Origin of the sequence: Burkholderia seminalis DSM 23518, from assembly GCF_902832885.1 — a bacterium.
In the GTDB taxonomy this organism is placed as follows: Bacteria; Pseudomonadota; Gammaproteobacteria; order Burkholderiales; family Burkholderiaceae; genus Burkholderia; species Burkholderia seminalis.
Genome location: NZ_CADFDK010000006.1, coordinates 1 through 114312 on the forward strand (window position 1 = coordinate 1; position 114312 = coordinate 114312).

Genomic DNA, 114312 nt, shown 5'->3' on the forward strand with positions numbered 1-114312 from the left:
GGCGTCGGGATATCCCGGCCAAACCCCTATCAGCGATCACCAGCCACCCACCAGGCCCGGTGACAACACCCCCCGGATCATGACTGCGACTGGGGGCGAGAATCATGCCGGGCCTGGCTGGCCAAAGCCCCGACAATCGGGGCGTGAAGATAGTAACGGGGGCGTCGGGCCGCAACGGCGGGCAGGTGATTCCGGGCCTGAAATACGATCCCGACGAACTGATCCGCCGGTTCGGCGACGAGGCCGGCGAGCAGCTTGCCGGCGTGGTCGGCGGGGCGGCCGACACGGTGTTCGACCTGATCGCGCGGCACGCGATCGACTGCGACGCGCGTCGCCACGGCTGGATCCAGCCGGCGCCGACCGCCGCGATGCTCGAGACGGTCGCGCGGCGCGCGCAGCAATGGGCCGCGCGGGGCGCGCCGGTCGAACTGCTCGGTCGCGACGACGTCGCGCGCCGGCTCGGCACCGGCGCCTACGCGGGCGGCTGGATCGATCGCCGCGCGGGCAGCGTGCAGCCGCTCAGCTATACGCGCGGCCTCGTGCGCGCCGCACAGGCGAGCGGGGCGGTCGTGCACGGGCTGACGCGCGCCGTCGGGCTGACGCGTGCCGGTGGTCGCTGGCAGGTCGCGACCGCCGGCGGCGCGACGGTATCGGCCGACCGCGTCGTGCTCGCGACCAATGGCTATACCGACGGACTGTGGCCCGGCTTGCGCCAGTCGGTGATCGCCGCGAACAGCTTCATCGTCGCGACGCAACCGCTCGCGCCGGAACTCGGCCGCGACATTCTCGCCGGCGGCGAAGTCGCATCGGATGCGCGGCGCCTGCTGCTGTACTTCCGGCGCGATGCGGCGGGACGCCTGCTGATGGGCGGTCGCGGCCCGTTCGCGGAACCGCGTGCGGCGAGCGACTGGCGCCATCTCGAGCGTGCGGCGACGCTGCTGTATCCGCAACTCAAGGGCGTCCGGTTCGAATACCGCTGGGCCGGACGCGTCGCGATCACCGCGGATTTCATGCCGCACGTGCACGAGCCGGCGCCGGGCGTGACGATCGCGCTCGGCTACAACGGGCGCGGCATCGCGATGGCGACGACGCTCGGCAAGCATCTGGCGGCGCACCTGTCGGGCGATGCGCAACTGCCGCTGCCGTTCCGCGTCACGCCGATCCGGCCGATTCCGTTTCACGGGCTGCAGCGCTTCTATATCGCGGCCGGCGTGGCCTGGTACCGGCTGCTCGACAGCCTGTCGTAACGCAGGCGGGAAGCAGGATCGCCAACCGTCGTCCGATCGGGCAGAATCGACACTCCCAGTTTCCGCCGACGGATGCCGCATGACCGATCCGAACGAATCGTCCGGCCGCCGCGCCTATGCGAGCTTCGCGCAACGCTACGCGGACATCGCGCCGACGAAGGCGCACAACGCGCTGTACGAACGGCCGGCGACGCTGGCGCTGCTCGGCGACGTCGACGGCCTGACGGTGCTCGACGCCGGGTGCGGTCCCGGCATCTGCAGCGAACACTTGGCGCACCGCGGCGCGACCGTGCATGCGTTCGACGTCACGCCGGAGATGGTCGCGCTCGCGCGAACGCGCTGCGACGGCCTCGCGGTCGACATCGTGGAAGGCGACCTGGAGGCGCCGCTCGCGTGGCTGCCGGATCATGCGGTCGACAAGGTGCTGTGCTCGCTCGCGCTCGACTACGTGCGCGATCTCGCGCCGACGCTGCGCGAATTCAGGCGCGTCGCGCGCCCCGGTGCGACGCTCGTGTTCTCGATGGCGCATCCGATGCGCGACTGGATGGACGAACGGACGCGCGGGGAAGGCACGTACTTCGACACGTCACGCTTCGGTTTCCACTGGTCGGGGTTCGGCGAGCCGAGGCCCTACGTCGAAGCCTGGCGGCGGCCGCTGGCCGACATCCTGAATGCGCTCGCCGACGGCGGCTGGCGGCTCGAACGGTTCGTCGAACCGAAGCCGCTGCCGGAGATGAAGGCGGCGTCGGAACGGCTCCACGCGGAGCTGTCGCTGGCGCCGGCCTTCCTGTGCATCCGCGCGCGCCGCTGATGCGGCGCGACGCCCGCGCGGCGTTCAGTGCCGTGCCGGCTCGTCGTTCAGCGTGCCGAGAAACGCCTCGATGTCCTTGATGTCCTGCGCGGTCATCGCGGGCTTGTCGCCCGGCTTGCGGTCGAACGGCGCGTCGGTCACGTCGACGTTCGCGCGATATTTCGGCGGGAGGTCGTCGTACTCGTCGACCTTGCCGTCCGCGCCGCGCGAATAGAACTTCTGCGGCGAGATGCTGCGCTCGTTGTAGAACGCCATCACCTGGTCGAGCGTATGGAACACGCCGTTGTGGAAGAACACGCGGCGCGTCGCCGAGTTGCGCAGCGTCGGCGTCAGGAACATCCCGCAATACTGCGTCTGGTCCTTCAGGTCGTCGCGGAACGGTCCGCACACGCCGAGATCGTGGAACGCCGGGTTGCGGTTCTGCGCAAGCGCCTGGTTGCGCGGAGCACCGAGCGCCTCGTACTGGTAATCGGTGAACATCGGCGGCAACCCGTCCTTGCCGGGTTTCGACAGATGGCAGCCCGCGCAATTCGCCTTGTCCGGATCGTTGAACAGGCGCAGGCCGCGCAGCTCGGCCTGCGTGAGGCGCGCGCGGCCTTCGAGCCAGCGGTCGTACTTGCTGTTGTACGGATGGAACGACGGATCCTCGACCTGGTAGCGCGCGATCGCGAACATCGCCTCCGACACCGCGAGCTGCGGGCTGTCGAACACGCGCGCGCCGAACAGTTGCACCAGCTGCGCGCGGTGCGACGACTGCGCGAGCTTGCGCGCCACGTCGTCGATGCTCGCGTTCGCCATCTCGACCGGATTCAGCAGCGGGCCGAACGCCTGCTGCTGCAGCGTGTCGGCGCGGCCGTCCCAGAACATCCCGCCTTGCGGCACGAGCTGCGGCGCGGCCGACGTGCCGGCCACCTTCTGCGCCTTGACGATGCCGGCCGCCGACGCGGCCTGCTGCGCGACGCTCGGCGCGGCGTCGTTTTCGCCGGCATCCGGGCCGATGCTGAAGTTCGGCTGGCGGTACAGGTACATCAGCGACGGCGGCGGGCGATAGCCCTGCTGCGTCATCGCGAGGCCGCCCGGCTGCACGTCGAGCGCATTCGGCGGCCCGTACGCGTGGTCGGGGCTGTGGCACGACGCGCACGACTGCTTGCCCGACGCGGACAGCGACGGATCGTGGAACAGCGCGCGCCCGAGCTGCGCGACCGCCGACAGCGGTTGCGCGGCAGGCCGTTGCAGCACGACCGGATGCGGGTTCGCGCCGGTCCAGTCGGCGACGACGGTGCCGATGGCCGCCGGCACCCGCGCGGGAAACGCGATCGCGAACGCGCCGTAGCCGAGCACGGCCGCGCCGAACACGAACGCCGCGCGGCGCGGCAGGCGGGAAGGGGCGCGCGGCGCGGGGGTGCCGGAGGCGTCGGAAGAGGGGACCGCGGGTCGGGCTGTCATGCTGTCGATCGGAACTCGGGCGCCGCTCGACGCGGCGCGTTAAATGGAAACGGCCGGCGCGCGAGGCGCCGGCCATGCGGTCGGGCAGGCGACGCTCAGATCGCCGGTGCGGCGCTCAGTGCGGTGCCGAGCGTCGGGTCGAGGTACAGCGGCGTCGTGTTCGGCTTCGACGTGAAGTCGAACAGGTTGCGCAGGTCGCCCGCGGTCGCATCGAACGAACCGCCGCCGATGCGCTGGCCGCCGAGCCAGTTGTCCTCGATGAAGCGCACGACGGACGCCTGGTCGAGCATCGTGTGGTCGACGTAGTTCTGCTTCGCATACGGCGAGATCACGACCAGCGGAATGCGCACGCCCGGGCCGCAACGGCCGTTCACGGTCGCGCCGTTCACGCCGGTGGTGCCGCCCGTGCCGCACTTGCCGGCGCCGTTGACCTGGTCGACCGGGTCCGACGATGCGTGCGTCGGCGCCGTGTACACGTGGTCGTACCAGCCGTCCGAGTCGTCGTACGTGACGATCACGGCCGTGTTCTGCCAGTCCGGCTGCTGCTGCAGGAAGTTGACGACCTTGGTCACGAACGCCTGCTCGTCGAGCGGATCCGAATAGCCCGCGTGCCCGTCCTGCGCGGCCGGCGCCTTCAGGTAGCTGACCGACGGGAAGTTGCCGGCCTTCACGGCGGCGAAGAAGTCGTCCGTGTCGTACTGGTGGTTCGCCGGCTCGGCGGTCTTGCCGTCGGCCTGGAAGCTCGAACCGATCGCCGCGACCGAGCTCGGGCGCGTGTGCTGCGGGTTCGCGGTCGACGCGTAGTACTGGAACCAGTTGTGGTGCGGGATGTAGTCGGCCGTCGCGGCGTTCACGGCGGTGGCGACCGTGCTGCGCGCGCAGCCCGTCGTACCGTTGCCGTTCGTCGTCGACAGGTTGAAGCCGCCCATGAAGCCGCCCCACGTGATCTTCGCGCCGTTCAGCAGGTCGCCGATGTTCTTGCCCGTCATCATCGCCTGGTCGGTCGTGCTCGAGCACACGTCGAAGCCCGGGTCGACGTCGTTGATCATCGTGAAGCCGCCCTGGCCGTCATTGATGTAGTACGAGCTGGCCGCGAGCGTCGACGGCTGCTTCGACGTCTTGACGATCTGCATCCCGTTGGTCTGGCCGGATACCACGTTCAGCGCGCCGGGCGTCGACGGGCCGTAGACCGTCGTGAACGTGTTGTCGCTCATCGCGAAGCGCTGCGCGTAGTTCCACAGCGCGGTCACGGTGTTGCCGTCGAAGTAGCCCATCACCTGGCCCTTCGTGCCGAACGCGCCGGCGCCGCCGGACGAGCCCTTGCCGGTGTACTTCGGGAACAGGTCGGCGAGGCCGTTGTCCTCGGCCTGCTGCTCGGCCGTGTACGCGTGGTTCTGGTCGGCGGTCGCGGCCTGCGTGCGGTCGAGGCGGAACGGGTTCGCCGCGTCGGTGCCGTTGGCCGTGTTCGTGAAGTTCGGGTTCGCGGTCAGCAGCGTGCCCGTCAGCCCGTTCGACGTCGGCGTGCCCGCTTTCGCGGTGAACGCCGGTTCGCCCGACGGGTTCGTCGCGTTCGGATAGGTGCCGAAGTAGTGGTCGAACGAGATGTTCTCGCCGTAGATCACGACCACGTGCTTGATCGGCGTGGCGGTCTGCAGCGCATCTTGCGACGACACAGCGGGCGTCGACGTGGGATCGTCGCTGCCGCCGCAGGCGAACAGCGCCAGCGCCGCGGCTGCGCAGGCGGTGACGAGCAAGGCTTGACGGAACATCGGGAAACTCCAGGTAAGGTCTTCGAGGGTGGGGCGCGGCTCCGTCGCCGTGGCGTGTCGGTCGGCGCGGAGCGCGTGAGAGAGCACGCGCATTGAAACAGCCGCATATGAAGATATGGGGACGGAGTGGTTTCGTGACGGTTGCATCGCGGTATCGATTCCATTACGCCGGCACGAGGCGCGAAAGAGAACGGAAAGGGGCAGACCGCGTGCGGCCGCCGCGGCAGGTGCCGCGGCGCGGCGGGCCGCTGCCGCCGATGCCGCGCCGGGCGGGGCGGCGCACGGCCGGCGGGCGCGTTCGCGCCGCCGTACACGCCGACGTTTTTGACAATCCGGTGACGGATTCATACGATGAACGCCCTGCGGCGGCGATCGACGTCGGCGCGCGTCTGCGAGTATTCATCGTGCCGATTCCCGTCCTGTTTGCCGTGCTGTGCGCCGCGTTCCTCCATGCGGCGTGGAACGCGCTGGTCCGCGGCAGCGGCGACCGGCTGCGTTCGGCCACCGTGCTGCAGATCGCGATCGGGCTGTTCGCGCTGCTGTTCCTGCCGGTCGCCACGCCCATTTCAGCGTCGAGCTGGTTGTGCGTCGTCGCGTCGGCGGTGCTGCACGTCGTCTACACGTTGCTGCTCGTGCGCGCGTACGAGCATGGCGACCTGACCGTCGCGTATCCGGTCGCGCGCGGCACCGCGCCGCTGCTCGTCACGCTCGGCGCGGCGGCGTTCGCGGGCGAGCGGCTGAACGTCGGCGCGCAAGGCGGGCTCGTGCTGATCTGCGCGGGCATCCTGGCGATCGGGCTGGATCGCGGACGCGGCGCAACGCATCCGATCGCGAGGGTGCTGCCGACCGCGTTCGCGACCGGCGTGTCGATCGCGGCGTACAGCGTGGTCGACGGGATCGGCGTGCGCGAGAGCGGCAACACGGTCGGCTATACCGCGTGGATGTTCGTGCTGACGGGGGCGATGATGGCCGCGTACTACCGGCTGCGCGCGGGGCCGTTGCGGCTGACGCAGGAGGTTGGCGAAACGGCGAAGGCCGCATGCGGCGGGGTGTTCGCCGCGCTTGCGTACGGCATCGTCATCTGGGCGATGGACCGGGCGCCGATGGGGCCGGTGTCGGCGCTGCGCGAGACGAGCGTGGTGTTCGCGGCGCTGATCGCGCGCGTGTATCTCGGCGAGCGGCTGACGCCGCGCCGGACGGCAGGATGCATGGTGATTGCTTGCGGGGCGTTGTTGATCAGTGCGTTCGAGGCGGTGCGGTGAGCATTGACGACAGTCGCAAGTTTAGGCGGTTGCAGACGAAATCGTCACGCGCACCGATGTAACGGGCTGTCGCTTGACGGGGCGAGGCGGCGCACAAACTGCGTTGCGCCGCTCCGGTGATCCGGCCTGGCTGAAGAGACCTAGCGCAGGCGCCGCGTAGCTCGCGAGATGAAAAACGACGACGAATAGCGTAGCCATAACGAACACGTTTCCCCATCTACGCGACGACCAGCGCCGATAAGCGAACGCATTGATGACGGCAAAGAGGACCGAGGGCCACAACGTGAGTGCGAGCAGACCGACCACGAATACCGCCTGAGGAGCGCAGTGCTCCATGTCGTTGCAGCCGGTCGAATGTGACGGTGTAGTGGGCCAATGAATTCGGCTGAACGTGTAAAGGGATGCCCAGGTAACGAGCAAGCCCCATATGAATCCGCCGAGGGTGACGGCCAGCCGTTTCATTCAACTTCCCAGAAAAGGATTTCGTTCGAATTGGCGAGGTCCGAGTACCAGTTTCCGCGTCGGCCCCGAAGATAATCGAGCGGGTTAATCATGGACGGCACGCCAATGCGAAATCGCCAGAACGACGCAGCCGAGGGTGTGAGCGTGTCCTTGTTCCACAGATCGATATGTCCGCCGCTGAATGCGTCAGCCGAATCACCGTCCTGCCGCCAATAACCGAAGAAATAGACGATACCGGTTCGGCCTTTTACCTTGGCCTGCCAATCCTGTCCGGTGATATTTTCCGGCTTGCCCAAGCCAAGGAATGGGCGAAGCTTCAACCATTCTGCTAGTTCGTAGGCGCGGGTCGCAGTTGCCTTCCCATCGAGGATGAGGCGTCCGAGCGTTCGTTTTCCTGGCATGGGCTTCAATACTTTCTGAGAAAACGACTTCATGCCGCTGCCGATTGCGTGGAAAGTTACGCTCATCCGGATCGCGCATTGATTTTTATACTCGCCGGTCGGGTCATCATATGGATCCTTCTTCGGATATGCGTTCCAAAGCTCCCGAAATGTCAGTGTTTTGAGCTGTAAGAATGCGGCGTGTCATTGGTGCGGACTTTCGTGGACGGGTTCGGCATCGGCTACGCCCCATATGTGGCGGCGATGACGAATCCGACGGAAGCGGTCGGATCGCTGGCTGTTGCTACGGCGGGTTGCATAGTCGATTCCTGATGCATTAAGGAATCGAAGACGATCGCTGATAAGAAACAAGTCGCCTATTAGACTTGTACGACTTTTCGTGAAATTTGCTACCGATTGATGGGCGTCCCATTAATCGGTGCCATCGCACGATGCCGCAGTCGAACACGTTTTCCGGGCAATGTCGATCACGACAGACGCGCCGCGACAGCTACGTTGCGCAGGAAAGCGCAGCCTGTGGCCCTGCGAGCTGCTCAACGCCTGCCTGACGCAGCCGGAGCCATGATGATGCCTGCGGCACCGGCGACCTTCGCGTGAACACCTCGCCCGCGCGGGTGTTACGCTTCCACCGGCATCGCGCTCGTACACTTGATTTCGTCGAGGCACACGCTCGAATGCACGCCGCTCACGCCGGGGATGCGCATCAGCGTCTCGAGCAGGAATCGCGACAGCCCCTTCAGATCGTGCGCGACGACTTTCAGCACGTAGTCGATGTCGCCCGTCACCGAGAAACATTCCTGGATCTGCGCGAGATCCGACACGAGTTTCTGGAACTTCGACAAATCGCGGATATGCCCGCGCTCCATCGTCACGTGCACGAACGCGGTGACGCCGAAGCCGAGCGTGTCGGCGCAGAGCCGGGTTTCGTAACGGCGGATCGCGCCGATTTCCTCCAGCCGGCGATGGCGCCGCAACGTCTGCGCGGGCGACAGTCCCACGGCCTTCGCCAGATCGAGGTTCGACGCGCGGCCGTTCTCCTGCAGCACCGACAGCAAGTGGCGATCGATGCGATCGAGAACCGGGTCAGGCATTTTTGTTTCCTCATTCGTCTCCTGGATGCAATCTTATCTCATAATGTAGGGTTTGCATGAGCGGGTTACGCAACCCGATTTCGCGGTCGCGACGCTAAACTGACCCCGGATTTTCGTATGCGGCCGCGGCAGCGCGGCGTGGGCGGAGAGTCGGCGGCCAGTGTGGCCGGCACGCCGACGCAAATCGGTTGCCGCCTCACGCGAAGATTGCAGTCCCCAACCCGGCGCCCCCACGAACGGCCGCCGGCACAGTAAAACAGCGTCCGGCACACCGAGGCGCGCCGCACCGCGTCAGGCGGAGGCGGACAGAGTGGAGAAGACATGGTTTCTGGTAACGAGAGCGACGGCCTGAAGCGCGGGCTGAAGAACCGGCACATCCAGCTGATTGCGCTCGGCGGCGCGCTCGGCACGGGGCTGTTCCTCGGCATCGCGCAGACGATCAAGATGGCCGGCCCGTCCGTGCTGCTCGGCTATGCGGTGGCCGGCATCGTCGCGTTCTTCATCATGCGCCAGCTCGGCGAGATGGTCGTCGACGAGCCCGTCGCCGGCTCGTTCAGCTTTTTCGCGAACAAGTACGTCGGCCACTTCACCGGCTTCCTGTCGGGCTGGAACTACTGGGTGCTGTACATCCTCGTCAGCATGGCCGAGCTGTCGGCCGTCGGGATCTACGTGCAGTACTGGTGGCCCGGCGTGCCGACCTGGGTGTCGGCGCTGGTGTTCTTCGTCGCGATCAACCTGCTCAACCTGGCGAGCGTGAAGTCGTACGGCGAGACGGAATTCTGGTTCTCGATCATCAAGGTCGCCGCGATCGTCGGCATGATCGGCTTCGGCGGCTGGCTGCTCGCGAGCGGCCACGCGGGGCCGGAGGCGAGCGTGCGGAACCTGTGGCAGCACGGCGGCTTCTTCCCGAACGGCGTGTCGGGGCTCGTGATGTCGATGGCCGCGATCATGTTCTCGTTCGGCGGGCTGGAGCTGATCGGCATCACCGCGGCCGAGGCCGACGATCCGAAGCACAGCATTCCTCGCGCGACCAACCAGGTGATCTACCGGATCCTGATTTTCTACATCGGCGCGCTCGCGGTGCTGCTGTCGCTGTATCCGTGGGAAAAGGTCGTCACCGGCGGCAGCCCGTTCGTGCTGATCTTCCACGCGCTGAGCAGCAACGTGGTCGCCAACGTGCTGAACGTGGTCGTGCTGACGGCCGCGCTGTCGGTCTACAACAGCGGGGTGTACAGCAACAGCCGGATGCTGTTCGGCCTCGCGCAGCAGGGCAACGCGCCGAAGGTGCTGTGCTCGGTGAACAAGCGCGGCATTCCGCTCGCCGCGCTCGGCGCGTCGGCGCTCGCGACCGGCGTGTGCGTGCTGGTCAACTACTTCATGCCGGGCAAGGCGTTCGAGGTGCTGATGGGCCTCGTCGTGTCGGCGCTGATCATCAACTGGGCGATGATCAGCCTGATCCACCTGAAGTTCCGCCAGGCCAAGCGCGCGGCCGGGGAGAAGACTTCCTTCCGCAGTCTGGGCTATCCTTTCACGAATTACCTGTGCCTGGCATTCATGGCCGGCATTCTCGTCGTGATGTACCTGACGCCGGATCTCCGCCTGTCGGTGTACCTGATCCCGGTATGGCTCGCGGTGCTCGCGATCGGGTATCGCTTCCGTCAGAAGAATGCAGGCTTTGCGATGCACGACGGCGCCTCCGCACGCTGACGCAGGCCACGACCGATCATTCTTCCAAACGAGACCGACATAGCCATGTTCGAACACATCGACGCGTACCCGGGCGACCCGATCCTGACGCTCAACGAGAACTTCCAGAAAGATCCGCGCGACCAGAAGGTCAACCTGAGCATCGGGATCTATTTCGACGCCGAAGGCCGGATTCCGGTGATGGGCGCCGTGCGCGAAGCCGAAACCGCGCTGCAGCGCGACAGCGGCCCGAAGCCGTACCTGCCGATGGTCGGCCTGGCCGCGTACCGCGACGCCGTGCAATCGCTCGTGTTCGGCGCCGATCACCCGGCCCGCGCGGCCGGTCGCATCGCGACGCTGCAGACGCTCGGCGGCTCGGGCGCACTGAAGGTCGGCGCCGATTTCCTGAAGCGCTATTTCCCGGATGCTCAGGTGTGGCTCAGCGATCCGAGCTGGGAAAACCACCGCTTCATCTTCGAGCGCGCCGGCTTCACGGTGAATACCTACCCGTACTACGACGAGGCGACGGGCGGCCTGAAGTTCGACGCGATGCTCGCGGCGATCGACGCGCTGCCGGCGCGCAGCATCGTGCTGCTGCATGCGTGCTGCCATAACCCGACCGGCGTCGACCTCGACGAAGGCCAGTGGGAGAAACTGATCGACGTGATCGAGGCGCGCGGGCTGCTGCCGTTCGTCGACATGGCGTACCAGGGCTTCGGCGCGGGTCTCGACGCGGACGCGTTCGCGGTGCGCGAACTGGCCCGCCGCGGCGTGCCGACGCTCGTCGCGAACTCGTTCTCGAAGAACTTCTCGCTGTACGGCGAGCGCGTGGGCGGGCTGAGCGTCGTCTGCGAAGACGCAGCCGCGGCCGAGCGCGTGCTCGGCCAGCTGGCCGGCGCCGTGCGCTCGAACTACAGCAACCCGCAAACCTACGGTGCGAAGGTCGTCGCGGCCGTGCTGGGCACGCCGGCACTGCACAAGCAATGGGAAGAGGAGCTGTCGGCCATGTGCCGCCGCATCGCGCGGATGCGCCAGTCGATCCACGACGGCCTGCGCGACCACGTCGGCGGCGAGGCGCTCACGCGCTACGTGAAGCAGCGCGGGATGTTCACGTACACGGGCCTGACCGAATCGCAGGTCGACGCGCTGCGCGAAGTGCACGGCGTGTACATCCTGCGTTCGGGCCGGATGTGCGTGGCGGGCCTGAACGACTCGAACGTCGGCATCGTCGCGGACGCGATCGGCAAGGTGCTGAAGAGCGGCGTCTGAGCGCGGCGCGCGCTCCGGCGCGCACCGAACGACGCAGGATGAGCCGGCTGTCCCCCGTCGCGGGGGGCAGCCGGTTTTTTCTTGCGCGGCGGCAACGTGCGCCGGAAGACAGACGCGACGGCGCGTGCGGCGGTACGATGCGGCATCGGACGCAACACGAAAAGGGAAGCGACATGGGCATCCGGATCATCCGGCTCGGCACGCCGCGCGCGGCCGGCGAGGGGCTGCGGATCGGCACGGTGCGGCGGCCGCCGCGCGGCGTACCTAAGGCGGAATTCGCGTCGCGCGACTACTATGATGTATGGCTGCCGACGCTGTCGCCGAGTGCCGAACTCGTTGCCCAGGCACAGGCCGCCGAAACCGACGCCGAATGGAATGCATTCAAGCGCCACTTTCGCGCGGAGATGGCGCAGGGTGACCCGGCGAAGGTGCTGGACCTGCTGGCGGCGCTGTCGGCCACCACGGCGTTCTCGATCGGCCGCTACTGCGAAGACGAGCGCCATTGCCACCGCGCCGCGCTGCGCGAGCTGCTCGCGCAGCGCGGCGCGGCGATCGAGCCCGACGCGGGCTGAAGCCGCGTCGCGCGGCTGCACCGGGATCGTGCGGTGCAGCGGACCGCTTGACGTGGGTCAAGCGCGCGGCCGCGCGCGCCACTATGCTCTCGTCATGGAGCCATCACGACGATGACAGGCCGACCGATGCACATCACTTTTCCGCCCGAGCCGCCCGAATATTGCGCGCGCGACCTGGTCGTCGCGTTTTCGGCGCTGGTCGACGGACGTTGCGTACAGTGCGCGGTCACGGCCGAGGCGCTGGAAGACCATTTCGGCGCGCGGTCGCTGCTCGAAAGCGACCTGCTGACCGCATTCGACGGGCACCGCCCGGCGATCGAGGCGATGGCGCGACGGATGCTCGAGGAAATCGGCGGCCGGCCGGTGCTGCTGCACAGCGGCCACTTCCGGCTCGAAGGCTGATACCGCAGGAGGGCGCATGACACTGCAGGGCAACATTCACGAACGCGACTGGTCGGTCGAAGTCGAGACGCGACCGTGCGAATCGGGCGAATTCCGCTGCCGCGTGTCCGTCGAGCACGGCGCCGGTGCCGCTCGGTTTCATCATACGTTCGAGCACAGTCACGCGTATCCGACCGAGCGCGAGGCCATGATCGAAGGGCTGCGCGCCGGCATGACCTGGATCGAGATGAAGACGTCGCAGGTCTTCAACGTATGAACGGACCCGCGCCAGGACGGCGCGGGAGGATTGTCGGCCGGGCCGCGATCGCAGAATCGCGCCACGCCACGGGAAACGCGTGCCGCCGCATCGTGTGCGGGCGGGCGCATGCAAGGCGGTCGACGAGCGGGCGGCCCCGTCGGGAGAGTAGGAGATGGGCGTGGGCATGCAGATCGCCTGCCGGGGATTCACCGGGTCCGCCGCGGTGGAAGCCGAGGCCGGCGCGCAGCTGGTGCGGCTCGAGCGGTTCCGCGCGCTGATCGGCGGCTGCCACCTCGCGATCGAATCGCGCGTGGCGACCGATGGCGTGCGGCTGTACGACGTGCGGCTCGACCTGGTGATGCACGACGCGGCGCTCAGGCCGCTGCCGCCATGCGCGGGAAACGACCTCGACGACGCGCTGCGCCGCGCATTCGCCCAGGCCGAGCAGGCGCTGATCGCGTGGCAGGCGAGCGGCGCAAGGGCGGCGCTGCGCCGATGATCCGGCGTCGCGCGTCAGACCTGCGCGAGCGCGTGCGCGTCGAGGATGCGCACGCGCTTGCCGCGCGTTTCGACCAGCGCGTCGCGATGGAACCGCGAGAACATCCGGCTGACGGTTTCGAGCTTCATCCCGAGATAGCAGCCGATTTCTTCGCGCGTCATCCGCAGGTTGAATTCGGTCGCCGAATAACCGCGCGCCTCGAAACGGGACGACAGGTTCAGCAGGAAATGCGCGACGCGCTGTTCGGCCGACATCGTGCCGAGCAGCAGCATCTGGCTCGATTCGCGAACGATCTCGCTGCTCAGCATCTGGTAGAGGAAGTGCTGCATCGGCTTGATCTCGCGGCAGGCGGCTTCGAGCGCGCCGAACGGAATGATGCACACGACGCTGTCCTCCAGCGCGATCGCGTCGCAGCAATGCTGGCCGCTGCCGATGCCGTCCATCCCGAGCGTTTCGCCGGCGATCTGGAAGCCCGTCACGTGCTCGCGGCCGTCGCGATGCATCATCACCGTCTTGAACGAACCCGCGCGCACCGCATAGATGCTCTGGAACGGATCGTCGATGCGGAACAGCGCGTCACCCTGGCGAACGTGCCGGGTCGTGCAGATGATCGAGTCGAGGCGGCCGTACTCGGCGGCCGTCAGGTGCGGCAGGCACATCGAGCGCATCGCGCAGGCCGAGCAGCGTGCGGCCGGATGTTTGGCGGCGTCGGCGCGCGCGGCCGCGCGCAGCGGAATCGTTGGCCGGGGTACGACGGACACGTCGGCGGCGCAGGCGGTGGCTGTGGACATAAGTCACTCCGGCTCGTCAGGGGTGGTGCACACGAGCGTGCACCAAGGATTCGATGACACGGCATGCGGCGTCGAATTCGACGGTCTTGTCGAAGAAGTAGTCGGCTCCCGCCGTCGCGCATGCCTCTCTGAATGCCGGCGCCGAATGATTCGTCAGCACGATCGTGACGATGCGCGGTGCGACCTTCGACAGCATCCCGATGAGGGCGAGGCCGCTGCCATCCGCGAGCCGCACGTCGACGATCACGACATCCGCCCGGCAACTGCGGATGTGCGTCCACGCGTCCTGGCCGTCTTCCGCTTCGCCCACGACGGCGACGCCGCGGATCGCGCCGACGAGCAGCGCGATCCGCTGACGGACGGCGACGGCGTGATCGACGAGAAACACCCTGAGCGCGGCGGGTGACAGGCTGGCATTCATGCCGGCAGTATCGTGTTGCGCCGCCGAAATTGAAATCGGCCGAATTGGAAGTTCGTGTAGGCCGCTTCGACGCGTTGTAGGGCGTTTCCTACAACGCGTCCGGGAAACCGCCGGCGCGGCTCCGATGTTGCCGCGATATGCCGGTACGCGGTCAGCCGGCGCCGCGTGCCTCGAGCGCATCGCGCGCCGTGCGGCACGCGGCGAGATCCCATGCAGCGCAGCCGACGCTCTTGAACAGCATCGGCCCGCCGCGCGCGAACGTGCCGTTCAGCACGTCGGCGAGCGACGCGACGTGCTGCCAGTCGACCTGCGCGACGATCAGGTCGCCGGCCTCGTGGCGCGCGCCGGCCGGATCGTCGACGACGAGCCGGCTGCCGTGCACGGTGTTCGCGCCGATCTCGGCGGCATCCGCGGTGAACGCGCCGACGCCGACCACGAGCCGGCCCTCGCGCGCGGCTTCCCGGTAGACGGGCGTGCGGCTCGTCGTCAGCGTGACGACGACGTCGATCGCGTCGGGAATCGCTTCGCCGTCGAGCGGTGCGAGCCGCGGCGCCTGCGCGCGATGCGCCGCGCAGAACGCGGCCGCGCTGTCGGCGCGCGTGCCGCGCACGTGGAGGCGCGCTTCCGGGAAGATCGCCGCGAGCGCTTCCGCGTGATTGGCCGCCTGCTTGCCGGTGCCGATCAGCAGGACGTCGCGCGGCACGGCGCCATGCAGCGCCTCGATGCCGAGCGCGGTGACGGCCGCCGTGCGGCGGCCGGTGACCGTCGGGCCGTCGAGCGCGAAGCGCAGCTCGCCCGTGGTCGCGTCATACGCACTCACCTGGCCGAGGATCGTCGGCAGGCCGCGCGTGCCGTTACCGGGGCAGACGTTCACGAGCTTGTGGCTCGCGAGGTCGCGCGCGCTCGACGGCATCGACAGCATCACGCCGCCGGCCTGCAGCGGCACGACGAGGCGCTCGGGGCTGACGATCTCGCCCGCCGCATACTCGGCAACGGCTTGCCTGAGCGTGGCGAGCAGCGCCGGGTAGTCGAGCAATGCGGCCGTGTCGGCCGCATCGAAAACGGGAATCGGGGAAAGGGCGGTCATCGTGTACGTCGTATGCGTCGTGAGCGTGGACGGCGGGCGCATGCCGCGCCCGCCACGGGGCTGCCGGATACCGCGACACCAGGCAGCGTGGATCGAATCTATACCACTTTCTGGCGCACCCGCAACCCAGAAAATAAAGCGTCGAGCCGGTTTTGGTTCTAATATCTGTCCAGAAGGGTTGCCGTGGCGCGATACCGGCACCGCTCCGGTATAGTGCGAACCCATTCCAGATCCACGCCCGCGACCGGGCAGGAGCCATACGATGATGTCCGCGCGTCCCGAATCAATCGAAGGCGGTTTCCGGCCGCTGCAGATCTACGAGCAGGTAGCCGAGAAGATCCGCGACGAAATCCGCGCCGGGCGCTACGCGGCCGAGTCGCGCCTGCCGTCCGAGCGCGAGCTCGCCGCGCTGTTCCAGGTCGGCCGGCCGGCCGTGCGCGAGGCGCTCGGCGCGCTGCAGAACGAAGGGCTGGTGTTCACGAAGCGCAATTCGGGCACCTATGTCGTCGCGGCGCCGCTCGACGTGCTCGCGCGGCGCGGCGACGCGCCGATGGCGTCCGAGGCCGACTTCAGCCCGACGTCGACACTCGACGTCCGGCTGATCCTGGAGCCCGCGATCGCACGTCTCGCGGCCGCCCATGGCCGCGCCGATCCCGGTGCCGAGCGTTATCTCGCGCAGATGGAAACCATCACCGACGTCGACGATCCGCACCAGCGCGCGCTCTGGAACGAGAGCGACCGGCTGTTCCACCGGCAGCTCGCGCTGATGACGGGCGACGCGCTGATGGTGAAGATCGCGGACGAAGTCGCGAAGACGATGGACCAGCCGCTGTGGAAACGGCTGAAGGACGACGGCATCTACGACGCGGGCCGGATCCGGCTCTACGTGTCCGAGCACCGGCTGATCTACGAGGCGATCGTGTCGGGCGATGCCGATGCGGCCGCGTTCTACGTCGAGCAGCACATCCGCCGCGTGCGGCGCGACATCGCGCCGAAGTAGAACGAATCCGCGCGAATGCATTCTGGTCTTAAATATGACCAAAATTCCGAAATTATTTTGAAATTGCTTGCGATGTGACCACGTGTGTCCTACATTGGTTTCACTCAAAACCAATCAGGAGACATCATGCGACACCTCGTTACCGCGCTCTCGGTGGCCGTTGCCGCCGGCGCGCTGACTTCCGCGCACGCGCAGGAAGTCGTGATGATCGGCCATTCGGCGCCGCTCACCGGGCCGCAGGCCGCGAACGGCAAGGACAACGAAAACGGCGCGCGGCTCGCCGTGGACGAACTCAACAAGGCCGGCATCAAGGTCGCCGGCAAGGCCGTCACGTTCAAACTGGTTTCCGAAGACGACCAGGCCGACCCGAAGGTCGGCGTGCAGGTCGCGCAGAACCTCGTCGACAAGGGCGTCGTCGCGGTGCTCGGACCGTACAACTCGGGCGTCGCGATCCCCGCGTCGCGCGTGTACTCGACTGCCGGCGTGCCGATCCTGCCGGTCGCGTCGAACCCGGCGCTGACGAAGCAGGGCTTCAAGAACATCTTCCGGATCGGCGCGAGCGATGAACAGCTCGGCGGCACGATGGCGACGTTCGCCGCGAAGACGCTGAACGCGAAGACGGCCGCCGTGATCGACGATCGCACCGCTTACGGGCAGGGCGTTGCCGAGCAGTTCATGAACGTCGCGAAGGCGAACGGGATCCGGATCGTCGACCAGGAGTATACGAACTCGTCGGCCACCGACTTCCTCGGCATCCTCACCAAGATCAAGGCCGCCAACCCCGACGTGATCTTCCTCGGCGGTTATGCGGCGCAGGGCGCGCCGATGGCCAAGCAGATGAAGCAGCGCGGGCTGCGCGCGAAGCTGCTCGGCGGCGACGGCATCTGCTCGGCGGACATGGGCAAGGTCGCGGGCGACGCGGCATCGATCGTCTACTGCGCGCAGGGCGGCGTCGCGCTCGAGAAGACGGCGGCCGGACGCGCGTTCCTGAAGAAGTACCACGACACCTATCACACCGATACGCAGGTCTATGGCGTCAACTACTACGACGGGATGAAGTTGCTCGCCGACGCGATGGTCAAGGCCGGTACGACCACCGACAAGGCGAAGCTGATCGCGCAGCTCGCGAAGTCGAACTATGCGGGCGTCGCGGGCACCTATTCGTTCGACGCGAACGGCGACCTGAAGGGCGCGCCGACGACCGTCTACGTGATCCGCAACGGCCTGCCGGAGCCGTACGCGAAGTAACCGGCGCCCACGCTTGCCACCGGACGGCGGCGCGGCCGCCGTCCTTCGTTTCAACGCATCCGATTCGACATGAAAATTTCCCGATCCCTTTCCACCGTCGAAGTCCATACGGGCGGCGAGGCGTTCCGCATCGTCACGAGCGGGCTGCCGCGCCTGCCCGGCGACACGATCGTCCAGCGCCGCGCGTGGCTCAAGGCGCACGCCGACGAGATCCGCCGCGCGCTGATGTTCGAGCCGCGCGGCCACGCCGACATGTACGGCGGCTACCTGACCGAGCCGGTCACGCCGAATGCCGATTTCGGCGTGATCTTCGTGCACAACGAAGGCTACAGCGACCATTGCGGGCACGGCGTGATCGCCTTGTCGACCGCCGCCGTCGAGCTCGGCTGGGTGCAGCGCACGGTGCCGGAAACGCGGGTCGGCATCGACGCGCCGTGCGGCTTCATCGAGGCCTTCGTCCGGTGGGACGGCGAGCATGCGGGGCCCGTGCGCTTCGTCAACGTGCCGTCGTTCATCTGGCAGCGCGACGTGTCGGTCGAGACGCCGTCGTTCGGCACCGTGACCGGCGACATCGCGTACGGCGGCGCGTTCTATTTCTACGTCGACGGTGCGCCGTTCGACCTGCCGGTGCGCGAGTCGGCGGTCGAGAAACTGATCCGCTTCGGCGCGGAAGTGAAGGCCGCCGCGAACGCGAAGTACCCGGTCGTGCATCCGGAAATCCCGGAGATCAACCACATCTACGGCACGATCGTCGCGAATGCGCCGCGCCATCCGGGCTCGACGCAGGCGAACTGCTGCGTGTTCGCGGATCGCGAGGTCGACCGCTCGCCCACGGGCTCCGGCACCGGCGGCCGTGTCGCGCAGCTGTACCAGCGCGGGTTGCTCGCGGCCGGCGACACGCTCGTCAACGAATCGATCGTCGGCACGGTCTTCAAGGGGCGCGTGCTGCGCGAAACGACGGTCGGCGACATCCCGGCCGTGATTCCGGAGGTGGAGGGCAGTGCGCACATCTGCGGGTTCGCGAACTGGATCGTCGACGAGCGCGATCCGCTGACTTACGGCTTCCTCGTGCGCTGAACGGCGGCGCCGATCAGCCGCCGTCGAGCCGTTTCCCGGTTGTCGTACCAGGTTTGGCGCGTCGTTCCCGTTGCGGGGCACGCGCCTTTTTTGCGTGCGCAACACGGGCGCAGCCGCGCGGCGCGCGCCCGCGCAACGCCGCCGCGGCCGTGGGGCCGCGCGAGTTTGGTACGATGCAGCCTTTTCAGCCGAGCTCCACCCGCGTGAATCGCCGAAACGTGTCGTCAGTGCGTGCTTTCTGTGCCAGATGGGTCGCGCGCGCCCAACCCGTCGCGGCTGCCGCCGTGGCGCGGGTCAAGCCTCTCGCCGCCACCGCGTGGCGCCATCTCCGTCACCCGACGCGCCGCGGCGTGCTGCTCACGGGCGCCGCCGTGCCGGCGCTGTTCGTGGCGTACGTGGTCGTGCTGATCCCGTTCACGCCGGGCATCGGCGACATCCGCAAGGCGCGCGTCGACCAGCCGGCGCAGGTGCTGTCCGCCGACGGCAAGCTGCTGGCCGAATTCAAGCCGTCCAACCGCGAGTGGGTGCCGCTCAAGCAGATCTCGCCGCACATGGTCGACGCGCTGATCGCGACCGAGGATCACCGCTTCTACGCGCATCACGGCCTCGACTGGAAGCGCACGGCATCGGCCGCGCTCCATACGTTCTCCGGCAGCCGCCAGGGCGGCTCGACGATCACGCAGCAACTCGCGCGCAACCTGTATCCGGACGAGATCGGCCGCGCGCCGACGCTCACCCGCAAGGTGAAGGAGGCGATCACCGCGCTGAAGATCGAGGCGGTCTACAGCAAGGACCAGATCCTCGAAACCTACCTGAACACGGTGCCGTTCCTGTACAACGCGTACGGCGTCGAGATGGCCGCGCGCACCTACTTCGACAAGTCGGCCGACGAGCTCGACGTGCTCGACAGCGCGACGCTCGTCGGGATGCTGAAGGGCAACAGCTACTACAACCCGGTGCTGAACCCGGAGCGCGCGCTGCAGCGGCGCAATACGGTGCTCGGCCAGATGGTGAAGTACGGCAAGCTGTCGCCGGCGCAGTTCGCGCAGCTGCAGCGCCGGCCGCTGCGCATCGATTTCGAGCGCCAGAAGGAGCCGCCGGGGCCGGCGCCGCACTTCGCGCAGCAGTTGCGCAAGTGGTTGATCGCGTGGGCCGACCGCAACGACTACAACATCTACTCGGACGGGCTGATCGTGCGCACGACGATCGACTCGCGGCTGCAGCAGATGGCGACGCAGGCGCTCACGCTGCAGGGCAACCAGTTGCAGGGCATCGCGAACGGCGCATGGAGCGGCCGCGACGGCTGCGGCACCGACAACGAGGTGTTCCGCACCTTCATGCGCGAGTCGCCCGAGTACAAGGCCGCGCAGGACGCCGGCAAGGACGACGCGGCCGCGATGAAGCTGCTCGCGGCCGACCGTGGCTTCATGCGCGCGCTGTGCAAGGCGAAGACCGACGTTCAGGCGGGTTTCCTCGCGATCGATCCGCGTGACGGGCAGATCCGCGCCTGGGTCGGCAGCCGCGATTTCACCCGCGAGCCGTTCGACCACGTCGCGCAGGCGCGGCGCCAGCCCGGCTCGACGTTCAAGCCGTTCGTCTATGGTGTCGCGTTCGCGAAGGGAATGAAGCCGGACGACACGTTCATCGACCAGCCGGTCGAGATCCCGCTGAAGGGCGGCGAGATCTGGCGGCCGAACGACGACGTGCCGCCGACCGGCAAGCCGATGACGCTGCGCGACGCGGTCGCGCTGTCGCGCAACCGGATCACCGCGCAGGTGATGGAGCAGGTCGGGCCGGCCGCGGTCGCGCGGCTCGCGCGCGACATGGGCGTGCGCGAAAGCCCGCTCGAACGCGTGCCGTCGCTCGCGCTCGGCACGAGCCCGGTCACGCTCAAGGAGATGGTTGCGTCTTACGCGACGATCGCGAACGGCGGGCTGTACGTCGAGCCGCAGATGGTCACGCGCATCGAGAACCGCCAGGGCGAGGTGCTCGCCGAATACGCGCCGGCGCCGCCCGAACGGGCGCTCGACGCCGAAACCGACAAGACGCTGCTCGGCGTGATGCGCGACGTCGTGACGCGCGGCACGGGCGGCAGCATCCGCACGCGTTTCGGGATCCGCGGCGACGTGGCCGGCAAGACGGGCACGACGCAGGACAACGCGGACGGCTGGTTCATCCTGATGCAGCCGGGCCTCGTCGCCGGCGCGTGGGTCGGCTTCGACGACGGCCGCGTGACGCTGCGCAGCGACTACTGGGGGCAGGGCGCGCACAGCGCGCTGCCGATCGTCGGCGATTTCTTCCAGCGTGCGCAACGCGCCCGCCTCGTCGACGCGAAGGCGAAGTTCGATACCGAGCCGTCACCCGGCTGGTTCGCGTCGCTGCGCGAGCGTGTGACGGACCTGTTCGACACGTGGTTCCCGCCCGAATCGAAGAAGGCGTCCGCGCCTGTCAGGACACAGCGTATCGAGCGTCCGCCCGAGGTCGACGAAGGTGCGGCTTCGGATGCGTCGGCCGCATCGGCACCCGAGGCCGCGTCCGGCGGTCTCGTCGAGGAATGGGTGCCGGCGTCCGAAGTGGCCGCATCGGCCGCCGCGTTGTCGGCGGGCGCGTCCCAACCGCAGCCCGCGCAGCCGCCGGCGAGCGCCGGCACGACGAGCGGCGGCAGCGCGGGCCTTGCTGCGGCGCCTGCCGCCGCGCCACTGCAGCCGCCGGCGCCGTCCGCGCCCGACGCGAGCGGCGCTTCCCAGTAACGAAGCCGTTCAGATTTCGCGCGATGCTGCCGTAATCAAGTTGTCACGACAGCTCGCGCGGTCGCTCCGCGCCTCTCCGATGCGGCTTTCCCCCGACTACGTCGCACTCGCGCGCGACGATCTTTGCGCCGGCGTTCCGCTCGGCTTCGATCTCTACGATGCCGACGGCGCCGCACTGCTGCCGGCCGGCACGACACTGCGCGATGCCGCGCAGCACGCTTTCCTGTTCGACCATTTCCGGCCCATGCGCCGTCGCGGCGACGCCGACGCCGATCCGCGCGCGCAGGCCGCGATGCCGCCGGCCACGCGCATGGGACTGTCGGCGGGTGCCGCGATCGGCATCCGCCGCCGGGTCGGCACGACACGCGCGTTGCAGCGCTGCCGGCTGATCGGCGTCGCCGCATCGGGCGCGCTGTTCGTCGAGCCGCAGCCGGCGGCCGTGCTGGAATTCGTGCGCGGTGACGACATCGAGGCGGTCGCGATCGGCCGCGCCGCGGTGTCCCGTTTCGGTGCGACGATCGAGGCGGTGCAGGCGTCGGGGGCCGCGCCGTTCATGATCCTGTCGCCTCCCGGCTTCGTCGACCGGCTGCGCACGCGCGCGGAGCCGCGCGTGCCGGTACGGATCGCGGCCTGCTGCGCGGGCGGAGCGGACCCTGCGGAAGGCATCGGGATGGTGCGCGACATCAGCCTGAACGGGCTGTCGATTGCCGTCGACCGGACGATCGCCGCAACCGGCGAGCCGTTGCGCGTGCTGCTCCCGTATGCGGCCGCCGACCGGGTCGAGCTGCTGGCGCTCGACGGCACGGTGCGCGCCGTCCATGCCGATCCGGCGACGCCGGCGCTGACGCTGCATCACACGGCGTTCGGCGAACCCGCCGACGGCGACCGGGTCCGCCTGAAGGCGCTGCTGTTCGACCGGCTGATGGCGTCGGCGGATACCGATCGCCTGCGCTGACGGAGGGCCGGCGCACGGCGGATAGCGCATCGAGGTATTCGGTGCGCGAACGCCGATAATCATCTGATGAATCGGCTTATTCCCGCGAGATTGTACGGTTTCCGTCAACAGTGAATTTGCGATTTAAGTATTTACCCTGATAGCCGCGACTCCTAGACTTCTACTCATGCGCAACGACCCCGAGTCCGAAGCGCCTGACAAAACAATCCTGGAGGTAACGCATCATGAAATCGCTGATCAAGGCAGTTGCACTGGCCGCCCTCGTGGCCGCACCGGTCGTCTCGTTCGCCCAATCGAACCAGCAGCCGCTGACGCGCGCGCAAGTGCGCGCCGAGCTGGTCCAGCTCGAAAAGGCCGGCTACAACCCGAACGACTGGATGAACTACCCGGAAAACATCCAGGCCGCGCAAGCGAAGATCGCCGCCGCGCAAAACACCGGCGCGCAAGCCGACGCAACGGGCTACGGCGCGAATGCCGCCGCCACGTCGCAGTCGGGCCAGCGCGTGGTCGTGCCGGCCGCCGCCGATCGCTCGTCGGTGTACTTCGGCCACTAAGCCGGCAGGCGCCCGCGAGGGTGCCGGACTGGCCGCTTCCGCTGAACCCGCGCACGGTGTCCGCCGTGCGCGGGTTTTGCATTGGGGCGGCCGATCGGCATCACGACCCGGCGCCCGCATGGCGGGCACGGCTCGCGAGCACGGCGGCGACACCGCCGAGGATCGCGGCCGACGCGAGCGCGAGACGCCAGGTCGGCTGCTCCGACAAGAACAGCACGGCGCCGCACGCGGCGATCGGCGGCACCGACAACTGGACCGCAGCGGCGCGCATCGCGGTCAGGTGCCGCAGCGCGGCGTACCAGATCACGTAGCCGATGCCCGAAGTCAGCGCGCCGGACAGCACGGCGAGCGCGATGCCGGCCGGTGTCAGGTGAAGGCGGCCGGCGAGCGCGGCGCTCAACGCGAGTGCCAGCGGCGCGGCCCGCATGAAATTGCCGGCGGTCGCCGCGACCGGATCGGCGGTCCGACGGCCGCGTATCGAATAGATGCCCCATGCAATGCCGGCGACCGTCATCAGTGCGGCGCCGCCCGGCGTCGGCGCGGCGAGCCCCGGCGAGACCAGATACAGCAACCCGGCCAGCGCCGCGCCGAATCCGGCCCAGCCCGCGGGAGCAAACCGTTCGCCGGCGCGCCAGCCGGCCGCGAACATCGTCAGTTGCACCGCGCCGAACAGGATCAGCGCGCCGGTGGCGGCGCTGACGGTCAGGTACGCGAACGAGAAGCATGCGACATACGCGAACAGCATCGCCGCCGCAGGCCAGTCCGCCGGCTGGGCGGCCCGCCGCGCCCCCGCGCGTGCGACGAGCGCGAGCATCAGCGCGCCTGACACGAGGCGCACGGTGCCGAAGCTGGCCGCGTCGATCCGGCCGGCCTGCAGCGCAAGCCGGCACAGCAGCGAGTTCGATGCGAACGCAAGCATCGCGACCGACGTCAGCACGGCGGCGCGTGCGCCCGGCCGCACGTGCGACGCGAGTGCGGAGGCGGGCGGGCGCATCGCGGGCCTCACGCGTGACCGGCGACGATCAGCGCGGCCGCGCCGAACAGCGCGGCACCGAGCGGCGCGGTGAGTTGCCGTCCCCACACGGCGTTCTTTTCGAGGGCCATCAGCGCGGCGAGCGACAGCATCCAGCCGAGACTGCCCGCACCGACGACGAACATCAGCAGCATCAGCGCCCAGCAGCAGCCGACGCAGAACAGGCCGTGACTGGCGCCCAGCGCGAACGCGTGCCGCAACGGCGAGCGGCCGCGCCAGTGGCCGATCACGAAACCGAGCGGCGTGCGACAACGTTCGAGACAGCGCGCCTTCAATCCGCTGAACTGAAACGCGCCGGCCAGCGCAAGGACGGCCGCGCCGATCAACCAGCCGCGCCACGCCAGCGCCGGCACGTGCGCGACGCCCGCCAGCAGCAGCGCGTGCAGGCCATGCGCGACGAGACCGAAGCCGCTCCATGCCGCGACGTAGCCGAGGCCGACGAGTGCGAGCAGCCGCGCGCGGTCGGGGCGCCCCGCCACGACGCGTGAGAACGTGTCGAACAGCGTCAGCGTCGTCGGCAGCATCATCGCGAGGATCATCAGCGTCCAGGCGGCCGCGTCGAACGCGGCCGGCAGCCACAGCGCGCCGCCCGGCAGCGCGCGGCACAGCGTGCTGAACGGCAACGACGACGCGTTCTCGCCGTGCTCGAGATAGCGCCCGTACGGGCTGCGCGTCCACGCCCACAGCGTGACCCACGCGAATCCGACGAGACTCGCGAGCACGAACGGAAACAGTCGCCGGTGCAGCCGCGCGGCCATGGTCGGTTACGTGCGGCCGCGATTCATGCGTCGAACTGGAACGTGCTCTGCAGCGCGTTGTGATTCTTCAGATCGACGTCGATGCCGATCGCCGCGTTCTTCGACCGGTAGACGGGCGCCTTGCCGACGAACACGGGGGCGCCGGGCACCGTCGAGAACACGGTATCGGCCAGCGTCGTCTGCGCGCCGCTCGGGCCGAGATACGGTTCGAGTTCCGCGTGGTAGTCGGTGCCGATCGACAGCGTGCCGCGGGCGCCGACGACATCGAACGTGATCGGCGCGCGTTCGACCGACACGACCTTGCCGATCAGTTTCGCGAGCTCGGCGATCGGGCCGCCGGCCTGGCCCGTATAGACCTTGAGGAGCGCCTGCTCCTGCGCGTCGGATGCGGTGTCGCTCACGTAGATCGCGGCCGTCCAGTTGCCTTGCAGGATGTTGCCCGGCACGCGGCACACCGCGGCGATCGTGTTGCCGCCGACGTCGACGCCGTCGACGGTGCCCTTGTCGACGTGCCACGCGACGATGGTGTCGCAGACGCCGAAATCCGGATCCTCGCCGATCCAGCACGGGCAGAGTACGCGGCAGTTGCAGACCTCGAGCAGACGGCCTTCCAGGTGATAGCTCATGATTTCCTCCAGGGGAGCGACGGCGCTTGCGCGTTGTGCTGGGCGGAGGAAACCGGCTGACGAAACGTCACGACCGCTCGGCGTCGCGAACGCGAAATGCGCTGAGGAATGCGGCGGAAGCGAAGACGGGATGGATGCGATAGCGCGGCCTGAAACGGCGTATCGATTTTCCAGTGTAGGCGTGCGGGGCCGATATGCAAGGCGCCGGCTGACAAGCGTCTGCGCGTGCGCTAGCATCGCGGACGGTGTCGCCGCGCGCCGAGGCGCGGCAGGGCAACCGGCCCGGCACCGGGTTCCGCATTTCAACGAACAACAAGGAGCATCCATGCGTGTCTTGACCGGTCTGTTGTGCTCGCTGGCGCTGCTGGCGAACGTCGCCCATGCACAGGCGAATTGTGCGGACGCGGCGGATCAGGCGGCGATGACGGCATGTGCCGATCGCGCATACAGGAAATCCGACGGCGAGCTGAACCGGACCTACCAGGCCGTCACCGCGCGCCTGCGCAATGCGCGGCCGCTCGCCGACAAGCTCGTGAACGCGCAGCGCGCGTGGATTGCCTACCGCGATGCCGAATGCGGTTTCTCCAGCGCGAACGCGGAGGGCGGCAGCGCGTATCCGATGGTCGTATCGACCTGCCTCGACGATCTGACGAAAGTGCGTACCGAAACGCTGAAGGGTTATCTGTCCTGCGAGGAAGGCGATCTCGCGTGCCCGGTGCCCGGCAAGTAAAGGGCAGGCGCGGGCCCGGCCGGGCCCGCGATACGCCGGCTAGACGTCGTCCGTCTCGTCGAGCAGCTTGTGCCGCATCGCGTACCGCACCAGCGCCGCTTCGTGCGGCATCTGCATCTTTTCCAGGATTCGCGTCTTGTAGGTGCTGACGGTCTTCGCGCTCACGCACAGCGCGTTCGCGATCTCGGTCAGCGTCTGGCCGGCGGCGATCCGCCGGAACACGTCGAATTCGCGATCGGACAGCCGCTGGTGCGGCAGCGTCTCGGCCGGCTCGTTCAGGCTCTGCGCGAACTGCTCGGCCATCGCGAGGCTCACGTAGACGCCGCCCGACGCCACCTTCGTGACCGCGCCGACCAGCTCGGCGCTCGCGCTTTCCTTCGTCAGATAACCGGACGCACCCGCGCGGAACGCACGCACCGCGTATTGCTGCTCCGCATGCATCGTCAGCACGAGCACGCGCAGCGCGGGTTTCTCGTCCTTGATCTGCTTGATCAGCTCGACGCCGTTGCGGCCCGGCATCGACAGGTCGAGCACGAGCACCTGCGCGGGCGTCGCGCGCACGAGCGCGATCGTCGACGGGCCGTCGCAAGCCTCGCCGGCCACCTCGAATCCGGTGGCGTTCTGGAGGATGTGCCGCAGACCGTCGCGTACGAGCGTATGGTCGTCGGCGATGAGCACCTTGATCATGTGATGAGCGTTTCCTGTTGAACGGTACTGAGCGGAAATGCGACGGTAATCGAGAAGCCGCGCGCGAGCGCGGTGTCGATCGTCACGGTGCCGCCGAGCATGTGTGCGCGTTCGCGAATCCCGATCAGGCCGAACGACTTGTCCTCGTGGGCCGGCGCGCCGTGGGCCGCGCCGCGGCCGTTGTCCGCGACGCGCAGCACGCAGAAGCCTTCCTCGATGTCGAGCCGCAGCGCGACGCGTGTCGCGTCCGCATGACGCGCGACGTTCGTCAGCGCTTCCTGGACGATGCGGAACAGCGTGGTCGCGCCCGCGCTGGTGAACGTGAGGCCGCCCGTTTCGATGTGGCGTTCGACATCGATTCCGTAGCGGTTCGTGAAATCGTTCGCGAGCCATTCGATCGCGGGCACGAGGCCGAGATCGTCGAGCATCACCGGGCGCAGGTCGGCCGCGATGCGCCGCACCGACGCGACCGTCGCGTCGATCAGCCGCCGCATGCCCTGCAGGTGCGTCTGCACGCCCGCGTCGGGCTGCGCGCGGCCGGGCATCCGCAATTGCTGCTCGACGACCGACAAGTCCATTTTCAGCGCGGTGAGCTGCTGGCCGAGGTCGTCGTGCAGTTCGCGTGCGATCCGCGTCTTTTCTTCTTCGCGCACGTTCTGCAGGTTCGCCGACAGCTCGCGCAATTCCTCGCGCGACTGCTTCAGCGCGTTCTCGGCGCGCAGCCGCTCGGTGATGTCGCGCAGCATCACGGTATAGAGCTTGCCCGACGCGTCGCGGATCTGCGAGATCGACGCCTCGATCGGGAATTCCTCGCCGTTCGCGCGCAGCCCGAACAGCACGCGCTGGCGGCCCATCTGCCGTTCGGAGACGCCCGTCACGCCGAACTGGTCGACGTGCTTCGCGTGCGCGGCGCGGAACCGCTCGGGGATGAAGCGCGACAGCGGCGCGCCGATCGCCTCCATCGCGGACACGCCGAACACCTGCTCGGCCATCGGATTGAAGATCACGACCGTCTGCTTCTCGTCGATCGTGATGATCGCTTCCATCGACGAACGGATGATGCCCATCATCCGCGCCTCGTTGAGGATGCCGCGGCTGCTCGCGCCGGCATCGGCGGCCGCGCCGGCGCGGCCGCGCAGCAGCGCATGGACGAGCGCCGCGAACGCGAACGACGCGATCAGCCCCGCGGCGAGCACGGTGCCGGCCGCGCGCTGCGCGCCGGTCGCGCTCGGGCGGCCGTCCGCGGAATAGGCGAGCGACAGCGCGGTGCCGCCGAAATTCAGCACGTCGGTGCGCCGCATCAGGTCGGGCGATGCCGACGCTTCGTCGGTCGTCGACTCGACGCTGGCGATCGCGCGCGGATCGCCGCCGGCCGTCATCCGCAGGTCGATTCCGCGTTCCGCGTCGAGCGCGCGCTCGACCAGGCGCCGCGGGCTCAGCGCCGCGAACAGCACCCCGTCGACGCCGGCTTCGCGCGTGCCGGACGGCGTGACGGCCGCATGCGGCGAGGTGGTCACGGGCAGGAACAGCGTCAGCGTGCGGGCGTCGCGGGAGGTATCGTCGTCGACCGGGTGGACGCCGAGCGCGATGTCGCCGCTCTGCAGCGCGCGTGTGAGCGGCGCCGCGTCGGATGCGCCGAAGCGGACGACCGGCGAGTTCGAGGCGGGCGCGCTGAGCGCCGCGGCCGCGAGCGGGCCGGCCGGCAACGGCTTCGCGCCGGCGAGGGCGCCGCGGGCGGCGGGCGTCAGCGGCGCATAGCCGATCTGCCGGACCGGCGAGCGGGCGCTGTCGAGATCGAGCGTCTCCGCGTACCGGCGCCATTGCTCGGGCGTCATGCCCGGGACGAGACCGAACGCGCCGCGCGCGCCTTCGAGCACGGCGACACCGGTCTGCAGCTCGTGGCGCAGCATCGCGCTCACGTGCGTCGTGCGGCGTTCGAAGCGCGCATGCACCGCGCCTTGCCACTGCTCGCGCACCAGCAGCGCGACGCACAGCGACAGCAGGGCGCCGGCGCACAGCGCAACGACGCCAGCCGCGAGCGGCTGGCGTAACATGGTCGGGAGGCGCGTGGGCCCTCGGGCGTCACGCGTCGGGGTTCCACTGGCGGTCATTCAATGGCCATGACTGTTGTTCGGGCTGCCCGGGGCACTCGGGCAGCGCAGCAAAACCGGGGAAAACTCGCACCGGTTGCGTGTAGCGTCTGTTTTCGAGATGAAATTGTGCGCGGTTTACGCATTTTTTGTAATAGGGTCACCTGAAATTGCGGCAGGCGGCGTGAAGCAGCGAGTCCGCCGGCCGCGCTTGACGCGCGTCAAGTGGCGCGTCGGCACGTGGGGCAGACTGTTCGGCAGGCCAGCCGGCACCGGGCCGGCTGGCGATAACGGGCCGCCGCGGCGCGATGCGCGACGCGTGCCCGGTCGGAGGGACGGACCATGTACAAGCGGATTTTCGTCGGGCTCGACGGCAGCCCGAGCGCGCGTCTCGCGCTGAACGAGGCGATCCGGATCGCGGCGGCGTCCGGCGGTGAAGTCACCTGCGCGTATGTCGTCGAGCACCGGCCTCAACTCGTCGACGTCGACGCGGGCTTCGCGGCCGAGCACGACGGCGATGCGGCCGCGACCGATGCCGTGACGCCGGTGCTCGACGACGCGAAAGCGGCGCTCGCGCAGCAGCGTGTGACCGGCTCCGTGCGTGCGCTCGACGCGTACGGCGAGGATGTCGCCACCGTGCTGATGCGCACGGCGGCCGAAGCCGACGCGGACCTGATCGTGATGGGCACGAGCGGCCGGCACGGCCTGCGCCGGCTGCTGCTCGGCAGCGTCGCGGAATCGCTGCTGCGCGCGGCCGACCGGCCCGTGCTGCTGGTGCGGCACGACGAGCCCGGTACGCCGGCGGCGGCGTAGCACGCGGTCCGGCGCAACTGCATGGGCTGCCGCGAACGGAACGCGGCAGCGCGCGTGCACCGGCAGTCTGTCTGCTGAAACGCTCGACGTCCTTGGCGGCGCATCGCGCGCACCCGAAGGTCCGCGATTGCACGCACACGGTTGCATCCCGACATGCAGTTCTGGCAGCATCGACCGGAGTCCGCTCGATCGCCGCGCGCATGGCCGCGGCGATCGACGCAGGGGTATCCGGCTGGAACCGGTCGCACGGGCGATGAACCGGGCCGGCCGCCGGATGCCGGTTACCTACCTTACCGACGTCATCCGCCATGCCGATCTCCGCCCCCGACCTGATTCGCCAGTTCGATCTGCAGCCGCATCCCGAAGGCGGCTATTTCCGCGAAACCTACCGCGCGACCGATTCGGTCGTGCGGCCGGCCGACGGTGCGCCACGCGCCGCGTCGACCGCGATCTACTACCTGCTGTGCGACGGCGCGTATTCGTCGTGGCACCGGATCCGCTCCGACGAAGTCTGGCATTTCTACGCGGGCGACCCGATCGAAGTGTGGGTGCTCGACGCGCGCGACGGGCTGACGATTCATCGGCTCGGCAACCCGCTCACGCATCCGGGCACGGTGTTCCAGGCGGTCGTGCCGGCCGGGCGCTGGTTCGGCGCGCGCTGCGCGTCGCCCGAGCACGTCGCGCTCGTCGGCTGCACGGTGGCGCCCGGGTTCGAGTTTGCGGAATTCGAGCTGGCCGACACGGCCGCGCTGGCGGCCGCGTTTCCCGATTACGCGGAACACGTCGCCCGGCTCGCGCCGCGCGCCGACGTGTGACCGTCACGGTTGTGCAACCATCGGCGCGAAGCCCGTGCCGACGGTGCGTGTTCCGCGCGAGCGCGGCCAAACCCGTTTAGAATGCCGGTGATGCACGTGGTCGGCTGCGGACGTGCCGCGGTGGCCGTTGCACTGCCGTACCGACGGCCCCCGTCGCGCGGCCCGCATGCTTTCCAGGAGCGCCGCCGTGTGGCACTTTCCCATCGCTATTCCATCGTCGCTCGGCCCGTGGGCCGTGTTCGCGAGCGTGTTGATCACGCAGCTCGGCGTGCCGGTGCCGGCCGTGCCGATGCTGATTCTCGGCGGGACGATGGCGGCGATGGGGCAGGCGTCCTGGGCCAGCATGTTCGCGGCGGCGATCGGCGCGACGATGCTGGCCGATTCGATGTGGTTCTTCATGGGCCGTACGCGCGGCCGGCGCCTGCTGAACGGCCTCGTGCGCTTCTCGCTGTCGCTCGACACGACGCTGCGCTTTGCCCGTAACGTATTCGAAAGATACGGTGCGCCGCTGCTGGTGCTGTCGAAATTCCTGCCCGGCCTCGGCCTCGTATCGGCACCGCTGCTCGGCACGACCGCGATCGGCGTCGGCGTGTTCCTGTTCTGGGATCTGGCCGGTGCATCGCTGTGGGCCGCGTTCTGGCTGGTCGGCGGCGCGGCCATTCACGACCAGATCGTCCAGTTCGTGCTGTGGGTGCGCGCGAGCGGCGGCACGATCCTCGATGCGTTCCTCGCCATCTTCATCACGTTCCTGCTGTACCGCTGGGTGCGCCGCGTGCAGTTCCGCCGCTATCTCGCGCAGGTGCGCATCTCGCCGCCGCAGCTCGTCGAGATGATGACGTCGGACGAACCGCCGCTGATCTTCGACGCGCGGCCGAAGGCGATCCGCGAGCGCGAGCCGTACCGGATCGCCGGCGCGGTGCCGGTCGATCTCGATTCGCCGGACCTGCTCGACCCGGAAATGCTGAAACGGCCGATCGTCGTCTATTGCGTGTGTCCGAACGAGGCCACGGCCAAGCGTCTGATCGCGAAGATGCAGCGCAAGAAGATGATCCACAACATCCGGGCGCTGAAGGGCGGCCTCGATGCGTGGGAAAAGCATGGTTATCCGGTCGAGCCGCTGCCGGCCGATCTGGATTCGTCGCGTTATTTCGTGCGGCCGGATCACGGCGCGCTCGAAGGCGAATATACGGTGCGGGCGACGTTATCGAAATAATGCGCGTGCCGTGACGCGCGTATTCAAATCCGACCACCGATTTCACGCGCCGCGATTTTTACGAAAATCGGCTGGCGCGAAACCTCCGATCCTCCCTATAATCCCGCCTGCATATTGCGTGCGCATGATCGCGCACATTCGACGCGTGTCCGTTCACGCCGAAAGCGATTGATCCCGTCGTCGCCCGCCACGCGCACAGCCGCGTCAGACGGGCCGCACGGGCGTATTCCGTGAAAGGCCCGATCCGTTTTCCGGATTGCTCCGGAGCATACGGATAATCCGCGGCGATTCCTATCGGATTGACGCAGTATCCGCGTCGTTTCTCATTCGGAAAATGACGGCGGAGATTATTTCGTTTTCGGTTGCCGAAATAGGCATGAATGGTCGCGCATTGACATCGACACAATGACGGCGGCCCGCTCGCGGCTGCCAGGAGACGGACTTGAAACAACCAGAAGACCAGTTGCACCGCGGGCTGGAGGAACGGCACATCAACCTGATGGCGCTCGGCGCGACGATCGGCGTCGGCCTGTTCCTGGGCTCGGCCACCGCGATCCGCACGGCCGGCCCGGCCATTCTGCTGACCTATCTGCTGGGCGGCATCGCGATCTTCCTGATCATGCGCGCACTCGGCGAAATGGCGATCACCAATCCGGTCGCCGGCGCGTTCAGCCGTTACGCGCGCGACTACCTGGGACCGCTCGCCGGCTACCTGACCGGCTGGACCTACTGGTTCGTGTGGATCGTCACCTGCATGGCGGAAATCACGGCGGTCGGCGTCTACATGCACATGTGGTTCCCCGGCGTGCCGAACTGGATCTGGGCGCTCGCGGCGCTCATGGCGATGGGCTCGGTGAACTTCATCGCGGTCAAGCTGTATGGCGAATTCGAGTTCTGGTTCGCGCTGATCAAGATCGTCACGATCGTACTGATGATCATCGGCGGCGGCCTGATGATCGCGTTCGGCATCGGCAACGGCGGGGTCGCGACCGGCATCTCGAACCTGTGGTCGCACGGCGGCTTCATGCCGAACGGGATCAACGGCGTGATCGCCGCGCTGCCTATCGTGATGTTCGCGTATCTGGGCGTCGAGATGCTCGGCCTCACGGCCGGCGAAGCGCGCAACCCGGAAAAGTCGCTGACGAAGGCCGTGAACTCGGTGTTCTGGCGCGTGCTGATTTTCTACATCGGCGCGCTGTTCGTGATCATGTCGCTGTATCCGTGGGACCAGATCGGCACGCAGGGCAGCCCGTTCGTGATGACGTTCTCGCGGCTCGGCATTCCGGCGGCCGCCGGCATCATCAATTTCGTCGTGCTGACCGCGGCGCTGTCGTCGTGCAACAGCGGCCTGTTCAGCACCGCGCGGATGCTCTACAACCTCGCGCAGCAGGGTCAGGCGCCGGCCATGCTCGGCCGCGTGAACCGCAACGGCGTGCCGGTGTACGGCGTGATCGTGTCGGTCGCGCTGTTGCTGATCGGCGTGCTGCTCAACTATCTCGCGCCGCAGCACGTGTTCACGTGGCTCACGTCGGTGTCGACGTTCGGCGCGATCTGGACGTGGTGCGTGATCCTGATCGCGCAGATGCGCTTTCGCCGCATGCTGTCGGCCGACAAGATCGCGCGCCTGCCGATCCGCGTGCCGTTCTATCCGCTCGGTTCGTTCGTCGCGCTCGGTTTTCTCGTGCTGGTCGTCGTGCTGATGGCGTTGACGCCCGATACGCGCGTCGCGCTCGTGATCGGGCCCGTGTGGATCGTGCTGCTCGGCGTCGCGTATGCGCTGTTCTACGCGAACCGTCCGGCCGCCTCGATACCGACGAAGCCGTAAGCGCCGGGGCAGGGAGCCGCGCGATCGTTGATCGCGATCATGCACCGGCGGGCGGGACGACCTATGCTGAACGAATCGCTTGTCCGCGCTTCGCGTGGCTATCCGCCGATCCCCGCGACCGCGGCGTCCACCCGGCCGCCGCGCGCCGCTGCCGCGCGAGGCTCCCGTCGTCGTTCCGCGACGACGCGCACGCACCGCGCACGCACGGAGGCCTTCGCCATGCAGCCTGCCCAGTCCATCCCGACGCTCGCGCGGATCGCGCTGGCCGTCGATCCCACGCCCGAATCGCTGTCCGCCGCACGCTACGTGCACACGCTGCTGCGTCCCGGCATGCGATTGCGCATCGTCTGCGTGATCGACAACCCGCGGCTCGTCCTGCCGGACATCCCGCGCATCGACGCGTTGCTGACCTCCGCGCGCGAGGAGATGATCGGCGAAGCGAACGCCATCAACGCGCGGATCGCGGCGCTGTTTGCCGACAGCGGCATCGAGGTCGAGCAGGCCGTCATCGATACATCGGTCACGGGCGGCACGGTCGCCGATGCGCTGGTGAACGACACGTCGGCGTGGCAGGCGGACGCGCTGGTGGTCGGTGCGAATCCGCACCACGGGCTGCTGCGGCTCGTCGAGGGCGCGATGTCGGACACGCTGTCGAAGCGTGCGCGCTGTGCGCTGCTGATCGTACCGGCTGCCTACGCCCGGCCGTCGGAGGGTGAGCTGCAACGGCTGATGTTCGCGGTCGACGGCAGCGAGCCGTCGCTGCACGCGGTGCGCGTCGGGCTCGGCTTCGCGGCACCGACGACGTTGTTGTACGCCGCCTACGTGATCGATCGCGCGATTCGTCTGACCGATATCGTGCCGGTGCGTGCGCTCGAGGATGCGTACCGTGCGGAGGGCGAGGAGGCGCTCGCGAAAGTCGCGCCGCTGTTTCATGCGACCGGGAATCCGACCAAGCGCGGCATCGTCGAAACGCGTCCGACCAGCGACGACGTGGCGCATGCACTGATGCGCGATGCCGTGCACTGGCGAGCGGAGCTGCTGGTGATCGGCACGCATGGCCGGCGCGGCATTGCCGCCTGGCTGATCGGCAGCGTCGCACGCCGTGTCGCGCATCTTGCCCAGGTGCCCGTGTTGCTCGTGCGGGGCGCCGCGTGAGTGGCAAGAACGATGCGACATCTTGCACGAAGCCGATGTCGATTGACCTGCATCAGAAACGGCATGCGCTTCGCGTGAGACAGTAATGGAACAACCGGCCGCGACGATGGTCTTTCGTGCATGGGCGACGACAGCCATGCCTGCATGACAAGCATCGAAATCGCCGATCCGGCCGGCCGCGCTCGACGGCGCGTCCAAATCGTCGCAACCATTTCCGGAGCCGCGCCATCGACTGCATGGCGTGTCATCCGACCGAGAACTCTCTGGCACGAGGGTAGGCAGCCCGCGGCTGCCTTGGAGGACGGACGGGGTGCACGCACCCCGTCCGCTTTCCGCCTGGCTGGCCCCGTCGGATCACTTTCCCCGCAGGTATTGTTTTGCATGCGGCCGTTCAGAACGGCACGTATGGGCGCGCGATGTCGACGCCGATCGCGGCGAAGGTCGAGCCGGGCGCGGCGCCGCCGCATTCATGCGGCGGCAGCAGGCCCGGCGGAAGTGTCGCGGCGCGCAGCCATCGCACGGCCGCGTGCCGTGCATCGACTGCAGGCGTGTTCAGGTGGTCCGAAGAATCGAGCACAGGTCGTGCCGGCGGACGACGCCGCGTCGCACGTGCGAGCGCGGGTGCACGACGTGCATCGGCCCGCATGCGTTGCACGCGCGGCTGCGCAGCCGGTTCGCATGCGGCCAGCCGGGGCGAGCCTTGCGGCGCGGCTCCGATTCGTCCGGCGCGTCGCCCGCCTGTCGCGCGCCGAGCGCCGCGGCGAACCGCTGCAGCGCGAGGATCGACCCCGCGACGCTCTGGTACTTTTCGCGGCCGATCTGCCCGTCGAGCGTGACGAGCAGTCCGGCTTCGCGAGCGAGCGCGAGCAAGGTGTCGAGATCGTCGGACGGACGGTTGCCGGCCGATACGGTCCGGGCGGGCAGGGCGCGCGCGTTGCCCGACGCGCGCCGCTGGCCGTCCCGGCCCGGGAAGTTGCGATGTGCCATGGTTGGTCTCCTGCGCCAGGCCCCGCGTGCCTCGCTCGATGGCTGGCTGGGCGATGATCCGGCATGAACGCGTTGTTCATGGCATCAGTATCGTGTGGCGGCAGCAGGCTGCCAAGCGGCGCGCGCTGAAGTCGTTGTCAGGTATTGCGCGGCGCGTATCGGAATCCGCTGACACGCATCGCGGCCAATTGGCCGTTCGTCCGCCGGCCGTCGATCCGGCTCGTTCGTTCCGACGAATGAACCGGGGGGCGGGCGTCGCTTGACTCAGGTTTTCGGCCGGTCTATGGTCTCCCGTGCATCTGCGTCGAGCGGGGGACCATCGCCCGCCGGTCGCCGGTGCCGCGCCCCGGGGTGGCGTGGCAGCACGTCCAGTCTCGTTCGCGGGCCGTTTGCGCCGCGAATCAAGCGCGGCCGGTTCGGGAACGGATCGGCACGGCGGCACGCAACGTGCCGTTGATCGCGCGCAAACACGCGCCGGCGCATCGCACGCCGCGCGGCCGACCCGTGTCTAAGCTTCCAGTACCGTCGTTTCTTTATTCCTCGACTGTCAGGAGTCTGTCGATGTCCAGGGACAATTTGCTCGATTCACTGAAGGAAATCGCCGAGCAGCGTGCGATCGGCGCGGATCAGTTGCGTGCGATGCTCGACGATGAGGTGCGTGTGTTGTCGTCCGGCGCACGCGTGCACGACTACATCCACGTATTCGCGATCCGGAACCTGCGCGAACGGATGCGGCAGCGGGACGATTTCGACGCCGACACGCAGGCCCGCGCGGCGCCGGCGGAAGCCGATCCGCGCCCGAGCGTCCGCCTGTGACAGGCGATTGCCGCGGCTGACACGGACCGTCGCCGGCCGCGGCCGAATCGCGCTCGACCGCTTTCAAGCGGGGCCAGCCGCCTCGGTTTCGCAGCGCGCAACCTGACGATCCGCTGACAGTCGCCCACCTCTTTCGCCATCCATTTCATTGAATTGTCACAACGGCCTCAAGTAAGTGGCGCGATTGCCGTTTACCCGGTGAATTCGTCCACCGGGCGTTCGCGCTCCCTTACCGAGTCGTTGCCATGTTTTCGTCCATCCGCGCCCGCATCCTTGCCGCGTGCGTCGCCATTGTCGTATTCGCGCTCGTCGCCAGCACACTGATCAACTACTTCATCGCGCGCTCGTACAACGACGACGCGATCGACCGCAACCTGACCTCCGTCGCGAGCGGCCACGTGGTCGGGATCGCCGACTGGGTCGCGACCCGGAGCCGGATGATCGCGTCGCTGCAGGATGCGGCGCTCGCGCCCGATCCGCTGCCGGTGTTCAAGCAGATGGCCACGGCCGGCGGCTTCACGAACGTCTACGCTGGCTATGCCGACAAGGCGTTCCGCTTCTCCGACCCGACCGGCATCCCGCCCGACTACGATCCGACCGGCCGCCCGTGGTACAAGCAGGCCGCGCAAGCCGGCAAGCCGGTCGTCACGCCGCCTTACGTCGATGCCGGCACCGGCAACCTCGTCGTCACGTTCGCGGTGCCGATCCTGCGTGACGGTGCGCTGAAGGGCGTTGTTGCCGCGGACGTCGCGATGGACAGCGTGATCGCCAACGTGAAGTCGATCCGCCCGACGCCCGCGAGCTTCGGGATGCTGGTCGACAGCAGCGGCCACGTCGTCGCGCATCCGGACCCGAAGCTCACGCTGAAGCCGGTCGCCGACGTGTCGCCGGAACTCGGCGCGACGGGCGCGGCGACGATCGCGGCCGCGACGGCCCCCGTCGAGGTGAGCGTCGGCGGCGACGCGAAGCTGGTGCGTGCGCGCCCCGTGCCGGGCACCGACTGGTATGCGCTGGTGCTGCTCGACAAGGCTGAGGCGACGGCCGGCATGCGCTCGCTGCTGACCGCGTCGCTGATCACGCTGGTCGTGATCGTCGGCGTCGCGTCGCTGATCATCGGCGCGATCACCGCGACCGCGTTCCGCCGCCTGTCGCAGGTCCGCCAGGCGATGGCCGCGATCGGCTCGGGCGCCGGCGACCTGACGCAGCGCCTGCCGGCCGAAGGCCGCGACGAAGTCGCCGACATCGCGCGCTCGTTCAACAGCTTCGTCGACAAGCTGAACGACGTGATGCGCGAGATCCGCGACGCGAGCGAATCGGTGCGCACGGCCGCGAACGAGATCGCGGCGGGCAACCAGGACCTGTCGTCGCGGACCGAATCGGCCGCGGCGAGCCTCGAGGAGACGGCTGCGTCGATGGAAGAGATCACCGCGACCGTCGGCCAGTCGGCGGCCGCCGCCGGCCAGGCCGACGAGCGCGCGGCGGCGGCCTCGCGGATCGCGTCGCACGGCGGCGTGGTCGTGTCGGACGTCGTCGCGACAATGGAGAAGATCGAGGAAGCGTCCGGCCGGATCGGCGACATCATCGGCGTGATCGACGGCATCGCGTTCCAGACCAACATCCTCGCATTGAACGCGGCCGTCGAAGCGGCGCGTGCGGGCGAGCAAGGCCGCGGCTTCGCGGTCGTCGCGCAGGAAGTGCGCAGCCTTGCGCAACGCAGCGCGCAGGCCGCGCGCGAAGTGAAGGTGCTGGTCGAATCGACGGTCGCGAGCGTGTCGGCCGGCTCCGGGCAGGTGCGCCAGGCCGGCGACACGATGCGCGAGATCGTGTCCAACGTGTCGAACGTGACGACCATCATCTCCGAGATCACGCATGCCGCGAACGAGCAGACGCGCGGCATCCAGGAAGTGAACCGCGCGGTCACGCAGCTCGATGAAATGGTCCAGCAGAACGCGGCGCTCGTCGAACAGTCGACCGCCGCGGCGACCGCGCTGCAGTCGCAGGCGAATGCGCTGGCGACGACGGTCGGGCGGTTCAAGGTCGCGTAACCGCGGCCGGAAAGCGCCGCCGCCGCGCTCAGGAGCAGCCGCCGTCGCGCATCAGCGCGAGCCGGTTGTAGAGCGTTTTCAGGCTGATGCCGAGCGCCTTGGCCGCGCGCGGCTTGTTGCCGTCGAAGTGGCGCAGCGTGGCGGCGATGAAGCGTTGCTGCGCATGGTGCAGCGTCGCGCCGAGCGGCAGCGCCATCGCGCCCTCCGACGTGCGGTCGGGCGGCATCGGTTGCTTCGGCAGCGTCACGTCGATGCCGTCGTCCGACAGGATGTACGCACGCTCGATCGTGTTGTGCAGCTCGCGCACGTTGCCGGGCCACGAGTATGCGCGAAGTGCCGCGATCGCCGCGTCGGTCAGCCGCTTGTGCGAGCGGTGCCGCGCGTTCAGCGTGTCGACGAATTCCTGCGCGATCGTCTCGACGTCGCCGTCGCGCTGCCGCAGCGGCGGTACGTACAGCGCGAACGCGGCGAGCCGGTAGAACAGGTCCTCGCGCAGCCGGCCGTCGCGCACGGCGTCGGCCGGGTTGTGGCGCGTGGCCGACACGATGCGCACGTCGAGCGGAATCGGCTCGGTGCCGCCCACCCGCACGATCACGTTCGATTCGATCGCCCGCAGCAGCTTCACCTGCAGCGCCGCGGGCATCTCGGCGATCTCGTCGAGCAGCAGCGTGCCGCCGCGCGCGGCCTCGAAAAAGCCCTCCCGCTGCGCGATCGCGCCCGTGAAACTGCCTTTCTCGTGCCCGAACAATTGCGACTCGGCGATATCGGGTGGAATCGCGCCGCAATTCACGGGCACGAACGGGCCGTCGCGCCGCGCACTCAGATCGTGCAGCCGGCGCGCGACGATGTCCTTGCCGACCCCGCTTTCGCCGGCAATCATCACGCTGGCGCGGGTCGGCGCGATTTTCTCGATGCGGCCGAGCAGCGTGCGCATCGCGGAGGACCGGCCGGACAGCCGGCGGCCGTCTGCGCGCTGCTTCGACCGGTTTGCGGTTTCATTCATCGGCATAGGCGGGCCGTTTTGAAATTCGGCATCACGCGTTCCGTTCATTGCAATATTTATCATCGACAGCGAAACGGCCGCGAAGGTGCCGCGGAATAGTAATTTCCAATGTCCGCGACGGGGACGGAAGAATTCGCCCATCGGTGTCCGGGCTCACCGGGAAAGGCAGCTCGATCGAGGGTCGGACTCGCGCCTTTTTACAGAAAGCCGATGAAAAAAGGCGGTCGCGACCGCTTTCGGCCGAAGCAGCGGCCAGCCTGCATCGGCGCCGGACCGCCCGCGCTCATGCACCGTCCCGCCATCCTCGCCGGATCACCGCGTCACGCCCGTCCCGGGCACATGGCTTGCGGATGTCTCCGGGCCCGCCCGGCACGCTCGACGGTATCTCGGATGGCCGAACGGTACGACGCCGCACGACGGGAACCGGCGCGAGGCAAGGATGCAATGAAGACCCTGACCCATGAGCTGTTGCGGCAGGGTGCATGGGTCGTGCTGGCCGTCGGGCTGGCGTCCGCGCTGCAGGCGTGGGCGATTCACGCCGTCGGCGGGCACGCGCCATTTGCGCCGCTGCCTTTTTATGCGGGGGTTGCGGCTGCCGCATGGCTGACGTCGTTCGGTGGCGGCCTTGCCGCGGCCGTCGCGAGCGTGGCCGTGATGGGCACGCTGTGGTGGCGCGATGCGCCGCTGGCCACGCTGCTCGCGCAGGCCGGCGCGTTCGTCGCGATCAGCTTCGTCGAGTGCGTGCTGGTGGCGGCGGTGAAGCCGCTGATCGCGAACGATCGCCTGCACGCAGTCGACGACGATGACGACGCGAACACCGAGGCGCGCCCGCTGCATCGCGAGCCCGCGCCGCTCGCACGCGATCCCGACGACAGCCTCTTGCGCCGGGTGGTCGACGCGTCGCCCGATGCGATCGTCGGCGTCGACACCACGCGCCGGATCACGAGCTGGAACCCGGCCGCGCGCCGGCTCTTCGGGCTCGACGCGGCGCAGGCAAGCGGGCGCGACGTCGCCGAGATGATCACGCCGCGCTGGCTGCGGCGGCATCCGGTGCCCGCGACGTTCGCGAACCTGCATGCGCCGGTCGGGCCGCTCGACGTGCTGTGCGTGCGGCGCGACGGCGGCCGTTTTCGCGCGACCTTCGCCGCGTCGCCGATCGTCGATGCGCAGGGCAACTGCACGGGCCTGTCGATGACGCTGCGCGAGGCGCGCGAACGCCGCCGCAGCGAGCGGCGCGACCTGCGCTCGTTGCGCGGCGCCCGCGACGCGCGTGCGCAGGCCGACACCGCGAACCGGCTGAAGGATGAATTGCTCGCCACGGTGTCGCACGAGCTGCGCACACCGCTGAACGTGATCTACGGATGGGTCGAGGTGCTGCGCAACGTGGACGGGCATGGGCTCGCGGAGCAGGCGATCGACGCGATCGATCGCAGCGCGCGGTCGCTGTCGCACATGGTCGGCGACCTGCTCGACGCGTCGTCGCTCGCGACGGGCCGGCTGCGTCTCGAACGCGTGCCGGTCGATCTCGTGCGCGTCGTGCGCGATGCAACGCGCGAGCTCGCTGCAACCGCGCAGGCGAACGGCCTCGAACTGTCGGCGGCGTACACGATGCCCGCCTGCGTGATTCCGGCCGATGGCGAGCGCGTGCGCCAGGTGCTGTCGAACCTGTTGTCGAACGCGATCAAGTTCACGCCGGCGGGCGGTCGCGTCACCGTATCGCTGACGCGTGCGGGCGAACGCGTGCGGCTGTCGGTCGCCGATACGGGCCAAGGGATCGCACCGGAATACCTGCCGCATCTGTTCGAGACCTTCAGCCGCCCCGAAGGCGCGTTCGCGTCGCCGAAGCGCGGCCTCGGGCTCGGCCTGTCGATCGTGCGCAACATCGCGCAGCTGCACGGCGGCGACGTCGTCGCGACGAGCGCCGGCCCCGGACGCGGGATGACCGTGACGGTCACGCTGCCGTCCGGCTGGGACGCCGACGACCCGGCCGAGAATCGGGCGCGCCGCGCAGGCGGGCCCGACTCGGTCGCGCTCGACGGCCAGCGCGTGCTCGTCGTCGACGACGATGCCACCTCGCGCGCGAGCCTCGCCGCGGCGCTCGAAACGATGGGCGCGCAGGTGTCGACCGCGCAGTCGGGGCACGACGCGCTCGACGCGGTGGCGCAGCATCCGCCGAGCGTCGTACTGTCGGATCTTGCGATGCCGGACGGCGACGGTTTCTGGTTGCTCGACCGGATTCGCCATTTGCCGGGCGGCAGCGGGCACTTGCCGGTCGTCGCGGTCACCGCGCACGCCGGCAAGGCCGACCGCCACCGTGTGCTGGCCGCCGGCTTCGATGCGTATCTGTGCAAGCCGGTCGACATGCCGACGCTCGCGAGCGTGATCGTCGACGTCGCGCCGGACGATGCGCAGCGCGGGAAACGGCGCGGCTGAGCGCCGCCCGGCGACAACGGAACGAGGGAGGCATCGATGGATGCAGCGGAAACCAGGCGGTGCAACGGCGCGGGCAGCAAGCAGGCGCGGCGGCGCATGCGGCCGGTCGTGTCGATCGCGAGCCTGCTGATGCTGTCGTGTGCATGGATCGCGACACCCCGTCATGCAGCGGCCGACGAGAGCGTCGGTGCGAAGCTCGCGAGCCAGGCGTCGGCCGTCGGCGGCCAGATCCGCGATGCGACGCTCGCGTCCCGCGTCAGGGCCGCGCTCGTCGCCGAACGCGGATTGGCGTCCGGCGACATCGACGTCCAGGTTCGTCATCGTGTCGCCGAACTGTCGGGCAGCGTGCCCGACGAACGGCAGCGCGCGACCGCGATCCGCGTGGCGCGCGACGTCGACGGCGTACGCGGGGTGAGCGACAAGCTGCAGATCCGCCGGAAGTAACGTGACGCGCGGGCAGCGCCGGCCCGCTCCGTCGCGGCACACGGAGGTCAGGATGACCAGGAGCCCGAGAAAACGGCACGGTCGCCCGCGGGTGACCCTCGCGCTGGCTGCCGCCGTCGGCGTACTGGCGCTGGCGTATTCGCACGCGCAGACGCCGCCCGCGTCGTCGATACAGGTCGCGCCGGGCGTCGTCCGTCCCGGCACGACCGCCGACGAGGCCGGCATGACGCAGCGGCCCACCGGCATCGATGCCGAGTTCGTCGACAAGGCAGGCATGCTCGACAAGGTCGAACGGCAAGCCAGCCAGCTCGCGCTCGACCGTGCGTCGAATCCCGCCGTGAAGGCGTTCGCGCGCCGGATGATCGACGATCACGCCCGCATCGCCGGCGAATTGCGGCAGCTCGGCGCGCAAAAGGGCGTACCGGTGCAGGCGCGGATGCTCGTCGATCCGGCGGTGACGGCATTGCGGACAAAGGAGGGCCATGCGTTCGACACGGCATATGTCGCGCTGGCGGGCCCGCGAGCGCATGAGGAGGCGATCCGGCTGTACGAAGCCGAAGCGAGGAACGGCCGTGATCCGCAGCTTCGCGCGTTCGCGGCCGGCACGCTGGCGACGCTGAACGCGCATCTGGCCGCCGCGCGGCAACTCGCGCGGACCGTCGCGGCCGCGCACTGACCGGCATCAACGGCGCCGCTTGGCGTCCTCGGGACCGTCCGGCGACGCCTCGTGCGGCGGCGAGTCGAGCGCCGTTTCGCCTTCCTCGATCAGCCAGTACGGCGCACTGCCGTAGTACGCATGCAGCGCCCCGGCCCAGTCCGGATCGGCCATCGCGGGCCAGCAGTCCGGGTCGAAGCCGGGCGCGTCGCGCACGAGTTCGGTCGCGACCGGCAGCACGAAGCATGTGCGCTCGACGTCGAGCACCAGCATGCTCCACGGCACCGCGAGCAGCTTGCCGCCGAGCCCGCGTATGCCACCCGACGCGACGACCGCGTAGGCGACGCGGCCGGCCCGCACGTCGAGCACGATGTTCGCCACCTGGCCGATGTCGTCGCCTTCCATCGTCAGCACGCGATCGCCCGCGAGCGTCCGGGCGGCCATCACGTCAGGCCCCGGCCCGCGGCCGGTCGGGCGGCGATCGCCGCCCACGATGCGCGTGTCGCCGCGCGACGCTCTGTCCATAGTCATCGATCTTCTCCTGGTCGAAGCCGGGGGCGGTCAGCGCCGGCGCGGCAGCGACACGTCCTCGAGCGTATTGGCCAGCTCGTCGCGTTCGGGGCCGCCCGCGCGTGTCGCGATGTCGCCGAGCGACACGATGCCGACCACCCGGCGGTCGCGGTCGAGCACCGGCAAGCGATGCAGTTGCACGTCGGCCATCCGTTGCTGAACGTCGCCGACGCCGTCGTCCTCGACACACCACTGCACGGGCGCGGATGCGACGGCCAGCACCGGCGTATCGGGCGCATGGCCGTGCGACAGCCCGCGCACCGCCAGGTCGCGGTCCGTGACGATCGCGACGAGTTCGGTGCCGTCGCAAACGGGCAGCACGCCGATATCGAAGCGCTGCATCAGTTCGGCTGCATGGCGAATCGTGTCGGTCGGTGCGACGCACACCACGTCGCGCGACATGATCTCGTTGACGCGATACATGAACGCCTCCTTCGTGAGCAGGACGAAACGGGAGCAGATGCCGTGCCGCGCGCACTGCGCATGCGCCGGGCCTCGACGGCCGCGCAACGGAGAAATTTGCCAGCCCGCTTGTACATCTTCCACGGCGGCTGCCGCGACGGGCGGCGCGAAACGTCAGTGGCCGACGCCCGTCATGACGACGATGGCCAGCACCACTGCGCTCTCGATGGCGGCCAGCGCGGCGACGCCGGCGGCGCCGCTGATCTCATGCCATCTGCGTTCGAGGTGTTTCATCAGATCGCTCCGAATGGATCCGGCCCGCCGATGCGGCGGTGCGCATCGCGAGCCGGGTGCCGCCGTCAGCCGTGATCGCGGGGCGGGGAAGGGTCGTGCGGCGCGCGACGTTCGTGCTTGCCGGACGGCTTGGCGGGGTCGATACGGGTCGCGCCGCCGACGGCGGGCGGATCGCTGGCCGGAAACGTCTCCTCGAGCCCTTCGTCGATGCGTTCCTCCGTCTTGTCTTCGGACGGCGGGCGCGACGGGGCGAGACGGAACGGTCCGGCAGCCGGTGACACGGCGTCGCGGCGGCCGGTGGCGTAAGCGGTCATGGTCGAACCTCCTTGGTCATGGATGCACGCGCAAGCGCCGTGCCCGCGACGGGCCGACGGCACGACGCTTGCGCGCCGGGGAATCCGGACGCGCACGCGGGACATGAGCCGCGTGCCGTCCGCATGGACAAGAGGACATCGTGATGAATGCAACCAGGGAAAGGATACGTTACGACGCGAACGTCTGCGGCGGCGATTTCGCCAGCGTGCGCGCGCGATTCGCCGCGTGGAAGCGCGAATCGCTGGTCTATCGGCCCGAGCGGCGGATGTTCGACGGCAAGGACGAGGTACGCGAACTGAACGACACCGTCTACGACGGCCCCGAGCGTGCGCAGCGGGCGCTCGTCGCGCATTGCGCGCCGTCCGATCCGTTCGCGCTCGCGGTTCGGCTGAACGCGGAGGGGCGCATGATGTGGCTGGTGATGGCGGCCTATGACGACTGAGCGGCCGCATGCATGACGGGTAAGAGCGGGCACGCCGCTTGCGCGCGCTCGCGGCGCCATCGAGAGGCGCGCGCCGTCGCGCAGGAGAAACATGAAGACGCCATCCACGCTGCACCGCCCCGAACCGACGACCCCCGACGTCGACCCGCATCCGGTACCGCCCGGACCCGACGATCCGGTCGACCCGCCCGTGCCCGACGGGCTGCCGCAGGGCGACCCGCCGTCGAACCCGCCGCCGATGCGGATGCCGGGCGGAAGCGGGGCGCCACAACCGGCCGCGCGAACACTGAAAAGGAGGACCGTCATGGACATTCACGTGCAATCACCCGACAAGCGCGCGATCGCTCAGGTGCTGGGCCGCTATTTCGAATCGCGTTCGCTGCGCTATCACATCGAGGAACTGCCGGGCGGCGTGCTGCAGATCGGCTTTCGCGCCAGCGGCCGCCCGGCCGCCGTCACCGTGTCGTTCGACGATGCCGCGTACGACGCTTATACGCACTGGGACGCCAGCCAGAAACAGCTGGCGCTCGGCCGGCTCGCCGACGGCTTCTCGCGAATGATGTCGTCGCGCAGCCCGGCCGCGCTGGCCGGCGACTATCACGTCGAGCGTTTCTGATTCCGCCATCCAACACCGGCGCGTGCCGGAATCCGGCAAAGTGCCCGCGCACAACGGGCGCTTTGCGTCTGCGCGCGTGTCGCGTAGGATGTCCGTTAATTCAGCGCACGCTACGTTCGCGCAGCACGCTGCCGGCCGGTGCCGCCGACGACGCGCGATGCGCTTTCCCCCAGGTTCGTTTCGCGCAACCGACGGAGACCACCTTGGCCACAGTTGCTCGCCTGTTGCTGTCACCCGGCACCCGCCGGTTCGTATCCGGTCTTTCGGCATTCGCGGCGCTCGCCGCGTCCGGCGCCCGCGACGCGTCGGCCCAGACGCCTTCGCCGCTCGGCGAATGGCAATACTCGGCGGGCGTGCCGCTCCAGAAACTGTTCGACCCGAACATTCCGACCTGGCAGGTCAGCCTCGGCGCCGCGATGACGCTGCAGCCCCGCTACGCGGGCTCGGATCGTTATCGCGTGATGGGCGGCCCGAACGTCGACATCCGCTACCGCGACCTGTTTTTCCTGTCGACGGGCGAAGGCCTCGGCGCGAACGTGCTGCGCGGGCCGAACTGGCGCGTGAGCCTGTCGGTCGGCTATGACCTCGGGCGCCGCTCGGCCGACGATCTCGGCCACCTGAACGGCCTCGACAACATCAATGCGGCGCCCGTGATGAAACTGGCGGCCGATTACGTGATCTCGAAGGATTTCCCGCTCGTGCTGCGTGCGGATGTCCGGCGCAGCATCGGCGGCTCGAACGGCTGGACCGGCGATTTCTCCGCGTACATGCCGATGCCGGGCAGCAACGAGAATTTCTTCTGGTTCGCGGGGCCGACCGTGTCGTTCGCCGACTCGCGCTACATGAACAGCTGGTTCGGCGTGAACCCGGGCGCCGCCGCGCGCTCCGGGCTGCCGGCCTATTCGTCGGGCGCGGGGATCAAGTCGGCCGGCGTCGGCGTGACGATGGTGTGGTTCGTGAACAAGCACTGGTTCGTCACGATGGACGGCGCGCTCGAGCAGCTCGTCGGCCGCGCGGCGCGCAGCCCGATCACGCAGCAGTCGACCAACGGCGTGTTCGACATGTCGGTGAATTACCAGTTCTGACCGCGCCGGGCCGCGGAGGGCCGATGCCGCACGCGGCATCGGCCGTCACATTTGATATGATTCCGACCTGTACAAACGTACAGTGATCGATCTCCGTGACGCCTGCTTCGCCGACGCCCCCGGCGTTTTACTACCTGACCAATTTCGAACGCGCGCTGGCCTGGCTCGGCGAGCGTTACGACGACCTGTTCGACGCGCACGAGCACACGTTCGTCCGGCAGTTCGCGACGCTGCCGCAGCCGTCGCGCGCGCTGCTCGTGCGGATGCTGATGCGCAGCGGGTCCGACTTCCGCGCGAGCAAGCTCGTGTACGACGAAATCGGCTGCACGCTCGACGCGGCCGCGCCGCTCGTCGCGCTCGGCTGGGTCGACCCGGCGCCCGCGCTCACGCTCGACGCGCTGTTCGCGCTGTCGACCAAGGCCGACCTGCTGCACATCTTCCCGTCGCTCGCGGCGCATGCGGGCGAGCGCAAGCCCGAATGGCTCGAACGGCTGCGGGCCACGTACGACGACACCGCGCAGCCGCTCGACGCGTGGTGCGCGCAGGCCGGCGACCGTGTGCTGCGCGTGACGGTCGGCGCATTGTGCGACCGGCTGCGGCTGATGTTCTTCGGCAATCTCCATCAGGACTGGAGCGAGTTCGTGCTCGCCGATCTCGGCGTGTTCCAGTACGAAAGCGTGCCGATCGCGCCGTCGTCGCGCGCGTTCCAGCAGCGCGGCGACGTCGACGCGTATCTCGCGCTTCAGACGTGCCGCGACGCGCTCGATGCGTGGCCCGACGACGTGCCGTTCGACGACCTGACGCGCGCGATCGATGCGGTCGGCTGCGCGCAGCCATGGCTCGCGACGCGTCGCGCGAAACTGCTGTTTGCGCTGGGGCAGACCTGCGAGCGGCGGGCCGACTGGGACGCCGCGCTCGATGCGTATGCACGCAGCGCGTGGCCCGGCAGCCGCCACCGGCGCATCCGCGTGCTCGAGCGCTGCGGGCGCGACGCCGACGCGCTCGCGCTGGCGCTCGATGCGCGCGGCCGCTTCGAGAGCGACGAGGAACGCCAGCGCGTCGAGCGCATGCTGCCGCGTCTGCTGCGCCGCGCCGGCCAGCGCGTCGAACGTGCGGCAGCCGCGGCCGACGTGCCGCGCGAGACGCTCGTGCTCGCGCGTCCCGACGCGTTCGTCAGCGTCGAATTCGCGGTGCGCGATCATCTCGCGCAGCCGGCGGCGCCGGTCCATTACGTCGAAAACACGCTGATCAATTCGCTGTTCGGCCTGCTGTGCTGGGAGCCCGTGTTCGCGGCCGTGCCCGGTGCGTTCTTCCACCCGTTCCAGCGCGGCCCGGCCGACCTGCACGCGCCCGATTTCGCCGTGCGCCGGGCGGACGCATTCGACGCCTGTTTCGCGCAGCTCGATTCGGGCGCGTACCGTGACACGATCCGCCGGCATTTCGCGGCGAAGGCAGGGTTGCAGTCGCCGTTCGTATTCTGGGGCGTGCTGACCGACGCGCTGCTCGAAGAGGCGCTCGCGTGCCTGCCGCCCGAGCACCTGCGGCTGTGGTTCACGCGCCTGCTCGCGGATATCCGCAGCAACCGCTCGGGGCTGCCCGATCTGGTCCGCTTCTGGCCCGATGAGCGCCGTTACGAGCTGATCGAGGTGAAAGGCCCCGGCGACCGGTTGCAGGACAACCAGACGCGCTGGCTCGCCTACTGCGTCGCGCACGGCATGCCGGTGCGCGTCGTCGACGTGGCATGGGCCGGCGAGGGCGTGGCGCGCGCGGAAGCGGCGGGGCTGTCCGCATGAGCTACGTCGTCGCGGTGCGTGCGATGTGCGAGTTCACCGCGCGGCGCGGCGATCTCGACCTGCGCTTCACGCCCGCGCCGACCGCGCTCGAAGGCATCGCCGGTCACGGCGCGGTCACGTCGAAGCGCGGCGCGCGCTACGAAACCGAGATCGCGCTGACGGGCACGTGGGGCACGCTCACCGTGCGCGGCCGCGCGGACGGCTACGATCCCGTGGCGAACCGCATCGAGGAAATCAAGACCTATCGCGGCAGCTTAGACGCGATGCCGGCCAACCACCGCACGCTGCACTGGGCGCAGGCGAAGGTCTATGCGCACCTGATGTGCGACGCGCGCGGCCTGAAGGAAATCGACGTCGCGCTCGTGTATTTCGACATCGTGTCCGAGCGCGAGACCGTGCTGACCGAGACGCTCGATGCCGGCACGCTCGCCACGTTCTTCGCCGAGCAATGTGCATGCTTCGTCGGCTGGGCCGAGCGCGAAACGGCTCATCGTGCCGCACGCGACGCGGCGCTGCGTGCGCTGGCATTTCCGCACGGGCAGTTCCGCAGCGGCCAGCGCGAGCTGGCGGTCTCGGTCTATCGCGCGGCGCGCGACGCGCGCTGCCTGATGGCGCAGGCGCCGACCGGCATCGGCAAGACGCTCGGCACCGTGTTTCCCCTGCTGAAGGCGTGCGGCGAGGGCGAACTCGACCACGTATTCTTCCTGACCGCGAAAACGCCCGGCCGGGCGCTCGCGCTCGAAGCGGCGACGACGCTCGGCGCCGGCACGCGCGCGCTGCCGCTGCGCGTGCTGGAACTCGTCGCGCGCGACAAGGCGTGCGAGCATCCGGACAGCGCGTGCCATGGCGAATCGTGCCCGCTCGCGAAAGGCTTCTACGACCGGCTGCCGGCCGCGCGCGATGCGGCGATCGAGGCCGGGCTGCTCGATCGCGATACCGTGCGCACGGCCGCGCGGGCTCACGACGTCTGTCCGTACTACCTGTCGCAGGAACTCGCGCGCTGGTCGGACATGGTGATCGGCGACTACAACTACTACTACGACGGCAGCGCGATGCTGCATACGCTCGCGCAGCAGAACCAGTGGCGCGTCGGCGTGCTCGTCGACGAAGCGCACAACCTGCTCGACCGCGCGCGCAGGATGTACAGCGCGTCGCTCGATCCGTTCGCGTTCGCGGCCGCCCGCGAAGCTGCGCCGGCGGCGCTGCGCAAGGCGTTCGACCGGCTCGCTCGTGCCTGGGGCACGGTCAATCGCGCGCAGACCGAGCGTTATGCCGCGTATCCGGACGTGCCGGGCCCGATCGTGTCGGCCGTGCAGAACCTCGTCGCGGCGATCGGCGAACACCTGACCGACGCGCCGCGCGCGAACGGCGATGCGCTGCTGCGATTTCATTTCGACGCGATCCAGTTCGGCGTACTCGCCGAAGCGTTCGACAGCGCATCGATCTTCGACGCGACGCTGCATGGCGAACCGATGCCGCGCCAGCCGGCGCTCGATGGCGTCGCCTCGGCGAGCCGGCGCCGCCGCGTCCAGTCGACGCTGTGCGTGCGCAACGTGATTCCGGCCGGCTTTCTGGCCGCGCGCTACGACACCGCACGCGCGACCGTGCTGTTCTCGGGCACGCTGAGCCCGTTCCATTTCTATCGCGACACGCTCGGGCTGCCGAGCGATACCGGCTGGCTCGACGTCGACGGGCCGTTCCGCGCCGAGCAGCTGACGGTGCGCGTCGCGAGTCACGTGTCGACGCGCTGGCGCGATCGCGACCGGTCGCTCGAACCGATCGCCGACCTGATCGCCGCGCAATACGCGACGCGGCCCGGCAACTACCTCGGTTTCCTCAGCAGCTTCGACTACCTCGGGCGCGTGGTCGCGCTGATGCAAACGCGCCATCCCGACGTGCCCGTATGGGCTCAGGCGCCCGGCATGGCCGAAAGCGAGCGCGACGCGTTTCTCGCGCGCTTCGACGCGGGCGGGCGCGGCGTCGGCTTCGCCGTGCTGGGCGGGGCGTTTTCGGAAGGCGTGGACCTGGTCGGCGAGCGGCTGATCGGCGCGTTCATCGCGACGCTCGGGCTGCCGCAGGTCAACGACATCAACGAGCAGATGCGGCGCACGATGGAGGCGCGTTTCGGCAACGGCTACGACTACATGTACCTGTATCCGGGCTTGCAGAAGGTCGTGCAGGCGGCCGGGCGCGTGATCCGCACCGAGCACGACGAAGGTGTCGTGCACCTGATCGACGACCGGTATCGCAGGCGCGAAGTACGCGACCTGCTGCCGCGATGGTGGCGGATCGGATGACGGAGCCGGTGGGGCTGCCCGCCGCTACAGCACGTTGAGCATCGCGAGTGCGGCTTCCTGCAGGTGCGGCAGCACGCGCCGCACGGCTGCGTCGGCCGTCTCCGCGCCGATCGGCATGTTCGTGCTCAGTGCGGCGACCACTTCGCCGTGACGGTTCTTCAGCGGCACCGCGATCCCGCGCACGCCGACCTGCAATTGCTGCTCGATCGCCGCGAAACCGGCGTCGCGCGCATGGTCCACCTGTTCGAGCAGCCGCGCCTTGTTGGTGATCGTATGCGGCGTGAACGGCGGCAGTTCGGTTTCGTCGAGCCACGCGCGCACGGCCTCGCGATCGGGGTGATGGGCGAGCAGCACGACCCCCGGCGACGTCAGCGGCGCCGGCACGCGTGCGCCGAGCACGAAGCCGGTCGTCATCACCCGCGACACGCCATTGCGCGCGATGAACACCAGTTCCCAGCCATCGAGCACGCTGACGTACGCCGATTCGTTCAGCGACGCGCTCAGTTGTTGCAGATAGGGCTGGACCGTGCGCGGCAGACGCGCCGAATCAAAGTACGACCAGCCGACCCGCAGCACGCGCGGCGTGAGGCCGTACAGCTTGCCGTCGGTGTACACGTAGCCGAGCGATTCGAGCGTCAGCAGGTAGCGCCGCGCGGCCGTGCGCGTGAGGCCCGTGCGGGCGGCGGCCTGCGTGGGCGTCATGCGTGCGTGCTGGCTGTCGAAGGCTTCGAGGATCATCAGGCCTTTTTCGAGGCCGGCTATCCAGTCACGTCGGTCGAGCTCGGGCTTTTTCATCGGTGGATGGCGGAACGCGTGTGCGCGGTGAGCGCGCATAATTGGGCGATTATCGCGCAGATCGACCGGGCTGGCGAAGCCGCGCTAGAATCGCCGCTCCGACTGGAACAGAACAATGAAAATCCGAGAATCCGCCCTGGCCGCGCTCGCCGCGGCCGTGCCGCTGCTTGCCGCGGCGAATCCCGCGACTGGCGACGCAACCCTCTCCAAACCGGCCGTCGACATCCGTGCGTGGCCCCGCATGGCGTCGCCGGCATTCGGCTGCTACGTCGAAACGACGTTCGGTTACCGCGACAAACGCTTCAATTGCGCGCTCAAGAAGTACCGGAACGCGGGCGACGCATGCAAGAACACGAAGGCGTACTACGAAGGCCCGGCGTTCCCCGACCGGCTTGCGGCCAGCGTGCATCCGCTCGCGACGAAGGTCGACCTGGACTGGGAGCATGGCAACCTGCAAATGGTCACGGTCACGCTGAAGGGAACGTGGAACGAAGCGGAGGTGCGCAAGGCATTCGGGCTGCCGCGTGCGGAGGGAAGCAAGCTGACCGAGGCGGAACTGCGGTCCCAGCCGGGCAATGTGATGGATACGAGCGTCCAGTATCCGTCGGCCGCGCTCGATGAACGCCTCGCGAAGCGGCCGAGCAACCCTGCACGCGGCACGACGGCCGTGATGCTCAATGGATTCGACCACATGGGCGCCGGCGACGCCGATTGCAGTGGCGGCGAGTAACGCGGGAAGGGGGCCTGGCAGAGGCCGGCGGCCGGTCAAAGCCGCCAGGTGAACGCGGCGCCCGAATCGCGCGCGCCGCGTGCTTCAGCGCGTTACTCGCTGCTTGTCCACTCGACGTTCGCGCCGACCGACCGCAGGTTCTCGACGAAATGCGGATGCGCGCGGCGAATCGGCAGCGCGTTCATGATTTCCGAGCGGCCTTCGATGCTCGCGGCGACCATCAGCAGCGCGATCGCGACGCGGATGATGTACGGGCTCTCGACGCGTGCCGGCGTCAGTTGCAGCCCGCCGAACGTGATCAGCCGGTGCGGATCCGACAGCAGCACGTGCGCGCCGAACTTCGACAACTCGCCGGACCAGCCGAGCGCGCCGTCGTAGACCTTGTTCCAGAACATCGCGCTGCCTTCCGCCCGCACGCCGAGTGCGATGAAGATCGGCAGCAGGTCGACCGGCAGGTACGGCCACGGCGCGGCTTCGACCTTGGTCAGGATGTTCTGCGTGAACGGCCGGCGCACGCGCAGCGGGCCGTCGCGTTCCGCGCGCGACCAGCCGTCGCGGTGCGTGACGTTGACGCCGAACTTCGCGAACGTGCGATCGATCAGCGGGAAATGCTCGGGCGACGAGTTGCGCACCGTGATGTCGCCGCCGGTGATCGCGCCGAGCGCGAGGAACGTCGCGATCTCGTGGAAATCCTCGGCGAAGCGGAACTCGCCGCCGCCGAGCTTGCCGCCGCCCGTCACGCACAGCCGCGACGTGCCGATGCCCTCGATCGTGACGCCGATCATCGCGAGGAACTGGCAGAACTCCTGCACGTGCGGCTCGGACGCCGCGTTCATCAGCGTCGACGTGCCGCTCGCGGCCGTCGCGCACAGCGCGAAGTTCTCGGTGGTCGTCACCGACGCGTAGTCGAACCAGTGATCGTTGGCCGTCAGCGGGCCGTCGGTGCGAACGATCAGCGAATCGGGCGTGCGCTCGATGTGCGCGCCGAAGCGCTCGAATACCTCGACGTGCGGGTCGATCTCGCGCACGCCGAGCGTGCAGCCCTTCACGTCGTTCTCGAGGCGCGCGACGCCGAAGCGCGCGAGCAGCGGCGGAATCAGCATGATCGACGAGCGCATCGCCTCGGGCAGCCGGTGGACGGCCGGATCGAACCTGGTGTTGCGATGGTGGAGTTCGAGCAGGCCGGTCGTGAAGTCGACCGACACGTCGCTGCCGAGCGTGCGGAAGATGTCGAGGATCTTGCGCACGTCGGTGATGTCCGGCACGCCGACGAGGCGCAACGGCTGATCGGTCAACAGGGTGGCGCACAGAATCGGCAGGACGGCGTTCTTGTTCGCGGACGGCTTGATGTCCCCGCGCAGCGGAGTGCCGCCGTGGACGATGAGATTCGACATGATATGGGGGCGTATCGGTGACTGACGTAGGCCCATATGATGCCATTGGTCGGCCGGTGGCGTGGAATGTTCAGAGGGGAAAAGGGGGAATCGGGCGCGCGATTGACGGTGTTTGACGTTGGCCCGCGATACGGCGGTCGATTGCCCGCCGACGCACGAAAAATGGCCGGCAGCGAGTCGGGCCGGCCACGCACTCATTCCCTCACCCCGCCGCGCGCATTCGCGCGGCGACCACCAGCGAGATCAGGCAGCCCACCGCGAGATAGCCTGCGACCAGGTGCCACGAACCGCCGGCCAGGCTGACGAGGCCGACCGCGATGAACGGCGTGAACCCGCCGCCGACGACGCTCGCGAACTGGTAGCCGACACCCGCGCCGCTATAGCGGTACTCGGCGCCGAACAACTCGGTGAACAGCGGCTGCTGGACGCTTACGACCATGTCGTGCGCGGCGTTCGCCAACAGGATCGAGAAGATCACGATCCAGGCGATCGACCGCGCCTCCAGCGCGACGAAGAACGGCACCGCGGACGCGAGCCCGATCAGCGCGCCGATCAGGTAGATCCGGCGCAGGCCGTAACGGTCCGCCAGCCACGCGAAGCACGGGATCGTCACGCAGCTCACCGCGCCGACCAGCAGGCCGATGTTCAGGAACAGGTCGCGCGACATGCCGAGGTTCGTCGTCGAATAGCTGAGCGCGAACGCGGTGACGATATACATCGTGAACAGTTCGGCGAGCCGCAGCGCGATGATCAGCAGGAACGCCTTCGGATGGCGCGTCAGTGCTTCCAGCACCGGCAGGCGAAGCTTGCGATTGCCGTGCTCGACCTTCTCGACGAACTCCTGCGACTCGTCCATGTTCTTGCGGACCCACAGCCCGATCAGCACCAGCACGATGCTGAACACGAACGGCAGGCGCCAGCCCCACGACTTGAACGCGGCCTCGCCGAGCGTATGACTCAGGATCGACACGATGCCCGTTGCCAGCACGAGGCCGACACCGTAGCCGACCTGCACGCCGCTGCTGTAGAACGCCTTCTTTTGCTTGGGCGCGCTCTCGACGGCCATCAGCGCCGCGCCACCCCATTCGCCGCCGACCGCGAAACCCTGGATCGCGCGCATCAGCACCAGCAGCACGGGCGCCCACCAGCCGATCGTCGCGAATGTCGGCAGCAGGCCGATCGCGACCGTCGACAGCCCCATCAGCATCACGGTCAGCACCAGCATCCGCTTGCGCCCGAGCCGGTCGCCGTAGTGACCGAACACGACGCCGCCGAGCGGCCGGAACAGGAAGCCGACGCCGAACGTCGCAAACGCCGCGAGCGTGCCCATCGTCGGACTGACTTTCGGGAAGAACTCGGAATTGAATACCAGCGCGGCGACGATCCCGTACAGCAGGAAGTCGTACCAGTCGACGACGGCGCCGACGAAGCTGCCGATCGCGGCCTTGCGGGCCTGGTTGCGGGCTCGGGCGCCGGCCGCGGCGTCGAGGGTGTCGAAGGTTGGGGTCATGGCGGTGTCTCCTGGCACGGCGCATCGTGGAATCGTGGCGGCGCCGCGTTCAATGCTGCATTGAAGTCGATGGGTGAACGGAGAATAGGGTGCGCGCCGCATGGCGGCAATTGGCCAAACGGACGAAATGCGCGATTATCGTTCAAATTCGTGCGATTATCGAACGCTTTTCGGGTTTGCACTAGGCGTCGTGACGATATCCCGTTCGGCCAGGGTGTGCCGTCGTGAACGATCTGGTTAAAATCTGCAGCATCGACAATTCGCCCGTTCGGCGCGGATGCGTGGTCCACCATCAGCCGCGCACGCCGCACGCGACGGGCGCCATCCCCATCGACCGCATGCCCCCGGAGACTGGAATGCCCGGCAATTCCCACCCCCTGCCCAGCGATACGCCGCCCGTTGCCGATCCGGCCGCCAATCCGCTCGGAATGGCCGGCCTCGAATTCGTCGAATTCGCTGCGCCCGTGCCGGAGGCGCTCGCGCAGCGCTTCGAGCAGCTCGGGTTCAAGGCGATTGCACGCCACGTCAGCAAGAACGTCACGCTGTACCGGCAGGGGCAGATGCACTTCCTGATCAATGCCGAGCCCGATTCGTTCGCCGCGCGCTATGCGGAGGAATACGGGATGGGCGTCTGCGCGATCGGGTTGCGGGTGGCGAGCGCCCGGCGCGCGTTCGAACGCGCGATCGAGCTCGGCGCGTGGGCGTTCGAGGGTGAAAAGGTCGGCGTGGGCGAGCTGAAGATCCCGGCGATCCAGGGCATCGGCGATTCGCACCTGTATTTCGTCGACCGCTGGCGCGGGCGGGGCGGCCAGCGCGGCGGCGTCGGCGACATCTCGATCTTCGACATCGATTTCCGGCCGATCGACATCGCCACCGCGCACACCGATCTCGACTGCGTCGGCGTCGGCCTGCAGCAGGTCGACCACTTCACGCAAACCGTCGGCGCCGGGCGCATGCGGGAGTGGCTGGATTTCTACCATGACCTGCTGCATTTTCGCGAGATCCACGAAATCGATGCCCACTGGCATGTGTCCGAGGAATCGCGTGTGATGGTGTCGCCGTGCGGCGCGGTGCGGATTCCGGTCTACGAGGAAGGCACGCGGCGCACCGAGCTGATGCACGCGTATCTGCCCGATCATCCGGGTGAGGGCGTGCAGCACGTCGCGCTGGCCACCGACGACATCCTGTCGTGCGTCGATGCGCTGCGTGCGAACGGCGTCGAATTCATCGAGCCGCCCGCGCGCTATTACGACGACGTCGATGCGCGGCTGCCGGGGCACGGCGTCGATCTCGATGCGCTGCGCCGCCGTGCGGTGCTGGTCGACGGCGAGATCGGCAGCGACGGCGTGCCGAAGCTGTTCTTCCAGACCTTCGTGAAGCGCCGGCCCGGCGAGATTTTCTTCGAGATCGTGCAGCGCCAGGGGCACCACGGGTTCGGCGAAGGAAACCTCGCGGCGCTCGCCCGCGCGCGCGCCGCCGGCTGAGCGGTCAGGCGCCGGAGCACACGGCGCGCACGCACCCGCGCGCGATCTTTTCGAAGGCGGGTGTCACGCGGCAGGCAACGCTCATGCGGATTCCGCTCGGAAGTGCGGTGCCGCTCGGGGAAGTGGCCGGGCTATCGGCATCGGGCGAGGGGTCGTGAATTGCGCGGTGGCGACGGCCTTCTGCAAAAGAGGCTCGCACCGTGCGAGCCTCTTCTTCATGCCGTGCCGCCGAGGGCATGTATCGGACGTTCACCCCGCCGCGTTCACGATCCGCGCGTCGATCGATTCGCCCACCCGGCGAGCGCCGGCCATTGCGCGCAGCCGCGCCGGACGAACCCGGCGCCCGTGCGGATCACGAGCGCGCCGATCGCGAGCGCGGCCACGTCGTCAAGGCGGGCGAAGCCGACCAGCGCCGCGCTCATCGCGAGCGCCGCCAGCAACGACGACAGCGCATCGGTACGCACATGCCAGCCGGTTGCCTCGAGCAGCGCGGAACCGGTCTCGCGCGCCTTGCGCAGCATCCAGTGCGACAACGCGGCCTTGCCGACGAGCGTGACGGCAACGAGCGCGAGCGTCGCCGCACCCGGCTGCACGACGGGCGGCGCATCGAACCGGTTCATCGCCTGCCAGATCATCTGCGCGCCGGTCGCGACGAGCAGCGCGCCGAGGCCCGCGAGCGCGAGCGGTTCGTAGGTCGGACGCCGCTCCGGCGGCAGGCGTGCGTCGAGCCGGCATGCGACGAGGATCAGCGCATCGGCCGCGAGGTCGATCGCGGCATGCGCGACATCCGCGAGCAGCCCCGACGAATGCGCGGACCACGCCGCGGCCGTCTCGGCGGCGAGCAGCATCAGGTTGATCGCGAGGCTGACGGCGAGGGCGCGCGACGTGGCCGCATAAAGGTGGGGCGTGGCGCGAGACGTGCGCTGCATGGCGGATTCGTCTGTCGATAGCGTGGGTCAGCCCCGAACGCTACCGGTCGACGGTGGCAGATCCATGACAGTCGATGCGGCATCACCGGTCTGCACTGCGCGTGCATCGGCCGGGTTCCGCGATCTTCGGTTTTTCAGTTGACACCGCAAGGCAGGGCGGCCGGCTTTCCAGCGCAGCTGTAGCAGCGTGTTTGCCATGCAGCCTGGGCAAGGCGAAAGCGGGGCAGTCGATCATGTGCCGCGATATCGAACAGGAGAGCGACGCCAATTGAATTCAACATTATAGAAATAATGTCAAATTAAAGTCCGTAATTGATTGGATATTTAACGGTTTACGTTATATTTTTTACAAAATTCCCGACGAACACCGCCATGTCCGACCTCGCTGCCGACGAACCACGCCTGACCGCCGAAATCGAGCGCCTCAAGGCCGACTTCCCGAAAACCCGCGAGCTCTACCGCGAAGCCTGCGCGCTGCTGTTCTTCCGCTTCGGCATCACGCCTACGGCAAACCGCCTGTATCAGCTCGTCCGCAAGGGCAGCATGAGCACGCCGACGGCCGTCCTCGGCGAGTTCTGGGCCGAGCTGCGGGAGAAGAGCCGCGTGCGCATCGAGCATCCCGATTTGCCGGCCGATCTGCAGGCGGCAGCCGGCGAGCTGGTCGCCGCACTCTGGAGCCGGTCGAGCACCGATGCCGCTGCCGCGCTCGATGCGCTGCGCGCGGAAGTCGAAGCAGAGCGCGCCGCGGCGAAAGCGGAGGTCACGACGCGGCAGGCCGAGCTGGCCCGCACCGAAACCGCGCTGGAGCAACGCACGGCTGCGTTGCTGGCTGCGCAGGTACGCATTCAGGAACTGGAGCAGGCGAGGGCGGCCGACGAAGCCTCGCGGCAAGCGCTGCAAGCGGATATCGAACGCCTGAAGGCCGACAACACGGAAGCCGACCGCGCACTCGCGCAGGCACGTGCGGATTTCACGACCCAGCTCGACCGGTTGCGCGACGACGCGGGCCGCGCCGAGGAACGCCTGCGCGCGTCGGAAAAACGGGCGCTTCAGGAGATCGATCGCGAGCGGCTCGCGGCCGCGCGATTGCAAAAGGAACTCGACGCGACCGCATCGCGCATGGAGCAACGCGATGCGCGGCACCGAAAGGACATCGCCGACCTGCAGACGCAACTCGGCGACGCGCTGCATCGTTGCGGCGTGCTTCAGGGGCAACTCGACGGCGCGCAGGCGACCGATGCGGCACGCGTCAAGGAACTGGATACGTTGCGGCGCGAGATGGCGGTACTCGCCCGCCGGGCGCCGCTGCGCGGCGTCAAGACGGCACCTGCCGCGCAGCGGGAAGAGCGGAAGGCCCGCACGAGAAAGCGCACCGGCGAAGCGGCGGGTTGACCGCCTATCCGCAAGCATGTGCCGACCGATGTCGACGCACGCCTCGAGCGCCGGCCGGCAGCCGCCCCGACGCAACGCAACGCATTCGAACGCGAAACAGCTCGCTCCCGACTCCGCTCAACTCGTCACATACCGAGACGGCAACGGCGGCGCATCGGCAGGAATCGTCACGAGCGACGTATTCAGCCAGCCCTGCGGCGTACCGTTCGACTGCGCATAGGCGCCGACGTACGGCATCATCCGCGTCGTCTGGTAGACCTGCGGCGTCCAGCCGGCCGGCGCGAGGAAGATCGACGTCGCGCGCTTCTCGCTGTACGCGGACGCGCCGTACGTCGAGATGTTCCACAGCGTCTGCTGATACGTCGCGTAGTCGGCGTTGTGACGCGAGCCGCCGGCCTGCCATCCTTCGAGCTGGATGAACGTGTTGTACGTACCGGCACCCGCGAGCAGGTTGTTCACGGTGCGCCCGTACAGGAACGACAGGATCAGCCCGCAGTTCACCGGCGCGAAATCGTTGCCGACGCTCAGGTAGTAACGGCCCGTCGTGTTCACGACCGACGCATAGTGCGAATTGCCGATATCCGTCGACGTCGTCAGCCCGCTCGCGCCCATGAAGCTGTCGAACGCCTGCATCGTGACGCCCGCCGGCAGATCGCTCGTCGCACTGATCGCGACGAGGTGCGAACCGGCCGCCAGCAGTGTCAGGAACGCGGACAACGTCGCCGCGACCCAGTTGCCCTGCGCGTCGACGAACGGAAACGCGCGATAGCCCGTCAGCGAGAAAACCGCCGGATCCGTGCCGGCCTGCCACGCGATCTGCGGCACCCACATCGTCAGCGGGCCGGCGTTCGATGCGCTCGACACGTACTGCTTCAGCGCATCGACGAGCTGTGCATCGGCGCCGGGCAGCACGGTGTACGACGCGCCTTTCTGCCAGCGCTGCACCCATTGCGCGACGAAGCCCGCGAGCTGGCCGCCGGTGAAGTCGGCAGGCGGCACATAGCCGAGCGGCCCGGTGCCCTGGTACGCAGACTGGATGGCCGCGGCTGTGCGCACGCTGCTGCCGAACATGCTGTTCGCGAAATCCTGGCAGTTGTTGGACGGCGGCGTCGCGAGTTGCGCGAGCGGGACGACCCATGCGCCGTTCGCGGTCGCGACGCCCCGATACAAGGTGAGATTCGCGACCGAGTCGTGGCCGGGAAACGTCGCGGCGTCGGCGCCCGACACGTAGCCGGCCGACGGCGTGACGCCTACGGTGGTCGGCTGCGAGCCGAACGGATGCGTATAAGCAATCGCGAACGACGCGTCGCCGCCGGCGAGGCTGAACGACCCCGTGCAATCGCCCCAGCTGTTCGATGCGCGGGCGGCCGTCGATTGCCCGGTTGCGACCAACGCTTGCGATGCCTGCGGCGCCGAGCCGCTCTGGCTCGCCGCATTGCCGAACGCGAGCGACGTCGACGGGATCGCATTGGTGACGTTGATCGTGATCGAGCGGTCGGCGATGCCGTAGCTGCGCGCGGCCGGATTCGCGCCGCCGGTCGCGGCCAACGACGACGCGGATGTCGTGTTGCCGTCGCCGCCGCAAGCGGCCAGCGTGCCGACGAGCGGCGACAGGGTCAGCGCGGCGCCGCGCTGGATGAAGCGCCGGCGGTTCGGCGCGGGCGGGCGAGCGGGTTTCGAGGCGGTCATGGGGCGTTCCTGGTCACGGGTTCGAGAGGAGGCAACGACGGTCCGGCGCATTGCACACGTGTGCAATGCCGGCTGCTGTTGGGCCACCGCCGGCACTTGCGCCGCGCGTATTTAAGCGGGAGATCGATGAAACGCCTGCGACGAAACCGAGTCGCCCGTGTGACGCCGCGCACGCCGTGGCGGGGGGGAACGCCGCCGGGCATTGGGCGCGCGCCGGGGATCGGGTAAAGTGCCGCTCAACATGCCGGTTCGACGTCGCTAGACGACCGGTCTAATCGTTGCTACCATACGCCATCATGAATGCATCTTCAGGCGCGGAAGTTCGCCAGCACATCCTGAATATCGCGAAGCCGATCATGCTCCACAAGGGGTTTTCGGCGGTCGGTCTGAACGAGATTCTCGCTGCGGCGGGCATCCCGAAGGGCTCGTTCTACCATTACTTCGGCTCGAAAGAGGCATTCGGCGAAGCGCTGCTCGAATCGTATTTCGAAGGCTATCTCGCGCATCTCGACAACCTGCTCAAGCAGCAGGCCGGCACCGGCGCCGAGCGCCTGATGACGTACTGGGGCAACTGGCTGCACACGCGGTGCGCGGACGATCCGGAAGGCAAGTGCCTTGCGGTGAAACTCGGCGCGGAAGTGTCGGACCTGTCGGAGGCGATGCGTGCGGTGCTGCGACGCGGCACGAGCCAGATCATCGAACGGCTCGCGGGCGGCATCGAGGCCGGGCTGGCCGACGGCTCGCTGCGCGCGGTCGACGATCCGGCGTACACGGCCGCGATCCTGTACGAGCTGTGGCTGGGCGCGACGCTGCTGGAAAAGATTCACCGCAACCGCCAGCCGCTCGAAAGAGCGATGGTCGAAACGCGGCGCATGCTGAACCTGCCGCCGGCCGCGCAGGGCGGTGCGCCGTCGTAAGCCGGGCGCGCTTCCGCGCGCCTTGTTTTTGCCCTGATTCTAGACGACTGGTCTACTCAAATCCGCATGACGAATGCTTCACGCCGCGTTACGCTGTCCCGATTGTCCCAACCGCCCGTGTGCGCCCACGCCGGCGTGAACGCCGGCGCGCATCTTCTGCTGATCCACCCCTGATCCGATCGTGCTCACGAAGCACCTTCATTCCTGTCGACGGAGGCCCACATGCCGCAAAGCAAGACCACAAACCGCCAGATCATCCTGAATTCGCGCCCGGTCGGCGCCCCGACACCGGACAACTTCCGCGCCGAAACCGGCGACGTGCCGACGCCGGGCGCCGGCCAGGTGCTGCTGCGCACGATCTGGTTGTCGCTCGATCCGTACATGCGCGGCCGGATGAACGACACGCCGTCCTACGCGCCGCCTGCCGAGCTCGGCCAGCCGATGGTCGGCGGCACGGTCAGCCAAGTCGTAACGTCGAACCTGCCTGCCTTCCGCGAAGGCGATCTCGTCGTCGCCGGAGCCGGCTGGCAGGACTACGCGCTGTCGGACGGACGCGACCTGATCCCGCTCGGCCGCGATTTCGCGCATCCGTCGTTTGCCCTCGGCGTGCTCGGCATGCCGGGCTTCACCGCGTACACGGGGTTGCTGAAGATCGGCGAGCCGAAAGCCGGCGAGACGGTGGTCGTCGCGGCAGCGAGCGGCGCGGTCGGCGCAGTGGTCGGCCAGATCGCGAAGCTGAAGGGCTGCCGCGTGGTCGGCGTCGCGGGCGGCGCCGACAAGTGCGCGTACGTGACCGGCACGCTCGGCTTCGACGCATGCGTCGACCATCGCGATCCGGCATTCGCCGCGAAGCTGAAGGACGCGTGCCCGAACGGCATCGACGTCTATTTCGAGAACGTGGGCGGCGCGGTGTTCGACGCGGTCTGGCCGCTGCTGAACGACCATGCGCGCGTGCCCGTCTGCGGGATCATTGCGCATTACAACGACACGGCATACGACGACAAGGCCGTGTCGACCGGCCGCGATCGCGTGCCGGCGCTGATGGGCACGATCCTGCGCAAGCGCATCCGGATGCAGGGTTTCATCATCCTCGATCACTATGCGACCGGCTATGCGCCATTCCTGAAGGACATGAGCGAGTGGGTCGCGCAGGGCAAGGTGAAGACGCGCGAGGACGTCGTTCCCGAGCTTGCCGACGCACCGGAAGCCCTGATCGGCTTGCTTGCCGGCAAGAATTTCGGCAAGGTCGTCGTGCGCGTCGGCCCGGACGAACTGGCTTGATCTCGCGGTACGACCACCCGCATGCGTTGCACGCTGGCGTCGCGCGCCGCCAGCTTGTGGCATGCTCGATTCCGTTTCCAAAGGAGTGACGACATGGCGCTTCACGTAATCGCTTCGCTGTTCGTGAAACCCGAACATGCGCAGGCCGCCGAGGCCGAACTGCGCAGCATGGTCGCGAAGACGCGTACCGAACCGGGCAACCGGCGCTACGACCTGTTCCGCGAACAGGACGGCTCGCCGAACCTGCACCTGTACGAGATCTACGACGACCAGGCCGCGTTCGACGCGCACCTCGCGAGCCCGTATTTCGGCGAATTCCGTGTGAAGTCGGCCGACTGGTTCACGGCGCCGCCGGTCATCAAGGTGCTGTCGGGCATCGACGTGGCCGAGTAACGATGCAGTACCCCCACGCGGCTCGCCCCCATCAGGGCCGCGCGGCATCCGTTGCGCACCACGCAGCGGACATGAAGAAAACACGGCGCAACGTCGTTCGCGCCGCTTCCCCAATACACCGGCCCGGAGGCTGAATGGTCACCCTCAACATCAACGGCGAAACCCGCACGGTCGACGCCCCCGACGACATGCCCTTGCTCTGGGTACTGCGCGACGTCGTCGGTCTGACCGGCACCAAGTTCGGCTGCGGAATCGCGCAATGCGGCGCGTGCACCGTGCATCTCGACGGCGTCGCCGCGCGTTCGTGCGTCCTGCCGGTCGCGGCCGTCGCGGGCCGCAAGATCACGACGATCGAAGCCGTCGGCGCGACGCCGGCCGGCCACAAGGTCCAGCAGGCATGGCGCGAGCTCGACGTCGTCCAGTGCGGCTACTGCCAGTCGGGGCAGGTGATGGCGGCCACCGCGCTGATCGCGTCGAACCCCAACCCGAGCGACGCCGACATCGACGCGGCGATGGCCGGCAATATCTGCCGCTGCGGCACGTACAACCGGATTCGCGCGGCCGTGAAGCAAGCCGCGAAGGAGGCCTGACATGTCGCGAGGATTGATCGAAGCAGGTCGGGCCGGCGCGGGCGTGTCGCGCCGTTCGTTCCTCAAACTCGGCATGTCGCTTGGCGCGGCGGCCGGCGGCGGATTGCTGCTCGGCTTCAGCCTGCCGGCGGCGGGCGACGATGCGCGGCGCTCGGTGATCGGCGGTGACGCGGCCGAACCGGCGCAGCCCGGCGTGTTCGCGCCGAACGCGTTCGTGCAGATCGACCGTGCCGGCAAGGTCACGCTGGTGATGCCGAAAGTCGAGATGGGGCAGGGTGTCTATACGGCGCTGCCGATGCTGATCGCCGAGGAGCTCGAAGTGCCGCTGTCGAACGTGACGCTCGACCACGCGCCGCCGAACGAGAAACTGTTCATGGATCCGCTGCTCGGCGGCCAGCTCACCGGCGGCTCGACGTCGGTGCGCTACGCGTGGGAACCGATGCGCCGCGCGGGCGCCACCGCGCGTACGCTGCTGGTCTCGGCGGCCGCGAAACAATGGAACGTCGATCCGGCCACCTGCCGCGCGGCGAACGGCGAAGTACAGCATCCGCCCAGCGGCCGGCGCGCATCGTACGGCCAGTTGGCCGACGCCGCGGCGAAACTGCCGGTGCCGAAGGACGTCGTCCTGAAGAAGCCCGAGGATTTCAAGCTGATCGGCACGCCCGCGAAGCGCCTCGACTCGCCGGAGAAGGTCGACGGCACCGCGCAGTTCGGGCTCGACGTGCGCCTGCCGGGCATGCTGTACGCGGTGATCGTGAACAGCCCGGTATTCGGCGGCACGGTCGCGAGCGTCGACGATACGGCCGCGAAAAAGATTCCCGGCGTGCGCCAGGTCGTGCGCGTCGACAACGCGGTCGCGGTGGTCGGCGATCACACGTGGGCCGCGAAGCGCGGCGCATCGGCACTCGTCGTGAAGTGGAACGAGGGCGCGGGCGCGAAGGTGTCGACCAAGGATCTGTTCGCGGATCTCGCGCAGGCGGCGGCGAACGGCAAGGGCGCGGTCGCACGCAAGGAAGGGGACGTCGGCAAGGCATTCGCGAACGCGAAGACGCGCGTCGACGCCGTCTACGAACAGCCGTTGCTCGCGCACGCGACGATGGAGCCGGTGAACTGCACGGTGCATGTGCGCGGCGACGGCTGCGAGATCTGGGTCGGCACGCAGGTGCCGACGCGCGCGGTTGACACCGCGCAGCAACTCACGGGCCTGTCGCCCGACAAGATCGTCGTGCACAACCATCTGCTCGGCGGCGGCTTCGGGCGTCGGCTCGAGACCGACATGATCGGCCAGGCCGTGAAGGTCGGCAAGCAGGTCAACGCGCCGGTGAAGGTGATCTGGACACGCGAGGAAGACGTTCAGCACGACATGTACCGGCCGTGCTACTACGACAAGATTTCGGCCGGCCTCGACGCGAACGGCAAGCCCGTCGCATGGCAGCACCGGATCGTCGGTTCGTCGATCATGGCACGCTTCGCGCCGCCCGCATTCCAGAACGGCGTCGATCCCGACGCGGTCGAGGTCGCGGCCGAACTTCCGTACGACCTGCCGAACCAGCTCGTCGACTACGTGCGCCAGGAGCCGCGCCACGTGCCGACCGCGTTCTGGCGCGGCGTCGGGCCGACCCGGGGCACGTTCGTCGTCGAGAGCTTCATCGACGAACTCGCCGCGCAGACCAAGACCGACCCCGTGCAATATCGCCGCGCGCTGCTCGACAAGACGCCGCGCGCACGCAACGTGCTCGACGTCGCGACGAAGGCGGCCGGCTGGGGCGCGTCGTTGCCGAAGGGGCAGGGGCGGGGCGTGTCGGTGATGCACGCGTTCGGCAGCTTCTTCTCGATCGTCATCGACGTCGCGGTGGACGGCGGCGAGGTGCAGGTCAAGCGCGCCGTGTGCGCGGTCGATTGCGGGATGGTCGTCAATCCGAACACGATCGAGGCGCAGGTGCAGGGCGGCATCATCTTCGGGATCACGGGCGCGCTGTACGGCGAGATCACGATCGAGGACGGCCGCGTGATGCAGAGCAACTTTACCGACTACCGGATGATGCGGATCAACGAGACGCCGCCGATCGAGGTCCATCTGGTCAAGAGCGGCGAAGCGCCGGGCGGGATCGGCGAGCCGGGCACGGCGGCGACGGCGGCGGCGCTGTCGAACGCGATCTTCGCGGCGACCGGCACGCGGCTGCGCAAGCTGCCGGTCGGCAACCAGCTGAAGACGGCTTGAGGGAGGGGACGACCATGCGAAACCTCACCCTGAACACGCTCAGCGCATCGCTGCTTGCATTGTCCGTGCTGCTGGCCGGCACGATCGCGCATGCCGCGGAAACGGCACCGACCGACAGCGCGCTCGTCGCGCGCGGCGCCTATCTCGCGAAAGCCGGCGACTGCGTTGCGTGCCACACCGCGCCGCGCGGTACGCCGTTCGCGGGCGGCCTGAAGATGGTCACGCCGATGGGCGCGATCTACACGACCAACATCACGCCCGATCCGGAGACGGGCATCGGCGGCTATACGGAAGCCGAGTTCGCGGGCGCGCTGCGCAAGGGCGTCGCGAAGGACGGCCACAACCTGTATCCGGCGATGCCGTATCCGTCGTACGCGAAGCTGAAGGACGACGACGTGAAGGCGCTGTATGCGTACTTCATGCACGGCGTCGAGCCGGTCAAGCAGGCGAACCGGCCGTCCGACATTCCCTGGCCGCTCAACATGCGCTGGCCGCTCGCGCTGTGGAACATGGTGTTCCTCGACTCGACGCCTTATGCCGACAAGCCGGACAAGGACGCGATGTGGAACCGCGGCGCCTATCTCGTGCAGGGGCTCGGGCACTGCGGGTCGTGCCACACGCCGCGCGGTGTCGGCTTCCAGGAGAAGGCACTCGACGAACGCGGCTCGGCGTTCCTGTCGGGTGCGTCGATCGACAACTGGTTCGCGTCGAACCTGACCGGCGAGCACAATACGGGGCTCGGCCGCTGGAACGAGGCCGAGGTCGCGCAGTTCCTGAAGACCGGCGCGAACCGTCACGCGACCGCGTTCGGCTCGATGGTGAGCGTGATCAACCACAGCACGCAGGCGTTGACGGACGACGACCTGGCCGCGATGTCGCGCTACCTGAAATCGCTGCCGGCCGCAGGCGGCACCGGTGCGCCGCCGTACAGCTACGATCCGAAGGCGACGCAGGTGGCGCTGGGCCGGCCGGCAGCCGATCCGGGCGCGAAGGTGTATAACGCTTACTGCCTGCATTGCCACGGTGCGGACGGGCGCGGTTACGCGCCGCTGCTCGCGCCGCTCGCCGGCAATCCGAACGTGCTCGAGGCCGATGCATCGTCGCTGATCAACGTGACGCTGAACGGCAGCGACACGCTCGTGATCGGCGGTGTGCCGTCCGCCTATCCGATGCCGGCGTTCTCGAACCAGCTGAACGACCAGCAGATCGCCGACGTGCTGACGTTCATGCGCGCCGGCTGGAACAACGGCGCGCCGGCCGTGCAGGCGGCGGACGTCGCGAAACTCCGCAAGGCGACGGCGGCCGCGCACTGAGCGCGGCGCGATGCGGGACGACGGCGGGCCGCGCCTGTCGTCGACACCGCCGGGTGCGTGCCTGCCCCGGCGGCCTGGCTCTTTCTGTCAACCGGCGCGCGGCTGTTCGCGGCAGCGCGCCTTCAATCGACGCAATGTAGGGGTGTCTGGATGGCTAACGTGACTTATACGGATACGCAACTGCTGATCGACGGCGAGTGGGTCGACGCCGCGAGCGGCAAGACGATCGACGTCGTGAACCCGGCGACCGGCAAGCCGATCGGCAAGGTGGCCCACGCGGGCATCGCCGATCTCGACCGTGCGCTCGCCGCCGCGCAGCGCGGTTTCGAAACGTGGCGCAAGGTGCCCGCGCACGAGCGCGCGGCGACGATGCGCAAGGCCGCCGCACTCGTGCGCGAACGCGCCGACGCGATCGCGCAGCTGATGACGCAGGAGCAGGGCAAGCCGCTCACCGAAGCACGCGTCGAAGTGCTGTCGGCCGCCGACATCATCGAATGGTTCGCGGACGAAGGCCGCCGTGTGTACGGCCGGATCGTGCCGCCGCGCAACCTCGGCGCGCAGCAGACGGTCGTGAAGGAACCGGTCGGCCCGGTTGCCGCATTCACGCCGTGGAATTTCCCGGTCAACCAGGTCGTGCGCAAGCTGAGCGCGGCGCTCGCGACCGGCTGTTCGTTCCTCGTGAAGGCGCCGGAAGAAACCCCGGCGTCGCCGGCCGCGCTGTTGCGCGCGTTCGTCGACGCCGGCGTGCCGGCCGGCGTGATCGGCCTCGTGTACGGCGATCCGGCCGAAATCTCGTCGTACCTGATTCCGCATCCGGTGATCCGCAAGGTCACGTTCACCGGTTCGACGCCGGTCGGCAAGCAGCTTGCCTCGCTGGCCGGCCTGCACATGAAGCGCGCGACGATGGAGCTGGGCGGCCACGCACCGGTGATCGTCGCGGAAGACGCCGACGTCGCGCTCGCGGTGAAGGCCGCCGGCGGTGCGAAGTTCCGCAACGCAGGGCAGGTCTGCATTTCGCCCACGCGCTTCCTCGTGCACAACAGCATCCGTGACGAATTCACGCGTGCGCTGGTCAAGCATGCGGAAGGGCTGAAGGTCGGCAACGGTCTCGAGGAAGGCACGACGCTCGGTGCGCTCGCGAACCCGCGCCGCCTCACCGCGATGGCGTCGGTCGTCGACAACGCACGCAAGGTCGGTGCGCGCATCGAAACCGGCGGCGAGCGGATCGGCTCGGAAGGCAACTTCTTCGCGCCGACCGTGATCGCGGACGTGCCGCTCGAAGCGGACGTGTTCAACAACGAGCCGTTCGGCCCGGTCGCGGCGATTCGCGGCTTCGACAAGCTCGAGGACGCGATCGCCGAAGCGAACCGTCTGCCGTTCGGGCTGGCCGGCTATGCGTTCACGCGTTCGTTCGCGAACGTGCATCTGCTCACGCAGCGCCTGGAAGTCGGGATGCTGTGGATCAACCAGCCGGCAACGCCGTGGCCGGAAATGCCGTTCGGCGGCGTGAAGGATTCGGGCTATGGGTCGGAAGGCGGGCCGGAAGCGCTCGAGCCGTACCTCGTCACGAAGTCGGTCACGGTTATGGCCGTCTGACGCGTGTCGCGTGTGCCCGCTACGGCGGGCATTTTTTCAGGTTTCGCGTGTCACCGGGCGCATGCCATGCACGGCATGCGCCCGGTAATTCCTTGAGCGCTTTGTCGGAAGGATTTATCACGATCGAAGATCGTCGGGACGTGCGGGAAAACGGGGTAGCCGTCATCCAATATTTGATTTTACATAACGTGAATTATCGACAGTTTGGATTGTAGTGGCTAGATTGAAATGTCCGCTTTTGGCTACATAGATGGAATGGTCGCCTCCCGCCTCAACGGGCCGTCCGGCCGCCGGGTGTCCGGCGCCGGAGGCTGCGATGGCTGCAACGGAGCGGATCACGATGACGATGCGCGAGCTGGACCGATTCAAGGTCATTCAGGACGTGGCGGATGGCAAGCTCAAGCCGTGGCGTGCAGCGGAACGGCTGGAACTGACGACCCGGCAGATTCGCCGGCTGGTCGCCCGACTTCGGGAACATGGCGCGGCGGGTTTGGTATCGGGACACCGATCGAAGCCCGGCAACCGTCGGCTGGACCCAGGAGCCGCCGACCGGGCGCTATCGGTCATCCGTGATCGCTACGCCGATTTCGGACCGACACTGGCTTGCGAGAAGCGCTGGGAATGTCACGGCATTCGGCTGGCCAAGGAGACGGTCCGGAAGCTGATGACGGAGGCTGGCTTGTGGATTCCGCGCCGGCAGCGGCCGCCGAAGGTTTATCAGCCGAGAGCGCGTCGGGCGTGTCTGGGTGAACTGAGCCACGCCGTTTCAGGCGGCAGACATGGATGCCGCAATTCTGCAGGTTACATCTCGAGCGGAATCGAACCAGCGGTCCGCCAAGGCCCGTGGATAAACGCAAGCGCCCTGCTGCTTCAGGCTCGGTGCTTCAACGCTGAATGACGCAAAGGCCGATGAAACATGCGACATCTGTATTGAGCTGGCGCTACGACATCTGAATCCGGGATTCGCTCAGCATCGTATCGGCGATATCGAGCATCGCGCGCAAGCGATCCATATGCCGAAGGTCATGGTGATAACCCACCCATATGTCTCTGGACGGTGGCGGCTCCGGCGTTTCGATGCGCAGCAGTGCCGATGTCGCGTCGCCCAGCGGCCGTGGCAGGACCGCCATGCCCATGCCTGCCCCACACATCCTGGCCTGAACGGCGCGGCTCGTGCTGGTGAAGACACGCCGCGACCGAGGGAACCTGTCGAGCAGCCAGGCGACATCGGGGAAGTGAGATTGCGCCGTGTTCATCACGATCAACCCCACCGAAGCAGGATCATGCCGCAACGCACGTACGGTTTCGGCCGTGCCGTAAAGACCGTACGGAACGCTCATCAGGCGGCGCTGAACGATGTCCGGTTCGGTGAAAGGAACGATCCGGAAGGCCAGGTCGGCCTCGCGGCGTGACAGGCTCAGCAATCGGTAACTCGCGATCACTTCCGGCACCACGGCCGGATGACGGCGCACCAGTTCCGCCAGAACCGGCGCGAGCACGTAGCCGGCGAACCACTCCGCGCACGATATACGCAAGATGCCTTCGAGGCGGTCTTGATTACCGGCCAGACGCCGTTCCATGGCCAGCGCCGCGTTTTCCATGGCTTCGGCCAGGCTCAGCACGGTATCCCCGGCGTCCGTGAGCACGAGCCCATCCGCGGTCCTGCGAAACAACGCCTGCCCGGCTTCATCCTCGAGTGCCTTGATCCGGCGGCCGATCGTCGGATGGCTCACGCCCAGGCTTCGGGCTGCCGCACCGAAAGATCCGCCCCGCTTGACCGCCAGAAAGACCCGGACATCACTCCATTCCATTGCGATGGATCGTCGTTCAAAAATGTACGCCAAATATACAAGAACGGCCATTCACAAACAATTGTGTGAGCCTCACGATGGTGACTTTCATCAACCGAACCGCCCCGCCGGGGGCCAACGTCTGCGGAGCGTGAAGTCATGGACAAGTTGAAGGGCAAGGTCGCGATCGTGACGGGAGCATCGAAAGGAATCGGCGCAGGCATCGCGCGCCAGCTGGCGGCCGACGGCGCACAGGTCGTCGTCAACTACGCATCGAGCGCGAGCAATGCCGAAAAGGTCGTCGCGGACATTCAGGCCGCCGGTGGGCAGGCATTGGCGGTGCGCGCCGACGTGACGAACGAGACGGAGGTCGAGGCGCTCGTCAACGTAGCCGTCGACCATTTCGGACGGTTGGATATCGTGGTGAACAACGCCGGCGTCTATCAGTTCGCCAGGATCGAGGAGACCACCGAGGCGCGCTACCGCGAGCAATTCGACATCAACGTTCTCGGCCCGCTGCTGGTCGTCGGGGCCGCGGCGCCGCATCTCGGCAAAGGCAGCAGCATCGTCAACATCGGTTCCAACGTGACGCGCGTCCTGCCGGCCGAAAGTGCCATCTACAGCGGCACGAAAGGCGCCATCGACGCCATCACCGGCGTGCTCTCGCGGGAGCTCGGCCCGCGCGGCATCCGGGTCAATGCCGTGAACCCCGGCCTGGTGGAAACGGAGGGCACCCATGCTGCCGCGGTGATCGGCTCGGACTTCGAAACATGGAACGCGGACCAGACACCGCTTGGCCGTATCGGCCAGGTGCGGGACATCGCGCCGATCGTTTCATTTCTCGCGTCGGACGACTCGGGGTGGATGACGGGCGAGATCGTCCTTGCGTCGGGCGGCATGCGCTGACGCGGCCTGCTCGCGGGCATGCACGCCGTGCGCAACAGACATGAGCGCTTCCACGAGAAACATGTCGGTTCCGCACCGGCGCGCATGTTGGCATGCCCCGTCGAGCGAATCGAAACACAGCATCAAGTGAAAGGAGAAACGCATGAACAAAACCTGGTTGATCACCGGCTGCTCCGGCGGCTTCGGCCTGCATCTCGCACGCATGGCGGCCGCGCGCGGCGACCACGTGGTGGCAACGGCGCGTGCGCCGGAAACGCTACGCGATCTCGCTCGGCATTACCCGGACACGCTGCGTGTTGCAGCGTTGGACGTGACGAAGCCGGAGACGATACAAGCGGCCATTGCCTTGACGGCCGAAACGTTCGGCAGGTTGGACGTGCTGGTCAATAACGCCGGGCATGGATTCATGGGGGCGATCGAAGAAGGCACCCCGGAGGAATACCGGCCGTTATTCGATGTGAACGTCTTCGGACTCGTCGAGACGACGCGTGCGGCATTGCCGCTGATGCGACGCACCGGCGGCGGCAGGATCGTAAACCTGTCGTCCGGTGCCGGTATCGCCGGTTCGGGTGGCCGCGGCTATTACAACGCGACGAAGTTTGCGGTCGAAGGCCTGTCGGAGGCACTCGCGCAGGAAGTCGAACCGATGGGCATTCGCGTGATCATCGTCGAGCCGGGTCCGTTTCGAACCGAATTCCTGGGGCGCTCGATCGCGGTCGCCAGGCAGCAGATCAGCGACTATGCGGCAACCGCCGGCTCCGCGCGCAGCTACCGCGACAGCAACGACGGACATCAGGCAGGCGATCCTGCCAAAGCCGCCGCGGTAATGATTCAGGCAATCGACTCGGACGATCCGCCCTTGCACCTGCCGATCGGGCCGAACGCTCATGCCATTGCGGAGCGCAAGCTGAAGGCGTTCCGCCAGGACATCGACGCGTGGCGTGCGCTGTCCATCGCAACCGACTTCGATTGATGGCGCCGGGCCGACGTGACGGTCGGCCCGAACACGGAATCGCGGACGCGTCGCCCGGTCCTCGCCCATCGGTTCGATCGGGTTGCACGCCGGCGAACGACGTGTCGCCCGCCGGGCGGCCGGCTTACATCGGAGGTGCGACGCCATCCTTCTCGACCACGATCTGGCGTCCGTCGTAGGCCCCGTCCTTGCCCGGCGTGGCCACGACGAAGATCTTCTTGCCCGTCGACAAATCGGCGCGCGTCGCTGGGACGAGCGTCACGACCGGTGCGTCGGGCGGCACCGTGATCGTGTTGCTGCCGCCCTTGTACGACAGCTTGAGATCGCGCCCGCTCGTGCCTTGAACGACCGTATCGACACTGGCGTTCGTCATCGTGCTGTTCGCGGCGAGATCCCATGCATAGTGGCCTTCACCCATGCCGCGCGCGGCTTCGGGGAACACGAGCACTTCCTTCGCGATCAACTTGCCGTTCTCGCCCGGCATGGCCGCCGCGCCGACATAGGAACCGGGTTTGATATCGGAAAGCTGAATCGCCTTCACCGCGTTCACGTTGGCCGACGGTGCGACATTGATGAGCACGGTCTCGCCGCTGCGGCGGTGTACCTTCAGGCTGCTGCCGGAAAACGAGACGATGTCGCCGCGAATGCGCTCGGGCTTGCTCGCAGCGGATTGCGCGAGCGCACTGCCGGCCAGCGTGGCCGCGACGACGGAAGCGACGAGTTTGAGTCGAATGGACATGAATGCTCCTTTGAAGAGGTTGCGATCGAGAATGTCACCGGCGCGATATCCAGGGCCAAGGGCTCAGGAACCGCCAAACCAGTTGTATCCCTGGTTTTCCCAATAACCGCCCGGGAATGCGTTGGTCACCGTGATGGCGACGATATGTTTGGGATTCTTGTATCCGAGCTTGGTCGGCATGCGCAGCTTCATCGGGAAGCCGTACTTCGCCGGCAAGACGCTGCCGTCATAGGTGAGCGTCAGCAGCGTTTGCGGATGGAGCGCAGTCGGCATGTCGATGCTCGTCCAGTAGTTGTCGGCGCAATGCAGCGCGACGTACTTCGCGGTGGTGTCGGCGCCGGCGCGCAACAGGAAGTCCGAAAATCGCACGCCGCCCCACTTCCCGATCGCGCTCCACCCTTCGATGCAGATATGCCGCGTGACTTGGCTTTCCTGCGGCAGCGCACGGAGTTCGTCGAGCGTCCACGCACGCTTGCCTTTGACCAGTCCGCCGACCTGGAGCCGATATCTCGCCGCATCCACGTCCGGCACCTGATCGATGTCGTAATACGCATTGAACGGGAAAGGCCGCGCGATCATCGACTCCGGATACGTCGGCGCAAGCTTGCGCGGATCGAACAGCAACGCCTGCACGTCGTCGTTGAACGACGACACGCGGCGCAGCATCGTGTTCACCGACTGGTCGTCGGTCAGCTCGCAGCCGGAAAGCAGCATCAGTCCGCCGAGCGTGAGGATTCGCTTGCCGAACAGGCGGCGTTGCGTCGACTGGAGTGCGTTGCGCGCATCCTTGACGATCGCATCCGCATCGAGCTGCGAGACGCGATCGGCGTGGGGGGAACGTTTTGGCTCATGCATGATCAGCGCCCTCGAATCATCGTCAGCAGTGAGCGCGGAACGAGCGCGACCATCACGATGTGAACGGCAAAAAAACCGACGATCACGCTCATGGCGACGAAATGAACGACGCGCGCGTTGTCGAATCCACCCATCAATGTCCGCAGGACCGGGAACTGCACCGGTTTCCAGATAGCGAGCCCCGACAGCACGAGCAGCCCGATATCGAGGAGCACGCCGAGATACGCGAACTTCTGCACGGCGTTGTACCGTGCCGGATCGTCATGACCCAGCTTTCCGCGCAGCGCGGCGGCGAGGTCGGAAAAGACCGCCCGCATGCCGAGCGGCAGCAGCTTCCTGCGCAACCGCCCGGTTGCAATGCCGAGCACGAGATAGACGAACAGGTTGCCGGCCAGGATCCACATCGCCGCGAAGTGCCACAGGAGCGCACCGCCCAGCCAGCCGCCAAGCGTGATGGAAGGCGGAAACGTAACCGTCCTGAAAATCGGCGATGCGTTGTAGACCTGCCAGCCGCTCAGGCACAGGGCGATGACTGCGGCGGCATTGAGCCAGTGGAAAAGACGAACCCACAGCGGATGAATCGTCGAGCGCTTCAAAGCGAACGTCCTCGTAACCTTGCGGATGGTGCGCGGGCCATGCCGTGGTGACATGGGCGTGACGAGAAGGATCGCAATTGCCGCGACGCGCCGGTATCGGTCGAACGACCGACCCCGGTCGGACTCCTGCCGAGCCGATGTACAGGCGGCCGGCCGGAACAACGGCGGCAGGCCGCCGAGGGACGCGTCAGCGAGGGCCGACCAGCCGCAGGTACGCTTCGACGTCGAGCACGCTCAGCCCCTCGCGCGCATTGAAGGTGGCGGATTTATCCCGCCACATGCCGTCACCGTGCCCGAAAGCGACCCGATAGCGCGCCATCACGTCGTCGGGGGTGGCGACCAGGTCGGCGTTCAGTGTGTCGAGACTCCATGCCGTCTTCACGAAGACGCGGCCGGTGACCCGCTCGACGGGCTTAGTCAGGCGGCGCCGACACCTGGGCGCCTGTGTTGACGCTCCGGGGTTCGCGAGCAGGACCCGGATGGTCAGCTTGCCCGCGTCTTTGGGGGGGGCGTGGCGGTCACCCTCGTGTCCCAGCTGCCGAGCGCATGCACCGCGCCGCAACCGAACTGCCCTGCCCCCGGGACGATCATGTCGTCGGCCACGCCGACCGCCATACTGCCGGCGCCGACGAAGGCCATGGCGACCGCTGACAGCATGTCCGCGCCCGGCTACGCATCGCGGTGCGTCAGGTTTGCAGGACCGATTCCGCACGCACCGTCATCCCGCCCTCGGCCCGGCTCCATTGCACGACCCATTCGGGCAGATCGGGCGATGGCTGGGTCACGCCGATCCGCGCCAGTAGTTCGTCGGTCGGCACGGTGCCGCCGCCGCGCTTCAGGAACCGCGTTCGCACGACGCCGAGCGCGACCTCGACCCCGCCACGCCTGAACCCCTGCTCCAGAAACACATGTTTTTCGTCCCAACCGATCACACGCGTCGTGACGTCGTAACGCTCCCACAAATGCAGCGATCGATGAAATCGTATCGTCTCGAGCGTGACGACGGGATACCACTTTTGCGCATTGACGCGCGGCCACACGCGCGAGCGCAGCAACAGATCGACCCGCCCCAGATCGAGAATGGCGAAGTAGCGGCCATTCGTCATGTGGCGCAGCACATCGAGGTCATTGGGCCACACGCGGAACGGCGTGACGCAGGTGTCGAGGACATGCAGTCGCCGACGTCGCCGGCTCAGCAGGAACGTAACGCACAAACGCAACAGTAGATTCATGAATGGTGGGGGTTGACGGTGCCGGGGCAGCGCGCGCGTCGCGGCATTCGTACCGAAGGGGAAGCCATCGAAGCGCCCCAGATTACGCGACGACCCATGCCACGCGTATCGGTCGAGTGACCGATACGGCTGGAGTGACCGCCCGGCGCTGGCGGCCCGCTCGCGCGACGGCGACATCGCCGAATCACGATACGTTGCGACCGGGCAAGGCTCTATCGCTACAGCAGCCCCATCGCCGACGCCTTGAGTGTGGCTGCCGCGCGCGTCGAGCAATCGAGCTTGCGAAACATGCTTTCGACGTGGGTGCGCACGGTGCTCGGGCTCATCGCGAGCGCGCGCGCGGCTTCCTTGTTGCTCGCGCCGCGCGAGATCACGCGCAGCACGTCCATCTCCCGCGCCGACAGCCGCGCCCCCTGCGTGGCGCGTTTCGCGAACCGTCCGCCCGTGGGTGCCGGCTCCACGATCGCATCGACCGCTTCGTTGCTCAACCGGCCGCGCTCGACCTCTTCGCGCAACACCTGCCTGGCGGCTTCGGCCGACAGCGCGTCGCGCCAGGGCCGTGGCGAACGCAGCGCCACCCACGCTACCGAGGCGGCCAGCACACGCGCCTCGAGCGTCAACGCACGGCCGGCTGCCCCGCGGAAGTATCCCGATCCGTCCTGCCGCTCGTAAGCGTGGGAAGCGAGCTCGGCGGCCTCGGCGAGGGCCCCGGTTTGCCTGCCGGCGCGCGCCGTCCAGTACGGCACCAGCCGAATCTTTTCCCACGCGCTGGCCGGCAGCGTCTCGCGCTGATTCCACACCGCGTTGGGGACGGCGGCACGGCCTATACCGTGAATCAACGCAGCCTGGTAGACGCGCGCCTGCGCCGTTCGATCGAGTGCAAGCCGCTCGCAGCTTGCCGCCGCGGTCGTCGCGACCGCACGCGAAAAGCCCGTCATCCAGGGCAACTTGAGATCGATCACATCGGCGATCAGTTCGGCCGAGGTCGTCCGTTGCATGTCGGGCGTGATCAGCGCGGCGTCGAAATCGTCGAGCGTCGCACGCCCGACCTCCTCCAGCCAGCCGCTTGCGTTCCTGACGGCCGTTCCGACGAGATGGGCCGGATATCGACTGTCGGAACGCTGCTCGATGAGCTCGAGCGCCCGCTCGATGCCATGGGTACGACCGAAAACCTCCAGGTCGCCCGCCAGCGCGACCACAAACACGGGCATCGGCACCGCGTCGCGAGCCATGTTCGCGGGAAACCCCGCGCCATCCCACGTTTCGAAGATGTGACGGAGCGACGTTGCCGTCATGCCGGACAGGCCCGACATGCTCGCAATCTCTCCCGATACCTCGCAGTGAGTCTGCGCGAGCGGCAACATGACGGACGCTGCGCCACCCAGCGCCTCCAGCGGCGCCGCCCAGTCGGATCGTCCCTCGAGCATCGCCAGCCTGATCGCGATGTCGTCGCCGAACACGTCGGCGAAGCCCGCCGCGTTCGCGGTGCAGCCCGACCAGCGCAGCAGCGCCACCTCGCGCACCGTATCGCAAGTCTGCGAATCGAGCCCGGCCGCGCGCGCGAGTCGCGCCGCCAGCCATCCGGTGCGCAATGAATGGTCGGTCGGCTGTCCCATGCTGAGGTCCCCGACGAACGCGAGCGCTCTTACCGAATCGAACACCCGCAGCGTGTTCTGGTTTGCATCGACGTCGAACGTGGGCATGGACACGGAAAATCGTGGAGATCACCGCAGATCATACGCGAGGCCTACGATGCGATGTACGCGGCGCTTCGCCCCCCGCGACGGTGCGCAGCGTCCGCGTGAACAGGCGCCCTGCCGTTACATGCACATTGACATCGGAACCGATCGGTCCATATAATGAAGGCCACTTTCAAGCACCGCATCATTTGCGATACTGACCGATGGCAAATCCGGCTGGCGTGGGCCGCCCCCGCGAATTCGAACTTGGCGATGCCGCGCGCGACGCGATGGAGGTTTTCTGGGACCACGGCTATGAAGGCGCGTCCCTGCCCGACCTGATGGCCGGCACCGGCTTGTCGCGCGGCAGTCTTTACAAGGCATTCGGCGACAAGAAGGCGCTGCTGCTGGCGGCGCTCGACCTGTATATGGCCGACGGGCTCAAGGCGACCGCGGACATCCTGTCGCAACCCGGCCCCGTGAAGGATGCGATTCGCGACTCGCTGCTGCGCTATGCGCACCTGTCCGTCGGCGAGGCGGGCCGGCGGGGGTGCCTCGCGGTCGCGATGACCACCGAACTGGCCGCGCGCGACGCGGATGTCGCGGAGCGCACGGGGCGCATGTTCCGGCGCCTGCAGCAGCTCTATGCGGGCGCGATCGTCCGCGGCCAGGCGAGCGGCGAGATCGCCGAGCAGGACGAACAGGTGTTGGCGCGTCTGCTCGTCTGCCAGGTCGAAGGCATGCGCGTGCTGGGGAAAACCGGCGTACCCGAGCGCGACATGCTCGCGCTGGTCGACCGCACGATGCGCCTCCTCGACTGAATTTTTTTACCCAATTTGGAACTAATCGGTTCCGTATGGAGAGCCGTTGATGTCACAAAATGATCCCGTCTCGCCCGACCCGCGTCGCTGGGCGATGTTTTCGGTCCTGCTCGTCGGCGCGTTCCTGCCGCCGCTGGACTTCTTCATCATCAATGTCGCGCTGCCGTCGATCCGCGCGGAGCTGGGCGCCTCGTCGTCGGCCGAGCAACTCGTCATTTCGTCGTATGCCGGACTGTACGCGGTGACGCTGATCACCGGCGGACGGTTGGGCGACCTGTTCGGCCGCGGTCGCATGTTCTTTCTCGGGTTGATCGGATTTGCGACGGCCTCGATGCTGTGCGGCCTCGCCAGCTCGCCGTGGACGCTCATCGTCGGTCGCGCATTGCAGGGCGTGACGGCCGCGATCATGGCGCCGCAGGCACTCGCCTCGATCCAGGCGATCTTCCCGGAAGCGGAGAAGCCGCTCGCGCTCAGCCTGTATGGCGCGGTGTTCGGCCTCGCCGCCGTGGTCGGGCAGGCGCTGGGCGGGATCCTGATCTCGCTGAACCTGCTGAACCTGGGTTGGCGCACGATCTTCCTCGTCAATCTGCCGCTGGCGATTCTGGTCGTGCTGTTCGGGATTCCGCTGTTGAAGGAAACGCGCGCGCAGCATGCGCGCAAGCTCGACCTCGGCGGCACCGCGCTGTCGATGCTGACGCTGGGCGCGCTGATCGTGCCGCTGATCGAGGGACGCGAAGCGGGCTGGCCCGTCTGGGCATGGGTGTCGCTGCTCGCGGTGCCGGCCCTCGCCGCGTGCTTCTGGCGCTACGAGCGCCGGCTGGGCAGCCGCGGCGGCGCACCGCTGCTCGATCCGGCCGCGCTGCGCGCGCCAGGGCTGGGACGGGCATTGCTGATCGCGCTGCTGCTGTATGCGATCGGTGGGTTTTTCCTGCTGTTTTCGGTGTATCTGCAAAACGCGTTGCACGTCGACGCGCTGAGCGCGGGCCTCGTGTTCTTGCCGTTCGGCGTGGGGTTCCTGCTCGGGCCATTGTCGACGCCTTTCTGCACACGTGTCATCGGCGCTTACGTCAATCCGTTCGGCATGGGGCTGGAGGTCGTCGGGCTCGTCGGCCTCGCGTGGTTGATCGATGCCACGCCGATCGGGATGCCGCTCGCGTCGGTCCCGCTCGCCGCCGCGCTGTTCGTCATCGGTTTCGGACAGGGGCTCGCGCTGCCCACGCTGATGCGCATGGTGACCGGGCGCGTCGCACCGGCGCTTTCCGGCATGATCGCCGGCATTGCCAGTTCGACGCTGCAGGTCAGCACGTCGCTCAGCGTCGCGATCATCGGCGGAATTTTCTATACGGTCCTGGGCACGCGCCAGGATCCGGCGGCCATTGCGCACGCGTTCATCGTCGCGCTTCTCTCGATTTCGTTGTTCCTCGCCGCCGGCGCCGCGCTGGGCATCTCGCTCGCTCGCGCGCCCGCCGCGCCGACCTCGGTGCGGGCGGCCGCCCGGCCGGGCTTCGGCCCTGAACGCAATCGGCCGTAGTCGCCCGTCTCGACATTCATCGTTGCATCAGTCCGACCTGGAGAGGCCTCATGTATTTCGTCGTTTCCTATCGCCGAGCCGCGGGTACCCGGTTCGATGTTCGCTACTACGTCGAGCAACACATTCCGCTGGTGGAGAAATCCTGGAAACGGTACGGGCTCGAATATGTCGATGCCTTCTTCCCCTCGAGAGAGGACAGCGAACTGATCGTCGTGGCGATGTGCCGCTTCGTGGATCGGGCCGCGCTGGACGCCGCGTTCGCGTCGGCGGAGGCGGTGGACGTCATGGCCGACATCGACGCGTTCACCGATATCGCGCCCGATCGGCACATCACGGATGTCGTCTCGTACGCGCAGTAACGGCGGTTGCGCGCCGCCATGCGTCAGTTCTGGCCGGCTCCATCGGTTATTTGTCCGATGGCCCCCGCGAACGGCCGGATGCCAGGATAGGCAACCGTCACGCGAGTGACCGAACCGTGAGGGCGGCCGCCATGTCGGAACGTCAGCGCTTCATCGTTGCATTGGCGAGCGGCCTGCCCCGGGCGCTCGGCATATTCGCCGTGCTGTCGGGGGTGCTGCGGATCGGCATCGCCGTGGCGCGCCGGCGGGATGCCGGCACGTCATGGCGAACGATCTCGGCCGGCGCGCGAACGGCACTGGCCGGCGCGCTGCTTTCCTGCGAAGCGATGGGTGCCGTCTACTTCGCGATCGCGGCGCTGGGCGACCGATGGGCGGACGCCGGCGCGCCTGCGCCAGATCGCCCGGCACGAGAGAACGACGGGCCGACCTGAACGGCACAACCGTCATTGTCGATACGCGAGATACCCTGCATCGGCCTGGGCAACCGCCGAACCTTCACCATCGGACATCCGACCGATAGCGGCAGCCCCCGACGATTGAGATACTCGGCGCATTGGAGATCCGGTCAGCTGCGCCCCTGCCCGCCGACCGGCACGATGATTCGATATACAAAGGAGTGCAAATGGTTAACAGCCGCCCCGAATTCCATGCTCCAGCCGACGGTCGATGGCTGAAACGGTACTACTTTTCCAGGGCGATATTCTCGCTGATCTGGGTCGCGCTGGCGTTTTCCGTCGGGCGGCAGAGCGCGGCCTGCGCAGCGATCCTGTTGGTCGTTTATCCGGCCTGGGACGCGCTCGCCAATTTCGTCGACCTGGCTCGCAGCGGCGGGACGGCAGCAAATCGTACGCAGGCGGTCAACGTCGCGATCAGCGCCGTCGCGACCCTGGCGGTATTAGCGGCGTTGAATGCTGGCATGCACGCGGTACTCACGGTGTTCGGCATCTGGGCCATTCTCTCCGGTGCGCTTCAGCTCGGCACCGCCGTGCGTCGTTGGAAGCATGTCGGCGCGCAGTGGGTGATGGTCCTGAGCGGTGCGCAATCAGCGCTGGCCGGTTTGTTCTTCATTGTCCAAAGCCACGCATCCATGCCGCCCGCGATCGTGAAGATCGCAGGCTACGCGGCGATCGGCGCCCTCTATTTCCTGATATCGGCCGTTTGGCTGCAGGTGCGGCGGATGCAGCGCAGCAAGTCGTGAGCACCGGATAAATCTCCGTGCACCCGCAGCGCCCTCCCATGCTCAACGCATGGATCAGCGGCGTCTGGAATGACCTCGGAGGCGCCGCGCGCGGATCGGTGCGATCAGATCCGCGAAGGTGGCGGTATCGACGGCCGCGAGCCGAGCAACGAGAAATGTGCCGCCCCGACTTTCACCCACAGCTTGCCGCCAGATTGCGGGCATGTGGCCCACATGATTTCGTAGACTTGATCTTTTGCTCCTTTTCTGGATAATTGTTCATGACTCGGGCGACAAGCTCCTTGTAGATTTCGCCACGAGACCCTAGCCCGCCAGCCTCCCTCGGCTGGCATCCCCTTTTTCGGCACCTCATTGTTGGGTCCGCCGAAATACCCTCACGACTCCAGCCGGCAACGGCGGAATCGTTCGCCTGCCACGCAGGCCGTGAAGCGCCAGAGGAGACACTGGCGCCTTGCTCCAAAGTGCGGCTCCAGATCGTGCTCAACCAGAGGAATCGTCACGCCCTCGATCCAAACCGGTTTGGATGGGCCGCGAACGGTTTCCACACTCGGTGACCGACATGACCAGGCAATCCCCCCGGGTACAAACCGGAAGTCCACCCTATCGGCGCGTTCCATTTGCCCGACGCGGCGGCATGCCGCCCGGCCACGTCCACGCGCTCACCTGAGCGTCCGTCTGCGCCGTCCTGCTCCGCGACTTCAGTGAAGCGTTGCCACTCGTGCGGCGGCGCCTTTTACCGGAGCGGGCGCATGTCGTCACGTTACGCGTTCGTTCACCCCGCGCGACGCACGCATTACAAGGAAAACCGTCATGGCTTCTGATTCTGCCTTTCCCGGCACACCCGCGGCCCGCCCCCGGCCCACCCCGTCCGCCTACATGCGTACCGTCGCATCGATCGCGGCGATCGCCGGCGGGCTCTACGGATACGACACCGGCATCATTTCGGGCGCCCTGCCCCTCATCGCGCGTGAGTTCGAGCTCGACTACCGCGCTCAAGAGCTCGTCGCCGCGGCGATCCTGCTCGGCGCAGTGATCGGTGCACTGGCCGGCACCCGCATGTCGGCCGCACTCGGACGCCGCAAGACCATCACGATCGTCTCGGCGATCTATGCGGCCGGCGTGCTGGCTGCCGCACTATCGCCCGACGTGTGGTCCCTTGCCGCATCGCGGCTCGTGCTCGGATTCGCGGTCGGCGGCTCGACGCAGATCGTGCCGACCTACATCGCGGAGCTCGCGGAGCCGGACAAGCGAGGTCGCCTGGTGACCTACTTCAACGTATCGATCGGCATCGGCATCCTGCTCGCAGCATTGATCGGCGTCGCAGGCAACGACCTGTTTCCTTGGCGTGCGATGATCGGCATCGCCGTCGTCCCGTCGGTGATCCTGATGTATGGCATGACCAGACTGCCGCGCAGCCCGCGCTGGCTCGTCGAGCAGGATCGCATCGCCGACGCGCATGGCGAGTTGTCGAAGGTTCGGGAATCTCAAGCAGCCGTCCGGCACGAGATTGCCGATATCCGGGATGTGGTCGAGCGACAACAGCACGGCGCAACATCGGGCTGGCGCACGATGCGCGAGCCCTGGGTACGCCCCGCCCTCGTTGCCGGCCTCGGCGTCGCCGCGTTCACCCAGCTCAGCGGCATCGAGATGATGATCTATTACACGCCGACGTTCCTGCGCGACGCGGGATTCGGGGCGTCGGCATCGCTCTGGGCCGCACTCGGCGTCGCGGTCACCTATCTCGTGATGACCTTCATCGGCAAGCTGATCGTCGACCATGTCGGCCGCCGCACGCTCAGCCTCGCGACGCTGCCCGTCGCGGCAGCCAGCCTTGTCCTGCTTGGCTGCCTGCTGCGCGGCGACGTCGTTTCGCCCATGCGGCAACTGTGGATCGTCGCGTGCCTGATCGCGTTCATGGTGTTCAACGCCGGCGGTATCCAGGTGATCGGCTGGCTGACGGGCGCGGAAATCTATCCCGTCGCGATTCGCAACCAGGCCACCGGCGCGCACGCCGCGATGCTGTGGGGCTCGAACCTGCTGCTGACCGGAACTGCGCTGACCGTGACCCAATGGCTCGGTGTCGGCGGTGCGATGTGGGCATACGCGGGTCTCAACGCGCTCGCATGGGTGTTCATCTACTTGATGGTGCCGGAAACGCGCGGTCGCAGTCTCGAGGACATCGAGCGCGCATTGAAGCGCGGAACCTTCGGACCGCGCCATTCATGATCGCCCCCAGTCAAGACAGTCGCATCGATCCCGTCCCCCCATCACGGAAACCGACATGAACGAACTCACTGCCACTCGTCGACTTTCGGACTATGCGCTCATCAGCGATTGCGATGGCGTGCTCGTCAACAGCGAGGCAATCGCCGAACACATCATCGTGACTCGCCTCGAGCACCGGTGGGCGCTCGCCGGCCTTCGCGACGTCGTGCGCCCCATGCTCGGCATGCGCGCCGAGCAACTGCTGCGCGCCGTCGCAACCATCGTCGATCGGCCTCTCGACGACGACACGGCCGAGGCGATTCGCATGGACGTCCACGCAAGCGCGGTGAATGCGCCGGCCATCGACGGCGTGCGCGACGCATTCGACGCCATTCCGCTCGTCAAGGCGTGCGCGAGCAACAGCGATCTTTCCTACGTGCGCAGCGTGGTCGACCGGATCGGCCTGGCCGACATTTTCGGCGAACGATTGTTGACGGCCGACCAGGTGCCCTCGCCGAAGCCCGCCCCCGATGTCTATTTGGCCGCCGCCGTTCGCATGCACGTCGCGCCCGAACGCTGCATCGTCATCGAAGACAGCGCGACGGGGACCGCAGCCGCGATCGCCGCCGGCATGACCGTACTCGGTTTCGTGGGCGCCGCGCATGCGGCACGAACGCAAACGGACAAATTGCGCGCTGCAGGTGCGTCCGTCGTTTTCGACGACATGGCCGCGCTGCCGTCCCTCGTCGAACGCTGGCTGCAACAGATGCACGAAGCGACGCCCGATTTGCGCGTGCGCGCCTGACCTCCCTCGACCAGGAAACACCCCATGATCATGAATGACAACGCTTCCATGCTGGAGCGCGAGGATGCCGCGCTCCAGCCGCTCTCCCATGCCACCATCGGACGGGCCGCGCCGCACGTCGCCGTTCCTGGATACGATCATCATCGCCTGACGGCGGGCATCGCGCATATCGGTGTCGGCAATTTCCACCGCGCACATCAGGCGCGCTACATCGACCATTTGCTGCATCTGCCCGGTCACGAAAACTGGGCAATATGCGGAATCGGGCTGGGTAACAGCCGGTCCTCGATCGCAAAGGCCGATGCGCTCCGCGCACAGGATTGCCTCTATACGCTGACGGAGTTCTCGAGCGACGGCACGACAACCGTGCGCGTCATCGGTGCCATGATCGAGTATCTGCACGCACCGAGCGATCCCGAGGCGGTACTGGCCAGGCTTGCCGATCCAGCGATCCGGATCGTATCGCTGACGATCACGGAAGGCGGTTACAACCTCGACGAGACGACCGGCGCATTTCGGTTCGATGCGCCCGACGTCGCATACGATCTCCTGGGTGGGCCACCCCGTACCGCGTTCGGGTTTATCGTCGAAGCGCTCAGACGGCGCCGTGCCGCGAACGTACTGCCCTTCACCGTGATGTCCTGCGACAATCTGCGCGGTAACGGCGATACCGCACGACGCGCGGTGCTCGATTTCGCGCGTGCGGTCGACGTCGATCTCGCTGCCTGGATCGAGCGTTACGTCGCGTTCCCGAACAGCATGGTCGATCGGATCGCGCCGCAGGTGACGGACGCGGTTCGCCTGCGCGCCAACCGGTCGTCAGGCATTGACGATACGGCGCCCGTCGTTGCCGAAACGTTCTCGCAATGGGTGGTCGAGGACAGTTTCAGCGCTGGACGCCCGGCATTCGACGCCGCGGGTGTCGAATTGCGCGACGACGTCCATGCGTACGAGGCAATGAAGGGACGCATGCTGAACGCTTCTCACATGTTGCTCGCTTATCCGGCGATTCTGTTGGGACATCGCTTCGTCCATGACGCAATGGCTGATCGCGATCTCGCCGCGCTGCTCGACACCTTCCTTACCCGGGACGTCGGCCCGATCCTCACGCTGCCGCACGGCGTGTCCGCGCGCGCCTATGCTCAAGATACGCTCGCGCGCTTCAGCAACGCCGCACTGGGCGACCAGTTGCTGCGCGTCGCGCACGACGGCACATCGAAAATCCCGGTGTTTCATGAAAAGACCATCGGGGCACTGATCGCGCACAACGGCGACATGCGCCGTGAAGCACTGCTGCTGGCTTGCTTTCAGCATTACCTGAAGGGTATCGACGATCTCGGCCACCCGTTCGCCGTCAGCGAACCGCGGTTCGATGCAGCGGATCTCGATCGCGTGCGAAGCGGCGATCCGCTTGCGATCCTCAACTCGAAGCCGTTCGCCGCTCTGGGCCTCGATGCCCACGCGAGATTCATCGAGCCATTCCGCACGATGCAGGCCGCCGTGGCACGAGGCAGGACTCGCGATGCGATCCGGCTCGCGCTCGATCCGGATGCTTGAACGACGTATCGCGACCGGAACATCGGTCGCGCGAATGCTCCCGTCCGGGCAATGCGCTGGACGATCGTCCGAATGATCTGCGGATAGCGGGTACCGCCGACGACGGCCTGTCGGCGGCCCGCCCCGGCGAGATCAGCCGGTTCCGGCCGCACCCGCACTCGCGTCGGCGAGCAAGGGGGGAGTGATGCGAGAGCCGCCGTTGTCCCGACCATCGTTCCTTGCCCGGCTCTTTCCGAACAGCGCGTCCTCGAATACCCGATTGAGTTCGATCAACTTCGCGTCGAGCCGGGCCAGGTCCCGCTGGGGCGGTAACGGATGATCACCGGACATTGAGAGCGGCCCGTGCGCGACGTGCGCGGCCGCATCGAGTCGAATCGAGCCGCTGCGATCCAGATCGCGCATCAACGCATCGATTCGTGTAACGATGACCGCGCGCGCATGCCGCTCGAATGCGACCACCGGGTCATCGGCATCAACAGGCAGGCGCGTCGCTACGATTCGGCCATACAGCCAGCAGTAGCGCAGCGTGTCCGACAACCGTCGCGCATCGCCGGATACCCGGCGCATGCGCCACGCGGCCAGCGGCCTGATGGCCAGGCGCACCTCGTGAAAACGGCGATCGGCCGCGCGCGTCTGCGCCGCCCCCGGCCGCGTGCCGTCGTCGCGTTCGTGCACGAGTTCGCGCAGCGCCGCCAACAGGCTGTGCGAGCGCGTCACAATGTGGCGCGACGCCGCCAGCGGCATCACCAGCATCGCCGCCGCGAGCGACACCGCACAGCCGATCAACACCTCGCCGATACGCAGTTCGGCAAGTGGGCCGATCTCGAACCCCAGTTGCGCATAGACGAGGCCGATCAGCACCGTGAGGAAAAAAACACCGCGCCCGTATGCATGCAGGATGTGGTACGCCCAGGCAAACACACAAACGCCCATTACGATGACCACGAGTGCATTCGCATGATGAATGGCACCAACGACGAGTACGCTCGCGAGCGCGCCGGCGAGCGTACCGGCGACACGTTGCGCGCCGCGATAGATCGTGTCCGCGCACGAATACGTACCAAAGAACACGACGAATGTGCTGAGCACCGCCCACATCCACCGCTCCGACGACAGCGTCTCGCCGATCAACATCGCGGCGAACGCAGCCGCCGCGGCGCGGATCGCCGGCAACCATGCGAGCGTGCGCCATCCGGCGATCCACGGAACCACGGGCGCGCGCTGCGGCGTCACCGGCGGACGTGTGACGGTCATGCGCGCCACCACTTCGCCGGCTACGGTATCGAAGCGAGCAATCGCGGCGCGTAGCGCCGCGGCGGCAACGTCGGTCCGATCGTGGTTCAGCACGCGTCGAGCCGCCGCGATCTCCAATGCGACGAGCGCGGCGTGCAACGCGTGCGCGTCGCCTTCATCGAGTGTCGATGCGTGATGCTCGAGTGCGATGGCGGCCTCGTTCAGCGCCAGTAAATGCGCCATCGCGTCCAATGCGCCGGCGGCCGGCACGTCACTCCGTGCGATGCATGCCGCTTGCAGCGATACCGAGCGCGCGATGAGCCGGGGCGTGCGCGCCGCATGCATCGGCAACAGCGTCCGGCAGACGAATACGACACTCGCGAGGCCTGCGATCGACATCACCAGCATGCGGCCGACCTGTGGCGCGATCGGATGCAGATAGAGACCGAGGTAGTACATGGCAATCGCCAGGAACGCGCATCCGATCGTGCGCGCCCCCCGGGTCTGGCACAGCATCGAACAGAACAGGACGAGCACGAAACCTGCCTTGCCAACGGCTGGCCAAGCGCTCACGAAGGCGGCCGCGGCGAAACTCGCGCAGGCGACGCCGTACTGCCATGCAAGCGATTCATACCAGTCCAGCCGATGAGCATCACGCAGGAAAAGCGGTGCGATCATCGCAAAAAGTATTCCAACGGCGCCGGTGGTGATCGCAAAACCGAGATGAAGCGCCAGTGCAATGCCGAACGCGCCGGCGAGCAAGCTCGCCAGCGCGGCGCGCACACCGCCCAGCAGCCGATGAAGACCGGGGTCGACAATAAACAGGCGGTCAATGGCACGCGACAACGAAACAGCTGACATGATCGAAGAATTCCAAGAGGCAGCGCGGCTGTTTCCGGCCGAACGCCGGCCGCGGCTTTCATGACGGCCCTCGCGAGTCGTGAGGGCCGCGTTGCCGAACTCAAAACACGCGGTCCACCCAGCCGTGGCGGTCGGCTTCGCGCCCGTTCTGGATATCGAGCAGCGCCGCCTTCAGGCGCAATGTGACCGGCCCCGCGCCACCATCGCCGATCGTGAAGTCGTACGCACGGCCCTTCACCCGGCCGATCGCCGTCACGGCCGCCGCCGTGCCGCATGCGAACGCCTCGACCAGACGGCCGCTGCGTGCATCCGCCTGCCACTGCTCGATCGTGTAGCCCTCCTCCCGCACCGTGTAATTCATATCACGCGCCAGCGTGATCAACGACGCGCGCGTGATGCCTGGCAGAATCGTCCCATTCAGCGGCGGCGTCTGGATCGACCCGTCGTCGAACACGAAGAACACGTTCATCCCCCCCCCAGTTCCTCGATCCAGCGGCGCTCGACCGCATCCAGAAACACCACCTGCTCGCAGCCTTCGCGGATCGCCTCCGCCTGGGCAGCCAGGCTGGCTGCATAGTTGCCGCCGCATTTCGCGTCGCCCGTGCCGCCCGGTGCCGCCCGCGTGTAGTGTTCCGACACCCACAGCGTCACGCCCGACGCGCCGCTCTTGAAGTACGCGCCAACCGGCGTCGCGATCACGCAGTACAGGTACTCGGGCGACGGCTTCACGCCGAGCACCGCCTCCGTCGCGATCATGAACGGACGCAAATACAGGGCCGCCCCGTCGAACGCCGGAATCCAGTCACGATCGGCCCGGACCAGCGCACGTACCGATTCGACGAACATCGCCTCCGGCAACGGTGCCATCGAGAGCCGCTCGGCCGAATGGCGAAAGCGCCGCGCATTCGCATCGGGACGGAATAAGGCCGCGCCGCCGTCCGGCAACCGGTAGGCCTTCAAGCCCTCGAAAATTTCTTGCGCGTAGTGCAGCACGAGCGTCGCCGGATCGAATCGAAACGACTCGCGCGGCCCGATTTTCGCGTGATGCCACCCTTGTTCCGCCGAGTACCGGATCGTCACCATGTGGTCCGTGAAGACACGGCCGAAACCGGGATTGTCGAGCAGCGCGGTGCGCTCGGCGGCCTCGACAGGGTGAGGATTTCTTTCGAATTCGAAGTCCTGGACAGGACTGGCGCTCATCTTTTGCTCCTTGATCGGCAGCGGGACCGTTCCGGCTGCTACGGACAAAAATTTATCGTAGAAAAAATAATTTCCGGTTGCGTGTTCGACCTAAGATGAAACCGGTTTGGCAATTCAATGCTTCAAAAGTCGAACATTCAGGCATCGTGTGCCTCAATCGAACAAGCTGGGTCAATGGCCGTGATCGAACTGGACGAAATGGACCGTCGCATTCTGAGAGTGCTTCAGGAAGACGGGCGAATCCAGAATGTGGAACTGGCGCAGAAGGTGGGCTTGTCGCCGTCGCCGTGCCTGCGTCGAGTCAAGCAGCTGGAGCAGGCCGGCGTCATCGAGCGCTACTCGGCGCTGCTCGACGCATCGAAGATCGGTGCGGGGCTGACTGTCTTCGTCCGCATCTGGCTGACAAGCCAGGACGCGAAAACCGTCGACCATTTCACCGAGGTGGTCCAGCGTCTTCCACAGGTTCTCGAATGCCACTTGATGGCGGGCGATTGCGATTGCCTGCTGCGCGTCGTGACCGCCAATATCGACGCCTATCGGAAATTCCAGATCGACCACCTGACCCGGATCGACGGCGTGCAGAGCGTGAAAACCGAGATTCCGATGCAGAAGATCAAGCAGACTTCCGTGCTGCCGCTTTGATCGCGCACGCCGCTGCGAAAGTGAATCGGTACCGCCCCGGGCCGGCAGTGCATGGAGATCCACGAAAGCGGCGATCGATGGGGCGCGTCATGGCGAGCGCTTGGCCCGTGATGCGGACACCGTCAGGCAGTTTCGCGCGCGCGATGCGGCACGCGGCGGTTGGCGGTGTATCGCCGACGACAGCGGGTCGGTAACCCGCCGCAGCAAGATCGGTCGGTTCCTGTCGAACCGGGACTCGTGTCGGCGATTGAGGGGTGAGATGGGAGGCGCGGAGGCTGCATGACTCCGCGAACGGCATTGGCGTCAGAAATGATGCAGCAGCGCGATACGCGCGACATATTGATTCGGGCCTGACGAGATATCGGCGGCGCCCGGAATGTACGCGTAGTCGAAGTCGGTTCCGGTGTGCGCGTTCATCGCATGCTGATAGACGCCCTCCACAAATACCGATGTGCGTTTCGACAAGTCGTAATTCAACTTCGTGCTCAGTTGATGCCACTTCGGATTGAACGCGCCGACCGTCGACGCGACGCGGGCCTGAGTGTACGTATATGCCGCGCCGATGTAGAACGCGGTCGTGAAGTGATAGAGGCCGTTCACCTCGAAGTTGTCGAACTTCCACGATTTCCACGCACCGCCCGCCGGCTGCGTCGTACCGGTGAAATACGCGTTCGAAGTCGGATCGTAGACGTCGACGTGCGAATACGTGAATCCCACCAGCGCGTTCGAGAACGCATAATTCACGCCGATGCCGATGTTCTGCTGCGACGATGCGTCGAACGTATTGTCGCCGGTGATCGCGCCGGTCGAATCGGCATTGCTTGCGTGATTGATCTTCAAATACGACGCGCCGACCGTCAGCCCGCCCTGCTGGTATTGCAGCGCGGCGCCATACAGGCGGTTGTTCGCGAAGCCACCCGCCTGATTGCTGAATCCGTACATCGCCTCCGCGGTGACGCCGTGCCACACCGGCGACACGTACTTGACCGCGTTATTCACGCGAAACGAGTAGTCGGTGTTGTCGTTGTCGTACGGATGCGAGAACAGGTAGCCGGTCCAGTTGCCGTTGGCGGTGAGCGGCGAGAAGATGTCGACGCTCGGATCGTACTGGCGACCGAACGTCAGGGTGCCGTACCGATCCGACGCGATGCCGACGAAGGCTTGGCGGCCGAATTCCCGGCCACCTTGGTTCATTTTGCCGGTGTTGACGTCGAAACCGCTTTCGAGCGTGAAAATCGCTTGGTAGCCTCCGCCAAGATCTTCCGTGCCCTTGATACCCCAGCGGCTGCCGTAGTCATAGCCGCTTTGCAATTGCACGGTTCCGTGGCCGCGTGCGTTGCTCGTGTAGTTGATACCGTCCTCGATCTTGCCGTAGAGCGTCACGCTGCTCTGCGCATGCGCGGTGGCAGCAAGCAAGGTGGCGGGTGCGATGATCCCCCAACGCATTCTCATGACGATTTACCCCCAGGTCTTTCGTTTTCCGGTCGTAACGCTTCCGCGCTCCGTATATGCCGCGTCGAGGCTGCTCGGCGATGCGACGGGCGCAGTGTAATGAGCCGATTTTTTTCTGTTAGCCCCTCGCGGTGGGAAGGTGCTCTCCAGAATGGGGGATATTTGTCGGCGCGAAATAGGGCTAGCGGGCTGGTGGAAAGTGGACCGGCCCCCGCCACGACAGCCGTGATCTCGTGAGAAGCGCGTCATCTATCAACCGCATACGATGCGTAGCCAGCCGCCGCGGAGACCCGAAGCGGCGGTGCGCCCGCAGCTGGCTCGAACGAGCGCTAGCCGCGGCCGCGCCACTTTCCGTGCGACCGCCTCGTTCGGCCGGCAACGCCTTGCCGTCACCTCCGTGGACCGTGCCGCATCTTCCTCACCATCGCATCGAACAGCTTGATCGCGAACCGGTCATGGCGGATCAACTGCGCCGCAAGCTCCGAACAGCGCGCCTTGATCGCATCCGCCAGCTGCACATCGCTGCCGCGCAGCGCAGCGGCCTGGCATTGAATTTCAGCGGCACGCTGCGCCGTCCACAGCAGCATGAAGGTTCCCGGAATGTCCTTCTCGCAAACGGCGATACCGTGATTACGCAGCACGAGCACATGTTTGTCGCCGAGGCTCGCGAGCATCCGTGTCTTCTCGTCAGCAAACAGCGTGATCCCTTCAAACGTGTGATAGGCCACCCGCCCGAACAGCTGCGCGCCGTAGAAATCGTCGTGGCGAAAGCCCTCTTCCTTCAGGGCGATCGCCGAAATCGGCGTCGTATGGGTGTGGACGATGCAATGCACATCCTCCCGTGCGCCATGGATCGCACTGTGCAGCGCGAACCCGGCGGGATTGCCCGGATACGGTGATGGATCGATCAGATGCCCCTCGTGGTCGACCTTCAGCAAGTTCTCCGGCGTCACTTCGTAGTAGTTCAAACCGAATGGATTGACGAGGTAATGTGCATCTTCGCCCGGCAACCGCGCCGAGATATGGTTGAAGATCATTTCCGTCCAGCCCATGTAATCGATCAGATGATAGAACTCCGTCAGCTGAACACGCAGCGCCCATTCTGCGTCGGCAATGTGGCTCGGTTTTTGAATATCTGAAAGGGTGGCATATGTCATGACTATTCCCGTTTGAAATGCCCTTCTGTCGTACATGCTTTAACGAAGCGTGCGCTGCGTCGTTCGATAACGCGTGAGCGCGAGAATCGCGCGGGTAGTCGGCATTGGAATGCCATACCGGTCGGCAAGCTCGACCACGGCATCGCCAATCGCCGCCAGTTCCAGACGCTGTCCCTTCTCGTAGTCCTGCAGCATCGATGTGCGGAATGCCCCCATCTTTTCCCCCTGGACGAGAAATGCGTCCTGATTCAGCGCGATGCGTGCGCCGTAGCGCTCGGCCACGCTGATCACCTCGCCCATCATGTCGACCACCACCTCGCGCAATTCCGCTGCGCCATAAATGTCCTGCAAGGTCCCACCGGTGATGACGGAGAGCGGATTGGACGAGAGATTGGCAACCAGCTTGGTCCATACGTCATCGCGAATGCGCCCGCTGGCGCGCGTATCGATGCCCGCGTCCGAGAGCAGCGCACAGACTTGCTCCAGGCGCACGCTCGGACGGTTGTCCAGTTCGCCGAGAATCATCCGGTGCGGATTGGTTGCGACAACGCGCCCGGGTTCGCGCACTTCGGCGGTGATATACACGACGCACCCAAGGATCTGCCGTGACGGCAGCATCGCGGCAAGGCTGCCGTCCGGGTCCACCGCGCGTACCGATTCGTAGTCGGGGCCACTGCCGGCGCTTCCGTGCTCACGACCGCCCTCGCCGCCGAAATACCACCACGGCACCCCGTTCACCGCCGGAACGACTACCGTCTCCTTTCCGAGCATGGGCTTGATGGACGTCAGCAAACCCGGTAACGCGTGCGCCTTCGCACAAACGAATACGATGTCCTGTCTATCGAAATCGTCGGCTCGATCGCTGGCGGGGACATTCACCCGGATCGAACCGGACAGATCATCCAGTTCGATCCCTCGTCGGCGGATGGCCCCGAGTGTCGCGCCCCGCGCAAACACGCTGACCGCCCGACCACTGGCGGCAAGCCGTGCCGCCAGGGTGCTGCCGATCGCGCCGGCACCCGCCACGCAGATCTTCGTGCCCGATGGATTGCTGCCTCGACGGCCTTGTTCTTCCTTCCGCTCCATCTCAAGATAATCCCAGGTAAACGTCGACGATCCGCGAGTCCCGGGCGATTTCGTCCGCCGGTCCCTCCATCGTCAACGTGCCGGTTTCAAGCACGTACGCGTAGTCCGCGACTTTCAGCGCGGCACGCGCGTTCTGCTCGATCAGCAGGATCGACACGCCGCGCTCACGCAGTGCCGCGACAATACGGAACATTTCGCGCACGATCAGCGGCGCCAGCCCCAGACTCGGCTCGTCGAGCATCAGCAGCCTGGGCCGCGCCATCAACGCGCGTCCGACCGCAAGCATCTGGCGCTCGCCGCCGGACAGCGTGCCCGCGGCCTGGTTGCGACGCTGCCGCAAGCGAGGAAACAGGTCGTAGACCTCCTGCATCGTCTGCGGATGATCGCGATGGCCTTGGCGAATCCGGCTGAATGCGCCTAGCAACAGGTTGTCCTCCACCGGCATTTCGGCAAACAACTCGCGCTTTTCGGGCACGAGATTCATCCCGGCCGCGACCCTGTCCTCGATCGGCGCATGCGGTTGATGACCGCCGCAGAATGCGATCTCGCCGTCCGACGGCAGCACACCCATGAGTGCCGACAGCAACGTGGTCTTGCCTGCGCCGTTCGGTCCGATCACGGTCACGATCTGCCCTTCGCCCACCCGCAGGCTGACGTCCGACAGCGCGCGCACCTTGCCATATGAGGCCGACAGATTGCGTACCTCCAGCAGTTCTCCGGCCATTCACTCCTCCCCGCCCAGATAGGCCTCGAGTACCGCTGGATGCTTTTGCACCTCGGCCGGCAGACCTTCGGCGATCTTCTTGCCAAAATCCATCACCACCACGCGATCGACCAGATTCATCACGAAGTCCATGTCGTGCTCGACCAGCAGAATCGCGAGGCCCTCTTCGCGCAGCTTGTTCAGCAACTCGGCGAGATCGCGCTTCTCCTGATAGCGCAAGCCGGCCGCGGGCTCGTCGAGCAACAGCAGGCAAGGATCGGACGCGAGTGCCCTGGCGATTTCCAGTACGCGTTGCTGTCCAAGAGCCAGCGATCCGGCTTCCTCGTTCAGATGGGCCCCAAGCCCGACGCGGTGGATCTGCCGTGCGGCTTCGGCAAGCAAACTGCGCTCTTCGTCGCGTTCGCACCGGAACGCGGCGCGCAGTTCGCCACTGCTTCCACGCAGGTGCGCACCCAGCGCGACGTTGTCAAGCACGCTCATCCGGCTCAGCAACCGCACATGCTGAAACGTGCGACTCATCCCGCGCTGCGCGATCTTTCTCGAACCGATGCCGGTGATGCGTTCGCCGCGAAACACGACCTCGCCGGAGGTCGGCGTATCGACGCCGGAGATCTGATTGAACATCGTGCTCTTGCCCGCGCCGTTCGGCCCCAACAACGCAACAATCTCCGCTGCGCGCACGTTCAGGCTGACGGCATCGTTCGCCACCAGACCACCAAATCGGCGCGTGACCTCACGCACTTCCAGCAGGACGTCACGCCTCGGCGGCATGGCGCGCTTCGGCAACGCCGCGGCATTCGCATCCACACGGGCGCGCTTGCGGCTCGCATTTCGGCCGAGCATCGACAGCCGGCGCGCGAACAGCGGCCACAAACCGCCCCGCGCGTAATGCAGCAGGAACACCATGCCGAAGCCGAACACGATGATCTCGAAGTTGCCCGTTTCGCCGAGCAGCTTCGGCAGGATGTCCTGCAACCACTGCTTGGCGATGGTGAATACACCCGCCCCCAGCAGCGCACCCCACACTTGTCCCGCACCGCCGATAACGGCCATGAACACGTAGTCGATCCCCATCTGGATGCCGAACGGCACCGGGTTCACGAACTGCTGCATATGCGCATAGAGCCAACCGGACGCGCTCGCCTGCAATGCCGCGATGACGAAGATCACCATGCGCGCCCGCGCCGTATTCACCCCCATCGCTTCAGCCATAACCGTGCCGCCCTTGAGCGCCCGTATCGCACGGCCCGCGCGTGAATCGAGCAGATTGCCGGTACAGACGATCGCCACCAGCAGGAACAGCCAGATCAGGTAGTACATCCGGGCGCCGTCGCGCAGGCTGACGCCCGCCAGCGTCACCGGCGGAATATCGGCGATGCCCGTATTGCCGCCCAATCCGCCGATCGCGCCGAACGCGAAATAGAGACTCAGGCCCCATGCGATCGTCCCGAGCGGCAGGAAGTGGCCCGACAGGCGCAAAGTCAACGCACCGATCAGGCACGCGGCCACCAGCGTCAACACCAACCCCGCCACGAGCGTCAACCACGGCGATGTGCCCAGCCAGCCGATCCATGCCGGCAGCGTCGCGGCATGCGCGGTCAACACCGCGGTGGTGTAGGCGCCGATACCGACGAAGGCCGCCTGGCCGAAGCTGGTCATGCCGCCGACGCCCGTCAACAGCACGAGGCCGAGCGTCACGAGCGCGTACAACGCGATGTAGTTGAACAGCGTCACGTAGAACGGCGGCAGCACGACCGGGACAACCGCCAGCAACACCAGTGCACAAATGAAGATGCGGCGAGGCGTCATTCTTCCTCCTCAACAGGATGACTCTTCAGGGAGCGCCACAGGAGCACCGGGATGAGCAGCGTAAAAACGATGATCTCCTTGTAGGGGCTAGCCCAGAATGCCGAGAACGATTCGATCAGTCCCACCACGAACGCCCCTGCCGCCGCGACGGGATAGCTGACGAGCCCGCCGATGATCGAGCCGACGAAACCTTTCAGACTGATCAGAAAGCCCGAGTCGAAATACAGTGTTGTCAGTGGCGCAATCAGAATCCCGGACAGCACGCCGATTAGCGCGGCGATGAAAAACGTCGCCTTGCCCGCGAATACCGGCGAAATACCCATCAGCCGGGCACCGACCCGGTTGAACGCGACTGCACGCAACGCCTTGCCGTAAACGGTGCGTTCGAATGCCTGCCTCATCACGATCATCAGCAGTACGGACGTCGAAATGATCAGCAATGCCTGGCTGCTCAGGTTGATGGCGCCGAGCTGCAACGGCACGTCGACGAACGGCGTAATGCGCGCACCCTCCGGGCCGAAGATCAGCAAACCCAAACCCACCAGCGCCATATGCACCGAAATCGACACGATCATCAGCACCAACACCGACGATCCAGCAAGCGGTTGATAGAACAGCCGATACAACTGGGGGCCGAGCGGCACGATCAGCGCAAAGGTCAGCAGGGCCTGCAGCGAGACAGGGAGTTGAGCCACCGGCAACACATGCACCAAGGCAGCGAGCACGCACGCATAAGCGAGCTTCGCGCCCCCGGTGGCGGACAGGCGAAGCACGCCGGTGCGCCGATAGCGCTCGGCGAGGTCCGCCGCCACTTCGGCCAACGAGAAAGCGACCAGCAACCACACGACGAGCAGTGACTTGCCCGACTGCATCGCGGCCATCGTCAATGCGCCGTAGACCACGAATTCACCCTGAGGGATGAACAGCACCCGGGTGACACTGAATACCAGCAGGATCGACAACGCCAGCAACGCATAAATTGCACCGTTGGTGAAGCCGTCCTGACCTAGGATCAAAACTATCTGAGCGTTCATCGGGACGTCTGGCTTTCGCTTATTTGATGAGCGCCCAATTGCCGTTCTTGACGGTAATCAGCACGCGGCCGCGATCGTCGAAACCGCTGTGATCGACGGAACTCATGTTGTAGATGCCCTGCGTGCCGACCAGATCGCGGGTCTGCTCGAGTGCGTCTCGCAATGCGCTGCGAAACGCAGGCGTACCGGGGCGCCCCGCCTTTTTTTCCGCGATCGGCACCGCACGTTCGAGCAGGAGGCCCGCATCGTAGACGTTCGCGCCGAAGGTGGCGGGCTTCGTGCCGTTCAGCTTCTGATAGGCATCGATGTAGGTGGTCGCGACTTTCTTCGACGGATTGCTATCGGGTATCTCGGGCAGCACGAGCATGAGACTCGCAGCCAGCACCGTGCCCTCGACCTTGCGGCCGCCAAGCTTCAGAAAATCCGGCAACGCCGCGCCGTGCGTCTGATAAAACCTGCCCTTGTAGCCGAGGTCGTACAGCGTCGATTCCGGTAGTACGCTCGCGCCGCCGGGTGCCGCGATCAGCACCGCATCCGGATGGCTCGCCATCACCTTGAGCGCCTGCCCCGTTACCGAACTGTCGGCGCGCTGATAGCGTTCATTCGCGGTAATCTGAATCCCGTGAGTCTTCGCGAGGCCCGAGAACACCCGATACCAGTTCTCGCCATACGGGTCGTTCAAGCCGATGAAAGCCACGGTTTTCACACCGGTCCCGACCATATGGTCGACCAGCGCCTGAGCAATCAGGTCATCGTTTTGCGTGGTCTTGAACACCCACTTTTTCTGCTCGGTCATAGGCAGAACCACCGCGGCGGTCCCGACCGGGGCCAACATCGGCGTGCCGGATTCGGCGGCGAACTGGATCACCCCCATCGCGTTGGGTGAGCCGGTCGGTCCGATGATCGCGTCGACCTTGTTTTCGGAGATGAGCTTCTTGAAGTTGGTCACCGACGCGGTGGGGTCGCTCGCGTCATCCAGCGAAATATAGTCGACGCTCAGATCGCCGATTTTCTTCGGCAACAGCGGCACCGTATTTTTCTGCGGAATGCCGACAAGTGCCGTCGGCCCCGTCGACGAAGTAACCACACCGATCTTGAGCTGCGCGTGAGCCGGCAGCCAACAGGCGGCTAGTGCGACGAGCGCCACCGTCGAAATCTTCTTCAACAACATTGCAAACTCCCGAGGACAGGTTAGCGAACACCAGTGAGTTAATCGAGGATCGGCCATTCATTCGGTTCGACGGATTCGCGCACGCATCGCAGTCGATGAAACTGTCGGCCGTCGCAGTTCAGTGCGCCGGCGTCTTCTCGAGCCTTGATGTCGAGCGCATCGACGCACAACGTTCCGTTAACCGCAAACACGCCATGCCTGCCGCTTGATCGGTTCAGGCACACCAGCAATGTCGGCGGCGATTCAGGCGTGGGTGCTTTGCATCGCCTTATCGGACAAAGCCGAGCGGCACGCATCGGATGAGCCGACTCGTTAAACCGTGAAGGCAGTCTAAGAGAACTCTTTTTTGACGGTAACCCAACAAAACCACCTGACGACCTAGGAAAATCTTTAGTCGGCCGCCGAGTCGAAAACGGGTTCGTGTAATGAATCGACGGGTTCCACACTCCGTCGCTGCCACTGTCACACCGGCGAAGAATTCAGTACAAACCTAAAGATTCTGCTGCTGCGATACGTGCATCCCTTGGCTTACCGCCAAAAAAGCGATCACCTAGACTGCGCTCGTCGTCGGGATATTTCAGCGTGCCGAAGCCGGTACCGGCGGCGCCTACCCCATCGCCCCAGCCTTCCTGCGCCTGGCACGGCCCAGCGAATTCACTGCGGCATGGTCGTTTTCTCGAAGGACACGATCGCCGGTCTTTTGGAAAGGGCTCCACCTTCCTTACCAATATGGACTACGAATCATGTCGTCAAATACCGGCTTCCAAAAACGACGAGACACGTAACGGACCTTCACTCCAGGGGAACCAACAGCATGACCAAGCGAATCATTCTCACCTCTGCATTGACGTTGTGCGCAACGCCAGTCCTTGCTCAATCGAGCATTACCCTGTATGGCCGGATCGACACGTCGATCGAATATTCGAACTTCGGTCCCAATCACGCAGTCCACATGGGCAGCGGCGACATAGCCGCCACCTCATGGGGACTCAAGGGCGTCGAAGACCTCGGGGGAGGACTGCGTGCCATTTTCAAGCTCGAGAATGGATTCAACTCCTTCAACGGCGTTGGCGGGCAGAACGGCGCACTGTTCGGTCGCGAATCGTGGGTCGGTCTCGCGGGATCGTTCGGTGCGTTTCAGGCCGGCGTCAACTACACCCCGATTCACACGATCCTCGTCACGTATTCGCTGCCCGCGTACGGCGCGGGCCTGGGCTGGGGCAATGCGGCCGACAATTTCGTCTACGGCCCTTCACTGCGCGTGAGTAACTCGTTGCGCTATGTATCGCCGCGCATCGGCGGGTTCGTCGTTCGTGCACTGGTGGCCAGAGGCAACAACGGCGCGTCGAACGGCGCCCCGGCGTCGCTTGGCGACACCTACAGCGGGGGCGTCAACTACGTGTACAACAATTTGTCTGTAGATATCGGCTATCAGCTTCAACGCTTCAGCCCGGTCAAGACGCTCACCGCGAGTAGCCCGGTGGAAGGCGGCAATTACGCACTGGCCGGCGTGTCGTACAACTTCGGCTTCGTAAAACCCGCCTTCGTTTATGTGAGGCACCGCGGCGGCCAGGACGTTCCCAACATGGCCGGTTCGACCTACGCGAATCCGCATTCCGATTTTTTCGAAGCAAGCGCCGAAGTACCGATCAGCATCGGCAAACTACTGCTCAGCTACGGCCACTATCGCAAGATCGCCAATAGCGATGGCAACGCGGATTCGTTCGGTATCCGTTACGACTATCCGTTGTCGAAGCGCACCATCGTCTATGCCGGCGCCGCCGAGGTTCGCAACGGCGACGCCGCGGCGTTCTCGCTGAACAATGCGGGCGGTCCCGCTGCGCTCGCCGCCCCCAAGCCGGGCCAGAATTCGAACTCGGTCGTGATCGGCATGTTGCACTTGTTCTAGACGCGGAATCGCTTACCGAAATTTTTTTTGAACCGCTACGATGACAGCTGACCGGCTCGATGTTTCGGGGCGGCCAGCTATTCTCATTGCAGCGAACCGAAGCACGATATGGATGCACCGACTCAGCTCCCCCTTGTGTACGTCGTCGATGACGACGAGGATATGCGTACGTCGCTTTCCTGGCTGCTCGCCTCGGTGAAGATTCAAACCCGCTGCTTTCAGGGGCCAGTGGAATTCCTGGAACAGTTCGATCCTGGCGTACCGGGTTGCCTGGTGCTGGACGTGCGCATGCCTGGGGTCAGCGGCTTCGATCTGCAAGCGGAGCTCAACCGTCGAGGTGTTTCGCTGCCGATCATTTTCGTTTCGGGTCATGGCGATATCCCGATGTCGGTACGTGCCCTGCAGAACGGCGCGATCGATTTCGTCGAGAAGCCCTACAACTCGCAACAGATGCTCGACCGCATCCAGAACGCGATGAAGATCGCCAGCGAAACGCATCGCGCGAATCAGCACCTCCAGGCGCTGATCCAGCGCATCCGAGCGCTTACGCCGCGTGAGCAGGAAGTACTGAATGGCGTGATCGAAGGAAAAGCGAGCAAGCTGATTGCGCGCGAGCTGGGTATCAGCGCCAAAACCGTCGACGTCTATCGCGCGAGCATCAAGGAGAAACTCGGCGCGACCTCATTTGCGAGCCTGCTCAAGGACGTAATCGAGGCGCGGCACGCAATGGCCGCGCCCCACCCGCGTGGCTAGCCTTCACGGGCAGACATTCAGCCGGCCACTTCCACCGATCAGCCTGCCCTGAATGGGCGCGCGGCCGGGCGTCACGCCGCACGCAGAAATTGCGGACCTAACGCCTCGATCGAGGGACAACCAAGCTGTCCCAGCGTACGGTCGATTTCGGCGCCCAGCAAGGATAGCGCATGCAGCGCACCCTGCTCTCCGCCCGCCGCGACCCCGTAAAGCACCGGTCGGCCGATCATCACCGCATGCGCACCAAGTGCGAGTGCCTTCACCACATCGGTACCGCGGCGAAAACCGCTATCCACGATCACCGTTGCTCGTCCCGCGCAGACGCGAACGATCTCGGCGAGCACGTCGATCGACGGCACGGTGCCGTCGAGCTGACGACCGCCGTGATTGGAAACGACCAAACCCTCCGCACCCGCCTGAATTGCGCGGGTGGCATCGTCGGCATCCAACACGCCCTTGACGATCAGCGTGCCCTTCCAGCGTTCGCGCAGCCATGCCACATCGTCCCACGTGATCGAAGCATCCATCTGGCTCGCCATATAGCCCATGCCGCTACGCACGCTTTGCTGACCGGCCGGCAGATATTCGGCAAGGTTTGCAAACGTCGGCGCACCGTTCGGCATCAGCACATTCCCGATCCAGCGCGGGTGGCACAGCGCATCGACCCGATTGCGCCAGTTCAATTTCATCGGTGCACGAAACGGCCGCTGCGCCCATTCCCGATTGCCGAGATGGGTCGCGTCCGTGGTCAGGACCAGCGTGTCGCAACCCGCCTGAGCCGCCCGATACATCAATCCCGAGGTTACCGCGCGATCCTTCAGCATGTAGAGCTGCATCCAGACGCGTCCGCCCGCATCGCGCGCCAGTTCGTCGACGCGCCGGTTCGACACCGTGCTGAGCGTGAACGGGATGCCCGTCCGCGCCGCGGCCCGAGCGAGCGACAGATCCGCGTGACGGTGGTAGATGCCGTTGAAACCGGTAGGCGCGACGATCAACGGCAACGCGACGCGCTTGCCGAACAGCGTGCTCGACAGGTCCCGCCGCTGGGTGTCGACGAGTGTCTTCGGCACGAAGCGCCAGCGCTCGAATGCGCTTCGGTTGGCTCGCATCGTCACCTCGTCCTCTGCGCCGCCATCCAGATATTCGAACGCGAAATTCGGCAGCCTGCGCCGAGCCAGCATCCGGAGTTCCTCGACATTGCAGGCATGGTTATATTGAGTCGGAACGGACAGACGTCTTTTCATCGGTGTTCGAGGCATGGATCAGGTGTGAACGAATTGCGGCGGTTAACTCGCGGCCAACCGTGAGTCATCCATTCGGCGCTTCCAGCGGAAGCGTGAAGCAGAAAGACGTGCCGCGGCCCGGATTGGCTTCGGCCCAGACATCGCCGCCATGCCTGGAAACGATGTTCTTGCAGAGCGAGAGCCCGATACCGTTACCCCCGAGCTTCGACGTGAAGAAGCCATCGAATACCTTCTCATGCTGGCCGAGATCGATTCCGACACCGGTGTCCGACACGCGCAACACTGCGCGACCGTGCTCCGAACAGGTCCCGATGGTCAGGAAACGCGATGTCTCGGGCACGTCGAGCATGGCCTCGACCGCATTGAAGGCGAAATTGAGGATCACCTGCCCGATCAGAATCTTTTCACAGCGGACCCGTATCGGGCGATCGCTAAGCGCGAATTCGAACGCCACGCCAACCTCACGCGCCTTCAGGGCGATGAAATACTCGACATCGTGCACGATGTCGTTCAGGTCGATCGCCTCTTCAACCTGCTCGAGCTTCACGACGTAATCACGCACGCTCTTGATGATGACCGATGCGCGCTCGACCTGCTTGAGCACGCTCTCCAGCCCCCACATCACTTCGTCCGGCGTAACGGGCGACTCGTTGAGTCGCATCATGCCGCCCTCGAGAAAATTGCGCGCCGACGCAAGTGGCTGACTGAGTTCGTGCGAGAGCGTCATCGCCATCTCCCCCATCGCGTTGTAGCGTGCGAGGTATTCGAGCTTGCGTTCGCTTGCCCGACGCATTTCCTCCGCCTCGACTTGAGGCGTGACATCGCGAAAATGCAGCAGGATGCCGGTCAGATCGTCTTCCAGTTCGACGTGGCGGCAAAATGCGTCATGCCAGCGCAGCGATCCATCACCATTTCTGATCCGGTAGCGAAACGAAGTCGGCTCGTGATGCAGCTCAGCCTCGGCGAGCTGGGCAAGCACGATCCGCCGCGACGCGCCATCGCATAACGCGGTGAAATCGATCAGCGTCGACGCATCGGCCTGCAAGCCAAGCAGCCGGCATGACGACTCGCTCAGATATTTGATCTCGCCGTTTGCCGACAACACTGCAATCCCTTCGCTCAGGTCGTGCATGAACTCCCTGAGGCGGGTCTCGAATCGCTTCAGGTCCTTCTTGATCCGCTCCTCGGCGGCGATATCCCTGAACTGGACCATCAGCACGTCGCGATCGTGCAGCTTGACGCATGTCGCTACCGCTTCCGACAGGATCTCCGTGCCGTCTTTCGCGCGATAACACCACTCGATGATGCTCTCGCCGTTCTCCGCTGCATCCTTCAGCCACTGCAAGCCGATCTCGTGTCGGTATTTCTCCGCGTTGCGGCTCATATCGGGCGCCTTGAGCGGTCGCAATTCTTCGACGGTGAAGCCCAGTGCATTGCATGCGGCGGCGTTGGCCCAAAGAATGGCCTTGGTCTTTGCGTCGTGCAGGATCATGCACGTCTTCAGCGATTGAAGAAGCGCAAGGCGATCGGCATCCAGCAGTTCGAATCCGGAGGACGTTTCCATTCGCTCAGCCCCAACGATGAAGTGTGAAGGCCGTGCAACGAAGGCCTGACCAAAGCTTAGCGCATCGTCAATTTTGACTCATAGGGTTGAAATGGGGTCTCGCGCCAAAGGTTTCTTTATCGGGTCGGCCTCAAGAGCCGGCATTTTCCAACCAAGACCGGGACGAAAATTGGACTGGTCGGTCCGGCCTCCCCCCGTTCATCCAGGCACACCGGCCAAGCTGCTGTAATCCTCGGAGGGAAAAACGAGCGGAACAAGAAGGCACGCTCGGAGGTTTCGGGCGCCCATGGCATCGCACCCAATCATCTGAAACGTCCGTTTTCAGCCGCTGCACCGAATCGGAAAAGGGTTGCAGACGCTTCACTGATGGCACGCTGGCGGCGCGGCCGATGCGAAAGCTCTGCCTGGGCGAAAGCGACACGGTACATCGGGAAGCGCCGTCGGGAAGATCGGTTCGCGGCGCGGCCGGGCAGCACGCCGCGCCGCGTTATCGTTGCCGCGTGGACAGCGGGACACGCATGGCGCGAGCGGAATCATGCACAATGCTCGCCATTAGCGTGGTGGAGACTTGTGCGTGGCGATCAACTTCGATTTAACCGACTTGCAGGCATTTCGCGCCGTCGTGGAAACGGGCAGCTTCCGAAAGGCCGCGGACGCCGTCAGTATTTCCCAGCCGGCCCTGAGCCGCCGGATCGACAAGCTCGAGGAAGCGCTCGGCGTGCGGCTCTTCGAGCGCACCACGCGCAGCGTCTCGCTCACCACCGTCGGTCGCGTGTTCGCGCAGAGTGCCGAACAACTGCTGGACGACCTCGATGCCGCGCTGCTCGGCATTCGCGACGTGTCGTCGAGCCGCCTGGGTCATGTGACGATCGCCTGTGTGCCGTCGGTCGCCTACTACTTCCTGCCCGCCGTCATCGCGCGCTATCATCAGCGCTTTCCGCGCATCAGGGTGAAACTGCTCGATGCAAGCGCCAACGAGGTGCTCGGGGCCGTCATCAGCGGCGAGGCGGATTTCGGCGTGAGTTTCATCGGCAGCCAGGAGGCGGAGATCGAGTTCAAGGTGTTGCTCCAGGAGCGGTTCGTTGCCGCCTGTCGCCGCGACCACCCGCTCGCTCGCAAGAAGCGCGTGACCTGGAGCGAGCTTTACGAGCACGATTATGTGTCGGTCGACAAGACTTCCGGCAACCGTCTGCTGCTGGACCAGGCGCTGGCTGCCGTCGCGCCGCGCACGCCGAGCGTCTGCGAGACACGCCACGTGACGACCCTGCTCGGCTTGATCGAAGCGGGGCTCGGCGTCGCCGCAGTGCCTTCGATGGCGATGCCCGGGCATGACCACCCTATACTCACGAGCGTGCCGCTCGTCGAACCGGTCGTCAAACGACGCGTGGGCATCGTCAAGCGGCGCGGACGCCCCCTCACGCCGGCCGCCGAGGCATTCCATCAGATGGTCATCGAGGCCAGGCGTGGCGGTATCGCCAGCAGCGGCGCATCGGCATAACGACCACAGAGAGACACGAAGGAACGGATGGTGAGGTTGGCCAGACTGCTTGGATCGCTTTACGTGCAGGTTCTGCTCGCGATGTTGCTCGGCATCGGCATCGGTCACGCATGGCCGGGGGCGGGCGCGATGCTCAAGCCCCTCAGCGATGCATTCGTCGGCCTGGTGAAGATGACCATCGCCCCGATCGTCTTTTGCACGATCGTCTCGGGCATCACGTCGCTGGCGGACGGGAAGGCCATCGGCCGCACGATCGTGCGGGCGCTGGCGCTCTTCTATCTGTTGACCGCCGCCGCGCTCGCGTTCGGGCTCGTCACCGCATACGTGCTGCAACCGGGCGCCGGCATGCACATCGATGTCCACCACCTGGACGCGAGCATCCTCGCTCCGTATGCGAAGCATGCGGAGCCGCGCGACCTCGTGGCGTTCGGACTCGGCATGATTCCGGACACGATGCTCGGCGCGTTTGCCAAAGGCGAAGTGTTGCCGGTGCTGCTGCTGTCGCTGTTGTTCGGTTTCTCGCTGAATGCGCATCCGCGGGCCGGTCGGCCCGTGCTTGCGCTGATCGACGGTGTCGCCCAGGTCGTCTTTCGCGTGCTCGGGATGATCATGCGGCTCGCGCCGCTCGGCGCATTCGGCGCGATGGCGTTCACGGTCGGCCGATTCGGCATCGGGTCAGTCGGCTCGCTTGCGAAGCTGATGGCGTCCTTCTACGTGGCCTGCGTGCTGTTCGTCGTGCTGGTGCTCGCACCGCTCGCGCGACTGCACGGTTTCGCGCTGTGGCGGCTTCTGCGCTACATGCGCGAAGAGTTGCTCATCGTCCTCGCGACATCGTCCACGGAGCCGGTCCTGCCACGTCTGATCGTCAAGCTGGAAGCGCTCGGCTGCGACAAAGGCGTCGTGGGACTCGTGCTGCCGGCGGGTTATTCGTTCAATCTGGACGGTACGGCGATCTATCTGACGCTCGCGGCATTGTTCATCGCGCAAGCGTGCGACGTGCCCCTCTCCGCGTCGCAGATCGCGACGATGCTCGCGATCATGCTGCTTACCTCCAAGGGAGCGGCCGGCGTATCCGGCAGCGGGCTCGTCGCGCTGGTCGCGACGCTCGCCGTCATGCCCGACCTGCCCGTCGCCGGCGTCGCGCTGCTGGTCGGCATCGATCGCTTCATGTCCGAGGCGCGAGCGCTGACGAGCGTGATCAGCAATGCCTGCGCGGTGATCTTCGTATCGTCGTGGGAAGGCGCGTGCGATCGGACACGCCTGGCGCAGCGGCTCGCCATGGCCGGGCCGGCCTCCCCTGACGGGCCCGATCAAAACACGGCCACGCCAGATGCCGGCCGGCGGTGACGGGAAGGCGGTCTGACGCAGGCCTTCCCGCCGATCGGGCTCAATGAGCGGATGCGGAATCCAGCCCGGTCGATTTCACGTCGGCCTGCACGTCGGGCGACGCAAGATAGTCCAGCAGCGCCTTCGCTTCCTTCGGATGCTGCGCACCGACGGGGATGCCGGCAGCGAAGCGCGTGACCGACTGCAGCGATTCGGGAATCTTGCCGACGAAGGTCGCACCGGGGACGGGCAGCAGCTCGCTGACCTGCTGGAAGCCGATTTCATAGTCGCCGTTCGCGACGACCGACGCCACCGGAATCCGCGGGATCATCTTCGCCTTCGACTTCACCTGCTCCTCGATGCCGAGCTTCTTGAACAGTTCGCGTTCGATATACACGCCGCTCGCGCTGTCCGAATAGGCGATCGACTTCGCGTGCAGCAGCACCTGCTTGAGACCTTCTGCGGTGCTGATGTCCGGCTTTGCCGCGCCGTCGCGCACCACCATGCCGATGCGCGAGTCGGCCAGCTCGACGCGGGAGCCGGGGATGACCTTCCCTTGCTTGATCAGTTCGTCCAGCGCGTAGCCGACCATGATGACGGCGTCGGCCGGCTCGCCGCGCGCGAGCCGGTTCGGAATCGCCTGGGGCGCCTGGCCCATCGACGGGCCGAGCGCGGTGTCGAGCGTATTGCCGGTCGCGGCCGCGAAACGGGGGCCGAGCAGTTTGTAGGCGGCGGTGAAGCCACCCGAGCTCATCACGTGGAGCTCGGCCGCCTGTACGTTGGCAGCAAACGCCGAGGCGGCGACGAGCGCGGTGACGCAAAATTTCAGGAGCGGATTTCTCATGGTCGTGGTCATGCGAATTCGTGTGTGAGTGAAGTTCCGGATGGGCCGGACATCAATGCGCCGGCGTGAGCGTCGCCGTGCGGTGACGATAGAGCGCGAAAGTCGCAAGCAGCGCGCACACCGCGGCGAAGCTCATCCAGTAGCCCGGCGCGGCCTTGTCGCCCGTCATGTGGATGAGCGCGGTCGAGATGGCCGGCGTGAAGCCGCCGAATACGGCCGTCGCAAGGCTGTAGGCGAGCGAGAAGCCCGCGACGCGCACCTGCACCGGCATCACTTCGGTGAGCGCGACGACCATCGCACCGTTGTAGATCCCGTACATGAACGAGAGCCAGAGCAGGACGAGCAGCATGTTGACGAACGACGGCGCGTGAGCCAGCAGCGAGAGCGCCGGGTAGGCGGTCACGACGGTGAGCATCGTCATGCCGACCAGCAGCGGACGGCGGCCGATCCGGTCGGACAGCGCACCGCCGATCGGCAGCCATACGAAATTCGACACACCGACGCAAAGCGTCACGAGCAGGCTGTCGGCGGTGCTCAGATGCAGCACCGTCTTGCCGAAGGTCGGCGCGTACACCGTGATCAGGTAGAAGCTCGTGGTGGTCATCGCGACCAGCATCATGCCGGCGATCACGATGCCCCAGTTCTGGACCAGCGTACCGAACACTTCCTTCATGCCCGGACGATGCTTGCGAGCCTTGAACTCCTGGGTTTCCTCCAGGTTGCGGCGCAGCATGAAGATGAACGGGACGATCATGCAGCCGACGAAGAACGGCACGCGCCATCCCCACGATGCGATCGCCGATGCGCTCAGCCACTGGTTGAGCGCGAAGCCCAGGCCCGCCGCGACGACGATCGCGACCTGCTGGCTGGCCGACTGCCAGCTCGTGAAGAAGCCCTTGCGGCCGGGCGTCGCCAGCTCGGCGAGATAGACCGATACGCCGCCCAGCTCGGCACCCGCGGAGAAGCCCTGCAGCAGCCGCCCGATCAGCACGAGCGCGGGCGCCAGCAGGCCGATCGTCGCGTAGCCCGGCACGAACGCGATCAGGATGGTGCCGCTGGCCATGATCGACAGCGTGACGATCAGGCCCTTGCGGCGGCCGACCTCGTCGATGTACGCGCCCAGCACGATGGCGCCCAGCGGCCGCATCAGGAAGCCGGCGCCGAACACGGCGAAGGTCATCATCAACGACGCGAACTCGCTTTGCGCGGGAAAGAAGACATTGGCGATCTGCGTGGCGTAAAAGCCGAACAGGAAGAAGTCGAACTGCTCGAGAAAATTGCCGGCCGTGACGCGAAAGATCGCAGCGGCCTTCGAACGTTCGGCCGGAAGGCTGGACGAGGGGTGCATCTGGGTGTCTCCTGAAAAACCTGAAATACGCGGGAGGGGATGGTGGATTGTCGTTTTGTCGAATGTTCGCCCGGCATCGATCAAACGATAAGTGCGATTTTTGGAAGGATTGATGCAACAAGGTTATCAATCGGCGTGGCCTCGCCGGTTTCGGTCAGCGCCTGTCCGCCGAACGTCGCGCCGCACGGAGGCGGGACGTCACGATCCCTCGCTCGCCTCGTGCAGCAAGGCGTGCGAGCCGAGGCCGGCGCCGTTTCACCGCGCCGGTTCGGTATAGGCAGCCAGTTCTTCCGGCTTTCCGGACGGGAACGCATCCTTCAGGTGATCGAGAAATGCGGAAACGCGGACGCTCAGCAATCGCCGGGACGGATACAGCGCCCACAGCGCGATTTCGGGGCCCGGTACGTCGCCCCAGCTGACGAGCGTGCCGGCGGCCAGATCGCCGCTCACGAGCGATACCGGGAGGCAAGCCGCGCCCAGTCCCAGACGCACCGTGTCGCGTACCATGACCAGCGACGACAGCCGGGCCACGGGCTCGATCGCGATGCGTGATGCTCCGGCGGGCCCCGTGACGTCCCATGCGGTGCGCCGGCCGTCGCCCCCGCGCACGACGGCCGGCACGGGCGCATCGCCGGTGGGCCGCGCCAGCTCGGGCCTCGCGACGACGACGAGCCGGTCGCGCAGGAACACGCGCCCGATCAGGCTTTCGTCGGGGTCCGGGTTCACGCGGATCACGAGGTCGTACCCTTCCTCGATCATGTCGACGGGCCGGTCTTCCGTCGTCACCTCGAGCCGGATCTCCGGGTATTTCAGCGCGAACGTCGCCACCAGCTTCCCCATCGCGAACTGGGAAAAAAGCATCGGCGCGCTGATGCGCAGCCGGCCGCGCGGCCGCTCGCTCCCCGACGCAATCGCCGACGCGCTGTCCGCGAGCTCCGCGAGCAGCGTGCCCGTCCGCTCGTAGAGCGCGCGCCCTTCCTGCGTGAGCTTCACGCCGCGCGAGCCGCGCTCGAACAGGCGCAGCGACAGACTGTTCTCCAGCTCCGCGACGCGGCGCGACAGCGTCGCCTTCGGGCGCCCCGCCACCCGCGCGGCTTCGCCGAAACTGCCATGACGGGCGACGAGATTGAAATCGGCGAGCGCAAGGAGGTCCATGTGTTCCACCAGTGAGACGATACGTCTATTTACCACACCTTCCGGATCGTTTGTGGATCACCTACCTTACGTGGGCAGGTCAACCCAACCGAAATTCCAGGAGCGAACATCATGACCATTCTCGTAACCGGCGCCACCGGCCGTGTGGGCCGCCAGGTCGTCCGTCAACTCGTCGATCGCGGCGTCGACGTGCGCGTGCTGGTACGCGATCCGTCCCGAGCCGACTTCCCCGCCGCGGTAACCGTCGCGCAGGGCGACATGCTCGACATCGACGCGCTTCGCACGGCCTTCTCCGGCGTACGCACGCTGTTTCTGCTCAACGGCGTGGCGGGCGACGAATTCACACAGGCACTGATCGCGCTGAACCTCGCGCGCGAATCGGGGATCGAGCGCGTCGTCTATCTGTCCGTCCTGCACGCCGACCGTTTCGTGAACGTGCCGCACTTCGCGGTGAAATCCGGCGCCGAGCGGATGATCGAGCAGATGGGCTTCAGCGCGACGATCCTGCGGCCGGCGTATTTCATGGATAACGAATCGATGGTCAAGGACGTGATCGTCGAGCACGGCATCTACCCGATCCCGATCGGCAGCAAGGGCGTCGCGATGGTCGACGTGCGCGACATCGCGGAAGTGGCGGCACTCGAACTGATCCGCCGCCACGACGCGCCCGGCAAGCTGCCGGTCGAGACGCTCAACCTGGTCGGGCCGGACACGCTGACGGGCCCGCAACTGGCGGCCGTCTGGTCGGACACGCTCGGCCGCCCGATTGCCTATGGCGGCGACGATCCCTCGCCGTTCGAACACAACTTCGCGCAGTTCATGCCGAAATGGATAGCCTACGAAATGCGGCTGATGGCCGAGCGGTACGTCAGCGACGGCATGGTGCCGGAAGCAGGCGATGTCGAGCGGCTGACCGCGATCCTCGGCCGCCCGCTGCGGACGTATCGCGACTTCGCGGCAGCCCTCGTCCGCTGAGCGCGATACCGGGCCTTCAAGCTCCGTGCGGCCGTGCGAGCTGTTGCACGCGGGGAACCGGTCGCCGTGCCGGGCCGGTTCCCCGCGACCGCCATGCTGTCGGCGCCTCGGCAGCGGCCCGCCTCGTCAGGAATCGCCTCTGCCGGACTGCCTCGCGGCACCCGCGGCCATCGCACGACATGACCGATCTTCGCCGGATCGTCGCGCGGCGTTAGAATAGCGCCCCTTCTCATGGGAGACGACAATGTCCTGGTTCGTTTACGAAGTGCCCGAATATCACGAAGACGCTGCGCGCGTCGAGCCCTTCAGCGATCTGCGCAGCCGTGTGCTGGAAGTCGGTGGCTTCCCCATGGCGGACGAACTGGAAAGCGTGCGCGAGAACGCCGCGGCGACAGCGGACACGCCCGGGCGTCCCCTGCGGACGCCGGAAAATCCGCAGGTCTTTCCGATTCCCTACGCCGAATCCATGATCCTGGTCGGGTTCATCTTCGATCTGAAACGCGAATTCCGGCAACTGGTCGTGTCGCCCGTCGAAATGCCCTGGCTGAAAGACGCGTAAAAGGCGGCCGGCGCGGAAACCGACGGGAGCGTCTTGTCTGCTCTGGCGCCCGGCCCGTCCGGATATCCAGCCAATGTTGCCGAATACCGCGCGTTGGGACGGGCGGCTTGCTCGTTGGCCTGAATCGACGCGCGATCGCGATGCCCGAAGACACCGGCGGAAGCGCCGGACGCGTACCCGAAATCAGTTCGACGATTGAGTGTGGCGACGACCGTTTGAATCCGCCCGGTACACCCGTCAAGGCTCCGGTCGCTACTCGGGCAAGCGGCCATTACCTGTAGCGCGAACCGTCGGCGCGGTTGCCGGGGCAATGCCGCCGTGGAGGTTTTTTAGTACCCCGAAGATCGGGCGCATGAACCGACGCGTCTATCGCGCGCGTGACGCAGCGCGTGCCGGTGTGTTCGACTACATCGAGCACTTCCGCCATTCGCACCGTCGGCGCTCGACGCCGAACTTCGTCAGCCCGGCTCAGTTCGAGCGACGTATGACGGGCGAGTGAACCCGTCCGGGAGAACGGGGGAAGACCGCTTTCAGAAATCCACGACCGAAGCCCCGCTCACCTTCCCGTCGATGATGTCCTTGCCTTGCTGTCGTGCCGCACGCCTTGCCACTCCGAAATCGGAGAACGTGTGCGGCTGGTTCAGCCGGAAAACACGGCTTGCGGGGGAGCTTGCTATCGAGGACGGACGGCATATGCGCACCGCAATGTCATACCCTTCGGCATAACGCGAATGCCTGTCGAAGCGGATGAACGTGCGGGCGAAGACAAGAGGATGAAGTTCGTACCCCTTGTAGAGAAGAAGCGGATATGTCGGCATGTTGGTGACTCCACAAGGGGAGACCCACTATACACGGAACAGGTAGCGCAGGGTGACGCAGATTTTCGAAGCGCGCCGACTGCAGGTACCCGCGCCCGCCGCGCGATGGTCGCGCTCTGGCGTGCCCGTGGCATCGAGCCGAAGCTGCCCGGTCGCCTCTCGGCGTGATGAGAAAACATCGAGCCCGCACGCCTCGTCGCGGCCGAAATAAAACGGTTGCGCGCCCGGCGATACGCGTATGATGGGTTCATCCGGGCCGTATGCGCGAACCGCCGACTCCCCCCTCCAGCTTGGGCCTTGCCATGGCTTGGGCACCGTATTTCCCAATCTCTTCAACTCGTCGCGCCGTGCGGCAGCTGCACCGCACAGAACCGGTTCTTGTACCGCTTTTCGGAATCCACGTGTTCTCGCCGGGCATCAAGTCGAGATGCAAATCTTAATCAAAAGGCGGCGAACATGAACGGGTACTGCGATGTGGAACGCGAGCTGGTCCATATCAGGCGAGCCATCGGGCTGCTTGAACGAGCACAGCACGCCTTCATCAACAAATCGTCTGCAAGCGATCCTGCATATTGGCGAGTCAGGCTCGACAAACTCCGCAGGCAATCTGATCGAAACAAGGTCCTTGAACTCCAAGTGGACGAGCTGCTAGGGCGCCTCGCGGGAATTCAAGGGGCGCGCTGCGGCAAATAGGCCCCTGTTTCGTCACCCGCCGACTTCAAACTCGGGAGCAACATCATGATCGACGCCAGCCCAAGCAACACGTTTCGACATCTCCCACTCTCGCCGGAGCAGGACACGGAAATCCGGCACTATATCAAGCGGAAAAAGCAAAGGGGCGAGCAATGGGATACCCCCGAGCTGGCAATGATGCTCGGAGACATGCTTGCCCCTCCGCCAAGCGACGATGATGCGCCGGAGCGTACCGTCGAGGAAACGAAACTGGCCTGCGAGTTTGCATTGGCGTCGATCGACGAAGCCATGGAATCCGTTTCCGCAAGCGAGGAACGGCTCGCCGCGGTGGAAGCCGAGGAAATGAAGCACCGGTGACAGCGGTTTGCCGGCGCTCACGCGCCGTGCCAGCGGCTGGTCGATCACTCGCTGCGGCCTGAAGTCAGGTATGCCTTGAGCCACGACGCCACGAGCGACGATTCATGAAATCGCCCGGGCGTCGCCCTCCGGTGCGCGACCGGCGACTTTTGACCCATTTCGTCATCACCTCGAGCATGCGCGAGCTTGATCGATTCCAGTCGACCGCTCACATCCGCTTGTCCCCACGCGTCAACACGGCACCCGCCCGCCAACGCCATTGCCCATCATCGTGCACCAGCGCTGGGTCTCTACCTGCGGCTGCGGATACGGCAATCCGGTCCGCGGATCGATCGAGTCGAGCGGATTCGGTCCCGGGGGATGGTTTGCCGCGTGCCTCGCGGCGGTCTCCGCCATCTGTTTCGCGGTCTCCGCACGTTGTCGAGCGAGGTCCGCCTTCT

The 114312-nt window shown here is 66.7% G+C and carries 104 protein-coding genes and 4 pseudogenes (1 of these 108 only partly in view); 61 read left to right on the plus strand and 47 right to left on the minus strand.

The genetic code is table 11. The features are described 5' to 3' along the window. Window positions 1-158: 158 nt before the first annotated feature. Together HWX00_RS19395 and HWX00_RS19400 are read left to right on the plus strand one after the other, a co-directional pair. Window positions 159-1247: pseudogene (locus HWX00_RS19395) on the plus strand (NAD(P)/FAD-dependent oxidoreductase); the annotation flags it as partial. A gap of 79 nt (window positions 1248-1326) precedes the next feature. Beyond that, entirely contained in the window at window positions 1327-2058 is a 732-nt protein-coding gene (locus HWX00_RS19400; protein WP_175027488.1) for a class I SAM-dependent methyltransferase, read from the plus strand. A gap of 24 nt (window positions 2059-2082) precedes the next feature. On the opposite strand, the gene HWX00_RS19405 is transcribed toward HWX00_RS19400, so the two are convergent. Both HWX00_RS19405 and HWX00_RS19410 read right to left on the minus strand, forming a co-directional pair. After that, on the minus strand, window positions 2083-3504 hold the full coding sequence (locus HWX00_RS19405) for a cytochrome-c peroxidase (RefSeq protein ID WP_175027489.1): 1422 nt from the start codon (window positions 3502-3504) through the stop codon (window positions 2083-2085). 95 nt (window positions 3505-3599) lie between these two features. Further along, window positions 3600-5273 carry a phospholipase C gene (locus HWX00_RS19410; RefSeq protein WP_034191434.1) on the minus strand — a complete coding sequence of 558 codons (1674 nt, stop codon included), beginning with the start codon at window positions 5271-5273 and terminating at the stop codon, window positions 3600-3602. 404 nt (window positions 5274-5677) lie between these two features. Between HWX00_RS19410 and HWX00_RS19415 the strand changes: the two genes are divergently transcribed. Continuing rightward, a complete protein-coding gene (locus tag HWX00_RS19415) occupies window positions 5678-6535 on the plus strand; it encodes an EamA family transporter (RefSeq protein ID WP_175027490.1) in 858 nt (285 codons plus the stop codon). A 21-nt stretch (window positions 6536-6556) separates the two neighbouring features. Here HWX00_RS19415 and HWX00_RS19420 read toward each other — a convergent pair whose 3' ends face one another. From HWX00_RS19420 to HWX00_RS19430, 3 genes and pseudogenes are all read right to left on the minus strand, one after another. Next, a complete protein-coding gene (locus HWX00_RS19420; protein ID WP_319001527.1) occupies window positions 6557-6997 on the minus strand; it encodes a hypothetical protein in 441 nt (146 codons plus the stop codon). Next, a pseudogene (locus tag HWX00_RS19425) lies at window positions 6994-7616 on the minus strand (type VI secretion system amidase effector protein Tae4). Before HWX00_RS19425 ends, HWX00_RS19420 begins: the two are co-directional and overlap by 4 nt. Window positions 7617-8015: 399 nt before the next feature. After that, window positions 8016-8489 carry an Lrp/AsnC family transcriptional regulator gene (locus tag HWX00_RS19430; protein WP_049032428.1) on the minus strand — a complete coding sequence of 158 codons (474 nt, stop codon included), beginning with the start codon at window positions 8487-8489 and terminating at the stop codon, window positions 8016-8018. Between the two features lie 321 nt (window positions 8490-8810). Here HWX00_RS19430 and HWX00_RS19435 point away from each other — a divergent pair, with 321 nt between their 5' ends. The 6 genes from HWX00_RS19435 to HWX00_RS19460 all read left to right on the plus strand — a co-directional run bounded on the left by HWX00_RS19435 (window position 8811) and on the right by HWX00_RS19460 (window position 13155). After that, window positions 8811-10196: an amino acid permease gene (locus HWX00_RS19435; RefSeq protein ID WP_034191430.1), complete on the plus strand. Its 1386-nt coding sequence runs from the start codon at window positions 8811-8813 to the stop codon at window positions 10194-10196. Between the two features lie 45 nt (window positions 10197-10241). Beyond that, on the plus strand, window positions 10242-11444 hold the full coding sequence (locus HWX00_RS19440; RefSeq protein WP_175027491.1) for an amino acid aminotransferase: 1203 nt from the start codon (window positions 10242-10244) through the stop codon (window positions 11442-11444). A gap of 173 nt (window positions 11445-11617) precedes the next feature. Continuing rightward, window positions 11618-12016, plus strand: a complete 399-nt coding sequence (locus HWX00_RS19445; RefSeq protein ID WP_175027492.1) for a DUF488 domain-containing protein — start codon at window positions 11618-11620, stop codon at window positions 12014-12016. Window positions 12017-12127: 111 nt separating this feature from the next. Then, window positions 12128-12418 (plus strand): DUF1488 family protein, encoded by a 291-nt coding sequence (locus tag HWX00_RS19450; RefSeq protein WP_034191427.1) that lies wholly within the window; start codon window positions 12128-12130, stop codon window positions 12416-12418. 16 nt (window positions 12419-12434) lie between these two features. Next, a complete protein-coding gene (locus HWX00_RS19455; RefSeq protein WP_034191426.1) occupies window positions 12435-12674 on the plus strand; it encodes a hypothetical protein in 240 nt (79 codons plus the stop codon). A 154-nt stretch (window positions 12675-12828) separates the two neighbouring features. Further along, complete coding sequence (locus HWX00_RS19460; RefSeq protein ID WP_034191425.1) at window positions 12829-13155, plus strand: hypothetical protein; 327 nt, start codon at window positions 12829-12831, stop codon at window positions 13153-13155. A 14-nt stretch (window positions 13156-13169) separates the two neighbouring features. Here HWX00_RS19460 and HWX00_RS19465 read toward each other — a convergent pair whose 3' ends face one another. The 3 genes from HWX00_RS19465 to lhpI all read right to left on the minus strand — a co-directional run bounded on the left by HWX00_RS19465 (window position 13170) and on the right by lhpI (window position 15454). After that, window positions 13170-13946 carry a helix-turn-helix domain-containing protein gene (locus HWX00_RS19465; protein ID WP_034191424.1) on the minus strand — a complete coding sequence of 259 codons (777 nt, stop codon included), beginning with the start codon at window positions 13944-13946 and terminating at the stop codon, window positions 13170-13172. A gap of 16 nt (window positions 13947-13962) precedes the next feature. Next, window positions 13963-14367 (minus strand): response regulator transcription factor, encoded by a 405-nt coding sequence (locus HWX00_RS19470; protein WP_034191423.1) that lies wholly within the window; start codon window positions 14365-14367, stop codon window positions 13963-13965. A 151-nt stretch (window positions 14368-14518) separates the two neighbouring features. Next, window positions 14519-15454, minus strand: coding sequence for a bifunctional Delta(1)-pyrroline-2-carboxylate/Delta(1)-piperideine-2-carboxylate reductase (lhpI, locus tag HWX00_RS19475; RefSeq protein WP_175027493.1), 936 nt, complete (start codon window positions 15452-15454; stop codon window positions 14519-14521). Between the two features lie 262 nt (window positions 15455-15716). On the opposite strand from lhpI, the gene HWX00_RS19480 reads away from it, so the two are divergent. The 6 genes from HWX00_RS19480 to HWX00_RS19505 all read left to right on the plus strand — a co-directional run bounded on the left by HWX00_RS19480 (window position 15717) and on the right by HWX00_RS19505 (window position 23038). Further along, a complete protein-coding gene (locus tag HWX00_RS19480) occupies window positions 15717-16454 on the plus strand; it encodes a FadR/GntR family transcriptional regulator (RefSeq protein WP_034191422.1) in 738 nt (245 codons plus the stop codon). Between the two features lie 126 nt (window positions 16455-16580). After that, window positions 16581-17702 carry a branched-chain amino acid ABC transporter substrate-binding protein gene (locus tag HWX00_RS19485; RefSeq protein ID WP_175027494.1) on the plus strand — a complete coding sequence of 374 codons (1122 nt, stop codon included), beginning with the start codon at window positions 16581-16583 and terminating at the stop codon, window positions 17700-17702. A 69-nt stretch (window positions 17703-17771) separates the two neighbouring features. Beyond that, window positions 17772-18779, plus strand: coding sequence for a trans-3-hydroxy-L-proline dehydratase (gene lhpH / locus HWX00_RS19490; RefSeq protein WP_175027495.1), 1008 nt, complete (start codon window positions 17772-17774; stop codon window positions 18777-18779). Window positions 18780-18952: 173 nt separating this feature from the next. Further along, the gene (locus tag HWX00_RS19495; protein ID WP_175027496.1) at window positions 18953-21529 is read left to right on the plus strand and encodes a penicillin-binding protein 1A; all 2577 of its coding nucleotides are present in this window, start codon (window positions 18953-18955) and stop codon (window positions 21527-21529) included. 79 nt (window positions 21530-21608) lie between these two features. Then, window positions 21609-22484, plus strand: coding sequence for a PilZ domain-containing protein (locus tag HWX00_RS19500; protein ID WP_175027497.1), 876 nt, complete (start codon window positions 21609-21611; stop codon window positions 22482-22484). Window positions 22485-22708: 224 nt separating this feature from the next. Further along, window positions 22709-23038 (plus strand): DUF4148 domain-containing protein, encoded by a 330-nt coding sequence (locus HWX00_RS19505; protein ID WP_034191417.1) that lies wholly within the window; start codon window positions 22709-22711, stop codon window positions 23036-23038. A 100-nt stretch (window positions 23039-23138) separates the two neighbouring features. On the opposite strand, the gene HWX00_RS19510 is transcribed toward HWX00_RS19505, so the two are convergent. Genes HWX00_RS19510 through HWX00_RS19520 form a run of 3 tightly spaced genes read right to left on the minus strand, consistent with a single transcriptional unit; the run spans window position 23139 to window position 25455 of the window. Further along, entirely contained in the window at window positions 23139-24032 is an 894-nt protein-coding gene (locus HWX00_RS19510; protein WP_051701101.1) for a DMT family transporter, read from the minus strand. Between the two features lie 8 nt (window positions 24033-24040). Further along, the gene (locus HWX00_RS19515; RefSeq protein WP_175027498.1) at window positions 24041-24829 is read right to left on the minus strand and encodes a DUF2182 domain-containing protein; all 789 of its coding nucleotides are present in this window, start codon (window positions 24827-24829) and stop codon (window positions 24041-24043) included. Window positions 24830-24852: 23 nt separating this feature from the next. Continuing rightward, entirely contained in the window at window positions 24853-25455 is a 603-nt protein-coding gene (locus tag HWX00_RS19520) for a DUF1326 domain-containing protein (RefSeq protein WP_034191415.1), read from the minus strand. Between the two features lie 325 nt (window positions 25456-25780). Between HWX00_RS19520 and HWX00_RS19525 the strand changes: the two genes are divergently transcribed. Next, on the plus strand, window positions 25781-26185 hold the full coding sequence (locus HWX00_RS19525) for a lysozyme inhibitor LprI family protein (RefSeq protein ID WP_175027499.1): 405 nt from the start codon (window positions 25781-25783) through the stop codon (window positions 26183-26185). A gap of 39 nt (window positions 26186-26224) precedes the next feature. On the opposite strand, the gene HWX00_RS19530 is transcribed toward HWX00_RS19525, so the two are convergent. Beyond that, window positions 26225-26872: a response regulator gene (locus HWX00_RS19530; RefSeq protein WP_006483707.1), complete on the minus strand. Its 648-nt coding sequence runs from the start codon at window positions 26870-26872 to the stop codon at window positions 26225-26227. Continuing rightward, window positions 26869-28983: a PAS domain-containing sensor histidine kinase gene (locus HWX00_RS19535; protein ID WP_034191413.1), complete on the minus strand. Its 2115-nt coding sequence runs from the start codon at window positions 28981-28983 to the stop codon at window positions 26869-26871. The genes HWX00_RS19530 and HWX00_RS19535 overlap by 4 nt, the downstream gene beginning before the upstream one ends. A 321-nt stretch (window positions 28984-29304) precedes the next feature. On the opposite strand from HWX00_RS19535, the gene HWX00_RS19540 reads away from it, so the two are divergent. From HWX00_RS19540 to HWX00_RS19560, 5 genes are all read left to right on the plus strand, one after another. Then, window positions 29305-29775: a universal stress protein gene (locus tag HWX00_RS19540; RefSeq protein ID WP_034191412.1), complete on the plus strand. Its 471-nt coding sequence runs from the start codon at window positions 29305-29307 to the stop codon at window positions 29773-29775. 308 nt (window positions 29776-30083) lie between these two features. Continuing rightward, window positions 30084-30590, plus strand: a complete 507-nt coding sequence (locus HWX00_RS19545; RefSeq protein WP_059556515.1) for a cupin domain-containing protein — start codon at window positions 30084-30086, stop codon at window positions 30588-30590. 187 nt (window positions 30591-30777) lie between these two features. Next, entirely contained in the window at window positions 30778-31803 is a 1026-nt protein-coding gene (locus tag HWX00_RS19550; RefSeq protein WP_034191410.1) for a DedA family protein/thiosulfate sulfurtransferase GlpE, read from the plus strand. 442 nt (window positions 31804-32245) lie between these two features. Continuing rightward, window positions 32246-33628, plus strand: coding sequence for an amino acid permease (locus tag HWX00_RS19555; RefSeq protein ID WP_034191409.1), 1383 nt, complete (start codon window positions 32246-32248; stop codon window positions 33626-33628). A gap of 219 nt (window positions 33629-33847) precedes the next feature. Next, a complete protein-coding gene (locus HWX00_RS19560; RefSeq protein ID WP_034191675.1) occupies window positions 33848-34783 on the plus strand; it encodes a universal stress protein in 936 nt (311 codons plus the stop codon). Window positions 34784-35174: 391 nt separating this feature from the next. Here HWX00_RS19560 and HWX00_RS19565 read toward each other — a convergent pair whose 3' ends face one another. Both HWX00_RS19565 and HWX00_RS19570 read right to left on the minus strand, forming a co-directional pair. Then, the gene (locus HWX00_RS19565) at window positions 35175-35360 is read right to left on the minus strand and encodes a hypothetical protein (protein ID WP_124669335.1); all 186 of its coding nucleotides are present in this window, start codon (window positions 35358-35360) and stop codon (window positions 35175-35177) included. After that, entirely contained in the window at window positions 35336-35770 is a 435-nt protein-coding gene (locus HWX00_RS19570) for a hypothetical protein (protein WP_059556518.1), read from the minus strand. The genes HWX00_RS19565 and HWX00_RS19570 overlap by 25 nt, the downstream gene beginning before the upstream one ends. Window positions 35771-36331: 561 nt before the next feature. Here HWX00_RS19570 and HWX00_RS19575 point away from each other — a divergent pair. Both HWX00_RS19575 and HWX00_RS19580 read left to right on the plus strand, forming a co-directional pair. Then, complete coding sequence (locus HWX00_RS19575) at window positions 36332-36586, plus strand: DUF3562 domain-containing protein (RefSeq protein WP_034191407.1); 255 nt, start codon at window positions 36332-36334, stop codon at window positions 36584-36586. A 245-nt stretch (window positions 36587-36831) separates the two neighbouring features. Further along, on the plus strand, window positions 36832-38631 hold the full coding sequence (locus tag HWX00_RS19580; protein ID WP_034191406.1) for a methyl-accepting chemotaxis protein: 1800 nt from the start codon (window positions 36832-36834) through the stop codon (window positions 38629-38631). Window positions 38632-38659: 28 nt separating this feature from the next. Here the strand turns inward: HWX00_RS19580 and HWX00_RS19585 are convergent, their stop codons facing one another. After that, on the minus strand, window positions 38660-39697 hold the full coding sequence (locus tag HWX00_RS19585; protein WP_034191405.1) for a sigma-54 interaction domain-containing protein: 1038 nt from the start codon (window positions 39695-39697) through the stop codon (window positions 38660-38662). Window positions 39698-40078: 381 nt separating this feature from the next. Here HWX00_RS19585 and HWX00_RS19590 point away from each other — a divergent pair, with 381 nt between their 5' ends. Genes HWX00_RS19590 through HWX00_RS19600 form a run of 3 tightly spaced genes read left to right on the plus strand, consistent with a single transcriptional unit; the run spans window position 40079 to window position 43187 of the window. Further along, window positions 40079-42067 carry a hybrid sensor histidine kinase/response regulator gene (locus HWX00_RS19590; RefSeq protein WP_175027500.1) on the plus strand — a complete coding sequence of 663 codons (1989 nt, stop codon included), beginning with the start codon at window positions 40079-40081 and terminating at the stop codon, window positions 42065-42067. Window positions 42068-42103: 36 nt separating this feature from the next. Then, window positions 42104-42511, plus strand: coding sequence for a BON domain-containing protein (locus tag HWX00_RS19595; RefSeq protein WP_175027501.1), 408 nt, complete (start codon window positions 42104-42106; stop codon window positions 42509-42511). A 52-nt stretch (window positions 42512-42563) separates the two neighbouring features. Further along, complete coding sequence (locus tag HWX00_RS19600; protein WP_124608348.1) at window positions 42564-43187, plus strand: DUF4142 domain-containing protein; 624 nt, start codon at window positions 42564-42566, stop codon at window positions 43185-43187. Window positions 43188-43193: 6 nt separating this feature from the next. On the opposite strand, the gene HWX00_RS19605 is transcribed toward HWX00_RS19600, so the two are convergent. The 3 genes from HWX00_RS19605 to HWX00_RS19615 form a co-directional block, all read right to left on the minus strand. Continuing rightward, window positions 43194-43697 carry a PRC-barrel domain-containing protein gene (locus HWX00_RS19605; RefSeq protein ID WP_175027502.1) on the minus strand — a complete coding sequence of 168 codons (504 nt, stop codon included), beginning with the start codon at window positions 43695-43697 and terminating at the stop codon, window positions 43194-43196. A 30-nt stretch (window positions 43698-43727) separates the two neighbouring features. Then, a complete protein-coding gene (locus HWX00_RS19610; RefSeq protein WP_034191673.1) occupies window positions 43728-44159 on the minus strand; it encodes a CBS domain-containing protein in 432 nt (143 codons plus the stop codon). Window positions 44160-44497: 338 nt separating this feature from the next. Beyond that, on the minus strand, window positions 44498-44746 hold the full coding sequence (locus HWX00_RS19615) for a hypothetical protein (protein ID WP_049028583.1): 249 nt from the start codon (window positions 44744-44746) through the stop codon (window positions 44498-44500). A 143-nt stretch (window positions 44747-44889) separates the two neighbouring features. On the opposite strand from HWX00_RS19615, the gene HWX00_RS19620 reads away from it, so the two are divergent. The 5 genes from HWX00_RS19620 (at window position 44890) to HWX00_RS19640 (ending at window position 50980) form a co-directional block, all read left to right on the plus strand. Beyond that, window positions 44890-45189, plus strand: a complete 300-nt coding sequence (locus tag HWX00_RS19620) for a hypothetical protein (protein ID WP_049028584.1) — start codon at window positions 44890-44892, stop codon at window positions 45187-45189. A 304-nt stretch (window positions 45190-45493) separates the two neighbouring features. Further along, complete coding sequence (locus HWX00_RS19625) at window positions 45494-45805, plus strand: ATP-binding protein (protein ID WP_034191672.1); 312 nt, start codon at window positions 45494-45496, stop codon at window positions 45803-45805. A 203-nt stretch (window positions 45806-46008) separates the two neighbouring features. Then, window positions 46009-46890 carry a MipA/OmpV family protein gene (locus tag HWX00_RS19630; RefSeq protein WP_049028585.1) on the plus strand — a complete coding sequence of 294 codons (882 nt, stop codon included), beginning with the start codon at window positions 46009-46011 and terminating at the stop codon, window positions 46888-46890. A 95-nt stretch (window positions 46891-46985) separates the two neighbouring features. Continuing rightward, window positions 46986-48683 carry a VRR-NUC domain-containing protein gene (locus HWX00_RS19635; protein WP_175027503.1) on the plus strand — a complete coding sequence of 566 codons (1698 nt, stop codon included), beginning with the start codon at window positions 46986-46988 and terminating at the stop codon, window positions 48681-48683. Next, window positions 48680-50980: an ATP-dependent DNA helicase gene (locus HWX00_RS19640; protein WP_034191397.1), complete on the plus strand. Its 2301-nt coding sequence runs from the start codon at window positions 48680-48682 to the stop codon at window positions 50978-50980. The genes HWX00_RS19635 and HWX00_RS19640 overlap by 4 nt, the downstream gene beginning before the upstream one ends. A gap of 24 nt (window positions 50981-51004) precedes the next feature. Here the strand turns inward: HWX00_RS19640 and HWX00_RS19645 are convergent, their stop codons facing one another. Continuing rightward, window positions 51005-51775 (minus strand): IclR family transcriptional regulator domain-containing protein, encoded by a 771-nt coding sequence (locus tag HWX00_RS19645; protein ID WP_034191396.1) that lies wholly within the window; start codon window positions 51773-51775, stop codon window positions 51005-51007. Window positions 51776-51890: 115 nt separating this feature from the next. Between HWX00_RS19645 and HWX00_RS19650 the strand changes: the two genes are divergently transcribed. Further along, window positions 51891-52505 (plus strand): hypothetical protein, encoded by a 615-nt coding sequence (locus HWX00_RS19650; RefSeq protein WP_175027504.1) that lies wholly within the window; start codon window positions 51891-51893, stop codon window positions 52503-52505. Window positions 52506-52597: 92 nt separating this feature from the next. Here HWX00_RS19650 and HWX00_RS19655 read toward each other — a convergent pair whose 3' ends face one another. Next, window positions 52598-53899 (minus strand): UDP-N-acetylglucosamine 1-carboxyvinyltransferase, encoded by a 1302-nt coding sequence (locus HWX00_RS19655; protein ID WP_124608344.1) that lies wholly within the window; start codon window positions 53897-53899, stop codon window positions 52598-52600. A 202-nt stretch (window positions 53900-54101) separates the two neighbouring features. Next, window positions 54102-55409 carry a shikimate transporter gene (gene shiA, locus HWX00_RS19660; RefSeq protein WP_049028589.1) on the minus strand — a complete coding sequence of 436 codons (1308 nt, stop codon included), beginning with the start codon at window positions 55407-55409 and terminating at the stop codon, window positions 54102-54104. A gap of 356 nt (window positions 55410-55765) precedes the next feature. On the opposite strand from shiA, the gene HWX00_RS19665 reads away from it, so the two are divergent. Then, a complete protein-coding gene (locus HWX00_RS19665) occupies window positions 55766-56893 on the plus strand; it encodes a 4-hydroxyphenylpyruvate dioxygenase family protein (protein ID WP_034191392.1) in 1128 nt (375 codons plus the stop codon). 263 nt (window positions 56894-57156) lie between these two features. Here HWX00_RS19665 and HWX00_RS19670 read toward each other — a convergent pair whose 3' ends face one another. Then, a complete protein-coding gene (locus tag HWX00_RS19670; protein ID WP_175027505.1) occupies window positions 57157-57822 on the minus strand; it encodes a cation diffusion facilitator family transporter in 666 nt (221 codons plus the stop codon). A 372-nt stretch (window positions 57823-58194) separates the two neighbouring features. Here HWX00_RS19670 and HWX00_RS19675 point away from each other — a divergent pair, with 372 nt between their 5' ends. Next, window positions 58195-59214 (plus strand): DNA-binding protein, encoded by a 1020-nt coding sequence (locus tag HWX00_RS19675; RefSeq protein WP_124669417.1) that lies wholly within the window; start codon window positions 58195-58197, stop codon window positions 59212-59214. Between the two features lie 117 nt (window positions 59215-59331). Here HWX00_RS19675 and HWX00_RS19680 read toward each other — a convergent pair whose 3' ends face one another. Continuing rightward, a complete protein-coding gene (locus HWX00_RS19680; RefSeq protein ID WP_175027506.1) occupies window positions 59332-60903 on the minus strand; it encodes a hypothetical protein in 1572 nt (523 codons plus the stop codon). Window positions 60904-61199: 296 nt separating this feature from the next. Between HWX00_RS19680 and HWX00_RS19685 the strand changes: the two genes are divergently transcribed. The 8 genes and pseudogenes from HWX00_RS19685 to HWX00_RS19720 all read left to right on the plus strand — a co-directional run. After that, the gene (locus HWX00_RS19685) at window positions 61200-61820 is read left to right on the plus strand and encodes a TetR/AcrR family transcriptional regulator (protein ID WP_175027507.1); all 621 of its coding nucleotides are present in this window, start codon (window positions 61200-61202) and stop codon (window positions 61818-61820) included. A gap of 222 nt (window positions 61821-62042) precedes the next feature. After that, the gene (locus tag HWX00_RS19690; RefSeq protein WP_059556529.1) at window positions 62043-63101 is read left to right on the plus strand and encodes an NADP-dependent oxidoreductase; all 1059 of its coding nucleotides are present in this window, start codon (window positions 62043-62045) and stop codon (window positions 63099-63101) included. Window positions 63102-63194: 93 nt separating this feature from the next. Beyond that, entirely contained in the window at window positions 63195-63494 is a 300-nt protein-coding gene (locus HWX00_RS19695; protein ID WP_034191386.1) for a putative quinol monooxygenase, read from the plus strand. Window positions 63495-63628: 134 nt separating this feature from the next. Beyond that, window positions 63629-64084, plus strand: a complete 456-nt coding sequence (locus HWX00_RS19700; protein ID WP_021162722.1) for a (2Fe-2S)-binding protein — start codon at window positions 63629-63631, stop codon at window positions 64082-64084. Between the two features lies 1 nt (window position 64085). Next, complete coding sequence (locus HWX00_RS19705) at window positions 64086-66305, plus strand: xanthine dehydrogenase family protein molybdopterin-binding subunit (protein ID WP_124609847.1); 2220 nt, start codon at window positions 64086-64088, stop codon at window positions 66303-66305. 14 nt (window positions 66306-66319) lie between these two features. Continuing rightward, window positions 66320-67618 carry a c-type cytochrome gene (locus HWX00_RS19710; RefSeq protein WP_175027508.1) on the plus strand — a complete coding sequence of 433 codons (1299 nt, stop codon included), beginning with the start codon at window positions 66320-66322 and terminating at the stop codon, window positions 67616-67618. Between the two features lie 150 nt (window positions 67619-67768). Next, complete coding sequence (locus HWX00_RS19715) at window positions 67769-69214, plus strand: NAD-dependent succinate-semialdehyde dehydrogenase (protein WP_034191383.1); 1446 nt, start codon at window positions 67769-67771, stop codon at window positions 69212-69214. A 316-nt stretch (window positions 69215-69530) separates the two neighbouring features. Continuing rightward, a pseudogene (locus HWX00_RS19720) lies at window positions 69531-69995 on the plus strand (helix-turn-helix domain-containing protein); the annotation flags it as partial. A gap of 160 nt (window positions 69996-70155) precedes the next feature. On the opposite strand, the gene HWX00_RS19725 reads toward HWX00_RS19720, so the two are convergent. Then, on the minus strand, window positions 70156-71025 hold the full coding sequence (locus HWX00_RS19725; RefSeq protein ID WP_034191382.1) for a LysR family transcriptional regulator: 870 nt from the start codon (window positions 71023-71025) through the stop codon (window positions 70156-70158). Between the two features lie 138 nt (window positions 71026-71163). On the opposite strand from HWX00_RS19725, the gene HWX00_RS19730 reads away from it, so the two are divergent. Both HWX00_RS19730 and HWX00_RS19735 read left to right on the plus strand, forming a co-directional pair. Further along, a complete protein-coding gene (locus HWX00_RS19730; RefSeq protein WP_175027509.1) occupies window positions 71164-71910 on the plus strand; it encodes a glucose 1-dehydrogenase in 747 nt (248 codons plus the stop codon). Window positions 71911-72052: 142 nt separating this feature from the next. Next, window positions 72053-72883 carry an oxidoreductase gene (locus tag HWX00_RS19735; protein WP_049031687.1) on the plus strand — a complete coding sequence of 277 codons (831 nt, stop codon included), beginning with the start codon at window positions 72053-72055 and terminating at the stop codon, window positions 72881-72883. Between the two features lie 124 nt (window positions 72884-73007). Here HWX00_RS19735 and HWX00_RS19740 read toward each other — a convergent pair whose 3' ends face one another. The 6 genes from HWX00_RS19740 to HWX00_RS19765 all read right to left on the minus strand — a co-directional run bounded on the left by HWX00_RS19740 (window position 73008) and on the right by HWX00_RS19765 (window position 78008). Then, window positions 73008-73622, minus strand: a complete 615-nt coding sequence (locus tag HWX00_RS19740) for a hypothetical protein (protein ID WP_034191379.1) — start codon at window positions 73620-73622, stop codon at window positions 73008-73010. Between the two features lie 63 nt (window positions 73623-73685). Further along, window positions 73686-74477: a molybdopterin-dependent oxidoreductase gene (locus HWX00_RS19745; protein WP_034191378.1), complete on the minus strand. Its 792-nt coding sequence runs from the start codon at window positions 74475-74477 to the stop codon at window positions 73686-73688. Between the two features lie 2 nt (window positions 74478-74479). Beyond that, window positions 74480-75073, minus strand: coding sequence for a cytochrome b/b6 domain-containing protein (locus HWX00_RS19750; RefSeq protein WP_226193991.1), 594 nt, complete (start codon window positions 75071-75073; stop codon window positions 74480-74482). A gap of 187 nt (window positions 75074-75260) precedes the next feature. Continuing rightward, window positions 75261-75455, minus strand: coding sequence for a hypothetical protein (locus tag HWX00_RS19755; protein WP_175027510.1), 195 nt, complete (start codon window positions 75453-75455; stop codon window positions 75261-75263). A gap of 304 nt (window positions 75456-75759) precedes the next feature. Beyond that, a complete protein-coding gene (locus HWX00_RS19760; protein WP_059556536.1) occupies window positions 75760-76305 on the minus strand; it encodes a thioesterase family protein in 546 nt (181 codons plus the stop codon). Window positions 76306-76523: 218 nt separating this feature from the next. After that, entirely contained in the window at window positions 76524-78008 is a 1485-nt protein-coding gene (locus tag HWX00_RS19765) for an HD domain-containing phosphohydrolase (RefSeq protein ID WP_175027511.1), read from the minus strand. Window positions 78009-78208: 200 nt separating this feature from the next. Between HWX00_RS19765 and HWX00_RS19770 the strand changes: the two genes are divergently transcribed. The 8 genes from HWX00_RS19770 (at window position 78209) to HWX00_RS19805 (ending at window position 86460) form a co-directional block, all read left to right on the plus strand. After that, window positions 78209-78805, plus strand: coding sequence for a TetR/AcrR family transcriptional regulator (locus HWX00_RS19770; RefSeq protein WP_034191374.1), 597 nt, complete (start codon window positions 78209-78211; stop codon window positions 78803-78805). Between the two features lie 49 nt (window positions 78806-78854). After that, window positions 78855-80336 (plus strand): MFS transporter, encoded by a 1482-nt coding sequence (locus HWX00_RS19775; protein ID WP_124669318.1) that lies wholly within the window; start codon window positions 78855-78857, stop codon window positions 80334-80336. A 50-nt stretch (window positions 80337-80386) separates the two neighbouring features. Then, window positions 80387-80695 (plus strand): EthD family reductase, encoded by a 309-nt coding sequence (locus tag HWX00_RS19780; protein ID WP_049029468.1) that lies wholly within the window; start codon window positions 80387-80389, stop codon window positions 80693-80695. Between the two features lie 131 nt (window positions 80696-80826). Beyond that, window positions 80827-81126 carry a hypothetical protein gene (locus HWX00_RS19785; RefSeq protein ID WP_034191371.1) on the plus strand — a complete coding sequence of 100 codons (300 nt, stop codon included), beginning with the start codon at window positions 80827-80829 and terminating at the stop codon, window positions 81124-81126. 191 nt (window positions 81127-81317) lie between these two features. Continuing rightward, complete coding sequence (locus HWX00_RS19790; RefSeq protein WP_124609836.1) at window positions 81318-81893, plus strand: DUF308 domain-containing protein; 576 nt, start codon at window positions 81318-81320, stop codon at window positions 81891-81893. Between the two features lie 810 nt (window positions 81894-82703). Beyond that, the gene (locus HWX00_RS19795; RefSeq protein WP_175027512.1) at window positions 82704-84119 is read left to right on the plus strand and encodes a sugar porter family MFS transporter; all 1416 of its coding nucleotides are present in this window, start codon (window positions 82704-82706) and stop codon (window positions 84117-84119) included. A gap of 55 nt (window positions 84120-84174) precedes the next feature. Next, the gene (locus tag HWX00_RS19800) at window positions 84175-84903 is read left to right on the plus strand and encodes an HAD family hydrolase (protein WP_175027513.1); all 729 of its coding nucleotides are present in this window, start codon (window positions 84175-84177) and stop codon (window positions 84901-84903) included. Window positions 84904-84927: 24 nt separating this feature from the next. Continuing rightward, window positions 84928-86460, plus strand: coding sequence for a mannitol dehydrogenase family protein (locus HWX00_RS19805; protein WP_226193932.1), 1533 nt, complete (start codon window positions 84928-84930; stop codon window positions 86458-86460). Window positions 86461-86592: 132 nt separating this feature from the next. On the opposite strand, the gene HWX00_RS19810 is transcribed toward HWX00_RS19805, so the two are convergent. Further along, on the minus strand, window positions 86593-88554 hold the full coding sequence (locus tag HWX00_RS19810; protein ID WP_244131182.1) for an FUSC family protein: 1962 nt from the start codon (window positions 88552-88554) through the stop codon (window positions 86593-86595). 100 nt (window positions 88555-88654) lie between these two features. Beyond that, window positions 88655-89754: pseudogene (locus HWX00_RS19815) on the minus strand (branched-chain amino acid aminotransferase). Window positions 89755-89937: 183 nt separating this feature from the next. Between HWX00_RS19815 and HWX00_RS19820 the strand changes: the two are divergent. Further along, entirely contained in the window at window positions 89938-90396 is a 459-nt protein-coding gene (locus HWX00_RS19820) for an Lrp/AsnC family transcriptional regulator (RefSeq protein WP_034191669.1), read from the plus strand. A 303-nt stretch (window positions 90397-90699) separates the two neighbouring features. Here the strand turns inward: HWX00_RS19820 and HWX00_RS19825 are convergent, their stop codons facing one another. From HWX00_RS19825 to HWX00_RS19855, 7 genes are all read right to left on the minus strand, one after another. Then, window positions 90700-91848, minus strand: a complete 1149-nt coding sequence (locus HWX00_RS19825) for a porin (protein ID WP_034191366.1) — start codon at window positions 91846-91848, stop codon at window positions 90700-90702. Window positions 91849-92237: 389 nt separating this feature from the next. Further along, the gene (locus HWX00_RS19830) at window positions 92238-93005 is read right to left on the minus strand and encodes a class II aldolase/adducin family protein (protein ID WP_034191365.1); all 768 of its coding nucleotides are present in this window, start codon (window positions 93003-93005) and stop codon (window positions 92238-92240) included. Between the two features lie 39 nt (window positions 93006-93044). Further along, window positions 93045-94091 (minus strand): ketopantoate reductase family protein, encoded by a 1047-nt coding sequence (locus HWX00_RS19835; RefSeq protein ID WP_175027514.1) that lies wholly within the window; start codon window positions 94089-94091, stop codon window positions 93045-93047. 1 nt (window position 94092) lies between these two features. Further along, a complete protein-coding gene (locus HWX00_RS19840) occupies window positions 94093-94815 on the minus strand; it encodes an ABC transporter ATP-binding protein (RefSeq protein ID WP_175027515.1) in 723 nt (240 codons plus the stop codon). Beyond that, the gene (locus HWX00_RS19845) at window positions 94816-96624 is read right to left on the minus strand and encodes a branched-chain amino acid ABC transporter ATP-binding protein/permease (RefSeq protein WP_034191363.1); all 1809 of its coding nucleotides are present in this window, start codon (window positions 96622-96624) and stop codon (window positions 94816-94818) included. It abuts the gene before it with no gap. After that, window positions 96621-97658 (minus strand): branched-chain amino acid ABC transporter permease, encoded by a 1038-nt coding sequence (locus HWX00_RS19850; protein WP_034191362.1) that lies wholly within the window; start codon window positions 97656-97658, stop codon window positions 96621-96623. Before HWX00_RS19850 ends, HWX00_RS19845 begins: the two co-directional genes overlap by 4 nt. Window positions 97659-97677: 19 nt before the next feature. Continuing rightward, a complete protein-coding gene (locus HWX00_RS19855) occupies window positions 97678-98829 on the minus strand; it encodes an ABC transporter substrate-binding protein (RefSeq protein WP_034191361.1) in 1152 nt (383 codons plus the stop codon). An 814-nt stretch (window positions 98830-99643) separates the two neighbouring features. Between HWX00_RS19855 and HWX00_RS19860 the strand changes: the two genes are divergently transcribed. Both HWX00_RS19860 and HWX00_RS19865 read left to right on the plus strand, forming a co-directional pair. Continuing rightward, window positions 99644-100738, plus strand: coding sequence for a porin (locus HWX00_RS19860; RefSeq protein WP_034191360.1), 1095 nt, complete (start codon window positions 99644-99646; stop codon window positions 100736-100738). Between the two features lie 108 nt (window positions 100739-100846). Further along, the gene (locus HWX00_RS19865; protein ID WP_034191359.1) at window positions 100847-101491 is read left to right on the plus strand and encodes a response regulator transcription factor; all 645 of its coding nucleotides are present in this window, start codon (window positions 100847-100849) and stop codon (window positions 101489-101491) included. Between the two features lie 71 nt (window positions 101492-101562). On the opposite strand, the gene HWX00_RS19870 is transcribed toward HWX00_RS19865, so the two are convergent. Further along, a complete protein-coding gene (locus HWX00_RS19870) occupies window positions 101563-102735 on the minus strand; it encodes an alpha-hydroxy acid oxidase (RefSeq protein ID WP_124669308.1) in 1173 nt (390 codons plus the stop codon). Window positions 102736-102799: 64 nt separating this feature from the next. Then, the gene (locus tag HWX00_RS19875) at window positions 102800-104299 is read right to left on the minus strand and encodes a sensor histidine kinase (protein WP_059556549.1); all 1500 of its coding nucleotides are present in this window, start codon (window positions 104297-104299) and stop codon (window positions 102800-102802) included. Window positions 104300-104873: 574 nt separating this feature from the next. On the opposite strand from HWX00_RS19875, the gene HWX00_RS19880 reads away from it, so the two are divergent. Continuing rightward, window positions 104874-105797, plus strand: coding sequence for a LysR family transcriptional regulator (locus HWX00_RS19880; RefSeq protein ID WP_034191665.1), 924 nt, complete (start codon window positions 104874-104876; stop codon window positions 105795-105797). A 30-nt stretch (window positions 105798-105827) separates the two neighbouring features. After that, on the plus strand, window positions 105828-107144 hold the full coding sequence (gene dctA / locus HWX00_RS19885; protein ID WP_175027516.1) for a C4-dicarboxylate transporter DctA: 1317 nt from the start codon (window positions 105828-105830) through the stop codon (window positions 107142-107144). A gap of 40 nt (window positions 107145-107184) precedes the next feature. On the opposite strand, the gene HWX00_RS19890 is transcribed toward dctA, so the two are convergent. The 3 genes from HWX00_RS19890 to HWX00_RS19900 all read right to left on the minus strand — a co-directional run bounded on the left by HWX00_RS19890 (window position 107185) and on the right by HWX00_RS19900 (window position 110470). Then, window positions 107185-107967, minus strand: a complete 783-nt coding sequence (locus HWX00_RS19890; protein ID WP_034191663.1) for a substrate-binding domain-containing protein — start codon at window positions 107965-107967, stop codon at window positions 107185-107187. A gap of 52 nt (window positions 107968-108019) precedes the next feature. Continuing rightward, the gene (gene tcuC, locus HWX00_RS19895; RefSeq protein ID WP_034191358.1) at window positions 108020-109315 is read right to left on the minus strand and encodes an MFS transporter; all 1296 of its coding nucleotides are present in this window, start codon (window positions 109313-109315) and stop codon (window positions 108020-108022) included. A gap of 255 nt (window positions 109316-109570) precedes the next feature. Then, window positions 109571-110470 (minus strand): LysR family transcriptional regulator, encoded by a 900-nt coding sequence (locus HWX00_RS19900; protein ID WP_059556550.1) that lies wholly within the window; start codon window positions 110468-110470, stop codon window positions 109571-109573. A gap of 111 nt (window positions 110471-110581) precedes the next feature. Between HWX00_RS19900 and HWX00_RS19905 the strand changes: the two genes are divergently transcribed. From HWX00_RS19905 to HWX00_RS19915, 3 genes are all read left to right on the plus strand, one after another. After that, the gene (locus HWX00_RS19905) at window positions 110582-111445 is read left to right on the plus strand and encodes an SDR family oxidoreductase (RefSeq protein WP_175027517.1); all 864 of its coding nucleotides are present in this window, start codon (window positions 110582-110584) and stop codon (window positions 111443-111445) included. A gap of 244 nt (window positions 111446-111689) precedes the next feature. Next, window positions 111690-112004 (plus strand): helicase, encoded by a 315-nt coding sequence (locus HWX00_RS19910; protein ID WP_175027518.1) that lies wholly within the window; start codon window positions 111690-111692, stop codon window positions 112002-112004. Window positions 112005-112356: 352 nt separating this feature from the next. Then, the gene (locus HWX00_RS19915) at window positions 112357-112503 is read left to right on the plus strand and encodes a hypothetical protein (RefSeq protein ID WP_175027519.1); all 147 of its coding nucleotides are present in this window, start codon (window positions 112357-112359) and stop codon (window positions 112501-112503) included. 31 nt (window positions 112504-112534) lie between these two features. Here HWX00_RS19915 and HWX00_RS19920 read toward each other — a convergent pair whose 3' ends face one another. Then, a complete protein-coding gene (locus tag HWX00_RS19920; RefSeq protein ID WP_080288006.1) occupies window positions 112535-112822 on the minus strand; it encodes a hypothetical protein in 288 nt (95 codons plus the stop codon). 738 nt (window positions 112823-113560) lie between these two features. On the opposite strand from HWX00_RS19920, the gene HWX00_RS19925 reads away from it, so the two are divergent. After that, window positions 113561-113872 carry a hypothetical protein gene (locus HWX00_RS19925; RefSeq protein ID WP_034191353.1) on the plus strand — a complete coding sequence of 104 codons (312 nt, stop codon included), beginning with the start codon at window positions 113561-113563 and terminating at the stop codon, window positions 113870-113872. Window positions 113873-114103: 231 nt separating this feature from the next. On the opposite strand, the gene HWX00_RS19930 is transcribed toward HWX00_RS19925, so the two are convergent. Then, on the minus strand, window positions 114104-114312 hold the 3' end of the coding sequence (locus HWX00_RS19930; RefSeq protein ID WP_226193936.1) for a hypothetical protein. Its footprint extends 499 nt past the window's final position; the window shows 209 of its 708 coding nt (coding positions 500-708); the start codon falls outside the window, past its right edge; it ends in the stop codon at window positions 114104-114106.

Coding starts and splice junctions, on each gene's coding strand:
- HWX00_RS19580 (WP_034191406.1), top strand. CDS start 36,832: ATGTTTTCGTCCATCCGCGCCCGCATCCTTGCCGCGTGCGTCGCCATT.
- HWX00_RS19620 (WP_049028584.1), top strand. CDS start 44,890: ATGAATGCAACCAGGGAAAGGATACGTTACGACGCGAACGTCTGCGGC.
- HWX00_RS19410 (WP_034191434.1), bottom strand. CDS start 5,273: ATGTTCCGTCAAGCCTTGCTCGTCACCGCCTGCGCAGCCGCGGCGCTG.
- lhpI (WP_175027493.1), bottom strand. CDS start 15,454: ATGACCGCCCTTTCCCCGATTCCCGTTTTCGATGCGGCCGACACGGCC.
- HWX00_RS19840 (WP_175027515.1), bottom strand. CDS start 94,815: ATGGCCGGAGAACTGCTGGAGGTACGCAATCTGTCGGCCTCATATGGC.
- HWX00_RS19810 (WP_244131182.1), bottom strand. CDS start 88,554: ATGTCAGCTGTTTCGTTGTCGCGTGCCATTGACCGCCTGTTTATTGTC.
- HWX00_RS19525 (WP_175027499.1), top strand. CDS start 25,781: ATGCGTGTCTTGACCGGTCTGTTGTGCTCGCTGGCGCTGCTGGCGAAC.
- HWX00_RS19625 (WP_034191672.1), top strand. CDS start 45,494: ATGGACATTCACGTGCAATCACCCGACAAGCGCGCGATCGCTCAGGTG.
- HWX00_RS19535 (WP_034191413.1), bottom strand. CDS start 28,983: ATGACCGCCAGTGGAACCCCGACGCGTGACGCCCGAGGGCCCACGCGC.
- HWX00_RS19725 (WP_034191382.1), bottom strand. CDS start 71,025: ATGGAATGGAGTGATGTCCGGGTCTTTCTGGCGGTCAAGCGGGGCGGA.
- HWX00_RS19510 (WP_051701101.1), bottom strand. CDS start 24,032: ATGCGCCCGCCCGCCTCCGCACTCGCGTCGCACGTGCGGCCGGGCGCA.
- HWX00_RS19450 (WP_034191427.1), top strand. CDS start 12,128: ATGACAGGCCGACCGATGCACATCACTTTTCCGCCCGAGCCGCCCGAA.
- HWX00_RS19455 (WP_034191426.1), top strand. CDS start 12,435: ATGACACTGCAGGGCAACATTCACGAACGCGACTGGTCGGTCGAAGTC.
- HWX00_RS19545 (WP_059556515.1), top strand. CDS start 30,084: ATGCCGATCTCCGCCCCCGACCTGATTCGCCAGTTCGATCTGCAGCCG.
- HWX00_RS19685 (WP_175027507.1), top strand. CDS start 61,200: ATGAATGCATCTTCAGGCGCGGAAGTTCGCCAGCACATCCTGAATATC.
- HWX00_RS19570 (WP_059556518.1), bottom strand. CDS start 35,770: ATGGCACATCGCAACTTCCCGGGCCGGGACGGCCAGCGGCGCGCGTCG.
- HWX00_RS19405 (WP_175027489.1), bottom strand. CDS start 3,504: ATGACAGCCCGACCCGCGGTCCCCTCTTCCGACGCCTCCGGCACCCCC.
- HWX00_RS19670 (WP_175027505.1), bottom strand. CDS start 57,822: ATGCAGCGCACGTCTCGCGCCACGCCCCACCTTTATGCGGCCACGTCG.
- HWX00_RS19665 (WP_034191392.1), top strand. CDS start 55,766: ATGCCCGGCAATTCCCACCCCCTGCCCAGCGATACGCCGCCCGTTGCC.
- HWX00_RS19600 (WP_124608348.1), top strand. CDS start 42,564: ATGACCAGGAGCCCGAGAAAACGGCACGGTCGCCCGCGGGTGACCCTC.
- HWX00_RS19865 (WP_034191359.1), top strand. CDS start 100,847: ATGGATGCACCGACTCAGCTCCCCCTTGTGTACGTCGTCGATGACGAC.
- HWX00_RS19435 (WP_034191430.1), top strand. CDS start 8,811: ATGGTTTCTGGTAACGAGAGCGACGGCCTGAAGCGCGGGCTGAAGAAC.
- HWX00_RS19910 (WP_175027518.1), top strand. CDS start 111,690: ATGTCCTGGTTCGTTTACGAAGTGCCCGAATATCACGAAGACGCTGCG.
- HWX00_RS19440 (WP_175027491.1), top strand. CDS start 10,242: ATGTTCGAACACATCGACGCGTACCCGGGCGACCCGATCCTGACGCTC.
- HWX00_RS19420 (WP_319001527.1), bottom strand. CDS start 6,997: ATGAAACGGCTGGCCGTCACCCTCGGCGGATTCATATGGGGCTTGCTC.
- HWX00_RS19845 (WP_034191363.1), bottom strand. CDS start 96,624: ATGACGCCTCGCCGCATCTTCATTTGTGCACTGGTGTTGCTGGCGGTT.
- HWX00_RS19760 (WP_059556536.1), bottom strand. CDS start 76,305: ATGAATCTACTGTTGCGTTTGTGCGTTACGTTCCTGCTGAGCCGGCGA.
- HWX00_RS19905 (WP_175027517.1), top strand. CDS start 110,582: ATGACCATTCTCGTAACCGGCGCCACCGGCCGTGTGGGCCGCCAGGTC.
- HWX00_RS19745 (WP_034191378.1), bottom strand. CDS start 74,477: ATGCATGAGCCAAAACGTTCCCCCCACGCCGATCGCGTCTCGCAGCTC.
- HWX00_RS19775 (WP_124669318.1), top strand. CDS start 78,855: ATGTCACAAAATGATCCCGTCTCGCCCGACCCGCGTCGCTGGGCGATG.
- HWX00_RS19605 (WP_175027502.1), bottom strand. CDS start 43,697: ATGACTATGGACAGAGCGTCGCGCGGCGACACGCGCATCGTGGGCGGC.
- HWX00_RS19590 (WP_175027500.1), top strand. CDS start 40,079: ATGAAGACCCTGACCCATGAGCTGTTGCGGCAGGGTGCATGGGTCGTG.
- HWX00_RS19615 (WP_049028583.1), bottom strand. CDS start 44,746: ATGACCGCTTACGCCACCGGCCGCCGCGACGCCGTGTCACCGGCTGCC.
- HWX00_RS19825 (WP_034191366.1), bottom strand. CDS start 91,848: ATGAGAATGCGTTGGGGGATCATCGCACCCGCCACCTTGCTTGCTGCC.
- HWX00_RS19830 (WP_034191365.1), bottom strand. CDS start 93,005: ATGACATATGCCACCCTTTCAGATATTCAAAAACCGAGCCACATTGCC.
- HWX00_RS19690 (WP_059556529.1), top strand. CDS start 62,043: ATGCCGCAAAGCAAGACCACAAACCGCCAGATCATCCTGAATTCGCGC.
- HWX00_RS19710 (WP_175027508.1), top strand. CDS start 66,320: ATGCGAAACCTCACCCTGAACACGCTCAGCGCATCGCTGCTTGCATTG.
- HWX00_RS19515 (WP_175027498.1), bottom strand. CDS start 24,829: ATGGCCGCGCGGCTGCACCGGCGACTGTTTCCGTTCGTGCTCGCGAGT.
- HWX00_RS19575 (WP_034191407.1), top strand. CDS start 36,332: ATGTCCAGGGACAATTTGCTCGATTCACTGAAGGAAATCGCCGAGCAG.
- HWX00_RS19650 (WP_175027504.1), top strand. CDS start 51,891: ATGAAAATCCGAGAATCCGCCCTGGCCGCGCTCGCCGCGGCCGTGCCG.
- HWX00_RS19890 (WP_034191663.1), bottom strand. CDS start 107,967: ATGAGAAATCCGCTCCTGAAATTTTGCGTCACCGCGCTCGTCGCCGCC.
- HWX00_RS19485 (WP_175027494.1), top strand. CDS start 16,581: ATGCGACACCTCGTTACCGCGCTCTCGGTGGCCGTTGCCGCCGGCGCG.
- HWX00_RS19540 (WP_034191412.1), top strand. CDS start 29,305: ATGTACAAGCGGATTTTCGTCGGGCTCGACGGCAGCCCGAGCGCGCGT.
- HWX00_RS19505 (WP_034191417.1), top strand. CDS start 22,709: ATGAAATCGCTGATCAAGGCAGTTGCACTGGCCGCCCTCGTGGCCGCA.
- HWX00_RS19700 (WP_021162722.1), top strand. CDS start 63,629: ATGGTCACCCTCAACATCAACGGCGAAACCCGCACGGTCGACGCCCCC.
- HWX00_RS19530 (WP_006483707.1), bottom strand. CDS start 26,872: ATGATCAAGGTGCTCATCGCCGACGACCATACGCTCGTACGCGACGGT.
- HWX00_RS19480 (WP_034191422.1), top strand. CDS start 15,717: ATGATGTCCGCGCGTCCCGAATCAATCGAAGGCGGTTTCCGGCCGCTG.
- HWX00_RS19900 (WP_059556550.1), bottom strand. CDS start 110,470: ATGGACCTCCTTGCGCTCGCCGATTTCAATCTCGTCGCCCGTCATGGC.
- HWX00_RS19705 (WP_124609847.1), top strand. CDS start 64,086: ATGTCGCGAGGATTGATCGAAGCAGGTCGGGCCGGCGCGGGCGTGTCG.
- HWX00_RS19645 (WP_034191396.1), bottom strand. CDS start 51,775: ATGAAAAAGCCCGAGCTCGACCGACGTGACTGGATAGCCGGCCTCGAA.
- HWX00_RS19785 (WP_034191371.1), top strand. CDS start 80,827: ATGTCGGAACGTCAGCGCTTCATCGTTGCATTGGCGAGCGGCCTGCCC.
- HWX00_RS19470 (WP_034191423.1), bottom strand. CDS start 14,367: ATGAATGCCAGCCTGTCACCCGCCGCGCTCAGGGTGTTTCTCGTCGAT.
- shiA (WP_049028589.1), bottom strand. CDS start 55,409: ATGACCCCAACCTTCGACACCCTCGACGCCGCGGCCGGCGCCCGAGCC.
- HWX00_RS19855 (WP_034191361.1), bottom strand. CDS start 98,829: ATGTTGTTGAAGAAGATTTCGACGGTGGCGCTCGTCGCACTAGCCGCC.
- HWX00_RS19915 (WP_175027519.1), top strand. CDS start 112,357: ATGAACCGACGCGTCTATCGCGCGCGTGACGCAGCGCGTGCCGGTGTG.
- HWX00_RS19400 (WP_175027488.1), top strand. CDS start 1,327: ATGACCGATCCGAACGAATCGTCCGGCCGCCGCGCCTATGCGAGCTTC.
- HWX00_RS19920 (WP_080288006.1), bottom strand. CDS start 112,822: ATGCCGACATATCCGCTTCTTCTCTACAAGGGGTACGAACTTCATCCT.
- lhpH (WP_175027495.1), top strand. CDS start 17,772: ATGAAAATTTCCCGATCCCTTTCCACCGTCGAAGTCCATACGGGCGGC.
- HWX00_RS19735 (WP_049031687.1), top strand. CDS start 72,053: ATGAACAAAACCTGGTTGATCACCGGCTGCTCCGGCGGCTTCGGCCTG.
- HWX00_RS19730 (WP_175027509.1), top strand. CDS start 71,164: ATGGACAAGTTGAAGGGCAAGGTCGCGATCGTGACGGGAGCATCGAAA.
- HWX00_RS19655 (WP_124608344.1), bottom strand. CDS start 53,899: ATGTCGAATCTCATCGTCCACGGCGGCACTCCGCTGCGCGGGGACATC.
- HWX00_RS19780 (WP_049029468.1), top strand. CDS start 80,387: ATGTATTTCGTCGTTTCCTATCGCCGAGCCGCGGGTACCCGGTTCGAT.
- HWX00_RS19860 (WP_034191360.1), top strand. CDS start 99,644: ATGACCAAGCGAATCATTCTCACCTCTGCATTGACGTTGTGCGCAACG.
- HWX00_RS19770 (WP_034191374.1), top strand. CDS start 78,209: ATGGCAAATCCGGCTGGCGTGGGCCGCCCCCGCGAATTCGAACTTGGC.
- HWX00_RS19715 (WP_034191383.1), top strand. CDS start 67,769: ATGGCTAACGTGACTTATACGGATACGCAACTGCTGATCGACGGCGAG.
- HWX00_RS19560 (WP_034191675.1), top strand. CDS start 33,848: ATGCAGCCTGCCCAGTCCATCCCGACGCTCGCGCGGATCGCGCTGGCC.
- tcuC (WP_034191358.1), bottom strand. CDS start 109,315: ATGCACCCCTCGTCCAGCCTTCCGGCCGAACGTTCGAAGGCCGCTGCG.
- HWX00_RS19875 (WP_059556549.1), bottom strand. CDS start 104,299: ATGGAAACGTCCTCCGGATTCGAACTGCTGGATGCCGATCGCCTTGCG.
- HWX00_RS19610 (WP_034191673.1), bottom strand. CDS start 44,159: ATGTATCGCGTCAACGAGATCATGTCGCGCGACGTGGTGTGCGTCGCA.
- HWX00_RS19805 (WP_226193932.1), top strand. CDS start 84,928: ATGATCATGAATGACAACGCTTCCATGCTGGAGCGCGAGGATGCCGCG.
- HWX00_RS19675 (WP_124669417.1), top strand. CDS start 58,195: ATGTCCGACCTCGCTGCCGACGAACCACGCCTGACCGCCGAAATCGAG.
- HWX00_RS19740 (WP_034191379.1), bottom strand. CDS start 73,622: ATGTCCATTCGACTCAAACTCGTCGCTTCCGTCGTCGCGGCCACGCTG.
- HWX00_RS19695 (WP_034191386.1), top strand. CDS start 63,195: ATGGCGCTTCACGTAATCGCTTCGCTGTTCGTGAAACCCGAACATGCG.
- HWX00_RS19430 (WP_049032428.1), bottom strand. CDS start 8,489: ATGCCTGACCCGGTTCTCGATCGCATCGATCGCCACTTGCTGTCGGTG.
- HWX00_RS19495 (WP_175027496.1), top strand. CDS start 18,953: ATGCAGCCTTTTCAGCCGAGCTCCACCCGCGTGAATCGCCGAAACGTG.
- HWX00_RS19790 (WP_124609836.1), top strand. CDS start 81,318: ATGGTTAACAGCCGCCCCGAATTCCATGCTCCAGCCGACGGTCGATGG.
- HWX00_RS19800 (WP_175027513.1), top strand. CDS start 84,175: ATGAACGAACTCACTGCCACTCGTCGACTTTCGGACTATGCGCTCATC.
- HWX00_RS19850 (WP_034191362.1), bottom strand. CDS start 97,658: ATGAACGCTCAGATAGTTTTGATCCTAGGTCAGGACGGCTTCACCAAC.
- HWX00_RS19835 (WP_175027514.1), bottom strand. CDS start 94,091: ATGGAGCGGAAGGAAGAACAAGGCCGTCGAGGCAGCAATCCATCGGGC.
- HWX00_RS19585 (WP_034191405.1), bottom strand. CDS start 39,697: ATGATAAATATTGCAATGAACGGAACGCGTGATGCCGAATTTCAAAAC.
- HWX00_RS19595 (WP_175027501.1), top strand. CDS start 42,104: ATGGATGCAGCGGAAACCAGGCGGTGCAACGGCGCGGGCAGCAAGCAG.
- HWX00_RS19795 (WP_175027512.1), top strand. CDS start 82,704: ATGGCTTCTGATTCTGCCTTTCCCGGCACACCCGCGGCCCGCCCCCGG.
- HWX00_RS19925 (WP_034191353.1), top strand. CDS start 113,561: ATGATCGACGCCAGCCCAAGCAACACGTTTCGACATCTCCCACTCTCG.
- HWX00_RS19445 (WP_175027492.1), top strand. CDS start 11,618: ATGGGCATCCGGATCATCCGGCTCGGCACGCCGCGCGCGGCCGGCGAG.
- HWX00_RS19680 (WP_175027506.1), bottom strand. CDS start 60,903: ATGACCGCCTCGAAACCCGCTCGCCCGCCCGCGCCGAACCGCCGGCGC.
- HWX00_RS19520 (WP_034191415.1), bottom strand. CDS start 25,455: ATGAGCTATCACCTGGAAGGCCGTCTGCTCGAGGTCTGCAACTGCCGC.
- HWX00_RS19500 (WP_175027497.1), top strand. CDS start 21,609: ATGCGGCTTTCCCCCGACTACGTCGCACTCGCGCGCGACGATCTTTGC.
- HWX00_RS19765 (WP_175027511.1), bottom strand. CDS start 78,008: ATGCCCACGTTCGACGTCGATGCAAACCAGAACACGCTGCGGGTGTTC.
- HWX00_RS19870 (WP_124669308.1), bottom strand. CDS start 102,735: ATGAAAAGACGTCTGTCCGTTCCGACTCAATATAACCATGCCTGCAAT.
- HWX00_RS19460 (WP_034191425.1), top strand. CDS start 12,829: ATGGGCGTGGGCATGCAGATCGCCTGCCGGGGATTCACCGGGTCCGCC.
- HWX00_RS19465 (WP_034191424.1), bottom strand. CDS start 13,946: ATGTCCACAGCCACCGCCTGCGCCGCCGACGTGTCCGTCGTACCCCGG.
- HWX00_RS19640 (WP_034191397.1), top strand. CDS start 48,680: ATGAGCTACGTCGTCGCGGTGCGTGCGATGTGCGAGTTCACCGCGCGG.